The 115,343-nt window shown below is 71.2% G+C and carries 98 protein-coding genes, 2 pseudogenes and 1 riboswitch (1 of these 101 only partly in view); of the genes and pseudogenes, 49 read left to right on the top strand and 51 right to left on the bottom strand.

What is annotated here, in order from left to right:
- Window positions 1-443, bottom strand: partial view of a TetR/AcrR family transcriptional regulator gene (locus tag ACZOOI_RS24695; RefSeq protein WP_465277874.1) — the 5' portion only. The gene continues 328 nt to the left of window position 1, outside the view; the window shows 443 of its 771 coding nt (coding positions 1-443); it begins with the start codon at window positions 441-443; the stop codon falls past the left edge of the window.
- 132 nt (window positions 444-575) lie between these two features.
- Here ACZOOI_RS24695 and ACZOOI_RS24690 point away from each other — a divergent pair, with 132 nt between their 5' ends.
- A complete protein-coding gene (locus ACZOOI_RS24690) occupies window positions 576-2,060 on the top strand; it encodes an MFS transporter (RefSeq protein ID WP_465277873.1) in 1,485 nt (494 codons plus the stop codon).
- Between the two features lie 39 nt (window positions 2,061-2,099).
- Here the strand turns inward: ACZOOI_RS24690 and ACZOOI_RS24685 are convergent, their stop codons facing one another.
- A complete protein-coding gene (locus tag ACZOOI_RS24685; protein WP_465277872.1) occupies window positions 2,100-2,738 on the bottom strand; it encodes a TetR/AcrR family transcriptional regulator in 639 nt (212 codons plus the stop codon).
- Between the two features lie 131 nt (window positions 2,739-2,869).
- Here ACZOOI_RS24685 and ACZOOI_RS24680 point away from each other — a divergent pair, with 131 nt between their 5' ends.
- On the top strand, window positions 2,870-4,648 hold the full coding sequence (locus tag ACZOOI_RS24680) for a CDGSH iron-sulfur domain-containing protein (RefSeq protein ID WP_465277871.1): 1,779 nt from the start codon (window positions 2,870-2,872) through the stop codon (window positions 4,646-4,648).
- Window positions 4,649-4,850: 202 nt separating this feature from the next.
- On the top strand, window positions 4,851-5,729 hold the full coding sequence (locus ACZOOI_RS24675; RefSeq protein WP_465277870.1) for an SAM-dependent methyltransferase: 879 nt from the start codon (window positions 4,851-4,853) through the stop codon (window positions 5,727-5,729).
- A 64-nt stretch (window positions 5,730-5,793) separates the two neighbouring features.
- On the opposite strand, the gene ACZOOI_RS24670 is transcribed toward ACZOOI_RS24675, so the two are convergent.
- Window positions 5,794-7,146 (bottom strand): lysine N(6)-hydroxylase/L-ornithine N(5)-oxygenase family protein, encoded by a 1,353-nt coding sequence (locus ACZOOI_RS24670; RefSeq protein ID WP_465277869.1) that lies wholly within the window; start codon window positions 7,144-7,146, stop codon window positions 5,794-5,796.
- A 609-nt stretch (window positions 7,147-7,755) separates the two neighbouring features.
- Window positions 7,756-8,448 carry an LmbU family transcriptional regulator gene (locus ACZOOI_RS24665; RefSeq protein ID WP_465277868.1) on the bottom strand — a complete coding sequence of 231 codons (693 nt, stop codon included), beginning with the start codon at window positions 8,446-8,448 and terminating at the stop codon, window positions 7,756-7,758.
- A 1,560-nt stretch (window positions 8,449-10,008) separates the two neighbouring features.
- Here ACZOOI_RS24665 and ddaH point away from each other — a divergent pair.
- The 6 genes from ddaH (at window position 10,009) to ACZOOI_RS24635 (ending at window position 15,381) form a co-directional block, all read left to right on the top strand.
- A complete protein-coding gene (gene ddaH / locus ACZOOI_RS24660; RefSeq protein WP_465277867.1) occupies window positions 10,009-10,854 on the top strand; it encodes a dimethylargininase in 846 nt (281 codons plus the stop codon).
- Between the two features lie 860 nt (window positions 10,855-11,714).
- The gene (locus ACZOOI_RS24655) at window positions 11,715-11,894 is read left to right on the top strand and encodes a hypothetical protein (protein WP_465277866.1); all 180 of its coding nucleotides are present in this window, start codon (window positions 11,715-11,717) and stop codon (window positions 11,892-11,894) included.
- Between the two features lie 78 nt (window positions 11,895-11,972).
- Window positions 11,973-12,950, top strand: coding sequence for an ATP-binding cassette domain-containing protein (locus tag ACZOOI_RS24650; RefSeq protein WP_465277865.1), 978 nt, complete (start codon window positions 11,973-11,975; stop codon window positions 12,948-12,950).
- The gene (locus ACZOOI_RS24645) at window positions 12,947-13,738 is read left to right on the top strand and encodes an ABC transporter permease (protein WP_465277864.1); all 792 of its coding nucleotides are present in this window, start codon (window positions 12,947-12,949) and stop codon (window positions 13,736-13,738) included. The genes ACZOOI_RS24650 and ACZOOI_RS24645 overlap by 4 nt, the downstream gene beginning before the upstream one ends.
- Before the next feature lie 255 nt (window positions 13,739-13,993).
- Entirely contained in the window at window positions 13,994-14,554 is a 561-nt protein-coding gene (locus ACZOOI_RS24640) for a sigma-70 family RNA polymerase sigma factor (protein WP_391587664.1), read from the top strand.
- Window positions 14,551-15,381 carry an anti-sigma factor family protein gene (locus ACZOOI_RS24635; protein WP_465277863.1) on the top strand — a complete coding sequence of 277 codons (831 nt, stop codon included), beginning with the start codon at window positions 14,551-14,553 and terminating at the stop codon, window positions 15,379-15,381. Before ACZOOI_RS24640 ends, ACZOOI_RS24635 begins: the two co-directional genes overlap by 4 nt.
- Before the next feature lie 250 nt (window positions 15,382-15,631).
- Here ACZOOI_RS24635 and ACZOOI_RS24630 read toward each other — a convergent pair whose 3' ends face one another.
- Window positions 15,632-16,240 (bottom strand): hypothetical protein, encoded by a 609-nt coding sequence (locus ACZOOI_RS24630; protein WP_465277862.1) that lies wholly within the window; start codon window positions 16,238-16,240, stop codon window positions 15,632-15,634.
- Between the two features lie 248 nt (window positions 16,241-16,488).
- On the bottom strand, window positions 16,489-17,274 hold the full coding sequence (locus ACZOOI_RS24625; protein ID WP_465277861.1) for a helix-turn-helix domain-containing protein: 786 nt from the start codon (window positions 17,272-17,274) through the stop codon (window positions 16,489-16,491).
- 189 nt (window positions 17,275-17,463) lie between these two features.
- On the opposite strand from ACZOOI_RS24625, the gene ACZOOI_RS24620 reads away from it, so the two are divergent.
- The 3 genes from ACZOOI_RS24620 to ACZOOI_RS24610 all read left to right on the top strand — a co-directional run bounded on the left by ACZOOI_RS24620 (window position 17,464) and on the right by ACZOOI_RS24610 (window position 22,319).
- Window positions 17,464-18,759, top strand: coding sequence for a zinc-binding dehydrogenase (locus tag ACZOOI_RS24620; RefSeq protein ID WP_465277860.1), 1,296 nt, complete (start codon window positions 17,464-17,466; stop codon window positions 18,757-18,759).
- Window positions 18,760-18,816: 57 nt separating this feature from the next.
- A complete protein-coding gene (locus tag ACZOOI_RS24615) occupies window positions 18,817-20,265 on the top strand; it encodes an APC family permease (RefSeq protein ID WP_465277859.1) in 1,449 nt (482 codons plus the stop codon).
- Window positions 20,266-20,603: 338 nt separating this feature from the next.
- Window positions 20,604-22,319, top strand: coding sequence for a Cys-Gln thioester bond-forming surface protein (locus tag ACZOOI_RS24610; protein WP_465277858.1), 1,716 nt, complete (start codon window positions 20,604-20,606; stop codon window positions 22,317-22,319).
- A gap of 153 nt (window positions 22,320-22,472) precedes the next feature.
- On the opposite strand, the gene ACZOOI_RS24605 is transcribed toward ACZOOI_RS24610, so the two are convergent.
- Window positions 22,473-22,874 carry a hypothetical protein gene (locus ACZOOI_RS24605; protein ID WP_465277857.1) on the bottom strand — a complete coding sequence of 134 codons (402 nt, stop codon included), beginning with the start codon at window positions 22,872-22,874 and terminating at the stop codon, window positions 22,473-22,475.
- On the opposite strand from ACZOOI_RS24605, the gene ACZOOI_RS24600 reads away from it, so the two are divergent.
- The gene (locus ACZOOI_RS24600; RefSeq protein WP_465277856.1) at window positions 22,873-23,268 is read left to right on the top strand and encodes a RidA family protein; all 396 of its coding nucleotides are present in this window, start codon (window positions 22,873-22,875) and stop codon (window positions 23,266-23,268) included. The genes ACZOOI_RS24605 and ACZOOI_RS24600 overlap by 2 nt on opposite strands.
- Before the next feature lie 134 nt (window positions 23,269-23,402).
- On the opposite strand, the gene ACZOOI_RS24595 is transcribed toward ACZOOI_RS24600, so the two are convergent.
- The 10 genes from ACZOOI_RS24595 to ACZOOI_RS24550 form a co-directional block, all read right to left on the bottom strand.
- On the bottom strand, window positions 23,403-24,254 hold the full coding sequence (locus ACZOOI_RS24595) for a fumarylacetoacetate hydrolase family protein (protein ID WP_465277855.1): 852 nt from the start codon (window positions 24,252-24,254) through the stop codon (window positions 23,403-23,405).
- 62 nt (window positions 24,255-24,316) lie between these two features.
- A complete protein-coding gene (locus ACZOOI_RS24590) occupies window positions 24,317-25,378 on the bottom strand; it encodes a hydroxyacid dehydrogenase (RefSeq protein WP_465277854.1) in 1,062 nt (353 codons plus the stop codon).
- Window positions 25,362-26,474, bottom strand: a complete 1,113-nt coding sequence (locus ACZOOI_RS24585; RefSeq protein ID WP_465277853.1) for a dihydrodipicolinate synthase family protein — start codon at window positions 26,472-26,474, stop codon at window positions 25,362-25,364. The genes ACZOOI_RS24590 and ACZOOI_RS24585 overlap by 17 nt, the downstream gene beginning before the upstream one ends.
- A gap of 48 nt (window positions 26,475-26,522) precedes the next feature.
- Window positions 26,523-27,584, bottom strand: a complete 1,062-nt coding sequence (locus ACZOOI_RS24580) for an NAD-dependent epimerase/dehydratase family protein (RefSeq protein ID WP_465277852.1) — start codon at window positions 27,582-27,584, stop codon at window positions 26,523-26,525.
- A 9-nt stretch (window positions 27,585-27,593) separates the two neighbouring features.
- Window positions 27,594-28,553, bottom strand: coding sequence for a carbohydrate ABC transporter permease (locus ACZOOI_RS24575; RefSeq protein WP_465277851.1), 960 nt, complete (start codon window positions 28,551-28,553; stop codon window positions 27,594-27,596).
- A gap of 2 nt (window positions 28,554-28,555) precedes the next feature.
- Complete coding sequence (locus ACZOOI_RS24570; RefSeq protein ID WP_465277850.1) at window positions 28,556-29,461, bottom strand: carbohydrate ABC transporter permease; 906 nt, start codon at window positions 29,459-29,461, stop codon at window positions 28,556-28,558.
- 105 nt (window positions 29,462-29,566) lie between these two features.
- Window positions 29,567-30,826, bottom strand: a complete 1,260-nt coding sequence (locus ACZOOI_RS24565; protein ID WP_465277849.1) for an ABC transporter substrate-binding protein — start codon at window positions 30,824-30,826, stop codon at window positions 29,567-29,569.
- A 137-nt stretch (window positions 30,827-30,963) separates the two neighbouring features.
- Window positions 30,964-32,256, bottom strand: a complete 1,293-nt coding sequence (locus ACZOOI_RS24560; RefSeq protein ID WP_465277848.1) for a Gfo/Idh/MocA family protein — start codon at window positions 32,254-32,256, stop codon at window positions 30,964-30,966.
- A gap of 83 nt (window positions 32,257-32,339) precedes the next feature.
- Window positions 32,340-34,142 carry a peptidase C14 gene (locus ACZOOI_RS24555; protein ID WP_465281279.1) on the bottom strand — a complete coding sequence of 601 codons (1,803 nt, stop codon included), beginning with the start codon at window positions 34,140-34,142 and terminating at the stop codon, window positions 32,340-32,342.
- Between the two features lie 730 nt (window positions 34,143-34,872).
- On the bottom strand, window positions 34,873-35,706 hold the full coding sequence (locus ACZOOI_RS24550; protein WP_465277847.1) for an IclR family transcriptional regulator: 834 nt from the start codon (window positions 35,704-35,706) through the stop codon (window positions 34,873-34,875).
- Between the two features lie 214 nt (window positions 35,707-35,920).
- Between ACZOOI_RS24550 and ACZOOI_RS24545 the strand changes: the two genes are divergently transcribed.
- The 7 genes from ACZOOI_RS24545 to ACZOOI_RS24515 all read left to right on the top strand — a co-directional run bounded on the left by ACZOOI_RS24545 (window position 35,921) and on the right by ACZOOI_RS24515 (window position 44,425).
- Window positions 35,921-37,294 carry an aspartate aminotransferase family protein gene (locus ACZOOI_RS24545; RefSeq protein ID WP_465277846.1) on the top strand — a complete coding sequence of 458 codons (1,374 nt, stop codon included), beginning with the start codon at window positions 35,921-35,923 and terminating at the stop codon, window positions 37,292-37,294.
- On the top strand, window positions 37,294-38,484 hold the full coding sequence (locus tag ACZOOI_RS24540; RefSeq protein ID WP_465277845.1) for a mandelate racemase/muconate lactonizing enzyme family protein: 1,191 nt from the start codon (window positions 37,294-37,296) through the stop codon (window positions 38,482-38,484). The genes ACZOOI_RS24545 and ACZOOI_RS24540 overlap by 1 nt, the downstream gene beginning before the upstream one ends.
- The gene (locus ACZOOI_RS24535) at window positions 38,481-39,341 is read left to right on the top strand and encodes an amidohydrolase family protein (RefSeq protein WP_465277844.1); all 861 of its coding nucleotides are present in this window, start codon (window positions 38,481-38,483) and stop codon (window positions 39,339-39,341) included. Before ACZOOI_RS24540 ends, ACZOOI_RS24535 begins: the two co-directional genes overlap by 4 nt.
- Window positions 39,338-40,216 (top strand): SDR family NAD(P)-dependent oxidoreductase, encoded by an 879-nt coding sequence (locus tag ACZOOI_RS24530; RefSeq protein WP_465277843.1) that lies wholly within the window; start codon window positions 39,338-39,340, stop codon window positions 40,214-40,216. The genes ACZOOI_RS24535 and ACZOOI_RS24530 overlap by 4 nt, the downstream gene beginning before the upstream one ends.
- An 81-nt stretch (window positions 40,217-40,297) precedes the next feature.
- Window positions 40,298-42,487: a peptidase C14 gene (locus ACZOOI_RS24525; protein WP_465277842.1), complete on the top strand. Its 2,190-nt coding sequence runs from the start codon at window positions 40,298-40,300 to the stop codon at window positions 42,485-42,487.
- 1 nt (window position 42,488) lies between these two features.
- Window positions 42,489-43,394 (top strand): GNAT family N-acetyltransferase, encoded by a 906-nt coding sequence (locus ACZOOI_RS24520; protein ID WP_465277841.1) that lies wholly within the window; start codon window positions 42,489-42,491, stop codon window positions 43,392-43,394.
- Window positions 43,394-44,425: a lactonase family protein gene (locus ACZOOI_RS24515; protein ID WP_465277840.1), complete on the top strand. Its 1,032-nt coding sequence runs from the start codon at window positions 43,394-43,396 to the stop codon at window positions 44,423-44,425. The genes ACZOOI_RS24520 and ACZOOI_RS24515 overlap by 1 nt, the downstream gene beginning before the upstream one ends.
- A gap of 26 nt (window positions 44,426-44,451) precedes the next feature.
- Here the strand turns inward: ACZOOI_RS24515 and ACZOOI_RS24510 are convergent, their stop codons facing one another.
- Window positions 44,452-45,321 carry an NAD(P)-dependent oxidoreductase gene (locus ACZOOI_RS24510; RefSeq protein WP_465277839.1) on the bottom strand — a complete coding sequence of 290 codons (870 nt, stop codon included), beginning with the start codon at window positions 45,319-45,321 and terminating at the stop codon, window positions 44,452-44,454.
- Between the two features lie 129 nt (window positions 45,322-45,450).
- Here ACZOOI_RS24510 and ACZOOI_RS24505 point away from each other — a divergent pair, with 129 nt between their 5' ends.
- Window positions 45,451-46,092: a TetR/AcrR family transcriptional regulator gene (locus ACZOOI_RS24505; protein ID WP_465277838.1), complete on the top strand. Its 642-nt coding sequence runs from the start codon at window positions 45,451-45,453 to the stop codon at window positions 46,090-46,092.
- A 45-nt stretch (window positions 46,093-46,137) separates the two neighbouring features.
- Here the strand turns inward: ACZOOI_RS24505 and ACZOOI_RS24500 are convergent, their stop codons facing one another.
- The 4 genes from ACZOOI_RS24500 to ACZOOI_RS24485 all read right to left on the bottom strand — a co-directional run bounded on the left by ACZOOI_RS24500 (window position 46,138) and on the right by ACZOOI_RS24485 (window position 50,316).
- Window positions 46,138-46,806 carry a response regulator gene (locus ACZOOI_RS24500; protein ID WP_465277837.1) on the bottom strand — a complete coding sequence of 223 codons (669 nt, stop codon included), beginning with the start codon at window positions 46,804-46,806 and terminating at the stop codon, window positions 46,138-46,140.
- Window positions 46,807-46,811: 5 nt separating this feature from the next.
- Window positions 46,812-48,152, bottom strand: coding sequence for a sensor histidine kinase (locus tag ACZOOI_RS24495; RefSeq protein ID WP_465277836.1), 1,341 nt, complete (start codon window positions 48,150-48,152; stop codon window positions 46,812-46,814).
- A gap of 66 nt (window positions 48,153-48,218) precedes the next feature.
- Window positions 48,219-49,352, bottom strand: coding sequence for an acyltransferase family protein (locus ACZOOI_RS24490; protein ID WP_465277835.1), 1,134 nt, complete (start codon window positions 49,350-49,352; stop codon window positions 48,219-48,221).
- Window positions 49,345-50,316, bottom strand: a complete 972-nt coding sequence (locus tag ACZOOI_RS24485) for an alpha/beta hydrolase (protein WP_465277834.1) — start codon at window positions 50,314-50,316, stop codon at window positions 49,345-49,347. The genes ACZOOI_RS24490 and ACZOOI_RS24485 overlap by 8 nt, the downstream gene beginning before the upstream one ends.
- A 275-nt stretch (window positions 50,317-50,591) precedes the next feature.
- Between ACZOOI_RS24485 and ACZOOI_RS24480 the strand changes: the two genes are divergently transcribed.
- A complete protein-coding gene (locus tag ACZOOI_RS24480) occupies window positions 50,592-51,998 on the top strand; it encodes a sensor histidine kinase (RefSeq protein WP_465277833.1) in 1,407 nt (468 codons plus the stop codon).
- A 330-nt stretch (window positions 51,999-52,328) separates the two neighbouring features.
- Window positions 52,329-54,122 carry a cholesterol oxidase substrate-binding domain-containing protein gene (locus ACZOOI_RS24475; protein WP_465277832.1) on the top strand — a complete coding sequence of 598 codons (1,794 nt, stop codon included), beginning with the start codon at window positions 52,329-52,331 and terminating at the stop codon, window positions 54,120-54,122.
- Window positions 54,123-54,279: 157 nt separating this feature from the next.
- Here ACZOOI_RS24475 and ACZOOI_RS24470 read toward each other — a convergent pair whose 3' ends face one another.
- From ACZOOI_RS24470 to ACZOOI_RS24430, 9 genes are all read right to left on the bottom strand, one after another.
- Window positions 54,280-54,981: a hypothetical protein gene (locus ACZOOI_RS24470; protein ID WP_465277831.1), complete on the bottom strand. Its 702-nt coding sequence runs from the start codon at window positions 54,979-54,981 to the stop codon at window positions 54,280-54,282.
- A gap of 90 nt (window positions 54,982-55,071) precedes the next feature.
- Window positions 55,072-55,821 carry a hypothetical protein gene (locus ACZOOI_RS24465; protein ID WP_465277830.1) on the bottom strand — a complete coding sequence of 250 codons (750 nt, stop codon included), beginning with the start codon at window positions 55,819-55,821 and terminating at the stop codon, window positions 55,072-55,074.
- A 234-nt stretch (window positions 55,822-56,055) separates the two neighbouring features.
- Entirely contained in the window at window positions 56,056-57,123 is a 1,068-nt protein-coding gene (locus tag ACZOOI_RS24460; RefSeq protein WP_465277829.1) for a threonine aldolase family protein, read from the bottom strand.
- Window positions 57,105-57,806 carry an SDR family NAD(P)-dependent oxidoreductase gene (locus ACZOOI_RS24455; RefSeq protein ID WP_465277828.1) on the bottom strand — a complete coding sequence of 234 codons (702 nt, stop codon included), beginning with the start codon at window positions 57,804-57,806 and terminating at the stop codon, window positions 57,105-57,107. Before ACZOOI_RS24455 ends, ACZOOI_RS24460 begins: the two co-directional genes overlap by 19 nt.
- Before the next feature lie 122 nt (window positions 57,807-57,928).
- On the bottom strand, window positions 57,929-59,317 hold the full coding sequence (locus ACZOOI_RS24450) for a DUF6421 family protein (RefSeq protein ID WP_465277827.1): 1,389 nt from the start codon (window positions 59,315-59,317) through the stop codon (window positions 57,929-57,931).
- 528 nt (window positions 59,318-59,845) lie between these two features.
- Entirely contained in the window at window positions 59,846-60,598 is a 753-nt protein-coding gene (locus tag ACZOOI_RS24445; RefSeq protein ID WP_465277826.1) for a transglycosylase family protein, read from the bottom strand.
- Window positions 60,599-60,777: riboswitch (cyclic di-AMP (ydaO/yuaA leader) on the bottom strand.
- A 207-nt stretch (window positions 60,778-60,984) separates the two neighbouring features.
- Window positions 60,985-61,320, bottom strand: coding sequence for an EthD family reductase (locus ACZOOI_RS24440; protein ID WP_465277825.1), 336 nt, complete (start codon window positions 61,318-61,320; stop codon window positions 60,985-60,987).
- Between the two features lie 93 nt (window positions 61,321-61,413).
- A complete protein-coding gene (locus tag ACZOOI_RS24435; protein WP_391589446.1) occupies window positions 61,414-62,238 on the bottom strand; it encodes a phosphoenolpyruvate hydrolase family protein in 825 nt (274 codons plus the stop codon).
- Between the two features lies 1 nt (window position 62,239).
- Complete coding sequence (locus ACZOOI_RS24430) at window positions 62,240-63,484, bottom strand: Tm-1-like ATP-binding domain-containing protein (RefSeq protein WP_465277824.1); 1,245 nt, start codon at window positions 63,482-63,484, stop codon at window positions 62,240-62,242.
- 158 nt (window positions 63,485-63,642) lie between these two features.
- Here ACZOOI_RS24430 and ACZOOI_RS24425 point away from each other — a divergent pair, with 158 nt between their 5' ends.
- The gene (locus tag ACZOOI_RS24425; RefSeq protein WP_465277823.1) at window positions 63,643-64,428 is read left to right on the top strand and encodes an SDR family NAD(P)-dependent oxidoreductase; all 786 of its coding nucleotides are present in this window, start codon (window positions 63,643-63,645) and stop codon (window positions 64,426-64,428) included.
- A gap of 75 nt (window positions 64,429-64,503) precedes the next feature.
- Here the strand turns inward: ACZOOI_RS24425 and ACZOOI_RS24420 are convergent, their stop codons facing one another.
- Entirely contained in the window at window positions 64,504-66,123 is a 1,620-nt protein-coding gene (locus ACZOOI_RS24420; RefSeq protein ID WP_465277822.1) for a PucR family transcriptional regulator, read from the bottom strand.
- A gap of 272 nt (window positions 66,124-66,395) precedes the next feature.
- On the opposite strand from ACZOOI_RS24420, the gene ACZOOI_RS24415 reads away from it, so the two are divergent.
- From ACZOOI_RS24415 to pucD, 3 genes are read left to right on the top strand one after another with little or no spacing between them, the layout of a single operon-like run.
- Window positions 66,396-67,280 (top strand): FAD binding domain-containing protein, encoded by an 885-nt coding sequence (locus tag ACZOOI_RS24415; RefSeq protein WP_465277821.1) that lies wholly within the window; start codon window positions 66,396-66,398, stop codon window positions 67,278-67,280.
- Window positions 67,277-67,777 (top strand): (2Fe-2S)-binding protein, encoded by a 501-nt coding sequence (locus ACZOOI_RS24410; protein WP_465277820.1) that lies wholly within the window; start codon window positions 67,277-67,279, stop codon window positions 67,775-67,777. Before ACZOOI_RS24415 ends, ACZOOI_RS24410 begins: the two co-directional genes overlap by 4 nt.
- A 3-nt stretch (window positions 67,778-67,780) precedes the next feature.
- A complete protein-coding gene (pucD, locus tag ACZOOI_RS24405) occupies window positions 67,781-70,147 on the top strand; it encodes a xanthine dehydrogenase subunit D (RefSeq protein WP_465277819.1) in 2,367 nt (788 codons plus the stop codon).
- Window positions 70,148-70,396: 249 nt separating this feature from the next.
- On the opposite strand, the gene ACZOOI_RS24400 is transcribed toward pucD, so the two are convergent.
- The 5 genes from ACZOOI_RS24400 to ACZOOI_RS24380 all read right to left on the bottom strand — a co-directional run bounded on the left by ACZOOI_RS24400 (window position 70,397) and on the right by ACZOOI_RS24380 (window position 75,663).
- Window positions 70,397-70,606, bottom strand: coding sequence for a CsbD family protein (locus ACZOOI_RS24400; protein WP_465277818.1), 210 nt, complete (start codon window positions 70,604-70,606; stop codon window positions 70,397-70,399).
- A 116-nt stretch (window positions 70,607-70,722) separates the two neighbouring features.
- Window positions 70,723-72,135 (bottom strand): family 2B encapsulin nanocompartment shell protein, encoded by a 1,413-nt coding sequence (locus tag ACZOOI_RS24395; RefSeq protein WP_465277817.1) that lies wholly within the window; start codon window positions 72,133-72,135, stop codon window positions 70,723-70,725.
- Between the two features lie 474 nt (window positions 72,136-72,609).
- Entirely contained in the window at window positions 72,610-73,680 is a 1,071-nt protein-coding gene (gene alc / locus ACZOOI_RS24390; RefSeq protein ID WP_465277816.1) for an allantoicase, read from the bottom strand.
- A gap of 106 nt (window positions 73,681-73,786) precedes the next feature.
- A complete protein-coding gene (allB, locus tag ACZOOI_RS24385; RefSeq protein WP_465277815.1) occupies window positions 73,787-75,130 on the bottom strand; it encodes an allantoinase AllB in 1,344 nt (447 codons plus the stop codon).
- Complete coding sequence (locus tag ACZOOI_RS24380; protein ID WP_465277814.1) at window positions 75,127-75,663, bottom strand: glycerate kinase; 537 nt, start codon at window positions 75,661-75,663, stop codon at window positions 75,127-75,129. Before ACZOOI_RS24380 ends, allB begins: the two co-directional genes overlap by 4 nt.
- A gap of 386 nt (window positions 75,664-76,049) precedes the next feature.
- On the opposite strand from ACZOOI_RS24380, the gene ACZOOI_RS24375 reads away from it, so the two are divergent.
- The 5 genes from ACZOOI_RS24375 (at window position 76,050) to ACZOOI_RS24355 (ending at window position 79,291) form a co-directional block, all read left to right on the top strand.
- Complete coding sequence (locus tag ACZOOI_RS24375; protein WP_465277813.1) at window positions 76,050-76,307, top strand: thiamine-binding protein; 258 nt, start codon at window positions 76,050-76,052, stop codon at window positions 76,305-76,307.
- Entirely contained in the window at window positions 76,304-76,666 is a 363-nt protein-coding gene (locus tag ACZOOI_RS24370; protein WP_465277812.1) for a helix-turn-helix domain-containing protein, read from the top strand. Before ACZOOI_RS24375 ends, ACZOOI_RS24370 begins: the two co-directional genes overlap by 4 nt.
- A gap of 64 nt (window positions 76,667-76,730) precedes the next feature.
- A complete protein-coding gene (gene uraD / locus ACZOOI_RS24365) occupies window positions 76,731-77,228 on the top strand; it encodes a 2-oxo-4-hydroxy-4-carboxy-5-ureidoimidazoline decarboxylase (protein WP_465277811.1) in 498 nt (165 codons plus the stop codon).
- A complete protein-coding gene (gene uraH, locus ACZOOI_RS24360; protein WP_465277810.1) occupies window positions 77,225-77,566 on the top strand; it encodes a hydroxyisourate hydrolase in 342 nt (113 codons plus the stop codon). The genes uraD and uraH overlap by 4 nt, the downstream gene beginning before the upstream one ends.
- 291 nt (window positions 77,567-77,857) lie before the next feature.
- On the top strand, window positions 77,858-79,291 hold the full coding sequence (locus ACZOOI_RS24355) for an 8-oxoguanine deaminase (protein WP_465277809.1): 1,434 nt from the start codon (window positions 77,858-77,860) through the stop codon (window positions 79,289-79,291).
- A 49-nt stretch (window positions 79,292-79,340) separates the two neighbouring features.
- Here ACZOOI_RS24355 and ACZOOI_RS24350 read toward each other — a convergent pair whose 3' ends face one another.
- The 3 genes from ACZOOI_RS24350 to aceB form a co-directional block, all read right to left on the bottom strand.
- Window positions 79,341-79,697 carry an SseB family protein gene (locus ACZOOI_RS24350; RefSeq protein WP_391589426.1) on the bottom strand — a complete coding sequence of 119 codons (357 nt, stop codon included), beginning with the start codon at window positions 79,695-79,697 and terminating at the stop codon, window positions 79,341-79,343.
- Between the two features lie 189 nt (window positions 79,698-79,886).
- On the bottom strand, window positions 79,887-80,276 hold the full coding sequence (locus ACZOOI_RS24345) for an allophanate hydrolase-related protein (protein ID WP_465277808.1): 390 nt from the start codon (window positions 80,274-80,276) through the stop codon (window positions 79,887-79,889).
- A gap of 235 nt (window positions 80,277-80,511) precedes the next feature.
- Entirely contained in the window at window positions 80,512-82,131 is a 1,620-nt protein-coding gene (gene aceB, locus ACZOOI_RS24340; RefSeq protein ID WP_465277807.1) for a malate synthase A, read from the bottom strand.
- Window positions 82,132-82,241: 110 nt separating this feature from the next.
- Between aceB and ACZOOI_RS24335 the strand changes: the two genes are divergently transcribed.
- Window positions 82,242-83,045 (top strand): IclR family transcriptional regulator, encoded by an 804-nt coding sequence (locus ACZOOI_RS24335; protein WP_465277806.1) that lies wholly within the window; start codon window positions 82,242-82,244, stop codon window positions 83,043-83,045.
- A gap of 257 nt (window positions 83,046-83,302) precedes the next feature.
- Here ACZOOI_RS24335 and ACZOOI_RS24330 read toward each other — a convergent pair whose 3' ends face one another.
- A complete protein-coding gene (locus ACZOOI_RS24330) occupies window positions 83,303-84,535 on the bottom strand; it encodes a TetR/AcrR family transcriptional regulator (protein ID WP_465277805.1) in 1,233 nt (410 codons plus the stop codon).
- A gap of 174 nt (window positions 84,536-84,709) precedes the next feature.
- Between ACZOOI_RS24330 and ACZOOI_RS24325 the strand changes: the two genes are divergently transcribed.
- A complete protein-coding gene (locus tag ACZOOI_RS24325) occupies window positions 84,710-85,489 on the top strand; it encodes an SDR family NAD(P)-dependent oxidoreductase (RefSeq protein ID WP_465277804.1) in 780 nt (259 codons plus the stop codon).
- 168 nt (window positions 85,490-85,657) lie between these two features.
- Here the strand turns inward: ACZOOI_RS24325 and ACZOOI_RS24320 are convergent, their stop codons facing one another.
- Complete coding sequence (locus ACZOOI_RS24320; protein ID WP_465277803.1) at window positions 85,658-85,831, bottom strand: hypothetical protein; 174 nt, start codon at window positions 85,829-85,831, stop codon at window positions 85,658-85,660.
- 201 nt (window positions 85,832-86,032) lie between these two features.
- On the opposite strand from ACZOOI_RS24320, the gene ACZOOI_RS24315 reads away from it, so the two are divergent.
- The 7 genes from ACZOOI_RS24315 to ACZOOI_RS24285 all read left to right on the top strand — a co-directional run bounded on the left by ACZOOI_RS24315 (window position 86,033) and on the right by ACZOOI_RS24285 (window position 92,669).
- A complete protein-coding gene (locus tag ACZOOI_RS24315) occupies window positions 86,033-87,001 on the top strand; it encodes a glycerophosphodiester phosphodiesterase (protein WP_465277802.1) in 969 nt (322 codons plus the stop codon).
- Between the two features lie 175 nt (window positions 87,002-87,176).
- Window positions 87,177-88,322 carry an NAD(P)/FAD-dependent oxidoreductase gene (locus tag ACZOOI_RS24310; RefSeq protein ID WP_465277801.1) on the top strand — a complete coding sequence of 382 codons (1,146 nt, stop codon included), beginning with the start codon at window positions 87,177-87,179 and terminating at the stop codon, window positions 88,320-88,322.
- A complete protein-coding gene (locus ACZOOI_RS24305) occupies window positions 88,319-88,606 on the top strand; it encodes a (2Fe-2S)-binding protein (protein WP_396007330.1) in 288 nt (95 codons plus the stop codon). Before ACZOOI_RS24310 ends, ACZOOI_RS24305 begins: the two co-directional genes overlap by 4 nt.
- Window positions 88,603-89,916, top strand: a complete 1,314-nt coding sequence (locus tag ACZOOI_RS24300) for an FAD-dependent oxidoreductase (RefSeq protein WP_465277800.1) — start codon at window positions 88,603-88,605, stop codon at window positions 89,914-89,916. Before ACZOOI_RS24305 ends, ACZOOI_RS24300 begins: the two co-directional genes overlap by 4 nt.
- On the top strand, window positions 89,913-90,848 hold the full coding sequence (locus tag ACZOOI_RS24295; RefSeq protein WP_465277799.1) for a dihydrodipicolinate synthase family protein: 936 nt from the start codon (window positions 89,913-89,915) through the stop codon (window positions 90,846-90,848). Before ACZOOI_RS24300 ends, ACZOOI_RS24295 begins: the two co-directional genes overlap by 4 nt.
- Window positions 90,848-91,849: a proline racemase family protein gene (locus ACZOOI_RS24290; protein WP_391589414.1), complete on the top strand. Its 1,002-nt coding sequence runs from the start codon at window positions 90,848-90,850 to the stop codon at window positions 91,847-91,849. The genes ACZOOI_RS24295 and ACZOOI_RS24290 overlap by 1 nt, the downstream gene beginning before the upstream one ends.
- 136 nt (window positions 91,850-91,985) lie before the next feature.
- Entirely contained in the window at window positions 91,986-92,669 is a 684-nt protein-coding gene (locus ACZOOI_RS24285; RefSeq protein ID WP_465277798.1) for a GntR family transcriptional regulator, read from the top strand.
- Window positions 92,670-92,787: 118 nt separating this feature from the next.
- Here ACZOOI_RS24285 and ACZOOI_RS24280 read toward each other — a convergent pair whose 3' ends face one another.
- Entirely contained in the window at window positions 92,788-94,059 is a 1,272-nt protein-coding gene (locus tag ACZOOI_RS24280; RefSeq protein WP_465277797.1) for an alpha/beta fold hydrolase, read from the bottom strand.
- A gap of 442 nt (window positions 94,060-94,501) precedes the next feature.
- On the opposite strand from ACZOOI_RS24280, the gene ACZOOI_RS24275 reads away from it, so the two are divergent.
- Window positions 94,502-95,686 (top strand): lactate 2-monooxygenase, encoded by a 1,185-nt coding sequence (locus ACZOOI_RS24275; RefSeq protein WP_465277796.1) that lies wholly within the window; start codon window positions 94,502-94,504, stop codon window positions 95,684-95,686.
- 154 nt (window positions 95,687-95,840) lie between these two features.
- On the top strand, window positions 95,841-97,022 hold the full coding sequence (locus tag ACZOOI_RS24270) for a low temperature requirement protein A (RefSeq protein WP_465281278.1): 1,182 nt from the start codon (window positions 95,841-95,843) through the stop codon (window positions 97,020-97,022).
- Between the two features lie 142 nt (window positions 97,023-97,164).
- On the opposite strand, the gene ACZOOI_RS24265 is transcribed toward ACZOOI_RS24270, so the two are convergent.
- Window positions 97,165-97,671, bottom strand: a complete 507-nt coding sequence (locus tag ACZOOI_RS24265; protein WP_465277795.1) for an Lrp/AsnC family transcriptional regulator — start codon at window positions 97,669-97,671, stop codon at window positions 97,165-97,167.
- Window positions 97,672-97,977: 306 nt separating this feature from the next.
- On the opposite strand from ACZOOI_RS24265, the gene ACZOOI_RS24260 reads away from it, so the two are divergent.
- Window positions 97,978-99,225 (top strand): trans-sulfuration enzyme family protein, encoded by a 1,248-nt coding sequence (locus ACZOOI_RS24260; protein ID WP_465277794.1) that lies wholly within the window; start codon window positions 97,978-97,980, stop codon window positions 99,223-99,225.
- Between the two features lie 969 nt (window positions 99,226-100,194).
- On the opposite strand, the gene ACZOOI_RS24255 is transcribed toward ACZOOI_RS24260, so the two are convergent.
- Complete coding sequence (locus ACZOOI_RS24255) at window positions 100,195-101,349, bottom strand: FAD-dependent oxidoreductase (protein ID WP_465277793.1); 1,155 nt, start codon at window positions 101,347-101,349, stop codon at window positions 100,195-100,197.
- A gap of 151 nt (window positions 101,350-101,500) precedes the next feature.
- Here ACZOOI_RS24255 and ACZOOI_RS24250 point away from each other — a divergent pair, with 151 nt between their 5' ends.
- Window positions 101,501-102,085 (top strand): TetR/AcrR family transcriptional regulator, encoded by a 585-nt coding sequence (locus ACZOOI_RS24250; protein WP_465277792.1) that lies wholly within the window; start codon window positions 101,501-101,503, stop codon window positions 102,083-102,085.
- Between the two features lie 1,354 nt (window positions 102,086-103,439).
- Complete coding sequence (locus ACZOOI_RS24245) at window positions 103,440-104,468, top strand: transporter substrate-binding domain-containing protein (protein WP_465277791.1); 1,029 nt, start codon at window positions 103,440-103,442, stop codon at window positions 104,466-104,468.
- A gap of 529 nt (window positions 104,469-104,997) precedes the next feature.
- Here ACZOOI_RS24245 and ACZOOI_RS24240 read toward each other — a convergent pair.
- Window positions 104,998-105,708 carry a hypothetical protein gene (locus tag ACZOOI_RS24240; protein ID WP_465277790.1) on the bottom strand — a complete coding sequence of 237 codons (711 nt, stop codon included), beginning with the start codon at window positions 105,706-105,708 and terminating at the stop codon, window positions 104,998-105,000.
- A 393-nt stretch (window positions 105,709-106,101) separates the two neighbouring features.
- On the bottom strand, window positions 106,102-106,614 hold the full coding sequence (locus tag ACZOOI_RS24235; protein WP_465281277.1) for a MarR family winged helix-turn-helix transcriptional regulator: 513 nt from the start codon (window positions 106,612-106,614) through the stop codon (window positions 106,102-106,104).
- Between the two features lie 71 nt (window positions 106,615-106,685).
- Here ACZOOI_RS24235 and ACZOOI_RS24230 point away from each other — a divergent pair, with 71 nt between their 5' ends.
- Window positions 106,686-107,102, top strand: coding sequence for a cupin domain-containing protein (locus tag ACZOOI_RS24230; protein WP_465277789.1), 417 nt, complete (start codon window positions 106,686-106,688; stop codon window positions 107,100-107,102).
- A 1,181-nt stretch (window positions 107,103-108,283) separates the two neighbouring features.
- Window positions 108,284-108,613: a hypothetical protein gene (locus ACZOOI_RS24225; RefSeq protein ID WP_465277788.1), complete on the top strand. Its 330-nt coding sequence runs from the start codon at window positions 108,284-108,286 to the stop codon at window positions 108,611-108,613.
- Between the two features lie 23 nt (window positions 108,614-108,636).
- On the opposite strand, the pseudogene istB reads toward ACZOOI_RS24225, so the two are convergent.
- From istB to ACZOOI_RS24205, 4 genes and pseudogenes are all read right to left on the bottom strand, one after another.
- Window positions 108,637-109,422, bottom strand: a pseudogene (gene istB / locus ACZOOI_RS24220) (IS21-like element helper ATPase IstB); the annotation flags it as partial.
- Window positions 109,423-109,443: 21 nt separating this feature from the next.
- A pseudogene (gene istA, locus ACZOOI_RS24215) lies at window positions 109,444-111,058 on the bottom strand (IS21 family transposase).
- A gap of 1,372 nt (window positions 111,059-112,430) precedes the next feature.
- On the bottom strand, window positions 112,431-113,465 hold the full coding sequence (locus ACZOOI_RS24210) for an ADP-ribosylglycohydrolase family protein (protein WP_465277787.1): 1,035 nt from the start codon (window positions 113,463-113,465) through the stop codon (window positions 112,431-112,433).
- Window positions 113,466-113,476: 11 nt separating this feature from the next.
- Window positions 113,477-113,716 carry a hypothetical protein gene (locus ACZOOI_RS24205; protein ID WP_465277786.1) on the bottom strand — a complete coding sequence of 80 codons (240 nt, stop codon included), beginning with the start codon at window positions 113,714-113,716 and terminating at the stop codon, window positions 113,477-113,479.
- Between the two features lie 7 nt (window positions 113,717-113,723).
- On the opposite strand from ACZOOI_RS24205, the gene ACZOOI_RS24200 reads away from it, so the two are divergent.
- A complete protein-coding gene (locus tag ACZOOI_RS24200; protein ID WP_465277785.1) occupies window positions 113,724-114,590 on the top strand; it encodes a hypothetical protein in 867 nt (288 codons plus the stop codon).
- The last annotated feature ends 753 nt before the right edge of the window (window positions 114,591-115,343 follow it).

Genomic DNA, 115,343 nt, shown 5'->3' with positions numbered 1-115,343 from the left:
GCATTGGGCCCGGAGGGGATCGCCGCCAGCACCGCCCGGCCCAGGTCGTTGTGCGCGGCCAGCACCGCCCGGAAGCCCAGCACGACCTCCTTGAGTTGGGCCTGCCAACGCTCGGGGTCCGGCGCCGGGATCACCACGTCGCCGAGCACGTGGTCCAGCACGAGTTCGAGCAGTTCCTCCTTGCTCGACACGTGGACGTACAACGATGCCGGTCCGGTGTGCAACTCGTCGGCGACCCGCCGCATGCTCACCGCTTCGAGCCCGCCCTCGTCCAGCACGGCCAGCGCCGCCCGGACGATCGACGCCCGGTTCAGCGGCGGGCGCACCGGTTTGGTCCGGCTGCGGCGCCACGGCGGCGTGGGCAGGTCCGGTACGTCGGCACCCGCGTCGGTGGGCGGCCGGCCGGGGGTGGCACCGGGCCCGGTCCGCGACGTTCTCGCCATCTGTTGCCGTCCTGTTTCGATCGGGGGTTGCGAACAGCGTAGTTGAACCGAACACTGACACCTGGAACGAACGGCGATCGTTGCACCGAACACAATTCGTCAAACACGAACACCATTCGTACAGGGAGCGTCATGGACGTCAACACATTCGCGTCGGCGGCACCGCCGATCCCGGCCCCGACCCCGCCTCCGGCGGCCATGCCCGATCCCCGGCGATGGGCGGCGCTCGCCGTGGTCCTGCTGGCCGAGACCATGGATCTGCTCGACGCGACCGTGGTCGGCGTGGCCGCGCCGTCGGTACGGGCGGATCTGGGCGGGGGTTCGACCGGCCTGCAGTGGATCGCCGCGGCATACACGCTGACCTTCGCCGTCGGCCTGATCACCGGCGGTCGGCTCGGCGACATCGTCGGCCGCCGCCGGATGTTCCTGATCGGACTCGGCGGCTTCACCGCGACTTCCGCGATGTGCGCGGGCGCGCCGTCGATCGGGCTGCTGATCGCCGCCCGCGCGGTGCAGGGCCTGTTCGCCGCGCTGACCATTCCGCAGACGTACTCCGTGGTGGTGTCGGTCTTCGCGCCGGCGGAACGCGGCAGGGCCTTCGGCCTGTTCGGGCCGGTGATGGCGCTGGCCTCGGTGGGCGGCCCGATCGTGGCCGGCGCGTTGATCGAGGCGGATCCCGCGGGCACCGGGTGGCGGGCGATCTTCCTGATCAACGTGCCGCTGGGCATCCTGGCCATCCTCGGCGCGCTGCGCTACGTGCCCGAGTCGCGGGCGAAGCAGCGGCCCGGGCTCGACCCGATCGGTATGGCACTGGTCTCGGCCGCGGTGCTGCTGCTGGTGTATCCGCTCGTCCAGGGGCGCGAATCGGGGTGGCCCGCTTGGACGTTCGCCTCGATGGCAGGCGCCCTGCCGGTCCTGGCGGCCTTCGCGTGGTGGCAGCGGCGGATCGCGCGAGCGGGCGGAGCACCGCTGGTGGTCCCGAGCCTGCTCGCCAAGCGTGCGTTCTCCGGCAGCCTGTTGGTCGGCCTGGTGTTCTTCGCCGCGATGAACGGACTGATCCTGGTGTTCGGTCTGTTCCTCCAGATCGGCCTGGGTTGGTCGGCCATCCATGCCGGCCTGGCGAGCACCCCGATCGCCCTGGGCGTGGTGCTCGGCGCGGTGGCCGCGGGCGCGGTACTGGTCCCCCGGTTCGGCCGCACCGTGCTGCACGCCGGCGCCGTGGTGATGGCCGCGGGCGTGGCCGCGCTGTCCTTGACGCTGCATCAGGTGGGCGCCGGCGTCGACGCCGGGCAACTCGCGCCGGCCCTGCTGGTCATCGGGATCGGCATGGGCCTGGTACTCGCCCCGTTCTTCGACATCGCGTTGGCGAGCGTCGACGAGCACGAGACCGGCTCGGCATCCGGGGTGCTGAACGCCAACCAGCAACTCGGCGCCACCCTGGGCGTCGCGGTCCTGGGCACCCTCTTCTTCGACGCCGCCGCATCGGGCGGCGCGGATCGGGCCGGCGCGTACACCCACGCACTGGAGCAGACCCTGTGGGTCGTCGCGGCCGCGCTCGCCCTCGTCCTGCTCACCGCGTTCCTGCTGCCGCGCCGGGCGCGCGCCGCGCAGGAGTAGCCGGGCGGCGCGGCCCGAGCGCACGCGATCTGCGGTCGGCTAACCGGCGTTCGCCGTCGGCCCCGGCTCGGGGGCCGGCGGCGTCCCGGGCGGGATCGTGCCACCGAGGGCGCGCCAGATCAGCGCTGCGGTGCGGTACGGCCAGTCGGCCGGGATCGGGGCGCCCGCGAGTTCGCGGCCGTACCAGGCGCCCGTGCACATCGGCAGGGCGATCTCCAGGTCGGCGTCGGGCGCGAGGTGGCCCTGGCGACGGGCCGACTCCAGGGTGGCCAGCAGGCGGGCCCGGCGCGGCGCGATCACCCGGGACCGGTAGCGGGAGCGCAGGTCCGGGTCGGTGGTGTCCTGGAGCATCGTGCCGACGAGGGAGAGGCGGCCGGGTTTGGAGACGCCGCGCTGGAAGTCGGTCAGCTCGGCCACCAGCGCGGTGAACGGATTGTCCGCGGCGAGGTCGGCGGGCTGCTCCTCGCCCAGCGCGGCGACCACCGCCGCGGCGAGTTCGGCCTTGCCGGGCCAACGGCGGTACAGCGCCTGCCGGGTGGTGCCCGCCTCCTGCGCAACCGCCGCGAGCGACATCGCGACATACCCGTCCCGGGCCAGATGGCGTCCGGCCACGGCCAGGATCCGGGCGTCGATCGCACTGTCCCGGGCGCGACCGGAACCGCGGCTGGCACTTTCCATTTCAATACACTCCTGTATTGTATTGCTTGTGTGGCCTTGAAGCAGCACCGCACCAAGACAGGGGTAGCGAGCGTGACCATCGTGTTCAACCGTCCCATCATCCCGTCGCGCCGACCCATCGGTTGCACGCCATGACCGGCACGCCGATCGAGGTCCGGCTGCGGGCGGTGCTGACTCGGGCCCGGGTTCTCGACCACGAACTGACCGGCCGGATGATCGACGCCGACGCGGCCGAGCCGCTGCGCGACACGGTGATCCGACCGTTGACCGAGGCACTGCTCGCGCTGGGCGGCGACCCCACCGGCCCGGAGCCGGTCGACGCCCTCGGCGCCGATCGGGATCCGGCGACGACGGTCCGCGAACTGGCCTCGGACGTCACCCGGTTGCGCACCGAGATCGTCGGCGAACCACCGCCGGCCCTGCCCGAGGCCGCGGCGGCGCTGCAGCACCTGGCCTGGCTGTTCGCCGACGACGACGCGAGCCGGGCCGCGCTGGTGGCCGAATTCGCGGCGCTCCAGGCCGAGTTGCCCACCGGCATCCGGGTTGCGCCGGACGGCCCGTACCTGGTGACCAACGCGACCCGGGTCACCGACCGGCTCGGCGAGCCGATCCCGGTGTTGCCGCAGACCGCGCTGTGCCGGTGCGGCGAGTCCGCCACCAAGCCACTGTGCGACGGCAGCCACGCCCGGATCGGCTTCAGCGGCGCCAAGGATCCGGCCCGGGTGCCGGACGAACGGCACCACCATCGCGGCGATCCGGTCACGGTGACCGACAACCGCGGCCTGTGCGCACACTCGGGTCTGTGTACCGACCGGCTGTCCGCGGTCTTCCGGCAGCGGGAGGAGCCGTTCGTGGCGCCGTCCGGCGGGCGGATGGACGAGATCGTCCGAACCGTCCGGGCCTGCCCGTCCGGCGCCCTGGACTACCTGCTCGACGGGCGGCAACCACCGCCGCAGCAGCGCGAATCGGCGATCGAGGTGTCGCTGAACGGCCCGTACCGGGTCACCGGCGGGATCCCGCTTGCGGGCGCCGACGGCGAGCCGGAGCCGCGCGGGCCTGGTGCCCCGACCGAGCACTACAGCCTGTGCCGGTGCGGCCATTCGCGGAACAAGCCGTTCTGTAGCGGCATGCACTGGTACGTCGGTTTCGCCGACCCGCCGCCTTCGGCCGAACCCACCCTCTACGAATGGGCCGGCGGATTGCCCGCGCTGACCCGGATGACGCACATCTTCTACGACAAGTACGTCCCGCAGGACCCCTTGCTGGCCCCGCTGTTCGCCCGGATGGCGCCCGATCACCCGGAGCGGGTGGCGGCCTGGCTGGTCGAGACGTTCGGCGGACCCAAGCTCTACACCGAGCGCTACGGCGGCTACGACCACATGGTCGGCGAGCACGCCGGCAAGGCGCTCGAGGAGGAATGGCGGGCCCGCTGGGCGCAATTGATCAGTCTCGCCGCCGACGACGCGGGCCTGCCCAGGGACGCCGAGTTCCGCGCCGCGTTCGCCGGCTACGTCGAGTGGGGCTCGCGGATCGCGGTGGAGAACTCCCAGCCCGGCGCCCGCCCACCGGCCCACATGTCGGTGCCCCGCTGGTGGTGGGTCTGCGGTGCCACTGCCGGTGCCCGGGTGTCCGCCCTGGCTCCGCCGCCGAGCGAGGAGACGACCGGCGCGCCGCTGCCGGCCGCGGACGAGGCGATCGGCTACGCCGCACACATCAAACCGCTGTTCCGGGACATGGACCGCAAGTCGATGAGCTTCATCTTCGACCTGTGGTCGCACTCCGACGTGAGCACGCATGCCGAGGCGATCCTGGCCCGGCTGCGCCAGGGCACCATGCCGTGCGACGGCGCCTGGCCGGCCGACCGGGTGGACGCGTTCGCCCGCTGGGTCGACGACGGCATGCCCGAGTAGCTCACCCACCATCGGCCGGCGGTCCGCGCCACGGGGGCCGACCGCCGGCACCCACCCCGCCGATCGGCTCGATCCGGTTGGTTGCCCGACGACTTCGGGTGTGTACCGATTCCTCGACAGCCGCCACGCGCCGACCCAAACCGCGAATGCCCGCAGTACGCTCGGCGAACGTAGGAAATCGGTGGTGCGGAGGCATGCGGACGTGACATCCATACCGGCGCGGGACGCGGGGGACGGCGACGAGAAGGCGTGGCGGCTGCCTCGTCTCGACGAGGTCGAGAGTCGGTTGTCGCCTGCCCGCATCGACACGAGCATTCCGCACACCGCCCGGATCTACGACTATCTGCTGGGCGGCAAGAACAACTTCGCGGTGGACCGCGCGACGGCGGACGCCATCGTCGCCGCCATCCCCGACCTGCCGGTCACCCTCCAGCTCAATCGGCTCTTCCTGCGCCGCGCGGTGCGCTACGCCGCCCGACGGGGCATCCGCCAGTTCCTGGACATCGGCACCGGCATCCCCACCTCGGGCAACACGCACGAGGTGGCACACGAGATCGCCCCGGACGCCCGGGTGGCGTACGTGGACAACGACCCGATCGTGCTGGTGCACGGACGGGCGCTGATGACCGACGCCGGACCCGGCCGAACCACCTTCACCCAGGCCGATCTGCGCTCGCCCGAGGACATCCTGTCCGCGCCCGAGGTGCTGGAGGTGATCGACTTCGGCGAGCCCGTCGCGCTGATGCTGGTCGCGATACTGCACTTCATCCGGGACGACGAGAAGCCGCACGAGATCGTCGCCCGGCTCCGCGACGCGCTTCCGGCCGGCAGCATGCTGCTGCTCTCGCACGCGTCCTTCGACGCCAACCCGAGCCAGGGCCGCATGGGCGCCGACGGATGGAAGAACGCCTCCGCGGAGATGACCATGCGCAGCCACGACGACATCCTGTCGATGTTCGCCGGCTTCGACCTGGTCGACCCGGGCCTGCGCACCCACTGGAACCCGGACGCCGAGCCGGACCACCCGCTGGACACGGTCGAGAACGTCTGGGGCTACGGCGCGGTCGGCATCAAGCCCTGACCGCCGAGGCCCGGGTACGGCCCGCCGGGGGTACCCGACGGGCCGTGGTCCCGGATGGAGGGGATCACCCGGTCTCGCCGGCGACCACCGGACGGAGCGGTGGCTCCGCCGCCGGTTCGGCGCGCCGGCCGATGATGGATTCGGCGATCTCGCCGCTGCGGATGGCCAGGTTCGACAACAGCGAGGAAGTCAGGCCGTGGGTGTGCTCGGTGCCGCCCTGGAGGTAGATGCCGCAGCTCAGCTCGGGAGCGGTGAGCAACCGGTAGTCGCGGGCGACCCGGTACCGGCCGCTCTCGTCGCGCAGGCAGTGCCGGTCGAGGTCGCCGAGCAGTACGGTCGGCTCCATCGCGTCGTATCCGGTGGCGAACACGATCGCGTCCACGTCCAGTTCCCGCGTCTCGTCGGTCGGCAGGGACAGCAGTGACACCCGCGTCTCGTCACCGGCCCGCTTGACCTGGTCGACCCTGGTCAGGTTGAGGAAGCGCAACCGGTCGAGGCCGCGCACCTCTTCGTCGTACGAGCGCCGGTACAGGTCCCGGATCACCTCGTCGTCGACCACCGAGTAGTTGGTGTTCCGGTGGTAGTGCCAGAACGCCTCCCGGGAACGATCCGTCCCGAAGAAGTAGGTGTCCACCGCCCCCGGGTCGAAGATCTGGTTCGCGAAGGGGGTGTCGTCGGCCACGCAGTAGCCGTAGGACGGAATGATCGAGTAGACCTGCGCGTGCGGCAGTTCGTCGTACAGGTAACGGGTGATCTCGGCCGCGCTCTGACCCGCGCCGACCACCGCCACGGTGTTCAGCTCGGACGGGTTCTTCCGCCTGTACCTGTCCAGGAACTCCGAGCTGTGCCAGACACGTTCGTCGCGCTGCACACCCTTGGGCATGCGCGGCACCAGGCCGGTCGAGATCGCCACGTTGCGCGCGCCCACCACCCGGGTCGTGGAGCCGCTGCGGACCTCCAGTTCCACGTACGGCTCGGCCGCTCCGGCCTCGGTCGCGGCCGGCAGCCGGATCCCGGTGACCTCGGTGCCGTAGCGCACCCGGTCGGTGAAGCCGGCCGCCGCCCATTCCAGATACTGGTGGAATTCCTGGCGCGTCGGAAAGAAGTCCTGGTTGTTGACGAACTGCGTCAACCGGCCCGACGCGTGCAGATACGAGACGAAGCCGAACGGCGACACCGGATTGCGGAACGTGGCCAGATCCTTCATGAAGGAAATCTGCATCGTCGTCGCGGGCAACAGCATATTGCGGTGCCAGCCGAACGAGGACTGTCGCTCGAAGAACATCGCCGACGGCCCCGACCGACTGCTGCCGGCACCCTCGGTTCGATACTCGTCCAACGCAATGGCCAGCGACAGATTGGACGGGCCGAAACCGATGCCCACCAGGTCGTAGATTTCGCGTGCAAAAGTGCCCATAGAAAACTCTCCCGCTAGCGTGGCGGCGACCGGGACTTCCGTATCTTGGACGGGTCGGTCACGGAAACCAAGAAGAGGACCCTGGTCGGGGATCACGATGAACATCATCCGACGTGCCCACGCTCCCACGTTTCTCGACCGGTCGTACGAGGAACGCATTCGGTATTGCGTCGAGGGGCACCGCAGCTTCAACTTAGAGGGGCCGGGCAAACCTTTCAAGGGACTCGGCCCGTAATACAAACGACCTGCGCCGTCCTGCCGACAGGACAACGCTCCGGTCACCCGTACGGCTCACTCGCATCCGTACACCGAACCGCCGACTTCTCTGCCGAAGCCGTAGTGCACGCGGCCGTCGCCGCACCGGAATACCGAGAGGGTGAGTTCCGGATTATCGTTCCCACGCAGTATCACGAGCCGGGCGGTTCACGGCTGTTCGAATCGCTCCGCGGTAATCCACCGGCGTTCCCGCCACCGAACGGCGGCCGGGCCGGGCCGGAGCGGACCGAAGGGGCCCGCGCTCGCGAGCACGGGCCCCGGAATCGTGCCGCGCCGAACCGCCTCGAACGGTTCGTCCGGCTCGATCACCCCGTGTATTTCGATCACCTGCCGTCAGGCGTTGACGCTCGCCTGCTCTTCGACTTCCTCCAGGACCCGCTCCGCGGCATTGTCCAGCGTCGCGAGCACCCACTGCTCGAAGTCGATCCCCGATTGTTCCGCGGCCTTGTACCACCACTGGATACGGTCCCCCGGCAGCGCGAGCCGACGGGTCGCCTCGGCCTGTCGGACGTCCTGCCCCTCGGCCGCCGCCCGAACGTCGCGGATGGCACCGCGTAACTGCTTGGTGGTCCAGTTCATCTCTTCGGCACGGTCCAGCCACAGTTCCTGTTCGGCAACGGGCAGCGAGGCCAACTCGGCGTGATGCTGGAAACTCAATGCCGATCGCCGACGATTGAACTCGAAACGTCGCGAGACCCATGCATAATTTCTCAGCGTCTGGTAGCTTAACCCAGCCGCGCGTATCCCACGCTGGTACAGGTCGGTATAGTGATCTTTCCCGTATACCAACCAGTCGCCGAGCCACCACGACGAAGAATCCAGGATTCCAGAGAGTTTGCGTCCGGCCTGCTCCCAGTCCTCGAAGGTCATGTCGGCAGGTATTTGCAAGCCCACTTTTGTCGTGAGCAACCGGCCGTGATGCGGATGGTCCCCCACGCCTCTTCGCGGTCGGGGGACGACCCCCGGGCCCGAGTGAAGCTGCGCCTCTCTCGCGCTTTCATGATTTCTGGTTTGATTCGCCACCATGCCTCCATGTGAGTGCACGTTCGAACAAGCGAATGTTGCGCAGGTCATCCCTCTTGCGCAGCTCGTCGCCACGGGGAGCCCCGCCATGGGCGGTACACCAGACATATCCGGTATGTATTCAGCCGACCGTCGATCCCACCGGCGCGGCCGGGCACGATTGACACCCTCCGATCGCTCCCGGCCGGATGGTCGAAGGTCCGGGCTCCACGTGCGTACGACCGTGCCGCGCGGTCTGCGGGATCGCGCGGTCGGAAATGGCCGACATGTGTACGAATACGTGCATCAACGACTCGCCCCGTTCGCCTCTTCACAGATCCCCGTTGGCGTTGCGGCTACCGGCGTCACGCCCTGCCGGCACCTGAAGATCCACATTCAATGTGGTTCTCTTCGACGGCCTACCCGAGTAGATCTCAGCGACTCCCGGAAATCAAGGAACCGACCACGGGTTGTTTCGGAGAGATACCGACCCCAGCCGCTCGGTAGTCGATCATCTCATTCCGCGCAACGGCGAAAAAGTTTCGACCAACCGGATTGTGTCGGGGCCCGGCCATTGATGATGCGACCGACCGAGTTCGCGGGGCGGTCACTATAAGGTGCGCAACCCGCTGCGGCTCGAAAACCGGGCCGTCTTGACGTCTTCCTAACGATGCCGCGAGGCATGTGTCATCGCACATTCACGAACGAGCCACATCGGGAATGACTTCGGCCATCCGGCCGGATTTCCGGGCGACCCGTTCGCGTGCGGATCGTGCCGGTCGAACGATCGGATCCGGCCGGCGGGCTCGGCGCCGAACCGGAGTCGCGCCCTCCCCGTCCGGGGCAGCGCGGTGGAAGACGGCCGATCGGAGTGCGGACGAGTCGTGCGTCCACCGCCAGCCTTCCGAATCGGGCGGTTCGGGCGACCCGAGCCCCCGGATGCCCGGGCGGCCGGAAGCCGATCCGGGTGGGCGAGCGGGTAGTCGGGGATCGGACGCGTGCTCGTTCCGCAGGACCCACGCGGCCTCGGCCGATGCACGGCCGGCCGGGCTCGAAGGCAGGGTGCACGAGCCCCACCACGAACCCGGGCACCGGCCTCGCGCAATTGCACGGATCCGGGCACCGGCTCCCCGGCGAACTCGTCGACGGCCGCCGACGGCACATCCGGCGACGTCGACCGGTCCCGCGGACATCGGCGGCGCCCCGCAGCGTTCGACCGAGCGGGGCCTGCGCCCCGCCTCGACCGGCGGCGAGGGGTCGGACCCGAGGTTGTCGACATACCGCCCGAGTTCCATTCCGGCATGGCGTCGCGCGCGGCCGCGCCGGCACGCGCGCAACGCATAATGCGCGATGGAATTACCCCAACCGATCCCGTCGAAATCGTGAATATCCATTTCCCGCGGTTGTCCCGTCAACGGGACGAGTGCGGCCCGCACCCCGTGCTAGCTTCGGCCCGCGGCGATCCCGCTCTTATCCGGCATGCCCGCATCGGGTACACGTCGTGTTTCCGTCCGGTCGAACACACCGTTTTACGCCGGCATTGATTTCGCCCCGGACACAATCACGGAGAACAAGGGAATCAAGGTGACCCACACAGACATCGAACAGACTTCGAACGACAACCGCATCGCTCGGCCGCGGCGTTTCCTGATGTGCCGGCCGACCTACTTCGACGTCACCTATTCGATCAATCCGTGGATGGATCCGAACGTGCCCACCTCGGCGGACACCGGCCTGGCCCAGTGGAAGGGGCTGCACGATGCCTACGTGGCACTCGGGCACGACGTGTCGTTGATCGAACCGGTGCCCGGCCTTCCGGACATGGTGTTCGCGGCCAACGGCGCGACCGTCGTGGACGGCAAGGTGCTCGTCGCACGGTTTCGCCACCATCAGCGCGCCGACGAATCACGCGCCTACCTCGACTGGTTCCGCGCCGGTGGGTGGTCCGAGGTGCGTCAGGCCGAGAGCTTCAACGAGGGCGAGGGCGACTTCCTCTACGTGGGCGGCGAGCTCCTGGCCGGCTGCGGCTTCCGCAGCGACCTGCGCGGACACCACGAGGCACAGGAGTTCTTCGGCGTCCCGGTGCTCAGCCTGACCCTGGTGGATCCCAGGTTCTACCACCTGGACACCGCGCTCTCCGTGCTCGGCCCCGGCGAGATCATGTACTACCCGCAGGCGTTCTCACCCGACAGCCGGCGCCGGCTGGCCGAGCGCTTCCCCGACGCGATCCTGGCCGACGAGGCCACCGCCGCCATGTTCGGGCTCAACGCGCTCTCCGACGGCCGGCACGTGTTGCTGCCGGAGCGGGCCGTCGAACTCGTCGGTCCACAGCTGCGCGAGCGCGGCTACATCCCGATCGGGATCGACCTGACCGAGTTGCTCAAGGCCGGCGGCAACGCCAAGTGCTGCACGCTCGAACTGCGCGGCTGAGCGGCCCGACGCGGGCGGGCGGCTCGTCGAGGCCGAGTCCCGTCGACGGGACAGCCCTCCGGCGGCGCCGGAGTCGTCCGGGTCGGCGCGCCCGACCGCCGGCCCGTTCACCGTATTCCCAGCGGTGGATACCCGGCGATTCGGCCGAGCACGGATAACGGATTTCGAATCGACAACCGAATCGGACCCGGATCGAGGTCCGGATCGGGGCCCGGGTCGAGGTCCGAATCGGGTCCGCACGGGATCGACCGAATTCCCGGACCGGCGCCCGGATTAGGCCGACCCGTCGGTCCCCGTCCGTCGACTTCCCGTCGGGAAGCGCCCCCGCTCGCGCAATACCGTTCGGCGGCGGCCCGATTCCTCTTTCGGCCGGGCCGGCCATCGGGCCGGCCATCGAGGCAATCACCTCGGAAATATCGCCGGCCGGAGAATCCGTCGTTATTCGGGGCGACCGGAGGAGCCCGCCCGGCCGAAACGACCGAGAGAAGCCGAGGGCCCGGCCCGTCACCTGGTGACGGGCCGGGCCCTTCGCTCGTGCCGCACAAGCGCCGGCGCCCACGCGGCGAGCCGGGTCTCGCTCGGCGAGCGCGAAGGTGAGCCAGGTCCCCGGGTCCGGGCCGGCAAGCCATTCGAGGCGACCCTCCCTCGGCATCGGATGACGCCAGGTGGCACATCTTGGCACCATCCGGCGTCGGCCGGCGTCACCCGGCACCAAGGCACGGGAGTGCTCATGGCGCCACCGCCATCCCGGGACGCCGCCTTCACGTTTCCGCAGATCAGCGCGACCAAGGTCGAACGGACCCCAGATAAGGCGCCACCCCGACTTGCAGGTGTCGCCATGATGGTGCCATGATGGCGCTATGGACCTCACGCCGTACGTCGACATCTTCCGCCCCGAGTTCGCGGTGGCCGCCGAAGCCCCCGGCTCGGTCGACATGCGGCCGCGCAGGCTCGACCCCGACCCCGACCCCGACCTCGCGCCGCCGCGGCCCGCCGACGACGGCGCCAACGAGGCGGACGTCCGCCGCACCGGGGCCTGACCCCGGAAGCACCGGCCTCGACTCACCCACTCCCCCACCCACTCCAGCCTTCGAACGGGAGGGCCCATGCCTTCTGTCATGCCCACATCCAGGCCGGGCGACAGGGACCCGGCCCCGGCCGCCGTCTCCACGGTCGGTCTGCGCAAGTCGTACGGCGACAAGACCGTCCTGGACGGCATCGATCTGCACATCCCGGCCGGTTCGGTCTTCGCCCTGCTCGGGCCCAACGGCGCCGGCAAGACCACCGTCGTGAAGATCCTCTCCACGCTCATCTCCGCCGACGGCGGGCAGTCCCGGGTCGCGGGCCACGACGTGGCCACGTCACCGGACGGCGTGCGGGCCGCGATCGGCGTCACCGGGCAGTTCTCCGCGGTCGACGGGTTGATCACCGGCGAGGAGAACATGCTCCTGATGGCGGACCTGCACCACCTGTCCAAGCGCGAAGGGCGGCGGATCACCGCCGAGTTGCTGGAGCGATTCGACCTCGTCGAAGCCGCCCGGAAGCCCGCGCAGAGCTACTCCGGCGGCATGAAGCGGCGCCTGGACATCGCCATGACCCTGGTCGGCAACCCGCGGATCATCTTCCTGGACGAGCCGACCACCGGTCTGGACCCGCGCAGCCGGCACAACATGTGGGGGATCATCCGCGAGCTCGTCTCCGACGGCGTCACCGTCTTCCTCACCACCCAGTACCTGGACGAGGCCGACGAACTCGCCGACCGCATCGCCGTGCTCAACGACGGCAGGATCGCCGCCGAGGGGACCGCCGACGAGTTGAAGCGGCTCATCCCCGGCGGCCACGTACGACTGCGCTTCTCCGACCCGTCCGCGTACCGGTCCGCCGCCTCCGCGCTGCACGGCATCACCCGGGACGACGAGGCGCTGTCGTTGCAGATCCCCAGCGACGGCAGCCAGCGCGAACTGCGCTCCATCCTCGACCGGCTGGACTCGGCCGGCATCGAGGCGGACGAGCTGACCGTGCACACCCCCGACCTCGACGACGTGTTCTTCGCCCTGACCAGCAGCACCACCCGAGCCAAGGAGGTCGTGCGATGAGTTCCCTCTCCCTCGCCGTGCGCGACTCGTCCACGATGTTGCGGCGCAATCTGCTGCACGCGCGGCGCTACCCGTCCCTCACCCTGAATCTGCTGCTCACGCCGGTCATGCTGCTGCTGCTCTTCGTCTACATCTTCGGCGACGTGATGAGCGCCGGCATCGGGGACGGCGGGGCGGACCGGTCCGAGTACATCGCCTACCTCGTCCCGGGCATCCTGATGATGACCATCGGCGGCACCACGATCGGCAGCGCGGTGTCCGTGGCCACGGACATGAACGAGGGCATCATCGCCCGCTTCCGCACGATGGCGATCCATCGCGGTTCGGTGCTCATCGGGCACGTCGTCGGCTGCGTGCTCCAGTGCGTGCTGAGCGTGGTCCTGGTCGGGGCCATCGCGGTGGCCATCGGGTTCCGGTCCACCGACGCCACGGTCGTGGAGTGGATCGCGGCGTTCGGCCTGCTCGCGCTGTTCTCCCTGGCGCTCACCTGGATCGCCGTCGGGATGGGCCTGATCAGCCCGAACGCCGAGGCGGCCAGCAACAACGCGCTGCCGCTGATCTTCCTGCCGCTGATCTCCACCACCTTCGTCCCGCTCGACTCGATGCCGGGGTGGTTCCAACCGATCGCCGAATACCAGCCGTTCACCCCCTCCATCGAGACCCTGCGCGGGCTGCTCCTCGGCACCGAGATCGGCAACAACGGGTGGCTCGCGATCGGCTGGTGCGTGGGGCTGACGGTGCTGGGCTACTTCTGGTCGAAGGCGTCGTTCAACCGCGACCCGCAGTAGACGGACACGAGCGCGCGGCCTGCGTCCCGCAGCACACCCGCCCCGGGGCGGCGTACTCCGACACCACGTCGGCGTCCGCCGCCCCGTCTGCGCTCTCCGCCGTCGTCCGGGCCCGAGCGACACCCGGCCCGGGCGGCAGCGGCTCCGGCGATGGCGCACCCGGTCTCGGGTCCGGGCGAATCGGTGGCGGCGGGACCCCTAGGGTGTTCCTGTTCCGGGAGCGGATCTCGGCTACGGGGAGGAGGCCGGTCGGGGATGTCCGATGTGGACGTGCCGGGGTCTGGCCCGCCGGGTTCCGGCCCGCCGGGCTCCGACGAGGAGACCAAGTTCGTCACGATGCTCTATCGCGAGTACTCGCGGCCGTTGCTCGCGGTCGTGTCGCGACTGAACGGCGGCGATCGGCAACGGGCCGAGGACAGCGTGCAGGAGGTGCTGGTCCGGGCCTGGCGCAATCGCGCGAAGCTGGATCCCGCCGCGCCGCTGCTGCCCTGGCTGGTCACCGTCGCGCGCCGGCTGGTCATCGACGAACAGCGGGCCCGCGCGGCCCGCCCGCCGGAGGTCGGCGACGAGCCGTTGGCCGCGCTGCCCACCGGCGACGAGGTGGACCGGCTGCTGCGTTCGGTGGTGGTCGGCGACGCGCTGGACGCGCTCTCCACATCGCACCGGGAAATTTTGATCGAAACGTTCTTCCGCGACCGTACTGTCAATCAGGCGGCCGACGTGCTCGGCATCCCGGCGGGTACGGCGAAGTCACGCGTGTACTACGCACTGCGCGCCCTGCGGGTCGTCCTGGAGGAGAGGGGGGTGTCGGCATGAGCATCCAACCCGAACACGCGGATATCGCCGCATATGCCCTCGGCCTGCTGGAGCCGGCCGACCGGGACGCGTTCGAGGAACACCTGGCCACGTGCGACCGGTGTCTCGACGAGCTGGCCGATTTCTCCGGCATGGCCACGCTGCTGACCGAGCTGCGGGACGAGGGAGTGTACGAACCGCCGGAGTCGTCGGTATCAGCGCCGCCCGCAGCGCCCGCGTTGCCGGCCGAACCGACGCGTGCGCCCGGACCGGTCCTTGCTTCGGCGCCGGAACCGACCGCGACGTCGGGGGCGGCACCGACCCCGGCCGCCGAGTCGGGACAGGTGGACGAACTCGGCGCGCGGCGGGCCGCCCGACGTCGGTCCCGACCGGCGCTCCTGGTCGCCGCGTGCGTCGCGCTGCTCGTGATCGGCCTGGGCGCGGGGGTGCTCACGGGCCGGACCTGGTTGAAGAAGGACTCGTCCACGTCCGCGCAGAACGTGGACCCGATCGCGGCCATCGCCAGGAACGGCACGACCGTCGGCGCCACCGATCCGCGCACCGGCGCGGCCGCCCGGCTCGCCCTGGAGAGCAAGGCGTGGGGTACCGACCTCGCGCTCGAACTGCGGAACGTGCGCGGCCCGTTGCGGTGCTCGCTGGTCGCGATCGGCAAGGACGGCAAGGAGCAGCAGATCTCGAGTTGGACGGTCCCGCCGAAGGGCTACGGCGTCCCGGGTTCGGAGGCGCCGCTGGTCATCCGGACCGGCACCTGGACGCCCACGGACCAACTCGCCCGCTTCGACGTGCGCATCGCCGACGGCGGGACGTTGGTCGGCGTGTCCGTCTAGGCCGTGTCCGGTGGATCTTGGTGGATGAGGTCGCGTCGTCTGGTGCCGTGGCTCGGCGTGCCGGAGAAGCAGCCGCATAGTGGTTCTATTCGGCTGTTTCTCCGGTGCGGCGAGACGCGGTACCAGGCGGCGCGGCCCCGCCAAGATCCGCCGGACACGGCCTAGGGCCTGTCCGGCGGCTCGAACAAGGAACGGTCCTGCCGTCCCGTCGGATCCGACGGGACGGCAGGACCGTTCGGGTTCGGGTCGGTTACGCGAAGCGTCCTTGCAGCAGCCACACGCCCGGCGCACCCGGGTCCGCGACCGGGTCGCCGAGCAGGCCCCAGAATCGCTCGACCACCGCGGCCCGCGGCACGTCGGCCACGTCCATGCCTTCCGGGAAGACCGAACTCAGCGCTTCGAGCACCTCGCCGATGCGTTTGCGGCGCATCCCGATCAGCCGGGTGATGTCCGGCAGTTGGGTCTTCCAGCGGCCCACCACGGCCTCGGCGAGCAGGTTTTCCAGTTCCGGGCCCGCGCCCGACACCTCGGCCAGGTCACGCATCGACAGGCCCAGCGCGCGGACCAGGAAGCCGGTGCGCTCCTCGTCGGCGCGCCACTTGTTCGCACGTTCGAGTCGGGCGTAGCCGACCTCCTTCATCCGTACCCGGTTGGCGAGTTCGGCGCGGGTGAGGCCGGCGGCGATCCGGTGGTCCTGGAGATTGCTCGGCCGGCCGCCCATGAGTTGGCTCACGGGGACGACCAAGGACTTGGCGAGGGCGAGCAGTTCGGCTTCGTTCGGGCGTTCCGTACCGGCTTCCCACTGGGCCACGGTCGACGGCAGTACCCGCAGCTCGTACGAAGCCAATGTCGCGGCCACACGCTCGCAGGTTAGCGCCATCACCCCCCGGGCAGAGGCGGCTGCGGACGGCGAGAACGCCGGTCGGACATCGAGGTCATTGGGGTCGGTCACGCGGCAAGCATAGAAAGCCCCGGGGGCGGCGTGGCGCCGACGTCGCCACGGACGCGACGAACCGGCCCGCGGTCGGCGGACATCGGGCCGCCACTCGGTCCGTACCGGCTCCGCACTCGGTCGACCCCGATCGGCAATCGATCGGCAACCGGTGATTACCGGTTCGGCCGCAACTTCGTCACGTGGCGCGGCAGGGCCGGCGCGATCGACCACAACACCTCGGCTTCGATCTCGCCCGGGTTGGTCCATCCGTGTTCCAGTCGCGCGGAGAACGTGGTCGAGTCACCCGCGCCGAGACGGCGCACGGTGCCGTCGACGGTCAGTTCGAGGCTGCCGCGCACCATGTACGCGAACACCGTCTCGGCCTCCAGCGCGTACGCGCCGCCCGAGCCGCCGCCCGGGCTCAGCACGGTGCGCATCACCTGGACGTGCGTCTCGTCCGCCGGTGTCAGCAGGAACTCCTCGATCCCGATGCCGCCCATCTCCAGCGGCGCGCCGATGCCGCTGCGCACCACGTCCTGGTCCGGGTAGTCGAACAGGGCCGCGATGCTGGTGCCGACCGCGTCGCAGATGCGCAGCAGGGTCGGCACGGACACCGACGCCTTGCCGCGCTCGGCCAGGCTCAGGAAGCCCTTGGTCACCCCGGCGGCGCCGGCCACCTGGACCAGGGTCAGCCCCTGTGCCAGGCGCAGTTCGCGCAGGCGCGGACCGACCCGGGACATCCGGCTGGAGGTGTCCTTGGCCGCGGCTGCCCCGGGCGCGGCTTCGGCTCGGACCTCGGCTCCGGGTTCCGTCTCGGCTTCGGCCTCGACCCCGGTTTCGCCCTCGCTCCCGGTCCCCGTCCCGCGCCGGGTTGCGCTCGCGGTCTCGACCGCGGGTTCCGGCGCGACGCCGGGAGGTTCGCTGGGTTCTTCGCCGGCTGCTCCGGCATGTGCTGGCACGCGCGACACGGTACCCGCCCTCCCGTCGTTTCAGCGCACCGTTCCGGGACCACCGGGCGGTCCGTAAAGGTTCGGATTCATTCGGATTCACCCCGCTCGGGGTCTTTACGCCACGAGTTTACTCCTGTAAAACCTTGACGAAAGTTTAGCGACACTAAACGCGACCTCGTCCACCAGCCAGGAGCAGCCATGAGCACCATCCCCTCGCCGGCACCCGCCGACCGCATCCGCGGCGTGGTCCTGCGCCCCGGCAACGATCTCGCCATGACCGACCTCGTACTGGCCCCGCCCGGCTCCGGCGAGGTCGAGGTCGCGGTGGTCGCGGCCGGTGTGTGCCACTCCGACCTGCACGTGGTGCGCGGCGAGTGGGATGTGCCGATGCCGGTCGTGCTGGGCCACGAGGGCTCCGGCGTGGTGACCGCGCTCGGCCCGGACACCGATGACTCGGGCCTGGCCGTCGGCGACCACGTGGTGCTGTCCTGGGTGCCGGCGTGCGGCACCTGCCGCTACTGCCTCGCCGGCCGCCCCGCCGCCTGTTCGCTGGTCGCCGAGGTGGTCGCGCCCAAGGGCGTGCTGTACGACGGCACCAGCCGGCTGAGCACGACCGACGGCGAGCAACTGCACCACTACCTCGGCGTGTCCTCGTTCGCCGACCGTGTGGTGGTCCCGGTCTCCGGCGCGATCAAGGTGCGCAAGGACGCGCCGCTGGACGCGCTGGCCCTGGTCGGCTGCGCGATCGCCACCGGCGTGGGCGCGGTCCGCAACACCGCGGGCGTGGAGGCCGGCGCGACGGTCGCGGTGATCGGCTGCGGCGGCGTGGGGCTGTCCTGTGTGCAGGGCGCCCGGCTGTCCGGCGCGGGCCGGATCGTCGCGGTGGACGTGGTCGCGGACAAGCTCGACCTGGCCCGCACCCTGGGCGCCACCGACACGATCGACGCGAGCGCGGTCGACCCGGTGGCGGCGCTGCGCGCATTGGTCCCCGAGGGCCTGGACTACGTCTTCGACGCGATCGGCAAGATCGCCACCACCGAGCAGGCCATCGCCGCGCTCGGTCAGGGCGGCGCCGCGGTGATCGTCGGCCTCCCGCCGACCGGCAGCACGGCCCGCTTCGACCCGCTCGCACTGGCCGAGGCCGATCAGCGCATCCTCGGCTCGAACTACGGCTCGGTGGTCGCCCATCGCGACATCCCGGTCCTGGTCGACCTGGTGGTCGGCGGCTTCCTGGACGTCGAGTCGATGATCTCGGCCCGGCGCCCGCTGGAGGAGGCCGGAGACGCCCTCGCCGAGTTGAACGAGGGCCGCGCACTACGGCAGTTGCTGATCACCGGCTACCGGCCGGCGCCGCACGACCCGACCGAGACCGGCGTGGCCGGCTCCGACTCCGCCGCCTACGACGCCTACACCGCGTACGCCGCGCCGCGATCCGCCTCCGGCTCGACCACACACACCCCGTCCGCGTACGACCCCACCAAGCGCGAGGGCTGACCGATGACTACTCTCACCCCAGGCAATTCGGCCGGAAAGTCCGGAAAGGCAGCACCCGTGCCCACATCCGCAGCCTCGCCCCCGTCCTCCGGTGCCCACGCCGGCGCGCCCGACGACGGCCTGGCCCGGCGCAGTGTGACCACCTTCGAGGTGGGCGCGCAGAGCGTGGCCAACGTCGCGCCCAGCGCGGTGATCGCGTTCGCGCCCGCGAGCATGGCGGCGTCCGCGGGCAACGGCGCGTGGTTCTCGTTCTTCCTGGCCATGGCCGCGGTGCTGGCGATCGCGTACTGCATCTGCGTATTCGCCCGCCGCCGGGCGGGCACCGGCTCGCTGTACGCGTTCACCCGGCTCTCGCTCGGGCCGTCCGGCGCGTTCGTGACCGGCTGGGCGCTGCTGATCGGCGCGGTGTGCATCGGCTCCGGCTCGCTCGCGGGCGCCGGCTACTACACCGGCCGGGCGCTGGACGGGATCGGCGTGGGCGCCTTCACCGGGGTGGCCGGTCAGGTGCTGCTCGACGTGCTGCTGGCCGCCATCGCGGTCCGGTTGACCATCGCGAGCGTGCGCACCGCCGCGCGGGTGGCGGCGACGTTGGAGGTGATCTCGATCGTGCTGATCGTGGTCGTGCTCCTCGCGGTGTTCTTCAAGAGCGGCAACGACCTCTTCGACACCGACCAACTCACCCTGACCGGCAGCACCCTGGACGGCATCGTGTTCGCGGTGGTCCTGGGCGTGCTCGGCTTCGTCGGTTTCGAGGGCGCCGCCTCGCTGGGCGCGGAGGCGACCGACCCGTACAAGGCGATCCCGCGGGCGGTGATGGGCAGCGCGCTGCTGGCCGGGCTGCTGTACATGTTCGCCACCTACGCCCAGGTGGTCGGCTTCGGCGGCCCCGACGGCTTGGTGGCAAGCGCCGACCCGATGGACGAGTTGGCCGAACTCTCCGGCCTGGGCTTCCTGAAGTTCTTCCTGCACGCGGGCTTCGCGGCCTCGTTCCTGGCCGTGGTGATGGCCTGCGTCACGGTCGCCGCCCGGCTGCTGTTCGGCATGGCCAGGGAGGGTGTGGTGCCGGCGCGCCTGGGTCGGGCGCATCCGACCCACAAGACCCCGTCCGCCGCGATCCGGGCCGTCACCCCGTTCGTCGCGATCCCGACGGTGGCGGTCGTATCGGCCGGCACCAACGGCCTGGACGCGACCACGTACATCGACACGATCGGCGTCTTCGGCTACATGCTGTCGTACGTGCTGGTCTGCCTGGCCGCGCCGCTGTTCGTGCGCGGGACCGGCGCCCGGTGTCTGGCCATCACCTGGGCCCTGGGCCTGATCGGCGCGGCGGCGATGGTCTACGTGTTCTACCGCAACCTGTGGCCCGTGCCGGAATCCCCGCTCAACGTGCTGCCGTACGTGTTCGTCGGCGCCCTGGTGGTGGGCATCGCCGGCTACGCGGTCCTGCGCGCCCGTGACCCGGAACGTGCGGACCGGGCGGGCACGTTCGCCGACGACGCGGCCTGAGCCAACGGGATCCGCGGACCGGGCCCGGAGCGGCCCGCCTCGGCCGCCGTCTTCCGCCCGCGGAGGACGGTGGCCGACGAGCGAGCCTCCGGCCGCCGGGGGCGGAGCGGCGGCGCGGACCGGGGGCATCGGCCCGGAAATGGGTGAATTACGCATAATGCCGCGATATGGCATTGGCCGGCTTCGGGTAATTCGCGATTTCCCGGGCGGATTCCCCGTCCGTGAATTGACTAACCATCGTGATGCCACGATTCTTGCGTTCGGCGGCCCAGGGGTGGGGATCCCGGTGACAGACCCGGGCAGCGGGGGCCGCCTTTTCGCGAGGAGTCGTTTCTTTCATGTTCATGACCCAGCGGGGTATATCCCGCGCGGCATCGGCGTGTGCCGTCACCGGTCTGGCCGCGGTCGCGGTCATCGGGTTCTCGCCCGTCGCATACGCCGACAGCGTCGCCCTCCGGTTCCGTGGCCATGTGAAGCACACGGAGGGCGAGGTCGCGCTGTCGGGCTTCCTCTGGAAGCAGCAGACCGAGCTGATGATCCTGAGCGCCCAGAAGGCCGGCGCGCCCGAGGTCCTGGTGTACTGCATCGACCTGGAGACGACCGTCCGCGAGGACGTCGACTACCGCGAGGGCGCCTGGGCCGACTCGTGGCTCAAGGACACCGCCAAGGTCGCCAAGATCAACTGGGTGCTGAACCACTCGTACCCCAAGATCAACGACCTCGACGCGCTGGCCAAGGCATCCGGGGTGTCGGACAAGAAGGGCAAGCTCGACGCGCAGGAGGCCGTCGAGGCCACCCAGGCCGCGATCTGGCACTACAGCAACGGCGTCAACGCGTCCGAGACGCGTAACGACAAGGACGTCGTGACGCTGTACAAGTACCTCACCGGCGAGGCCAACAAGGGTGAGGCCAGTGAGCCCGGCGCCTCGCTGGAGCTCGCCCCGACCACCACCAGCGGCAAGGACGGCGACACTCCCGGCGTCGGTCCGGTCACGGTCAAGACCACCTCGACCGAGCCGGTCGCGGTCAAGCTCGACGGCACCGTTCCCGCCGGCGTCTCGCTGGTCGGCAAGGACGGCAACCCGCTCGGCACCGCGGCCAACGGCACCGAGCTGTACGTGAAGGTGCCCAAGAGCCAGAACCCGGGCGAGGCCAGGATCTCGGCCTCGACCAAGGCCGGGGTCAACATCGGCCGGGTCTTCCTGGCCAAGGACCGCAAGCACTCGCAGACCCTGATCACGGCGGGCTCGCAGCCGTTCTCGGTCAGCGCATCGGCCCAGGTCAAGTGGAGCCACCAGGCCGTCCCGGTCCCCTCGTCGGCGTACAAGGAGGACTGCGTCCAGGGCGGGGTCACCGTCACGCTGAAGAACACCGGTGACGGACCGGCCGAGTTCAAGCTCAACGGCGCCAAGGTGACCGTGCCGCCGAACTCGAACAAGACCCAGTTCGTCAAGGTCGCCGAGGACACCGCCTACACCGTCACGGTGACCGGTCCGGCCGGCTACTCGCAGACGTACACGGGCACGCTCGACTGCGTCGAGACCCCGACGGTCCCGCCGACGACCACGCCGCCGACCACTGCGCCGGCGACGACCACGCCGCCGACGAACACCAAGCCGCCCACCACGCCGGCACCGCCGACCAGCTCGGCCCCGCCGGCGCCGGGCACCTCGGCTCCGGCGACCTCGTCGGCCCCGGCCACGAGCTCGGCCCCGCCCACCACGTCGGCGCCGGCGACCTCCTCGGCTCCGCCCACCACGTCCGCCCCGGCCACCACCACGTCGGCGCCCGCGACCGGCACCAAGCCGTCCGGCAGCGCGGAGCCGACGGGTAGCGAGGGGCCGACCAAGCCGATCGTGGAGCCCGGTACGGACAACCCCGCGGTCGAGGTGCCGTGGCTGCCGGTCGCCCCGGCGGGCAACGGCAAGGACCTCGCCAACACCGGTGGCGACAACTCCGCCGTGATCATGATCACCGGTGCGGCCGCCGCGCTGCTGGCCGCGGGCGGAGGCGCGATCTACTTCAACCGCCGCCGTGGTCGCCACCAGGTCTGAGCACCCGCAACGCGCTGAACCGGGTCGAGTCACCACCTGATCCGGGCCGGCACCGAGGGCCCCGCCGACACCCGGCGGGGCCCTCGGCGTTTCCACTCGCGATTCCCATGCGTATTCCCGCGAATGCAATCCGTGTTTTGTCGACAGCACGATTCATTTCCTACATGCGCGGCGCAACGGCTCGACAATTCGAAAGAGCGCGATTGGGACACGGGTGTGACAATTCTTCGTCGCACCTGCCGTATTCTCCGGCTCGGGTGGGCGGCTCGTCGGGAGGGTGGCGCCGCCGGTGCGGTTGATCACCGTGCCGGTCATGAAGCCGTTGCCGACGAACAGGCGGATCATGTCCGCGACTTCGTCGGCGCGACCGACCCGATCCAGGCCGGCGAAGCCCGGCCGGGCCTGAACGTCCCTGCACGCGGTGGAGCGCGATCCCGCCGAGGGGTGTACCCGTTCGCCGTGCTCGTTTCCGCGATTGTCACCGTCGTCGGGAATGATCCGGGGCGCCGACGACCTGTACTCGACGACCGTTCGCTTCGGAGGGACCCCGACCATGTCGCACCGCATCCTCAACCCCGACGGCCTGCACGACCCGGTGCACTTCGGCTACAGCCACGTCGCCGTGGCGTCCGGGGAACTCGTGTTCGTCGCCGGACAGTACGCGTCGGACGCCGACGGCCACGTCACCACCGACGACTTCGCCGAGCAGGTCGAGGAGTCCTTCGACAACCTGCGCATCGCGCTCGCGGCCGTCGGCCTGGACCCGAGTCACATCGTGCAGCTGCGCACCCACATCGTCGACCACGACTCGGACAAGCTGGCCATCCTCGGCAAGGCGATCGGCGCGATCTGGGGCGACCTGCCGCCGACCCAGACGCTCAGCGGCGTCGCGTCCCTGGCCCTGCCCGGGATGTTGTTCGAGGTCGACGCGGTCGCGGTACGTCCCTGACCCGCGCACGACACCCCGGAGCACGGCCGGACCGTCCCACACCGGCCCGCACGGGTGCCACGCAAGGATGCCGTGACCGGCGCACTCCCCCGGTCACGGCATCGAAGGGCCGACCCGTGCGGGCCGCCGGCCCGTCAGGCCTGCACCAGGTGCGACCTCTGCCGCCCCAGCCGATCGATCTCCAGCTCCATCACGTCACCCTCGACCAGGTACGGGAAGCGCCCGGACAGGGCGACCCCCTGCGGCGTACCGGTGTTGACGATGTCGCCGGGTTCCAGCACCAGGTACTGCGACAGGTGGTGGATCAGGTACGCCACGCCGAAGATCATGTCGGCCGTGGTCGAGTCCTGTCGGCTCTCCCCGCCGACCCACGAGCGCAGCCCGAGCGTCTGCGGGTCGGTGACCTCGTCGGTGGTCACCAGCCACGGGCCCAGCGGGTTGAACGTCTCGCAGTTCTTGCCCTTGGACCACTGGCCGCCGGACTGTTCGAGCTGGAACGCCCGCTCGGACACGTCGTTGCTGATCGTGTAGCCCGCGACGTGGGCCAACGCGTCCTTGGGCGAGGCGAGGTAGCGGGCCCGGCGGCCGATCACGACGGCGAGTTCGACCTCCCAGTCGGTCTTGACCGCCCCGCGCGGGATCAGCACGTCGTCGTAGGGCCCGACCACGGTGTGCGGCGCCTTGTAGAACAGGATCGGCGTGCTCGGCGGCTCGGCGCCGGATTCGGCCGCGTGCGCCGCGTAGTTCTGCCCGATGCACAGGATCGCGCCGGGCCCGGCCACCGGGGCGCCGACGCGCAGGCCGGCGACGTCGAGCTCCGGCAGGTTGCCCGCCGCCGCGGCCTCGCGGACCCGCTCGATACCGTCCGAGGCGAAGAACGCCGCGTCGATGTCGGCGGTGAGCCGGCTCAGGTCGAAGTGGCGGCCGTCGGCGGCGAACAGGACGGGTCGTTCGTTGCCGGGTTCGCCTACGCGCATCAGGCGCACGGTGATCTCTCCAGGTACGTGAGGGGTGTCGATGACGGAACGGGGACTGGGGGCGGGGATGTTCAGCCGACCCGGGTGAGCGCGCCGGGGCCGACCTCGTGGTCGAGCGCGCGGCCGGTCAGGTAGCGCTCCACCTCGTCCAGGACGATGTCGCCCTGCCGGCGGCGACACTCGACCGTACCGGCGGCCCGATGCGGCGTCAGCAGCACGTTCGGCAGCGCCCGGAACGCGTGGTCGACGGGCAGCGGCTCCCGGTCGAACACGTCCAGCGCGGCATCGATGCGTCCGGTGGCCAACTCCGCGAGCAGCGCCCGCTCGTCGACCAGCCACGAGCGCGCGGTGTTCACCAGACCGGCGCCGTCCGCGAGCAGGGCCAGTTCGCGGGCGCCGATCAGGTGCCGCGTCGCCGGCAGCGACGGCGCGTGCAGCGCGACGATCCGGCTGCTCGTCAGGAGGCGGTCCAAGTCGACGAGTTCGACCCCGAGTTCGGCCGCGCCGGCGGCGCTCAGGGTGGGATCGGCGACCTGCACCCGGGCACCGAGCGCCCGGACCACCTCGATGTACGCCCGCCCGGTCCGCGACGCGCCGACCACGCCGATCCGGGCGCCGAGCACCTCGTGTCGGGCGGGCGCGACCGAGGCGGCCGCCCAGTCGCCTCCGCCGCGCAACGCGTGGTCGTAGCGATGGATCCGGTGCGACAGCGCCAGCGTGAAGGCCACGGCGACCTCGGCCACCGAGCGGGCCATGCCCTGCCCGGCCTGGGTCACCCGCACGCCGCGCGCGAACGCGTCCGCGCCCACGTAGGGGGTGATCGCCGCACCGGTGTGCGCCAGCAGCCCGACCCGGGGGGCCGCCGCGAGCAACTCGCCGGTCAGCCGCGGCATTCCCCACGACGACACCACCACGTCCGCATCGGCCAGGGCCGCCCGCAGCGCTTCGACGTCGGCGGGGTCGTCCACCGGTACGACGTCGGCCACGGCCCGCAGCCGCTCGGCCACACCCCCCGGCCCGGCCGGATCCGCCATCCCGAAGAACTCCGCACGCAGCCCGGGCGGAACGGCCAGTACGACCACGGCGCGAGCGTCCCGACCGGCGGCCGACGGCGAACTAGGCGAGCCAGGCATCGAGGTGCTCCGCCACGAACGCGTCGTCGGTCAACCACGGATAGGCCCTCGCCACCCGCTCGATCTCCTCGGCCTGTCCCGGCGACAACGACTCCGCCGGGTCCAGGCACCAGGTCCCGGCCAGCAGCCCCTGCCGGCGCAGCACTTCGTGCACGCCCGCGATGCAGCCGCGGAAGCCACCGCGCACGTCGAAGACCGCCGAGTTCGCATCGGTCAACTCCGGTGCCTGACCCAACAGTTCGACCATCAGGCGGTGATCGCCGGCCCGGGCGCGGCGGACCCGGTCGAGCAGCGTGACCGCGGTCGACGTCCACACCGCCCACTGGCCGAGCAGCCCGCCGGCGAACCAGCGCGGCCGGTCGCCGGCCCGATACGGGGTCAGCAGGTCGGTGATGATCGCGTCGTCGTTGCCGGTGTACAGCGCGACCTCGCCGGCCCGGTCGGCGTCGGCCACCGCCGCGAGCACGTCCGAGGTGCGGTAGCGGTCGAAGGGGGCGATCTTGATCGCGGCCACGCTCGGGATGTCGGCGAACGCGCGCCAGAATTCGGGGGTGAGGAACCGGCCGCCCACCGCGTCCTGGAGGTAGAACCCGATCACCGGCAACACCTCGCCGACGGCGCGCGCCCGCTCCAGCAGGCCCTGTTCGTCCGCACCCGGCACGGCGGGGCTGAGCAGCACCGCGTCGTAGCCGAGCGAGGCGGCGAGTTCGGCCTCGGCCACCGCCTGCGCGGTGTACCCGCAGGCACCGGCCACTCGCACCACCGGTCGGCCCGCCTCGCGGGCGACCGTCTCGGCGGCCAGTTCCAACACCGGCCGCAGCAGCCCGACCTCGGGCTTTCGGATCTCGAACTGCGTGGTGTGCACGCCGACCGCGAGGCCGCCCGCGCCGGAGGCGAGGTAGTAGCGGGTCAGCGCCCGCTGCCGGCGCTCGTCGAACCGGCCCTCGGCGTCGAGCGCGAGCGGATGTGCGGGGATCACGGTGCCCTCGAGCAGCAGCTCGATCGGCGAGAGCGGGGAAACCGCCGCGCCGGTCGAGCCGGTCGGGTCGAGCGAACCGGCCGGGTCGACCGGGTCGACCGGGTCGACCGGGTTCATCGAACCGACCGAACCCGGGGAATCCGTTGCGGAGTTGATCACGATGCCTCAGAACTTTCCGTCGCGGACCTGGAACTTGGTGGCCTTGCCGGACAGCGGATACCCGCGCCGGATCCAGTCCGCCTGCCAGGCCACGAGCGTGCGCAGGGGGACTTCGGGATAGCCGAACAACTCGTGGCACACACTCGCGTCGGACAACAACGCGCTGCCCGACTCGGCGCCGGTCACGATCGCCTCCCGGCCGAACTCGGTGCCGAACATCGCCGCGAGACGCCGTACGGACGCGGTCTCGGGGCCGGTCAGGTTCACCGTGAACGGCGTGCCCGCGTGCCCGAGCGAGCGCAGCGCGACCTCGTTGGCGTAACCCTGCCACACCACGTTGGCCTGACCCGTCGTCACGTCCACCGGTTCGCCCGCGTGCACCGCCGCCGCGATGTCGGCGAGCACGCCGTAACGCAGGTCGACCGCGTAGTTGAGCCGGATCAGCGCGACCCGGGTACCGCGCGTGGTCGCGGCGTGCGTGAACACCCGTTCGCGGCCCAGGCAGGACATCGCGTACTCGCCGACCGGCCCGACCGGGTCGGTCTCCACGCTGCCGCCGGAGCCCGCGTCCACCAGCGGATACACGTTGCCGGTGGAGAACGCGGCGATCCGCGCGGCCGGGTAGCGGCGGGCGATCCGGTCCGGCAGCGCGGCGTTCACGGCCCACGCGTGCTCGGGCGCGCCGGCCGAGCCGAATTTGGCGCCGACCATGAACACTACGTTGCCCGCGTCCGGCAGGTCGGCCGGGTCGCCGGCCATCAGGTCGAATGCGACGGTCCGCACACCGTCGGCCTCCAACGCCCGCGCCGCCGTGCGGTCCGACCAGCGCGAGACCGCGTACACGCTCACGTCGGTGCGCCCGCCCGCGTCCAGCGCGCGCCGGGCCAACCGGCACAGGCTCGGGCCCATCTTGCCGCCCGCGCCGAGCACGACCAGGTCGCCGTCCAGGCCGGCCAGGTCTGCGATCAGCGCCGCCGAAGGGGTCGCGAGGAGTTCCTCCAGCGCGGCCTCGCCCTCGGGGAAGGCGAGTCGGCCGGCAGCACCATCCGCTACAGCTACAACGTTCATGACGCGTGATCAGCCCTTGATTCCGGTTGCCGCCACGCCTTCGGTGACGTAGCGCTGGCCCACGAGGTAGGCCATGAAGATGGGGACGAACGCGACCACGGAGCCCGCCAGGACCACGTTCAGCGGCACGTTCTGTTGTTGCAGGGAGGCGATGCCGACGGTCAGCGTGCGCATGTCGGTGCTCTGGCCGACGATCAACGGCCACAGGAAGTCGTTCCAGTGCCACAGGAAGACGAACGTGCCCAGGGTGGCCATGATCGGTTTGATCAGCGGCAGCACGATCCGGACGAAGATCTGGAACTCCGAGGCGCCGTCGATCTTGGCCGCCTCGAACAGCTCGTCCGGCAGGCCCTGGATGAACTGTCGCATCAGGAACACCGCCTGCGCGTTGGCCAGCGAGGGCAGGATCAGACCCCAGTAGGTGTCGACGCCGTTCATCTTCGCGATCAGGACGAACGTCGGGATCATCGTCACGTGGTACGGGACCATGACCATCGACAGGAACGACCAGAACATCGCCTCGCGGCCGGGGAAACGCTTCTTGGCGAACGCGTAGCCGGCCAGCGCGGAGAGCAGCAGCGTGCCCAGCACGCCGACGATCGAGTAGATGAGCGTGTTGATCAGCCACTGGGGGACGTCCTGCGAACCGAGGACGTCGCTGTAGGCGCTGGTGGTCAGGTTCCACGGCAGCAGGCTGTCCGGGAACTCGACCGCGCCGGACGGCTTCAGGGACAGCACGACCATCGCGTAGAACGGGAAGATCGTGGCCAGCGCGACCACGCCGAGCAGCACGCCGCGCAGCGCCTTGCCGCTCCGGGTGCCGCGCAGCGCGTACGGCACGGTGTCCTGCTCGCGGCCCGCGCCGGAGCGGTCCCGGCGCAACCGCAGGCGCGAGCGCGCGGGTTCGCGCGCGGCCGACACGACCGGCGGCGGGGTGATCTCGGCGACCTCGTGGGTATCGAGGGACATGGTCACTTCTCCTTCCCGATCACCAGGCGCTGGATGATCGCCACGATGAGCGTCAGCACGAACAGGGCCAGGCCGATCGCGCTCGCGTAGCCGAGATCGAAGTACTTGAAGCCGGCGTCGTAGAGCTGGAACACCAGCGTGTAGCTGGCGTTCGCCGGGCCGCCGCCGGTCATCACGTACACCGCGTCGAAGACCTGGAAACTGGCGGTGGTCTCGATCACGGCGAGGAAGAACAGCGCGGGCTTCAGGCTCGGCGCGATGATGTGGCGAAAGCGCTGCCAGGGGCCGGCGCCGTCGGTGAGCGCGGCCTCCTCCAACTCGCGCGGCACGTTCTGCAGACTGGCCAGCAGGATCAGCATGCCGTAGCCGAAGCGCGACCAGATGCCCACGATCGCCAGTGCGGGCACCACGAACACGTCGTCGGCCAGCCAGGATCCGGTGTGTCCGCCGACCCGACCCATCACCGTGGACCACGGGCCGTCGGTGGAGAAGATCCAGATGAACACGGTGGAGGCGAGCACCAGGCTGGTGACCACCGGCAGAAAGAAGATCGAGCGGAACAGCTTCGAACCGCGGAACGCGCGCCGGGTCAGCAGCGCGAGTCCGAGCGCGGCGATGATCGTGCCGGGCACGGTGATCACCGTGTAGAGCACGGTCACCTTGAGCGAGGACCAGAAGACCGGGTCGTCCCACAGGCGGGTGAAGTTGTCCAGGCCGGTGAACTTCGGCGAGTCCATCAGCGAGTAGTCGGTGAAGCCGAGCAGCACGCCGGCGATGCTGGGGCCGAATCGGAACAGCACGAACAGCACGAAGGCGGGCAGGACGAACAGCAGCCCGATTCGGGCCTCGCGGCGGGCGTGCGGCCCGCGTCGGCGGAGCCTGCGGGGTTGTTCCGCGACTGCGGCCACGGGGACCTCCTTGGGCTGAAGAGCGGATGGTGGGACGGCAAGGCTTGGCACGGGAAGGCGCGGGAGGGGTGGGCGGCCCGGACGGGGTCGGGCCGCCCGGTCGGGTCAGCGCGCGAGCAGCGCGTTCGCCGCCTTGGCCGCGTCGTCGAGCGCGTTCTTGGGGCTCTTGTTGCCGATCAGCGCGGCCTGGATCTCGGGCGCGAGCACACCCATCACGTCACGCGACTTCTCCTTGAGCGGGCCGGCGCTCATCACGTCGAGCGTCTTGGCCACGGCTGCCTGGAGCGCGTCCCCGGGGTAGGGGTCGGCGGCCGAGGTGCGGGCCGGGAAGTAACCGTTGGACTTGACCAGCGCGAGGCTGTTCTCCGGCTTGGCGACGAAGGAGATCCACTTGCCCGCGGCGTCCTTGTTGGCGCCCTTGAGCATCGCGAACGAGCCGACCGTGCCGTAGCCCGCGGACTTGACGTCCTTGAGCGGCGGCATCACCACGGTGTTCTCCTTGCCCCAGAACTTCTCCACGTCGGCCGGGGTGTTCTGCCACGTGCAGGCGACCTTGCCCTTGGCCACCGGGGTCTGCTCCAGCTTGGGCGTGGTGGTGACCTGGTCCTTGTCGGTGTAGCCCTTGTCCACCAGGGTCTTGAGGTAGGTCAGCGCCTTGACGCCGGCCTCGGAGTTGAACGCGACCGACTTGCCGTCGGCGGCGAACACGTCGCCGCCCGCCTGCCACAACATCGGGTACCAGGTCAGGTTCAGCGTCTGCTGGGTGTCGCCGCTGTAGCTGGTCGCCTGGAAGCCCTTCTCCTTGAGCCTGGGCGCCAGGTTGAGCAGGTCGTCCCAGGTGCTCGGGTAGGTGCTCTCGCCGATCGCGGCGAACACCCGCTTGTCGCAGATCAGCGGGTTGGCGCTGGTCAGCAGCGGGGTCGCCAGCGGCTTGCCGTCCACGCTCACCGAATCCAGCGCGGCCTTGCGGTAGTCCGCCTTGTCGGCGGCCGGCATGTACTCGTCCGCGGGCACCAGGCTGCGCTGGTACTTGGGCAGTTGGTCGGGTACCAGGTAGACCACGTCCGGGCCCTTGTTCGCCGCGATCGCGGTGGCCAGCGCGGTGTCGCGGTTGGCCCACGGGTAGGTCTCGACCTTGACCTTGTAGCCCGGGTTGGCCTTGGCGAAGGCGTCGGTGAGGCCGGCCCAGTACTCCTTGTTCTTCGCCTCGTCGGCGATCACCGGGTACATCCACGTGGTGATCGTCTTGCCGCCCGAGCCGGGCCCGGAGGAGCCGCCGCACGCGGCCAGGCTCACGGTCAGGGCGGTGGCGAGCACCGGGAGGGCGATCGCGCGGACGGTACGCGGACGGATGCTTCTTCTCATGAGGGTTGGGTCTCCTGACAGCGGGGTTTGACGGGGTGTCAGTTCAAGGGGCCGAGGCGGTGGACCGGCCGCTCGCCCACCGCCGGCAAGCGGCGATCGCGGGACGGCGCGAGCGGCCGGGCCGACTCGGGGGATGCTCAACTCGCGGGTACGACCTCGGTGTTGCCGCCGTGGCGGGAGCGTTCGACGGCGAACGCGGCGAGGTGACTGCCGAGCGAGTCGGCACCGTTGGAACGGATGTGGGCCCGGTCGCCGGTGGCCAGTGCGGTGACGAACGCGTCGATCAGCGCGGTGTCGCCGCCGCCGTGCCCGTCCGCCGCGTTCGACCCGGAGGCACCCGCGTCGTGGGTGACCACCTTGTCGTCGGCGAAGGTGTGCACGGTGACCTTCTCGCCGTCGCCGCGCAGCCAGCCGTGACTGCCGAAGATCCGCACCTGACGGTGCGTCTGCTCGGTGAACGCGGTCATCGTGAAGGTCGCGGTGATCCCGCCGGACAACTGCATCGCCACCACCTGGTGGTCCACCACGTCGTTGTCGCAGTGGTAGACACAGCGCCCGTACGGGCCTTCGCGCAGCGCCCGGACCAACTCGGCCCGATCCTGCGGCCCGTGCGCGGCGTCGGTGACGTGGTTGATCGGCCACGCGTCGCCGGTCTTGCGCAGGGCCGGGAAGTAGAGCTTGGGACCCGAGTACGGGCAGTCGGGTTCGACCGCGCAGTCCAGGCAGTTGCGGGCCGAACCCGCCGGCGCGTTCTCCGGCTTGAAGTGCGCGAGACCGCCGAAGCTGGCCACGGTCTCGATCCGGGCGCCGGTGACGTAGCCGATCCAGTCCAGGTCGTGCGAGGACTTGGCCAGGATCATCGGCGAGGAGTCCGCCTCGCGGCTCCACGGACCGCGCACGTACGAGTGTGCGTAGTGCCACCAGCCGACCGGCTCCAGCAGGTCCAGGCTGACGATCGAGCCGAGCACGCCGGAGTCCAGGACACCTTTCACCAGGTCGGTGTAGGGGGTGTAGCGCAGTACGTGGCACACCGCGAACGGGACGCCGGTCTCGGCGACCCCCTCGATGATCCGCCGGCAGTCCGCTTCGGTGGCGGCCATCGGCTTCTCGGTGAGGATCGCGTAGCCGGCCCCGGCCAGCGCCAGGATCGGTTCCACGTGCTCGCGGTCCTGGGTGGCCACGATCACCGCGTCCGCGATCCGCTCGTCGAGCAGCGCGTGCCAGTCCTCGAACTGCACGCTCGCGCCGGACGCGGTCCGGGCGGAGGCGCGCGGGTCGGCCACCGCGACCAGTTCGGCGCGGTCGGGGTGCCGGTGGATCCAATCGGCGTAGGTCAGGCCGCGGTTGCCCGCACCGACGAGCGCGATCCGTACGGGTCGCTCGGTGCCGGCCGGTCGGCCGGGGTTCGTGGTCAAACTGGGGGCGGTCATGGTGCTTCCCGTGGTGCGAGGGTGTTGCGGATACGACGGTGGCCGCGCGTCCGAGCGGGCTGCGGGCCGAGGGTGACGGTGCGTCAGAGCAGCTGGTTGCCGGCGGTGTGCGCGACCCGCGGGCCCTCGTCGGGCAGCGCGGTGCGGGTGACGCCGTCCTCGACGCAGCCGCTGTGCAACAGCGCGCTGGTGCCGCCGAAGGCCGCGCCGGTCAGTTCGAGCCGACCGCCGGTGAATGTGCCGCCCGCCGCGCGGTAGCGGTTGGGCCCGTCGGTGATCAGCACGTGTGCCGTGGCCGGGTCGGCCGCGGTGGACACGCAGCCGTCCAGCTGCCAGGAGACCGTGCGGGCGCCGCCGGTGCGCGAAAGCAGCGCGCGGGCCGCGTTGGTGCCGCCGAGTCGGGTCCGCGACAGCGCCACACTCTGGTCGCCGGAGCCCGCGAACCGCAGCCCGGTGTCCCGCAGTTCGCCGCCGGAGACGGTCAGCGCGGGGCCGGTCACCGTGGTCGGTGCGGCGGTCGGCGCGCCCACGAGCGTGCAGTCGGTGAGCACGAGCCGACCGGCGTTCTTCAGGCTCGCGTTGTCCAGGCCCTTGAGGGTGACCCGGTGCAGGTGCAGTTCGCCGCTCACATTGGCCTGGGTGATCTCGGCGTCCTTGCCCAGCGTGAACGTCGAGTCGGCGATCACGTTGGCGCGCTGCGAACGGTTGGACGCCTGCGACACCACCAGTGGTCCGGACGCGGTGCAGCCGCGGATCTGCACGCCGTCGGCGTTGACCCACAACATCCCGGACCCGGCGAGCGCCGGCCTGCCGATCACCTGCACGTCCTCCAGGGTCAGATCGGTGATCTTGACCCGGGCCACGAACCACGAGCACACGTGCTTGCGCACCGTGATGCGCTTGGCCACCGAACCCCACGCCGCACCGGAGTTGGCGAAGGTCATCAGACCCGAGTTGCCGGTGTAGACGAGGTCGTGCTCGAACTGACCGTGCGTCACGAACGGGCCCTGGTCGTCGCCGTCGCCGTGACAGTTGGTCACGTAGCAGTAGGCGGAGGCGGTCAGGTCGTTGAGGTGTCGGCTGTTCGCGACGTGGCAGTCCTCGACGTGCCCGTACAGGCAGTAGATCTGCTGGGTCAGGTAGCCGGCGCCGCCCCACGTGACGCTGGCCGGGTTCTTCAGCGTGCACGCGCGGGTGCGGTAGTGGGTGCACCAGCGGCGCATCACCACCGGCCAGAATGTGCCGATCGCGTCCACGTGTTCGACGTCGCAGTGGATCGTGTACTCGTAGGCGATCGGGTGCGAACCGGTGTACTGGTCGCCGTCCTGGATGCCCTGGAAGACCATGTTGCGTACGTGCGCGCGGTCCACCGGCTCGATCCGGGTCCAGGTGAAGGTACGGCCGGCGGAGAGATCCCAGCCGATCTTGTAGCCGACCCGGATGTGCGTCGCGTCGACGAGCTGGGTGACCTCGACCAGGCGCTGCACCTCCTGCTCGTACTTGCCCTTGCCCGGCTCCGGGTCGATGGTGACCGCCCACCAGTCACCGACCTTGAAGGCGGCGCTGTCCGGCACCTCGAAGACGTCCGCCAGGTCGGGCATCGGCTGGGAGAGCCTTGCCTTGACCACCGTGTCGGTGACCTTGCCCTTGAAGTACAGGACGGCGCCGAATGGGTTGTCGTGGGTGTTCTTCTCGATGCCGGTGGTGCGGACGGTGTGTCCGCCGAAGTCGAGGACGATGCGGGAGCGGGCGAAGGTGTGCCGTTTGACGAAGAGCAGGTCGGTGTGGGCTTCGATGCGGTGGATGTAGGGGTCGTCGACCATCGCGTCCAGTGCGGCGTCGGCGGGGACCTTGTCGTCCAGGATGCCGAACCGGCGGAAGTCCATCACGCCGTCGTGCACCTGGATCCACCGGCCCTCGCGCTTGGGCGAGCCGAGCGCGAGCACGGTGCCGCCGTTGACCGGCAGGGTCGAACGCGGGTCCCAGCGCACCACCATGCCGCCACCGTCACCCGCCGCGTGATAGCCGGCGACCACGACGACGGTGTTCGGGGCCAACTTGCGGGTGTCCAGGTCCAACAGCGCGGCGATCGTCGGCACACCGCCGGAGAACTCGCGGCGCCCGCCGTCGCGATCGTCGTCGGGCGACGCGGCGGCCGTGCCCGTCGTGGCGGCGGCCAGCAGCAGACCGCCCAGGCCGCCCGCGGCGAGCAGCCGGCGACGGGAGGACGCGGGAGCGAGAGCCTGGGTCGGAACGGTGGTGGAGGTTTCGGGGGACGTGCTCATCGGGACCTCGGCCTTCGGCGGCAGGGGGGTGAGGATGCTTCCCGTGACACGTGCCGATGCGGCGTTCCCAACCGGTGGGAAACGCGCGGCGGATGGCTTGGGGTGGGGTGCTCGGCGCGGTGACGGACCGTCAACCCCAGGGCCGGAAACCGGGCACGATCCGTGGCAGCGAACGTGCGGGCCCTGATGAGTCAAGGAACGTAGACCCGCACGACGATCCTGGTCAAGGCCTCGTGGCGGACTTTCATCATCCGTGATCGGAGGAACACGATGGGGTCGCGGCGGATCGTCCCGTCTCGACCCCATCGGTCCGATTACGCACCGGCGGCTTTCAGCCGGCGTCGACCTCGCCCTCGCCACTCTCCGTGCTGCCCAGCTCGCGGCTGACCCGCAGCGCGCCGGCCCGGACCTGGCGGCCCAGCTCCTGGAACCGCCAGCCGGGCAGGTCCAGCTTGAGGCCGGTGATGCTGATCGCACCCACGCACAGGTCCCGGTGGTCGCGGACCGGGCTGCCGATGCAGAAGATCCCGTCCGCGTCCTCCTCGTCGTCCAGCGCGTAGCCGGTCTGCCGGATGTCGCGCAGGTGCGCGAGCAGGGTCGCGGTGTCGGTGATCGTGTGCGACGTGCGCCGGGGCAGGCCGGAGCGCTCGATCACGGCGCGCGCCTCGGCCTCCGGCAGCGCGGACAGGATGGCCTTGCCCAGTCCGGTGCAGTGCGGCAGCTCGCGCACGCCCATCCGCAGGTCCAGCCGCACCCGCTGCTCTACGCCGACCTGGTCCACGACCACCGCGAGCCCGCCCTCGGGCACCGCGAAGCGCGCGGCCATGCCGGTCTCCCTGGTCAATTCGGCCAGCACCGGCCGGGCCACGTCGCGCAGGGACACCTGCGACTGGGCCCGATCCCCGAGCCGGGCCAGGCCCATCCCGAGCCGGTAGCGCCGATTCATCCCTTCCCCGTCGTCCGAGACGAAGCCGTAGCCGCGCAGGGTCTGGAGCAATCCGAAGGTGGCGCTCTTGGAGATCCCGCAGGCCTGACCGACCTCGGTGACGCTCATGCCGTCCCCCGGACCACGTGTGGAGAGCACCTCGAGGATGTCCGCGGCCCGGGCGACGGACTTCACCCAGTACTTCGACTCCTCGACATTCTCGTTAACGCTGTTCGACATAGCAGAACACATTACCGGTCCGGACCTCTTGACTGGTTTGTACATCCAAATGTAAAGTCTGGAACTGTTCGGTCCTGCCGAACAGTGTTCAGAAAACACGGTGTAGAGCAAATGCGACACCTGCGACGCGTGCCGAAGGCGGATGGCGCCGACGATCCACGGCCTGGCAGGGCCACGGATCCGAACGGTCACGAACGACGCAAGGAGCCCACCGATGAGTGTCGGCACAGCCGCCACCGACTCCCTTCCCGCCCGAGCCCTTCGGGTCATCCCGGGCGGGGTGAACAGCGGTCAGCGCCGGATCCCGGGTCTGACCGAGCTGGTCGTCACCGATACCAGCGGCGCGACCTTCACCGACGCCGAGGGTCGCGTCTTCACCGACTACCACTCCGCGTTCGGCCCGCCGCTGCTCGGCCACAACGACCCGGACGTGCAGCGCGCGGTGAGCGAGGCGGCGAGCCGCCTGGACCTGACCGGCGTGGCCGTCACCGAGGGCGAGGTCACCCTCGCCGAGACCCTGGTCGAATTGGTCCCCTCGGTGGAGAAGGTGCTGCTCACCAGCACCGGCAGCGAGGCCACCTTCCACGCGCTGCGGGTCGCCCGCGCGGTCACCGGCCGCCGACTGATCGTCAAGTTCCAGGGCTGCTACCACGGTTGGCACGACTCGGTCAGCCTGAACGTGATCTCCTCGCCCGAGGCGGTCGGCGCACACGACCCGATCTCCACCGGCATCCTGCCCGAGGTGCTCGAAGCCACCCTGGTCCTGCCGTTCAACGATCCGGCCGCGGTGCGCGCCGCGTTCGCCGAGCACGGCAAGGACATCGCCGCGGTGATCCTGGAGCCGATCCCGCACAACGTCGGCTGCCTGCTGCCCGACCCCGAGTTCCTCGGCACGCTGCGCGAACAGTGCACCGCGCACGGCTCGGTGCTGGTCTTCGACGAGGTGATCACCGGCTTCCGGCACGACCTCGGCGGCTACCAGAAGATCGCCGGCATCACGCCCGACCTCACCACGTTCGGCAAGGCCATCGCCAACGGCGCCCCGGTCGGCGCGCTCGGCGGCCGGGCCGACCTGATGGACCAGTTCAGCACCCTCCCCGGCGCCCCCGCGTTCTTCGCCGGCACCTACAACGGCCACCCGTGGGTGGTCGCCGCCGCCCTGGAGACGCTGCGCAAGCTGCGCGAGGAGCCGGTGCACGAGCACGTGTTCCGGCTCGGCGACCGGGTCCGCACCGGCCTGACCGAGATGTACACCCGGCTGGGCATCCCGGCCGTGGTCACCGGCTACGGCTCGGTGTTCGTCACCTACTTCATGTCCGGCGGCGTCCCGCGCAGCTACGACGATCTACTCGCCAACGACGCCGGCCTGTTCATCGGCTACCGCCGCCGGCTCCTGGAGCACGGCGTGTTCGAGCTGCCGCTCAACCTCAAGCGCAGCCACATCTCGTACGCACACACCGACGCGGACGTCGACCACCTGATCGCCGCGACCGAACTGGCCGTGCGGGACGCGATCAAGGACGGCGGAATCGACGAGTTGGCCGGCACGTCCACGATGGGCGGCGCGATCGAAGGGACTGCACGCTGATGTTGATCGTCGACCGAACCCGACCCACCGGCCCGGCGGGCCGGATCACCCACGTCGAGACGCTGCTCCTGGGCACCGCGTGGCGCGACTTCGGCTACGTGCGGGTACACACCGACCAGGGCCTGTCCGGCGTCGGCGAGATCACCCACCCATACCGGGTCGCCGAAACCGCCGCGCTGGCCGAGGCGTTGGCGAACCGGCATCTGATCGGCGCCGACCCGTTCGACACCGAGGAGCTGTGGCTGCGGCTCTACCAGGGCGACTTCCTGCGCGGCGGCGACATCGGCGGAATCGCGCTGTCCGGCTTCGACCAGGCCATGCACGACCTGATGGGCAAGGCGCTCGGCGTCCCGGTGTACCGCCTCACCGGCGGCGCCTGCCGGAACAGGGTCCGGGTGTATGCGAACGGCTGGTACAACGGCGAGCGCGAGCCCGACGTGTTCGCGGCCAAGGCCAAGGAGACCGTGGCCAAGGGCTACTCGGCGCTCAAGTTCGACCCGTTCGGGGCGGGCCTGCACGAGCTCTCCCGGGCCGAACTGCGGCAGTCCGTCGAGCTGGTCGGCGCGGTCCGCGAGGCGATCGGGCCGGACGTGGACCTGTTCGTCGAGGGTCACGCCAGGTTCGCGATGACCACCGCGTCCGCGCTGCTGCGGGCCCTGGAGCCGTTCGACATCGGCTGGTTCGAGGAGCCGATGCCATGGACGCACATCGAGCGCTACGCGGAACTGCGCGCCCGCGCCCCGTTCCCGATCTCCGGCGGCGAGCACTTCCACAACCGCTACGAGTACAAGCAGCTGTTCGCCACGAACGCGGTGGACATCATCCAGCCGGACCTGTCCATGGCGGGCGGCCTCACCGAGGTGCGCAAGCTGGCCGCGATCGCCGACACGCACGGCATCATGGTCGCCCCGCACAACTCCAACTCGCCGCTGTGCACCACGGTCTCCGTGCACGCCTCGCTCGGGATCACCAACTTCAAGATCCTGGAGACATTCGACGGGCTGCTGGAGCCGTTCGTCTTCGACGCGGTACGCGGCACGTTGCCGGTGACCGCCGACGGACACGTGGAGATCCCCACCGCGCCGGGCTTCGGCGTCGAGTTGGACGACGACGTGTTCGCCGAGCACCCGCCCACCCACCGGTTCTGGAACATGTTCTCGGACGGCTGGGAGAAGAGGAACCGCACGTGAGTTCCCACCGATCGGGCATCGTCGACGTGCACTCGCATCTGTTCCGCCAGTGCTGCGACTTCGACGACGCGTTCAAGGCCGAGTCGGCCCGCGCGCACGACGGCGAGATCGACCTGACCGTGCGCTGGGCCGACTACGCGGCCTCCAGCCCGGCGGACACCCGGACCGTCGTGGTCGGCGGCAAGGCCCGGCGCAGCGGCCTGTGGGTGGAGGACAAGGCGGTCGCCGAGTACGTGGCCGGCCAACCGGATCGACTGATCGGCTATCTGTCCATCGACCCGACCCAGGTCGGCTGGCAGGACGAACTGCGGTTCGGACACCAGGAGTTGGGCCTGCGCGGGATCAAGCTGATGCCGATGTACGCGGGCTTCGACCCGGGTGATCCGCAGTACGACCCGCTGTTCGCCTACGCCGAGGCCAACGGCCTGCCGATCCTGGTGCACACCGGGACCACGTTCGTCTCGGCCGCGCCGATCGCCTACGCCCAGCCCAGGCTGCTGGACCCGGTCGCGATCCGCCATCCGGAACTGCGGATGGTGCTCGCGCATCTGGGCCACCCGTTCGAGGGCGAGTGCATCGCGGTGATCCGCAAGCACCCGCACCTGTACGCAGACGTCAGCGCGCTGCACTACCGCCCGTTCCAGCTGTGGCACAGCCTGCGGCTGGCCCAGGACTACGGCGTACTGCACAAGTTGCTGTTCGGCAGCGACTACCCGTTCACCACCGTGGACGCGTCGGTGGCGGGCCTGCGTGCGGTGGCCGCGGTGCCGGGCATTCCGGGGCTGCCGCCGCTGGATCGGGACGCGGTCGAGGAGCTGATCTTCCGGGACGCACTGCCGCTGCTGGGGTTGTCGTGACCGGCCCCTCGGCGCCCGGCACCACGGCGCCCGGGAACGGCGGCACGACGCCGGTCGGCGGGCCCGGGGCGGTCTTCGCGCTGACCGATCGCACTGCCCTGGTCACCGGCGCCGCCGGCGGCCTGGGTCGGGCGTTCGCGGTCGCGCTCGCGGCGGCGGGCGCCGACGTCGTGCTCACCGATCGGCCGGGCGTGGACCTCACCGAGACGAGCGCCCTGGTCGCGGCCACCGGCCGAACCGTCCGGATCCGGCCGTTCGATCTGGCCGACACCGAGGGGTTGGCCGGCTACGTGGACGGGTTGCGGGCCGAGATCGGGCCGCTGCACATCCTGGTCAACAACGCGGGCACGGCCGCCCTGGAGCGGTTCAACGAGGTCACGGTGGCGAGTTGGCGCCGGGTGCTCGCGGTCAACCTGGACGCGGTCTTCTTCCTGTCCCAACGGGTCGCCGAGCACATGATCGCGGACCGCGTACCGGGCCGGATCATCGCGGTGACCTCGAAGAACGCACACGTGGCCGAGGCCGGTCTGGCCCACTACAACGCCTCCAAGGCGGGCGTAGACCTGCTGGTGCAGAGCCTGGCGGTCGAACTGGCGCCGCACGGGATCACCGTCAACGCGGTGGCCCCGGGCATGGTCGAGACCCCCATCGACGGCGAATTCCCGCTCGATCGCGAGCCGTTCGAGGCCGCCTACCGCGAGCGCATCCCGCTCGGACGGTACGCGACCCCCGACGAGTGCGCGGGCGCCGTGGTCTTCCTGGCCTCGCCCGCAGCGTCCTATGTGACCGGCACCCGGATCGTCGTGGACGGCGGTGTGCTCGCCGACCAGATGCCCCGGATGCGCTACATGCCGCCGTACCGCAACTCGCTCTGATTCACCGGCGCGTGCGGGCCGCTCCGCTTCGCGGGCGACCCGCACGCGCCGCATACCCCCCTTCGTGCACGGATCGAGAAAGTGAGCGGGACCCCCATGTCCTCACTCGGTTCTTCCCCTTCGTCGTCCCGCCGCCGGTTGTTGGCCGCGGGTGGATTGGGCGGGCTGCTGCTCGCCGGCACGGCGGCCGCGGGTACCGCCTCGGCCTCGCCCGACGACGATCGCGACGGCGGGCGCCGCGAGTTCTCCGGCGGTGTGCCGACGATCGCCGCGCTGCTGGACCTGGACACCCGCAAGCTGCCGGCAGGCACGATGATCCTCGTGGCCGGCTATCACGCGGCGGGTGACGGTGGCGGCATGGTGGTGCGCTGGGACCCGCGTTCGACCCTGCCGGTCAACGGCGGCACCGTGCTCGCGCTCGGCTCGCCCAAGCGCGAGGGCCGGTGGATCCAGGTGCACGACGGCGTGATGGACTTCCGCCGGTTCGGCATCCTGGACGACAAGGTCCCCGCCGACGCCGCACTGGACGCGATGGTCGACGACCCCTACATCCACCGCATCGAAGCCCACACCGACCTGCTCTTCGTCAAACGGCACACCTTCGCCCGCTCCCGCATCGTCCTCGACTTCGGCGGACACACCGTCCGCACCACCGGCATCGAGAAGAACACCCACGACAACCCATTCGGCGCCGTCCTGTACTTCAAGGGCAAGGTCACCAAGTCCGTGGTGAAGTACCCGCTGGCCGAAACGGTCATCGAACTCACCGACACCTTCCCGGTACCCGACTCGGGCGCGTTCGAAGTCGGCGAGTGGTGGACGGTCGAGATCGATCCCATCGCCGGCGGCGGCACCTACGAGCGCGAGTTGCAGAAGCTGGTCGAGATCACGCAGATCGTCGACGGCAAGCACATCCGGGTGGACTACCTCAACGGCTGGGAACTGGCCGCCGGACGCCGCATCACCTGGACCCGGATCGAACCGGTCCGGCGCGCCGACGTCCGCAACATGGTGTTCCTCGGCGCCGGCCCCGCCGACGACGAGTACACCGGCTCGCACCCGATCGCCTACGAATACGCGGTGCGCTGCGACGTGAGCGGGATCGAGGCCACCGGGTCGTTCTGGCCGGTGATCATGCGCCGTTGGTGCACCCACTTCCACACCGCGCGCTCTTCGCTGAAGAACCCGCCGACGGTGATGTACGGCGGCGCGGGCTACCTGACCCAGCAGATCTACTGCCTGTACGGCCGGGTCGAGGACTGCGTGTCGAGCAACGCCCGGCACCTGAACGACCTGACCGCGTCCGCCTACTGTCACGTGGTCAACTGCCACGGCGACGGCGACGATCAGGGCGGCAATCCGTTCACCACACACGGCCAGTACGAACACGATCTGCTCTTCGAGGGCAACTCGGGCCTGATGGACATCGCCAACTCCGGTGTTCTGTGGGGTACTTCGGCCAAGCGCATCACCGTGCGCGACCACGTCTGCTCGTGGTTCGTCGCGGGTACGAAGATCACCGACCTGACCCTGGAGAACGTCCGGGTGATCCCCCGCCCGACGTTCGACCCGGGTGGCACGCTCCAGGTGAACGCGGACGGCGTACAGCTGCGCGGGTGTGTGGCCCGCACGTTCGCGATCGGGCAACGCTCGGCCCGCTCCACCCGGCCGAACACCATCGAGGGCTGCACGTTCGACCTGCCCGCCAAGCAGGTGCTGGTGCAGACACCGGTGACCAACACCGTGCACTTTCGGGATTGCACGTTCACCGGTGTGGACGGTGCGATCCTGCGCGGATCGGGCGAGGTCGACTTCGACGGCTGCACGATCGTGGGAGGCTCACCCACAGCCGCACCGCTGGAGGTCGGCTCGGCCGTGCTGCGGCTGACCGCGAGCACACTGACCAACACCGGCGTGCTGCTGTCCGCGGTCCGCGACCAGAGCGTGCACATCGGCGCGGGCACCCGGATGGCCGGTGGCAACGGCGCCGGCGCGCTGCTGTCCCGGGCCGCCGGAACGGGCGTCTCCCGCTGGCAGTTGCACGACGCGGCGTCGAGCACCGACGGAGCACACGCCCGGCTGGATGCCGGAGTCAACCACTGGGTGGCCACCGGAACCCGGTTCACCGGCGGCCGATTGGAGCTGCGCCCGGAGGCGTTCGCCGGCGCGTCGTCGCTGCTGCACACCACGTGCGTCGAGGACGGTGTCACCCGCACCGCGCTGCCGGCCGCCGGCGCACGGGTCGTCGCCGGCGGGAACCTGGCGATCTGAGATGGAACTGCGCACCACCACCCCGGCCGACGATCCGGCGCTGCACGCCCTGTGGGCGGTGGCCTTCCCGGACGCACCCGGCCTGCCGGCACTGCACGCTCACGACCCGGACCGGCATCGACGCACCCTGGTCGCGGCCGACGAGGACACGATCCTCGCCGTCCTGCACTGGCAGCCCCGGCCGATCCGCGACGCGGCGGGCGGGGTGGCGGTGGTCGGTTGTGTGGGCAGCGTGGCCAGTGCGCCCCGGGCGCGCGGCCGAGGTCTGATCCGCCGGTTGCTCGCGATGGCGATCGACGACATGACCCGGTACGGCTGCGCGTGGTCGCTGATGTTCAGCGGCACGCCGGGCGTGTACACCGGGTCCGGGTGGGAGACCTTCCCCTCGCCGTACCTGCGCGGCGTGGCCGGTCCCGAAGCCGCGTGGGGCGACCTCCGGGTGCGGCCGGCGCAGCCCGCCGACCTGCCCCGAATGGTCCGGACCCACGCCGCCTCGAACGCGAACCGGCCGCTGACCACGGTGCGTTCGCCGGCCGACTGGGCGCACCGCTTCCCGCACTGGTACGCCGCGCCCGCCCGGGTGTCGGTCACCGAGGACGGCGACTACGTGGTGGTGCGCCCGGACACCGGCGAGGTGGTCGAGGTGGCCTGCGGCCCGGGCCGTCCGTACGCACTGCCCGCGCTGTTGCGCCGGGCGCTGTGCGAACTCGGCGGCCCGGGCACGGTGGTGACGCTGCGGGTGCCGATCGATGCGGCGCTCACCCGGGCGATCGGCCCGTTGCTGACCGAGGTGAGCACCGGCCACACCACGTTCGGCCTGGCCCGGCCGATCCAGAGCGACCGGGCGCGAGTGCGCGCCACGGTCACCGCCCCCGGTGCGATCCACTGGCTGGGGGATGCGTTCTGATGCCCCGTCAGGACGCCCGCAGGCCGCCCGGCTCGGCGAGGAATCACCCCGTGCCGCCGAGCCGGGCACCGATCCTGATCGGCGGCGACACCACCGTGGTGTGCAAGGCCGATCCGGACACCGGCACGCTGGTGGCGACCGGCCCGCCGCTCCCGGTGCGCACCGCGTACGCCGCCGCCCATCCGCGCCTGGACCTGGTCTACGGCGTGGACGAGGCACTCGACGGCACGATCACCGTGATCGAGCCGGGCCGACACCCGCGGCTTGGGCACCAGGCTTCCTCGCGCGGCTCGATCCCGTGCCATCTGGCGGTCTCCCCCGACGGCGGGCATCTGGTCGTCGCCAACTACGGCAGCGGCGACCTGATCGTGCACCGTCTCGACGAGCACGGCTCGCTCGCGGGCGTGAGCGAGCAGGTCACCCTGCCCGGGCCGGGCTCGAAGGCGCATCCGGAGCGGCAATCCGCGGCGCACCCGCACCAGGTCGTGTTCGAGGACCACGACACGATCACCGTCGTCGACCTCGGCGGCGACGTCCTGCTCACCTACCACCTGAGTGCGGGCCGACTACGGCTGCGCTCGACCCACCGCGTCCCGACCGGCACCGGACCTCGGCATCTGAGCGGCCGTTGGCTGCTCGGCGAACTCGACCCGGCGATCCTGGCGTTGCCCGATCTGACCCGCCATCCGCTCACCACGCCGGGCCTGCCCTCGGCCATCGTCACCTCCCCCGACGGCGCGCACGTGTACGCGGCCAACCGCGGCCCCGGCACGATCAGCACGCTGGCCACGGCCGCCCCGCACGCGATGTCCCACCTCCCGGCGGGCGGTGCCGACCCGCAGGACCTGGCCTTCGTCGGCGACGTTCTGTACGCGGCCCTGCCCGACGCGAACGCGGTGGGCGCGTTCCGCTGGACGCCCGGCACCGGGATCCTGCGCCCCCTCGGCGCGGCCCTGCACACCGCCGACCCACGCTGCCTGCTGCCGATCCGCAGGCTGCGCCCCGGGCCCGGGCCGGCGGACACGGTCTGAGCCTCCCGCACCCGACCGCGGCCGCGTCAGGCCGAGCGCAGGAGTTCGCCCAGCCGGGTGAAGCTGTCCTTTCCGTGCCCGGTCCGCACCCCGTGCCGGAACACCTCCAGCACCGCGCTCGGCAGCGCCGCGTCCACACCCGAATCGCGCGTGGTGTGCACGACGTGTTCGATGCTCGCCACCGCCATGTCCAGGTTGTCCACGTCGCCGCCGTGCTCGTCCGCGTCCAGCCGCGGCGTGTAGAAGGCGAGGAAGCCCGGCACCGAAGCGGCCGTGGCGGCGGCGTGCGGCAGGAAGTCCGCGGCCGAGATGCCGTTCGCCCGGGCCACCGTGAGGGCGTGCAGGGCGCCGAGCATCGAGGTCCAAAAGATGTCCATCTGGAGTTGGTAGAGCAGCGCGGCGCGACCCGGATCGCTGCCCTGGTAGTCGGTCCCGGTCAGCACGGCCAGGGTGTCCCGATGCGCCTCGAACACGTCGGCCGGGCCGCTGTAGAACGTGGACATCTCCGGCGAGCCGATGCCCGACGGCGGTGACTGCACCCCGCCGGTCAGGTGTCGGGCGCCGTGCCCTTCCGCCCACTCGGCCGCGGCGCGGGCCCGCTCGGGGGTGTCCGAGCTGAGGTTGACCAGCACCCGACCGGCCAGTGCGGGCGCGGCCGGCTCCAGGATGGCGTACATCGCGTCGTAGTCGGTCAGGCTCAACACCACCAGCTCGTTCGCGGCCAGCGCGGCCTCGATCGTGTCGGCCCGCACCGCCCCTTCGGTCACCAGCGCATCCGCCTTGCTCGCGGTCCGGTTCCACAGCGTCACCGGATGCCCGGCGGCCAGGAACGCCCGGGTCATCGCCTGCCCCATCGGGCCGAGACCGATGACCGTGACCGCCTGCTTGTCGCCCATGAATACTCCCGAGATTGATTCCTGCCGGACTGGAACGAACGCTCTATCCGGTGCCGAGAACGTAGCACAGCTCTGGAACGAACGCTCTATCCACCCTGAAGCGAACGCTCTATCCGATAAACTCTCCGCGTGAAGACCAAGGCGCAGCAGCGCGAGTCGACGGCCCCGGCCGCCGGGGCCACCCCGCTCGGCACCCGCGAACGCATCGTCCGCACGGCCTCCCGGCTGATGCAGCGGCAGGGCTACGACGGCACCGGGATCAAGCAGATCTCCACCGAGGCCGGCGCCACGCTCGGCTCGATGTACCACTTCTTCCCGGGCGGGAAGCAGGAGCTGGCGGTCGCCGCGATCCGGCACGGGGACGGCGAGTTCGCCGACATCCTGCGCGCCGTGCTGGCCGCCGAGCCGGACCCGGGCGCGGCCGTGCGCGAACTCACCCGCAGCCTCGCCGAGGGCCTGCGCGCGTCCGACTGGGCCGACGGCTGCCCGGTCACCGCCACCGCGCTCGGCAGCGCGACCGGCGCGCCCGACATCCGGGCCGCCGCCGCCGAGGCGTTCGCGCACTGGCGGGAGTTGGTGCGCGCGAGGCTGGTCGAGGTCGGCCACGCCGAGGCGGACGCCGAAGGGCTCGCCCAGACCGTGATCAGCACCCTGGAGGGCGCCGAACTGGCCGCGCAGGTCGGCCGGAGCGAGCAACCGCTGCTGTTGGCCGGCATCCACCTGACCCGGCTGATCGACACGTACGAACGCAACACCGCGCCGGCCGGCTGAGCACGCGGCAGGGCCGGGCCCCCCGCGGACCCGGCCGAGCCCGGATCAGCGCCCCTCGCCCGCCCGCACCACACCGTTCTCGTACGCGAACACCGCCGCCTGGGTGCGGTCGCGCAGGTTCAGCTTGGCCAGCAGCCGGCTCACGTGCGTCTTGACGGTCTGTTCGCTGACCACCAACCGCACGGCGATCTCCGCGTTGGACAACCCCTGCGCGATCAGCGAGAGCACCTCGGTCTCCCGCTCGGTGAGTTGCTCGACCCGACCGCGCGGCCCGCCGGTGGCGGGCCCGAGTCGGGCGAACTCGGCGATCAACCGGCGCGTCACGGTCGGCGCGAGCAGCGCCTCGCCGGCGGCCACCACCCGTACCGCGTGCGCGAGTTGCAGCGCCGAGGCGTCCTTGAGCAGGAATCCGCTCGCACCCGCGCGCAGCGCCTCGTAGACGTACTCGTCCAGGTCGAACGTGGTCAGCACCAGGACCCGGGTCGTGCCGTCCGGGTCGGCGGTGATCTCGCGGGTCGCGGCCAGGCCGTCCAGGACCGGCATCCGCACGTCCATCAGCACCACGTCCGGGCGCAGTACCGCGACCTGCTCGACCGCGTCGCGCCCGTGCACGGCCTCGCCGACGACGTCGATCCCGGGCTGCGCGCCGAGCAGGACGGAGAAACCCTCGCGGACCATCATCTGGTCGTCGGCGATCAGTACCCGGATGGCCATCGATGTCACTGCTCCTCGGTCGGCAGGAAGACGTCCACGTGGTAGCCCCCGTCGGGAGTATGCCCGGCTTCGAGCGTGCCGCCGATCATGGCCGCCCGTTCGCGCATGCCCAGCACCCCGTGCCCGGAGCCTTCCCGGGCGTCCGGCCCGGGGTCGGGCGCGGGCTCGTTGTACACGCGCAGCCCCACCCCGGTCGGTACGTACGCGACCTCGACCCGCACCCGGGCGCCGGGCGCGTGCCGCAGTGCGTTGCTCAGTGCCTCCTGGCCGATGCGGTAGGCGGACAGGTCGACGCCCTGCGGCAACGGGCGCGGCACGCCGACCGTGACGCAGTCCACCGTCATGCCGGCCGCGCGCACGTTCTCGATCAGCTCGGGCAGCCGGTCCAGGGTGGGCAGCGGGGCCGGCCGGCCCGGTTCGTCGAGCCCGCTGCCGCCCTCCTGCTCGGTGCGCAACAGGCCCAGTACGCGCCGGAGTTCGGCGAGGGCGTCGACCGCGTTGGCGCGGATCGTGACGAAGCTTTGCACCAGTTCGGGCGGTGGGTCGGCGACCCGGTAGCGGGCCGCCTCGGCCTGGATCGCGATCACCGACATGTGGTGCGCGACCACGTCGTGCAACTCGCGGGCGATCCGGGCGCGTTCCTCCAGGAGCGCGCTGCGCTCACGTTCGGTGGCGGTCAGGTCGGCCTGGGCGGCAAGCTGCCGGCGGGCGTCGCTGCGGCCCCGGAAGGCGACCACGACCACCATCACCACCGCGGTCAGCATCGCGACGGAGGGCATCGTGCCCCAGTTCGACGGGTCGTACTGCGCGTTGCGAACCAGGACCACGCCCAGCAGGGTGGTGATCAACCAGGTCTCCACGACGACTCGGGTCCGGGCGTGGAAGGCCACATTGGCCGACACCACGATCTGCATGAAGACGCCCACGGCCGTCCACGGCCACTGGATGTGGTCATGCCCCTTCTCCCCCGCGATCGCGCACACCACGGTCGCGCCGAGCGACATCCACCAGGCGGCCAACGGCCGCTGCGGCGCGATCAGGATCGGTGCGCCGGTGGCCAGGCCGAGCGCGAAGGCCAGCCCGGCGGACACCCCCGGGTAGCCCGCCAGCACCGCGCCCTGAATACCCACGGTCAGCACGACCGCGATGTAGAGCAGAGCTCGTGCGACGGCCATGCTGCCGAACGGGGCCGGCGGGCGCTCGGTGCGGATCCGGACGTCGAACAGGTCCTCGCGCAGCACGGTCAGCCCGCGGGCCACCCGACCGGTCCGAGCCGCACCACCGCCGGCCTCGTCGCGCTCCCCGGCACCGCCCGCCCGCTTCGTTTCGCCTGCCTCGACACTCACCCACGGAGGCTATGAGGCACGACCGGTGCACGGCATCCCCGCCCCGGGTGATCCCGGGTGTCACTCTCAGGAGCTACGTCGGGAGTCCCGGCGACCGGGGCCGCCCGCCTCCCAGCGATGGAACACCGCCCACAACGCGAGCAGCACACCCGCGAACACCGGCATCCACCCGATCCGCGCCACGATCCAGGGCAGCTCGTCCGGCACCGTGCCCAGGCCGGGCAGCCCGCCGAGTGCGACGCCGAGCGAGGTCACCGCGAGCATCGCGCTCTGGTGCCACAGGAACACCGTCATCGCGGAGAGGTTGACCAGCGCGACCACCGCCCACGTCCGCGGGTGCCGGCACAGCGCCCGCCGCAGCGGGGCTCGCAGCAGCAGGGCGAGCCCGCACTGGGCGAGACCGAAGGCGACCGCGGCGAGCGTGGGCGGGTTCAGGTTGGAGATCGCCTCGCCCGGGACGCCCACCATGGAGACCGGATAGCCGCCATAACGCATCAGCCCGGCACAGGCGAGCGCGCCGGCCACCAGAAGCGGCCCGCCGAGCCGCTCGATCCGGGCCCGGTGCGGCCCCGCCCAGAGCACGCCGAGGCTGTACGGGACGAGCCACCCGGCGAGCACGTCGATCCAGCCGACCACCGCCGGCCCGTCGGCGGCGAAGCGGATCAGGTCCACCACCGAAACCGTCCCGATCGCGAGCACGGGTCCGGCCCGACCGAGCCGGACCACGAGCGGGGTGAGCGCGGTCAGGCCCGCGTAGACGAGCACGAACCACAGCGGTGACAACACGAGCCTGCCGAGCGTGTACAGGGTGTCGCCGGCCACGAAGTCGGCGAGCACCGCCATGGCGACGGTCCACACCACGAGCAGTGCCGCGATCGGCCGGCCGAGCCGGATCATCCGCCGCCGCACCCACGGTCGGTAGCGCTGCGCGCGCGCGTGGGACTGCGCGGCCACGTACCCGCCGACCAGGAAGAACACCGCGAGCGGCTGGAGCAGCCAGGTGATCGGCGCGTAGTCGGGCAGGTGTCGCAGCGGGCTGTCGGTCTGCCAGTGGTGGGCGCCCGCGTACACGCCCGTGACGATCCAGTGGCCGAGCACGACGCCCAGGATGGCGATCGCCCGCAGGCCGTCCACCTCGCGTTCGCGGTCGACCGGAGTCGAGTTCTCGATCCGACGGACCAGGACACCCGGTTCACGCATGGGTCACCTCCGTGGCGCGGCCGCGCGCGATCAGCGCGAGGTTGGACAGGGCCGGCCCACCGGGCCGCAGGTAGTCGGAGTGGCCACCGCCGCCGGCCGCGAACTCGCGGGCGCCGAAGCCGCCTCCGGTGGGGTCGGCGCCGAAGCCGACGGTGGTGTCGAAGAACGGGATGCGCACGTTGGGCACCAGGTCGATCCAGTCCGAGCCGCCCCGCCCGGCCCAGACCCGGGCGCCGGTGCCCAGCTCCTCCCGGTCGTCCACGCCCAGCCCGGGGCTGCCGAACACGGCCAGGTCGGCGACGTCGATCCGGGAGACCGCCCGCCCGCACACCACCGAGCCGTACGAGTGGCACAGCAGCGACACCTGCGCGGCGGGCGACACCGCGTACAGCCCGGCGACGAACCGGCGCAGCTCGCGCGCGCCGTCGTCGGCCCGGCCGGTGGTCAGCACGTCGAGGCTGATCGTGTGCGGCGGCGAGTAGCCCAGCCAGGCGATCACCGCGACCCGGGCGCCCGGATCCTGGGTGCGGATCTCGTCGTACAGCGCGCGGGCGCCGCCCGCGGGGGTGGAGTACGGCTTGTCACCGCGCGTGTCGAAGTGGTCCAGGTCGCTGTCGCTGCCCGGGACCAGGACCGCGATGCGATCCGCGCCGGCCAGGTCGCCGAGCACCTCGATCGCCCGGACCCGGCCGGCGCGGCCGTCGAAGGCCAGGAAGGTCCGGTCCGGGTCGGCCATCCGGGCGAGGTGGTCCGCGCGCCCCGTGTGTCCGGTGTCCCGGGCCAGGCCGGCCGCCTCGGCGATGGCCCGCTGGTTGGCCGCGTACCGCTCGCCCAGGGTGGCCGCGGACATCGCGGGCAGGGTCGGCGGCTTCGGGGCCGCGGCCTCGGCGACGCCGACGCCGGGTCCGGCCAACGTTCCGGCGACCAGCGCCGCGACCAAACCCATTCGCAGTCGACCACGCATGTCCCGCTCCCGTCCTCGAAGTACCGGACACGAAGCTAGGAATCGGCGTCGGTAGCCTGCGTCGCCCCAGGGAGTGGACCCCGCGGGTAGCTCTCCGGGACTACGCGGGTCGGCCGCGCCCCACGGAATCGGACAAACCGCCAACGGTGTGCACACCCCCGATGTCCGGGGCCCCCGACCGGCCGGCGCGAACAGAGGGGCGAGCCTCAGGTATCACCTCGGCCCTCCTCCGCTGGACCGACGCGCGCCGGCCCAGGCCGGCTACCGTTGAATCCGTGACTTTTCGCCCCGCCGAGTCGATCCGCCGCCCGTTCCCGTCCTGGTCTCCGGCCCGACGCTCGCTCGTCTTCGACGTCACCCTCGCGGTCTCGGTCGGGATGCTCACCGCCGGGCTCAACTTCGCCCAGCACCTGCGGGATTCGGGCGGCGACTTCACGGACACCGGCGCCTGGGTGTCCTTCGCGGCCGAACTGACCGCCGGGCTGGTGCTGGTCATCCGGCGTCGGCATCCCGTGCTGTGTGCGTGGATCGCGGCGGTCACGCTGTTGCGGGAGCAGGCGCTGGGCGGCTGCTTCGCGGCCTACGCCGTCGCGGTGTACGTGAACGATCGACGCAGGATGTGGGCGGCCGTCGGGGTGTTGTGCGTGGCCACCTGGCACCCGTGGGACTGGCGGGATCTGGGCAACGGCACCGCGAACATGCTCGCGATCCTCACCCCGGCGTGCTACGGCCTGTACATCGCCTCCCGTCGCCGGCTCATCGCCGCGCTCGGCGAGCGCGCCGAACGCGCGGAGCGGGAACAGGAGTTGCGCGCCGAGCAGGCGCGCGAGGAGGAACGCAACCGGCTCGCCGGGGACATGCACGACATCGTCACGCACCGGGTCAGCCTGATGGTTCTCCAGGCCGGCGCGATGCGCTCGCGGGCTCCGGACGACGCGACCCGTTCGGCCGCCGAGGACCTGCGCTCGACCGGATGTCAGGCATTGGCCGAACTGCGGGACCTGGTCGCGGTGTTGCGCACCGCCGAGGAGCGCAACACGAGCGCCCCGGTGGAACCGGCCGTGCTCGACCTGTCCGCCCTGGTCGACGAGTCGCTCGCGGCGGGCGTGGATGTGCGACTGGACGTGGAGGGCACCGTGCGACCCGCCTCGCCGGTGGTGGTGCGTACCGCGTATCGGGTGGTCCAGGAGTCGCTGACCAATGTGCACAAGCACGCCCCCGGTGCCTTCGTCCGCGTCCTGCTGCGGTACGCCCCCACCGAATTGCGGATCACCGTCACCAACACCGCGGCCACCGGCCCCCGCGAGATCGAACTGGGCGCCGGCGGAACCGGGTTGGTCGGACTGGCTCGGCGGATCGAGCTGACCGGCGGCACCTTTTCCGCGGGCCCGCGGCCGGACGGCGGTTTCGCGCTGGACGCGCGGTTGTCCCTCGGGCCGACCGAGTCGGCCGGGGCGACGGAAACGCCGACGCCGACCCCGGCACCGCAGGTGCGGCCCAAGGTGTCGAGCCCGGTCGAGTCGCCAAGCCCGGCCGAGTCGCCAAGCCCGGCCGGTCGGCCGGCCCGATCGCGGGCGCCGCGAGCCGCCGGTCGAACGCAACGGCCCGCCGGGCAACGATCGCAAGCGGAACCGGAATCGGCACCCGGAGTACTCACCGGATCACACCCCGAAACCGGTTGATACCCGGCGGATCCGCCCGCGCCCGATTCCGCATCCTCGACACGTGTCACCGGCGCTTGGGTGTTGACTTGGCCGGCCCTCGGATGGACCCTCGGGCCAGCCACATCGCGGGCCGCCGGCGGCGGACGCCGGCCCGGCATCGCACCGTCCAGGCACGCCGTCACGTCGTGGAGCCGGGCACACCCACCGGACCCGGCGCAGTACCGACATCGCGATCCACCAGGTAACTCGGCACCGCAGCATATCGATCGTCCGGAACCGGAATCTCCGCTTCCGCATGTCGAATTCCCCCGGGCTGCAGGCCCTCGGGACGCCCCGAAAGGCGACCTGATGCCACGACTGAGCGATACGAATCCGGACCACCCCACCGACCCCACGGCCGACACCTCGAACGCCGCGCCCGGCGCCCCCTCGCGCCGAACCATCCTGGGCGGCCTCGCCGGCGCCGCCGCACTGGCCGCGACCCAGTGGACACCCGTCGGCCTGATCCCGGCGGCCGAGGCCGGCGCCGCACCCACCCCGCCGAACTTCCCGCCCGGCATCACCCTGGGCGTGCAGCAGTACCGCAACTGGTCCGGCGAAATGCGCGCCGACGACGTCTGGACCGCGGTGCCCGCGCGCCCCTCCGACGTCGTGGTGCTGGCGAACTGGGCTCGGACCAACGGCTATCGGCTCCGCCCGCGCGGCATGAGCCACAACTGGTCGCCGATCCTGATCCCCGGCGGCGCGGACACCTCGCACACCCTGATGGTCGACACCACGCAGAAACTGACCTCCCTGGTGGTCAACCCCGGATCGCCCACCACGGTGACCGTGCAGACCGGGTGCAGCGTCGAACGCCTGCTGACCGAACTGGAGCGGGCCGGACGCGGGATGATCGCCACCACCGCGCCGGGCAAGTTGAGCGTGGGCGGTGTGCTGGCCATCGGCGCGCACGGCAGCGGGATACCGACGCCGGGCGAGACCCTGCCGCAGGGCGGCACCTACGGCACGCTGAGCAACCTGGTGTTGGCGCTGACCGCGGTGGTGTGGGACCAGGCCGCGGGCGCCTATGTCCTCAAGACCTTCCAGCGCAACGATCCGGAGATCGGGCCGTTCCTGGTGCACCTGGGCCGCGCCTTCGTCACCGAGGTCACTCTCCAGACCAATGCGAATCAAAGGCTGCGCTGCCAGAACTTCTACCACGACCAGATCGGCACGCTGCTGGGCCCACCCGGCGGCGGCGGCAAGAAGCTGGCCGACTACATCCGCGATTCCGGCCGCGTCGAGGTGATCTGGTTCCCGTTCACCACCGTGCCCTGGCTCAAGGTGTGGAGCGTGGCACCGAGCAAGCCGTGGGTTTCCACCCAGATCAACAATCCGTATCCGTACACGTTCGCCAACTTCGTCACCGAGGACCAGGCGCACTTCCTGGCCGACATCGCCACCGGCAACGTGAGCGCGACCGAGGTGTTCACCAACGCCGAGATGGCGGTGGTGGGTTCGGGCCTGATCGTGACCTGGACCTGGGACATCTGGGGCTGGTCCAAGAACACCCAGCTCTTCGTCGAGCCGACCACGCTGCGCATCCACGAGGGCGGCTGGGCGGTGTTGACGGCGCGGGCCGACGTACAGCGGGTGCTCAACGAGTTCTTCGTGGCGTACACCGGCCTGTTGGGCGCGTACAAGGCCAACGGCCGGTATCCGTGCAACAGTCCGATCGAGCTGCGGGTGACCGGTATCGACCGGGCGAGCGAGGTGGTCACCGCGAACGCGGTCGAGCCGACGTTGTCCGCCGCCCGCCCGCGCCCAGACCACCCCGAGTGGGACACGGTGGTCTGGCTGGATGTGGCGACCCTGCCCGGAACGCCCGCCAACCACGACTTCTACCAGCGGATGGACGCCTGGATCTGGGGCAACTACACCGGCAACTACGCATGCGTACGGCCGGAGTGGTCCAAGGGCTGGGCCTACGGGGTCGGCGGCGCGTGGACCGACACGGCCGCCGTGACCGGCCGGATCCCGAATTCCTTCCGCACCGGTCTGCCCACGACGAGCAACTTCGACGCCGCCCGGGCCACGTTGAACAAGTACGACCCGGGCCGCATCTTCTCCAACACCTTCCTCGACGTCCTCCTGCCCTGACCGACCCGCCCACGGCACAGCGGCCCCGAGCGATGCCCTCCCCACCCGCTACCGACCGGGCGGGGAGGCAATCGACACATCGCTCCGCCTCGACCGGGGCCGGCCCGCCGGTTCGTCATTGGTCGCCGTTGCCGTCGGCATCACCGTCACCGCGGCCCTACCCGTCCCCGTCCCCATCCCCGTCGAGCCAGCCGTCGTCCAGTGCTCCATTGTCGTCGTACACCACGAACTCGCGTTCCACCGAGGCGATTTCGTACCCGGCCAGCGCGGTCACCAGGGCCGCCGTCGCAGCCGCGGCGGACTCGTCGCCGACCCGGTGGCAGCGCTGGGTGACGAACCGTTCGGACCGCCCGTCCGCCCGAACGCGGCGCGCGTTGTGCGACAGGTGCGCACCGTGCCCGACCACCTCGGCGGCCAGCGCGGTCAGGTCGGCGTCCCCGGTCAGCACGAGCTTGAGGTGATGCTCGAAGTACAGCCCGGGGCCGAGCGCGCGCGCCGCCGCGTCCGTGCGTGGCACCCCGGGGTGCCACGGCGCCGCCTCGATCTTGATCCGGGTCACCGGATAGCCGTCCCGGCGCAGCGCCGCCGCCAACTCCGCGGCCCGTCCGCGGGCCCGGGCCAGGGTCGTGGTGGCCCGTTCGGTCAGCATCGGCTGGGACACGGTGCGTCCGCGTGCGAGCACGATGTGGGTCAGGCCCACGCCGTATCCGCCGGCTCGGCGGGCCAGTGCGTCCACATCGTCCGTATCCACCGTGACATGTGTCTCGAAGTCCCCCGCCAGGTCCGCGGGGAACGCCCGGGGCTCGTCTCCGGCTCGGTGGGCCCGGCTGATCTCGGTGGTCTCGGTCGTCGCGTGCACACCCCCATCCTCGCAGCAGGCCGTGCACGGGACCGGGGAATATTCGCTGCGCGGGCCGCCGGCGGCGGGCGGGCGCACCGGATCGGGCGGTCAGCTCTGTTCGGTGCGCAACAACCGCAGGAACGCCTTGATCCCGGAGATCACTTCCTGGTTGTCGGTCAACTGGCTGATGGTGTCCTCGAATCGGCGCCCGAGGGCGTCGATCTTGTGGTCGGTCGCGTGGAATCGCTCGGTCGTGCGCTCGGCGTCCTGCTCGGTCGCCGTCCGCAGCCGCGCGACCGTCTCGACCAGTTCCCTGGTGCGCTCGTCGAGACTTTCGACTCTGCTCTCCAGCGTGGCCACCCGCTCGATCAGCGCGAGCACGTCCTCACGCGGGTGGGTCACCTCGCGCAACATGCTCCGCAGCCGTTGCCCGAGATGCTCCAGGTATGCCTGGCTGGGCCGGAACAACGTGCTGAGCAGGTAGAACCCGGCGAACCAGTAGCCCACCACGCCACCGGAGGCCCAGGTGATCACCGCGATCACCGCCGCCGAGACGACATGCGCGCCGATCGCTCCCCACAACAACCGACGGGCGATCCGGCGCGCCTCCGGGTCGCGCCCCTCCGGGACCGCGAGGCCCTTCTCCCGGCTGATCGCGATCTCCCGGATCAACTGCCGGGCCCGGAAGTACAGATTCCACGGCACGGTCAGCACCGCGATCAGCCAGAACAGGCACAGCGCGCCCGCGCCCAGCGACAACAGATCGGCCAACGACGTGTCTTCGACGAAATACAGGACGATGCCCAACACCGTCGTCCCGAACAGCAGCAAAACTCCCAGGCCCTTGGCCGCACTCACCCGAACTCCACTCCCCCACCCGGCGATGCCGTCGCCCCAGCGGGCGACCTGCTCGGACTGTAGGGCAAGCCGATCACGCCCGCTGTGCCGCCGAGGCATGCAGGCACGGAACGCGCCGAGCGGGCGGGCGTCGGACGCGGTCGGGGAACCGGGTTCGGACGAGCGCCCGCTTCGAACGACGGAAGGCGGGCCGGGGCTTGTCCGCCCCGACCCGCCGATCGTCCGTGCGGATCGCTACCGCGCGCCCAACTCCTCGGCGAGCGCGGTCGCGAAGGCGTCGATGTCGTCCTCGGTGGTGTCGAACGCCGTCATCCAGCGCACCTCACCGATCGACTCGTCCCACGTGTAGAACCGGAACCGCTTCTGCATGCGCTCGGTGACATCCGCGGGCAACACGGCGAAGACCGCGTTCGCCTGCGGCATCCGGCTGAGCGTCACACCGTCGAGGTCGGCGACCCGCTCCGCGAGCAGAGTCGCCATCGCGTTCGTGTGCCGCGCGTTGCGCAACCACAGGTCGCCCGCGAGCAGCGCCTCGAACTGCACGGACACGAAGCGCATCTTCGAGGCCAGTTGCATCGCGGCCTTGCGCAGATATCCCACGCCCCGCGCCGCGTCGGGGTTGAGCACCACGACGGCCTCGCCGAACATCAGGCCGCTCTTGGTGCCGCCGAAGGACAACACGTCCACGCCGACGTCGGTGCTCAGCGCGCGCAGCGGCACGTCCAGCGCCGCGGCCGCGTTGGCCAGACGCGAGCCGTCCAGGTGCACGAGCATGCCGTGCTCGTGCGCGTGCGCGACGAGCGCGGCGATCTCGTCCGGCGTGTAGACCGTGCCCAGTTCGGTGCTCTCCGCGAAGGAGACCACGCGCGGCTGCGCCCGGTGCTGGTCGCCCCAGCCCCACGCGTGGGTGTCCACGAGTTCGGGGGTGAGCTTGCCGTCGGGAGTGGGCACGGTGAGCAGTTTCAGGCCGGCCACCTTCTCCGGCGCACCGCACTCGTCCACGTTGATGTGCGCGGACGCCGCGCAGATCACCGACTCCCATCGGTCGGTCATCGACTGGAGACCGACCACATTGGCGCCGGTGCCGTTGAACACCGGGAAGACCTGGGCCCGTTCGCCGAAGTGCGCGCGGAAGACGTCGGTGAGGTGCTCGGTGTACACGTCCTCGCCGTAGGCGACCTGGTGCCCGCCGTTGGCCGCGCCGATCGCGGCCAGCACCTCGGGGTGGATGCCCGCGTAGTTGTCGCTGGCGAAGCCGCGCACCTCGGGGTCGTGACGTGGGGTCAGGGGACGTTCAGGCACAGTCTTTTCCCGTTCAGGTCGATTGCCGCGGTGGTCCACAGGCCGGCGATCTCGTCGGCCAGGTCCACCACGTCGGTGAAGCCGGCGAATTTGGCGTTGGGTCGAGCCTGCCGCATCGCGTCGTTGACGAGCGCCTTGACCACCAGGATGGTGGCCGCCGCGTCGGTCTCGGCGAACGCGTCGGCGAGTGCGAGCGTCCAGGTCTCCGCTGCCGCCTTGGCCGCCGCGTAACCCGCGTTGCCCTGGGTCGGCTGCCCGGCCGCCGCGGCGGAGATCAACACGAACCGTCCGCGCGGACTGCGAGCGAGCGCCTCGTGGAAGGCCAGGCTGGTGTGTTGCACGGTACGCACGAGCAGGTCGTGCAGGAAGGCCCAGTCGTCGAGCGAGTTGTCGCCGAACTTCTTGCCCCCGCGCCACCCGCCGACCAGGTGCACGAGCCCGTCCACGCGCCCGTGCTCGTGCTCGACGTCCGCCGCCCATCGGCGGGTTGCGGCCGCGTCGAGCAGGTCCACCACCGCGCCGTGTGTACCGGGCGCGGCGTCCACGCTCTCCTGCAACCGCCCGGCGTCCGCATCCGCGCCGTACACGTGCGCACCGGCCCGGGCCAGCCGCGCGAGCACCGCGCGTCCGGTCGGCCCACCCGCGCCCGCGACCGCGATCACCGCACCGTCGAGACCGTTCATCACACCGACTCCTCGTTCACCGTGCTGTTCGCCTCACCCTTGCCGAAACTCGCCGCGCCCGGTCCGCGGGCCCCGCGACGTCGTTGCGCGCACCCGCGCCGGGGCCGGGTGCGCCGTACCGGTCACGACGCCGCGGCCGCCCGCTCCGTCGGGTCCTCCGCGAGGCCCTGCACCGGGCTGTCCGCGGTGATTCCCCGGGTCGAGGCGATCACGTCGCGCAGTCGCCGGTTGAGCGCCTCGTAGAACATGCTCAGCGGGAACTCGTCCGGCAGCACCGCGTCCACGAGCGCCTTCGGCGGCCCGTCCATCGGCAGTGCGCCGGGCCCCTTCGCCCACACCGAACCGGGGTGCGGCGGCACGTACTCGGCGACCAGCGCGTAGCCGGCCAGCCAGTGGCCGACCTTCGAACGATCCACGCCCGCGCGGTAGAGCCGGTCCACCTCGTCGTAGAGCCCGAGCACCGCGTCGGTGATCCGGTCCCAGTCCACGGTGAGCCGGTTGTCCGCCCACTCGACCACACCCGCGCGATGCAGGTAGGCGAACAGCAGTTGCCCGCCCAGCCCGTCGTAGTTGCGCACCCGGCCGCCGGTGACCGGGAAGCGGAACAGCCGGTCGAAGATCACCGCGAACTGCACCCGGCGCGCGGTCGACACGCCCTCGGCGGCCAGCGTGACCGCCTCGCGGAACGCGGTCAGGTCGCACCGCAGTTCCTCCAGCGCGTACATCCAAAACGGCATCCGCTGCTTGATCATGAACGGGTCGAACGGCATGGGACCGCGCATGTGGCTGCGGTCGTGGATCAGGTCCCACAACACGAACGCGTCCTGGGCGAGCTGCTGACTCTCCACCAAGTCCAGGGCATCCTGCGGCAGTTCCAGGCCGAGCGTCTGCGATGCGGCGGTCGCCACCCGGCGGAAGCGGGCCGCCTCGCGGTCGCAGAAGATGCCGCCCCACGTGTACGTGGGCACCTCGCGCACGGCCACCGTCTCCGGGAAGAGCACCGCCGAGTCGGTGTCGTAGCCGTCGGTGAAGTCGACGAACGCGATCGGCACGAACATCGCGTTGTCGTAGCGCCCGGCCTCCAGGTCGGCCAGCCACTGCGGCCACACCACGCGCAGCAGCACCGCCTCGACGTTGCGGGTCGGGTTGCCGTTCTGGGTGGTCATCGGGAACACCACGAGGTGCTCCAGACCGTCGCGCCGATCCTGCTCCGGGCGGAACGCGACGAGCGAGTCGAGGAAGTCGGGACGGCCGAAGTCCTCCGCGGACCAACGCCGAAAATCGGCCACGACCGCGTCGAGGTACGCCTCGTCGTGCGGGAACAGCGGAGCGAGCCCGGTGATCGAGGAGGTGATCTCGGCGACCAGCGCCCGGGCGGACGCATGCCCGGACGGCTCGATCGAACCGTCCTTGGCCTGCAACGGACGCAGGTCGGCGACGGATCGTTTGAGCTCGAGCCACAGCGGGTGATCGACGGCGGTACGGACGGCTACGCGGGTCATGTTCGACATGGAACCCTCTCAGGAGAAAGCAGGAACCACGGTCAGGCGAACCTACGTCAAAAGATTTTAACGCCGCAAGGCCCTTTCAAACGCAATCTTATCGTCGTGGGTACGTTTTGCCCGAATAAGTTGAGGTTACGACCAAGATCTCGGCGCCCGAACCGGCACACCCGTGAAATCGAGGATCCGCGCCGGGCGGAAGGCATCAGATTCGGCCGGTCCGGACAGCCATGCCCGTGGCCATCGCCCGTCGATCCGACCGCTTCCCAACGGTCTGTTCCGCTGAACAGAATGCTGATTCCGCATGCTGAAACAGTTGGCCCGGACGATGCCCCGGTGCCGCTCCACTCCCACTGCCCGATCCGGCGATCCGGTATGTCTCGGCCCGATGCCCACGGCCCGATGCCCACGGCCCATGGCCGCGGCCCATGGCCGCGGCCCGCCGACCGACCCCGGCCCCGCCCGCCCCGACGCCGGTCTCGACACGGGCGTAGGCCCCGCCGAAGTACTCGGCGGGGCCTACGTCGTGACGGTGGATCAGATGGCGAGCCGGGTGCCCACGCCGATCACGTTCGGGTTGCCCCCGATGACGTCCGCGTTGGCGGCGTACAGGGCCTTGTAGCCACCCTTGACGCCGAGCTTGGCGGCGACCTCGGAGAGCGTGTCACCGGCCTTGACGGTGTAGGTGCCGGAGCCCGACGCCTGCTTGGTCGCGGCCGACTTCGGCGCGTCCTGCGCGGCCGACTTCGGCGCGTCCTGCTTCGGCTGCACCCGGACCTTCGGCGTGTTGCCGTCGGAGGTCTTCGGCGCGTTCTCGGTCACGGACTCGGCCTTGGGCGCGGCCTTCGGCTCGACCTTGCTCTTGGTCTTGCCGGTGGTCGACGAGTCGGCCGTGGCGGAGGCGTTGCCGCCCTTGCCCAGACCGGCCTTCTGCGAGCAGACCGGCCAGGCGCCCGGACCCTGGCTCGCCAGGACCCGCTCGGCGACCGCGATCTGCTGGTCCTTGGTCGCCTGCGCGGCGCTGGAGGCGTACTGGCTGCCGCCGAACGCGTTCCAGGTGCTCGGGGTGAACTGCAGACCGCCGGAGAAGCCGTTGCCCGTGTTGATGCTCCAGTTCCCGGTGCTCTCACACTGGGCGACCGCGTCCCACGTGGACGAGGACGCTGCGTTCGCGCTGCCCGCCATGCCCACGAGGGGGAGGACGAGACCCGCACCGGCGGCGACGGCGATGCCGGCGCGACGGCCACGAGAGAGCGAGCGAACGGGAGCGGTGATGGCACGGAAGGTCATTGATTACCTCGTCGGGCGCCTGCGAAGTTAGCTGTCGGGTTCGGACGATTGGCCCGGCCTCGCCTGGAACAGGCATGGCTTCACCCCAGACATCGACATGGCCGATGCCGGCACTTACTCGGTTCCCCCGCTCCTGCCGCCAGTCGATATCGACTGCATCCCTCGGGCGGCGGCAGGATTCGGCGTACCGCCCGGGGAGTCCGCTTGTGCGAACAACCACGAAGCTACGCACCGCTCCGCCGGGTTGGCAAACATTTCGGGTGATTTGTGAGGTCCCCCATAGGGAGGAATAACAGTGATTTGCCCGATTTGTCGCCATCCCTGCAGGTCACGGAGCCGGCGTCCACGGTGCGCGGCCGCGTGGTCACCCGTGCTTCACCGACGAGCTATTCCGTCGCGGGCAGCTCCACAGGTACGACTACCCGCTCCTCGTCCCAGAGGAACGTCGCACCGCCGGTCGCGAAATTGGCGACATCGGCCACCGTGGCCCGCCCCTCCGGCGAATCCAGGGTCGCCTCGATACCCGCGCGGGACGGCGCGTACAGGCCGACCACCAGGTAATAGGGAGGCTGCGCGCCGGACGGATCCGGTTCGCATTTGCCGATGGTCCAGCCGGTCAGCCCGGGCATGGTGCGGGCGAGCGGCAGGTGCTTCTCCCAGTAATAGGCGTCGAACGCCGCCGGGTCCTCGGGGTGGCCATACAGCACGGTCAGCTTGTACACGCAGACTCCTCACGATCGTGTGGTGGATGTGCGCCTTGCCGTTGGTGCCTGTGCGTCCGGCGTGTGGTGCCCGGATGGGTCCGGCGCGGTGCGCTACCGAAGGGCGATGTTCTTGAACGCCCGCGCCTGGTCGGTGATGGCCACCTCGGTGGGCAGCCGTTCCATGCTGGAGGCGCCGAAGAAGCCCACCACGCCGGTGGTGTGGGCCAGCACGTACGCGGCGTCCTCGGGTTCGGCGATCGGCCCGCCGTGGCACAGCACCAGCACGTCGGGGTTCACCTCCGCCGCCGCGTCGCGCATCTGCTGCACCCGCTCCACCGCCTGGTCGAGCGTGACCGCGGTGGTCGCGCCGATGCTGCCCTTGGTGGTCAGGCCCAGGTGCGGGACCAGGATGTCGGCGCCCGCCGCGGCCATCGCGCGGGCCTGCTCGGGGTCGAAGACGTAGGGGGCGGTGAGCAGACCGCGCTCGGCGGCCAGCCGGATCATCTCCACCTCCAGGTCGTAGCCCATCCCGGTCTCCTCCAGGTTCTGCCGGAAGACGCCGTCGAACAGGCCGACCGTGGGGAAGTTCTGCACACCCGCGAAGCCCATCGCGGCGAGCTGGTCCAGGAAGTGCGGCATGATCCGGAACGGATCGGTGCCGCACACGCCCGCCAGGACCGGGGTGCCCTGGACCACCGGCAGCACCTCGCCCGCCATCTCGACCACGATCGCGTTGGCGTCGCCGTAGGGCAGCAGTCCGGCGAGCGAACCCCGACCGGCCATCCGGTAGCGGCCCGAGTTGTAGATGATGATCAGGTCCACGCCGCCGGCCTCGGCACACTTGGCCGACAGTCCCGTGCCCGCGCCCGCGCCGATCACGACGCCGCCCTGCTCGACCGTCCTGTGCAGTCGGCCCCGCGCCTCGCGTCCGTTCATCTCAGTCCACGCGTCCCTTCGTGATCATCTCGTGCAGTCGATCCGCCGCCGCCGTGGCGAACTGCGGATCGTTGATGTCCGTCGCCGCCTCGTACACCTCGACGGAGCTGCCCGCGAGCCCGGCCCGCAGCTCGTCGAACAACGCCTTGTCGGCGACGGAATCGTAGAAGGGCGCGCCCTCGACGTCGATCGCCGAGACCCCGTGCAGGGGCAGGTAGAGCGCGGTGGGACCGGTCGCGGCAACCAGCTTGGCGGCTATCCGCCGACCCAGTTCGGCGTTCTCCGCGGGCGTGGTGCGCATCAGCGTCACCGTCGGGTTGTGCACGTACAGCCGGCGCTCCTCGAACCGCGCGGGCACGGTGTCGCGCGGGCCGAAGTTGACCATGTCCAGCGCACCGACACTGACCACCTGCGGCAGCCCCATCCGCCCGGCCGCGGTCAGCCGCTCGGGGCCCGCGCTGAGCACCCCGCCGACCAGGTCGTCGGCCAGCTCGGTGGTGGTCAGGTCGAGGATCCCGGCCAAAAAGCCCGCCTCGGCCAAATTCTCCATCGACGTGCCGCCCGCCCCGGTGGCGTGGAAGACCAGTACCTCGTAGCCGAGTTCGGTCAGCCGCTCGCGCGCGGCGTCCACCGCCGGGGTGGTCACCCCGAACATCGACGCGGCGACCAGCGGACGCCCCTCACCGGTCACCCCCGCGACCGCCGCCCGATCCTCGGCATAACCGCCCGCCATGCCGGCGATCGCGTCCGCCGCGTTGCCCAGGATGCGCTCGGAGAGCCGATTGATCCCGGCGATGTCCACGACGCTGTACATCATCGTCACGTCCACCGCGCCGACGTACGGCGACACGTCGCCCGCCGCCATCGTGGAGACCAGCAGCTTGGGCACGCCCACCGGCAGCGCCCGCATCGCGTAGGAGGCGATCGCCGATCCGCCCGAGCCGCCCATCGCGAGCACACCGTCCACCCGGCCCTGCTCGTACAGCTCGCGCAGGATGGACGCGGCCCCCTCGGCCATCGCGGTGGTGGCCGCGCCCCGGTCGGCCCGGGTGCGCAGGTCGGCCAGATCGGTACCGGCCGCCGCCGCGACGTCGGCCGCCTGCACGTCGGCCTGCGCCAGCGACTCGCCCAGCACGCCCACGTTCATCAACACCACCTCGGCTCCCCTGGCGCGCAGCCGGTAGGCCAACCACGCGTATTCGGATCCCTTGGTGTCGAGCGTTCCGATCAGGACGACGGTGGGCATCGGTGCCTCCGGTGGGGTCGGTAGGGCTTGCCGGGTTGACGCTTCGGCGGCGAACGGCCGCGCACAGTAACCCAACCGGATGATCATGGCGATTGAAAGCACCGTGCGGTAGGACGGGGGGACGAGTTCCGAAGTTTTGGCACGTCACGGAGGTATCGATGGCGGAGGAACCGGACGGACGGGTCGCAATCGTCGCCGGGGCGGGCGAGGGCATCGGGCGCGCCTGCGCGCTGGCCCTGGCCCGCACCGGCGCGGATCTGGCGCTGGCCGCGCGACGGCCCGAGCCGTTGCGCCGACTCGCGGACGAGATCCGCGAGCTGACGGGCCGTCGGGTGATCGCGGTACCCACCGACCTGGCCGACCAGGCCGCGTGCCGGGCGCTGGTGGACACCGCGGCGGGTGAACTCGGCCGGGTGGACGTGGTGGTCAACGTCGCGACCCACAACCCGTCCGGGCGGCTGGAGGACTTGGATCCGGCGGAGTTTCGGCGGGCGTTCGAGATCAACGTGCTCGGCGTACTGGCCGTCTCGCGCGCCGCGTTGCCGTACATGCGCGCGGTCGGCGGCGGGTCGATCGTGCAGATCAGCTCGGAGGCGCCGCGCGCGAAGCTGGTGAACCTGGGCGCGTATGCCGCGACCAAGGCCGCGATGGAGGTCGCCTCCGGCGTGCTGGCCAAGGAGGTCGGCCCGGACGGCGTGCGGGTCAACGTGGTCGTCGCGGGCTACACCGAAAATGCCAAACTGGCCGCGTACATCGCCGACATCGCGGCGCGCCGGAACGTGCCCGAGGCGGAGGTGCGCGCCGAGATGACCAGATCGTCGGCGCTGCGTCGGATCACCCGACCCGAGGACATCGCGGACGCGGTCGCGTTCCTGGCCTCCTCCGGAGCCCGGGCCATCACCGGCACGATCACCCCGGTCACCTCGGGCGTCTCCTTCGGCTGACCCACGACGGCCCGCGGCGGCTCCCGGCGGTCACGGCGGTCCACACCGTTCGCCCCACCCGTCGTGAGCGCACGCTCAGCGCAGCTTGAGCGCCAGGAAGAAGTCCACCTTGTCCTCCAGCCGGGCCAGCCGACGCCCGGTCAACTCCTCGATCCGGCCGATCCGATAGCGCAGCGTGTTCACGTGTACGTGCAACCGCGCCGCACACCGGGTCCAGGACCCGTCGCAGTCCAGGAACGCCCCCAGCGTGCCCACCAGATCGGCCTGGTGGCTCGCGTCGTACGCGCGCAGCGGCTCCAGCAGCCGCCCGCGGAACGCCCGCCGCACGTCCTCCGGTACCGCCGCCAACAGCGCCACGTGCGAGGCGAGTTCGGCGTGTCCGACCACCTCGACCCGACCGGGCCGGGTGCCCGCGATCCGGCCCGCGTGCCGGGCCTCCTCCAACGCGCCGCGCAGCCCGTCCGCGCGGGTCACTCGTGCACTCACCCCGATCCGCACCCGCACGCCGCCCGCCGTGGGCCCCGCCGGCGCGGCCAGCCGTTCGCGCAGCAGCCGGGTGATGGGGTCCGGCTCGGTGCCGTCCCCCTCCGGCGGACCCTCGCCCGGAATCAGCGCCACCGCGCCCGACCCGGTCGCCGAGACCAGGGCGGCGCTCGGTTGATCCGCCAACGCCTCCTCCAGGAGCTCCCGGGCCAGCCGGCGGGCCTCGCGCGCGGGCAGGTCCGGGATGGTCGCGGTGGCGAACTGCCAGTGCGTGCGGCCCGCGTCGTCCGGTTCCGCGACCCGCAGCCGCGCGGCCACCTCGACCGGGTCGGCACCGGCCGCGAGCAGGTTCAGCACGTCCTCGGACAACCGCCGGGTGTGCCGGCGCCGGTCCTCGACCCGGTCCCGGCCCACCGACACCAGCCGGACCAGTTCGCCCAGCAGGGCCCGGTGCCGGTCCGGCCGGTCGGTGACGTCGTCCTCGACCACGAGGAACCAGTCGCCCCACGTGTCCGGGTCGACCGAGCCGCCCGCCTCGGGCACCGGGAGCAGCGAGAACGCGCGCCCGTCGGCCCGATGGCGAGCCGGCACCCGGGCCTTGCGCTCACGCGCGGCGAAGTGCGCGCGGGCCATCCCGACCCGCAGCCCCGGTGCCAGGTCGGGCCCACCGGCGGCGACCTGGCGCCCGGTCAGCGAGAGCACCCAGCAGTGCATGTCGATGTCGGCCGCGATCAGCCCGAGCACCCCGTCCAGGCCCGCCCCGCCGGCGGCGGCCTGCACCAGCCGGCGATGCCGGTCGACCACCGCGGTCAGATCGGTCGCCCGTTCGGCGGAGATCCGGCGGATCACGAATTCGGTCAGATGCGCGAAGGAGAGCTCCTCGGCCACGGCGAACAGCGGCAGGTGGTGCCGCTCGCACGCGCGCACCAGATCGGCGGGGATGTCGCCGATCTCGGCCTGCCCGGCGGCCAGCGCGGTGGCCCCGCCCCCGACCAACACCCGGACGAAACGATCCGAGTCCGCCGGCTCCGCCCGCCAGCCCATGCCGGTCAGCACCAGGGCGCCGGCGGTCAGGTAGCGACTGGGGTCGTGCAGGTCGGTGGTCATCACGGCGCGCACCGACCGATCCAGTTCCGCCTCGCCGACCAACAACCGGATCCCGGGTATGCCGGCACCGGCTGTGCCATCGCCGACAAGCGCGCGCAATCGCATCGGCGGCCCCCTCTCGATCGGGCCGGTGCGGCCTGGGCCGCACCCGGCGGATCCGTCGTACCGGCTCGACCACCGGACGAACACTTGGAGAAAAGTACGGGAACCACCCCAGCTCGACACGCCTGGGTCATGCCTTTGGTGGGTACTCGCAGTGACCCTCGTCTCGGTGTACTGGTGCGCACCCTCCGAACCGGACAGACCCGAAGCGCAGCGCCCCCGCGACGGGTACAAGGACGGTAGGGCCATCCGCAAGGCAGAAGGAGACACCCGTCATGGAATTCCTGCGGCCCGCGACGTGGGAGGAGGCGCTCGCCGTCAAGGCGCAGCACCCGTCCGCGGTCCCGATCGCCGGTGGCACCGACGTGATGGTCGAACTGAACTTCGACCGTCATCGTCCGGACGCCCTGCTCGATCTCAACCGGATCCACGAGCTGCACACCTGGCGGATCGAGGACGACGACACCGTGCGCCTCGGTGCCTCCGTGCCCTACTCGAAGATCATCGACGCCCTGCACGACCGGCTCCCGGGCCTGTCGCTGGGCGCGCGCACGGTCGGGTCGCCGCAGATCCGCAACCGGGGCTCGGTCGGCGGCAACCTGGGCGGCGCGTCGCCCGCCGGCGACGCGCACCCGCCGCTGCTCGCGTCCGGCGCCACGGTCGAGGCCGCCTCGGTGCGCGGCACCCGGCTGATCCCGATCGACGACTTCTACCTCGGGGTCAAGCGCAACGCACTGGAGCCGGACGAGCTGATCCGGGCGATCCACATCCCCTCGGCGACCGGGCCGCAACAGTTCGCCAAGATCGGCACCCGCAACGCGATGGTGATCGCGGTCTGCTCGTTCGCGGTCGCGCTGCACCCGCGGACCCGGAACGTGCGCACCGGGATCGGCTCCGCCGCGCCCACCCCGCGCCGGGCGAGCGCGGCCGAGGCGTTCATCCGGGCCGAGTTGCACGACACCGGGCTGTGGACCTCCGGCGGGGAGTTGCCCGTGGCCACCGCCGAGCGCTTCGGCGAACTGGTGGCGCAGGCCGCCGCGCCGATCGACGACGTGCGCGGCTCGGCCGCGTATCGGCGGCATGCGCTGGCCGTGCTGGCGCGCCGCACGCTGCTTTGGACCTGGAACGACCACCGCGCCACCGGGAGGGCCGCCGCATGAGGGTCACCTTCACCGTGAACGGCCGCCCGACCGTGGCGGACGACGTGTGGGAGGGCGAGAGTCTGCTCTACGTGCTGCGCGAGCGGGTCGGGCTGCCCGGTTCCAAGAACGCGTGCGAGCAGGGCGAATGCGGCTCCTGCACGGTCTACCTGGACGGCGAGCCGGTCTGTGCGTGCCTGGTCGCCGCCGGCCAGGTGCAGGACCGCGAGGTCGGCACGATCGAGGGCCTGGCCGACGGCGACAGGTTGGACCCGGTCCAGCAGGCGTTCGTGGACGCGGGCGCCGTGCAGTGCGGATTCTGCACGCCGGGCCTGGTGGTCCAGACGCACGACCTGTTGAGCCGGGTGCACCACCCCTCGGACCCGGAGATCCGCGAGGCGCTCTCCGGCAACCTGTGCCGCTGCACCGGCTACGAGAAGATCATGGACGCGGTCCGCCTGGCCGCCGCCCGCAAGGCGGACGCCCGCGAGGCGGCCCCGACCGGCCTGGAGGGCTGAGCCGTGGCCACGTTGACCAAGCCGCAGAACCTCCGGGACGTGGCCGCGCCCGGCCGGGACGGCGTCGGCGCCTCGCCGATGCGTCCGGACGGCATCCTCAAGGTCAAGGGGGACTTCGCCTACGCGTCGGACCTGTGGCACGAGGACATGTTGTGGGGGATGGCGCTGCGCAGCCCGCACGCCCGGGCCCGGATCCGGTCCGTGGACGTGTCCGCGGCACTGGCCCAGCCGGGTGTGTATGCGGTACTCACCCACGAGGACATCCCGGGCAGCAAGTTCTACGGCCTGGAGATCCGGGACCAGCCGGTGCTGGCCATCGACGAGGTGCGCTTCCACGGCGAACCGATCGTGATCGTCGCGGCCGACCATCCGGAGACCGCCCGGCGCGCGATCGCCAAGATCGTGGTCGACTACGACGTGCTGCCCCCGATCGGGCCGGCCGAGGCGCTGGATCCGGAGCGGTACGGCTACGTGCACGCGCCCGCCGACTACAAGGCACACGCGTCCGGCAACATCGTGCACAGCCAGCACATCCACCACGGCGACGGGGATTCGGCCGAGGTGCGGGCGCTCGCGGACGTGATCGTGCGCGGCGAGTACGAGGTCGGCATGCAGGACCAGGCATTCCTGGGCCCGGAGTCCGGTCTCGCGGTGCCCGCCGAGGACGGCGGCATCGACCTGTACATCGCCACCCAGTGGCTGCACGTGGACCAGCGGCAGATGTGCCCGGTGCTGGGGCTGCCGCCGGAGAAGGTGCGACTCACCCTGGCCGGCGTCGGCGGTGCGTTCGGCGGGCGTGAGGACATCTCGATGCAGGTGCACGCGTGCCTGCTCGCGCAGCACACCGGCAAGCCGGTCAAGATCGTCTACAACCGCGAGGAGTCGTTCTTCGGCCACGTGCACCGCCATCCCGCGACGATGGTGTTCGAGCACGGGGCCACCCGGGACGGCAGGCTGGTCTTCGTCAAGGCCGAGATCGTGCTGGACGGCGGTGCCTACGCGTCCGCGTCGCCCGCGGTGGTCGGCAACGCGGCCTCGCTGGGCATCGGCCCGTACGTGATTCCGCACGCGGTGGTCGACTCGACGGCGGTGTACACCAACAACCCGCCGTGCGGCGCGATGCGCGGCTTCGGCGCGGTGCAGATGTGCTTCGGCTACGAGAGCCAGATGGACCGGCTGGCCGCCGAACTGGGCCTGGATCCGGTCGAGTTGCGTCGGATGAACGCGATGGAGCAGGGTTCGGCGCTGCCCACGGGGCAGATCGTGGACGCCCCGGCGCCGGTGGCCGAACTGCTCCGGCGGGTCAAGGAGATGCCGCTGCCGGAGGCGGACAGCCGGCGTACGGCGAACGGGCCGGACCTGCGCGAGTTGCCGGGCGGGCTGTCCAACTCCACGCACGGCGAGGGCGTCGTGCGCGGAATCGGCTACGCGGTGGGCATCAAGAACGTCGGCTTCTCCGAGGGCTTCGACGACTATTCGACGGCCCGGGTCCGGCTGGAGGTGATGGGCGGCGCGCCGGTCGCGCTGGTGCACACCGCGATGGCCGAGGTCGGCCAGGGCGGGGTCACCGTGCAGGCGCAGATCGTACGCACCGAGTTGGGTGTGGACCAGGTGACCATGGCGCCGGCGGACACCCGGGTGGGCTCGGCCGGTTCGACGTCCGCGTCCCGGCAGACGTACATGACCGGCGGCGCGGTGAAGCAGACGGCCGAGGCGGTGCGTACGGTGCTGCTCGCCCGGGGCCGGGACCGGTACGGCTGGGCCCCCGCGTTCGCGGCGAGCCTGCGCCTGTCCGGCGGCAAGGTGCTCACCGCCGCGGGCGAGGTGGTCGCCGACCTGGTGGACCTGCTCGGCGACGAACCGGTGGACGAGACCACCGAGTTCCGCCACCGCCCGACCGAGGCGTTCGACAGGGTCACCGGGCAGGGCTTCGGGCACGTCCAGTACACGTTCTGCGCGCACCGCGCGGTCGTGGACGTGGACGTGGAACTGGGCCTGGTCAAGGTGGTCGAGCTGGCCGCCGCGCAGGACGTGGGCAAGGCGATCAACCCACTCGCCGTGGTCGGCCAGATCCACGGCGGCAGCACCCAGGGGTTGGGCCTGGCGGTGATGGAGGAGATCGTCGTCAAGGACGGCAAGGTCCGGAACCCGTCCTTCACGGACTACCTGATCCCCACCATCCTCGACACCCCGCCGATGCCGGTGCACATGCTCGAACTGGCCGACCCGCACGCACCGTACGGACTGCGCGGAGCCGGCGAGGCCCCCACGCTCTCCTCCACCCCGGCCATCGTCGCGGCAATCCGCGCGGCAACCGGCCTGCCCCTGAACCGAGTACCGATCCGACCGGAACATCTCACCGGAACCTGAGTCCCGCATCGGCGGCACCCCGCGTGGCCAAGCTCCTCGGCCACCACACGAGCGCGTGCGATACACAAGGGCCGCACGCAACCCGACGCCGCGTCCCGAAGGCGGACGAGGTGGTGGTCGACTGGCGACACCAACGCCCATGCCGCACGAGAACCAAATAGCCCGGCCGGCGCATGAGGCCACAAACCGGCCGCCCACGAGTGCAGCGAGGCCCCCCAGCGGGAGCCTCGCTGCTGGTCACAGGTGGGTTCAGTCGCGCTTCATGGAGCCCTTGATCTTGTTGATCGCCTCGTTGGCCTTGTCCTTGGCACCCGCGATGGTGTCCTTGGCCTTGGCCGCGCCCTGATCCTGCTGACCCTCGTCGCGCAGATCCTCGTTGCCGGTCGCCTCGCCGAGCTTCTCCTTGGCCCGGCCGCTGACGTCCTGGGCCTTGTTGCGGATGTTGTCGTCGGTGCCCATGTCTCGGGTCTCCTGTCGCGGTTGACCGTGCGCGTCCGTTGATCGCGCAACGTCCAGCCCGACCTATTACCGCAAACGACCCATTCGACACACTTTCGTGACGTTCGTGACTCTTGTCACCTGGCTCGGGAGATCTCCACGTTCTCCAGCACACCCAGCGCATCCGGCACCAGGACCGCCGCCGAGTAGTACGCCGTGACCAGGTAGGAGATCAGCGCCTGCTCGTTGATACCCATGAAACGCACCGACAGACCGGGCTGGTACTCGTCCGGCAGACCGGTCTGGTGCAGGCCCACCACACCCTGGTCGTCCTCACCCGTACGCAGTACCAGGATCGAACTGGTGCGCGCCTCGGAGATCGGGATCTTGTTGCACGGGAAGATCGGCACTCCGCGCCAGGCCGGGATCTGATTGCCGCCCACGTCGACCGTGGTCGGGTACAGGCCGAGCCGGCTGCACTCGCGGCCGAACGCGGCGATCGTGCGCGGGTGGGCCAGGAACAGCCGGGAGCCGCGCCGGCGACTGAGCAGTTCGTCCATGTCGTCCGGCGTCGGCGGGCCGGCCTGGGCCTGGATGCGCTGCTCGTAGTCCGCGTTGTGCAGCAGACCGAAATCGGGGTTGTTGATCAGCTCGTGTTCCTGCCGCTCGCGCAACGCCTCGATGGTCAGTCGCAGCTGCTGCTCGATCTGATCCATCGGCTGGTTGTACAGATCGGCCACCCGGGTGTGCACCCGCAACACGGTCTGCGCCGCGCTCAACTCGTACTCGCGCGGGTTGAGTTCGTAGTCCACGAAGCTGCCCGGCAGCACCGCCTCGCCGTGGTGCCCGGCGGACATCGGGATCGCCGCCTCACCCTTCGCGTTCTGCGGGCGGCTACTGGCCTCGGCGTACTCCGCGAGGTGCTCGCGCAGGCTGTCGGCATGCAGCCCGTCGAAGGCGTCCCTGGGCAGCTCCAGCACGATCACCGAAGTGGCCGCCGTGGCCGTGTAGTCCCACGACGATTCCCGGTCGACGAGCATCTTCTCGCCGAAGTGGTCGCCGTCGCCGTGCAATCCGAGCGAGGTGCGATCGCCGTAGGGACCCACCCCGGACTTGGCGATCTTGCCGTGCACGACCAGGAACACCCGGTCGTTCGGCTCACCCATCGTCGCCAGCGACTCCCCCGCCGCGTACTCCCGCCGCACGAAGCGGTCCGCCAACGCACGCAGAACCTCGTCGTTCTCGAACCCGCGCAGTGGCGCCAGCTCGCACAACTCCGACGGGATCACCCGGACTTCGGACCCGGTCTGGACGAACTGCACGCGTCCGTCGCCCACCCGGTAGCTCAACCGCCGGTTGACCCGATATGTACCACCCGACACCTGGACCCACGGCAACATCTTCAGCAGCCACCGCGACGTGATGTCCTGCATCTGCGGGACGGTCTTGGTGGTCGTCGCGAGATTTCGCGCCGCCTCCGTCGCAAGACTCGAACGAGTCAGCGTGTCCTGGGCTTCACTTCCCGCGCCGGCCCCAGCATCGATCGACAACGATTCCGCCTCCCCTGGATGCACCGGCCGCTCCCCTGGCTGAACCGGTGTGCGCGGTCAATCGTTGCCGCTGCGGAGGCAGCCGGCCATTACCCGAACGGGTGAGACTGGAGAGGCGTGGAAGTGGCTATGTAACTACGGTTGCCCGTGGAGTTCGCACCCACGCACCCACTCGGCCGCCCGCCGAACGGCCGAGCGCGCGCCCCGGCGTCCGAGGACGTCGAAGCGTGCGCCGACCCGCCCCGCTCGGGCCTCGGGAAGTCCCGCTCCGCGGGCCGCGGCCCGCGGGCTCAGGCGTCCCGGATCGCCGAGACCGCCTTGGTCACCCGGTCCCCGTACTCCGCTTCCACCGCGTGGAATCACCGGAGCACCGCTCCACGATGTCGTCCCAGGAGGCCGACGTACCGGCCCCGCGTACCTGCGTACCTGCGTCCGTGGTCGATATCGGCTCTCCACACCGGCGTTGACTCCCCATCAGCCATCCCGAGCGGTTTCGTCGCCGGGCGGATCCGGGGTGTCGAAACGGTTGCGAAGGGCCGTCAGGGCGGCCTCGGTCAGCCGGCCCGGCAGCCGTAGTCGGGCCACCCCGCCGTCCGGGAAGACCTCGATGCGCACGTGCGTGACGGGCCGCCCACCGGCGAGTCGGAAGCGGTGCCGGGTGTCCGGCTGGACCCGGGTGCGCGGCAACAGTTCGAACCACACGTCCGGGTCGACACCCGCGTCGCAGCCGACGAGCGCAACCCAACCCGGCGCGTTGCCCAGGTAGTTGTCGATGTCGATCTCGGCGGCCAGGACCTCGGCCTGCCCGGCCAGGCGCACCCGCACCCAGTCGTGCCCGTCGTCGCGCCGGCGCCGGGTCTCCCAGCCCTCGCCCATCACCCGCGAGCGGCCCGGCGCGTTGAGGTTGTGCGGCGAGGAGAAGTATAGGTCGCTGGCCGCCTCGGCCACCGCGCCGTACTCCTGCGCGGCCAGGTCCACGGTGAGCCCGTCCAGCCAGGTCGGGTCCGGTACCGCCTCGCCGTACACACGCAGCCTGGCCACCCCGCCGTCGGGGAAGATGTTCAGCCGCACGTGGGTGAACCGCTGCTCGGCGGTGACCGCGAACGGGTGTGCCGTATCGCCTTCAAGGTCGGTGCGCGCGACGATCGTGGTCCACTGCACGGCGGGGTCGAGCAGTTCCGCCACCGAGGGGGTGCCGGGCACGGCCGCGGCCTCCACCGACGCGCTCGGCGGGTAGTTGCCGGTGAAGAACGCGGTGTCCACCACGATCCCGCGCAGCACGCCCGGCACGCCGAGCCGGACGATCGCCCAGTCGTGCGCATCGGCCTCGGGATGCGGATGCTCGGCCGAGGGGCCGCGTCGGCGACGGGTCTCCCAGCCGTCCATGATCTGGCCCTTGGGCCCGAACGTATGCGGGCTGAAGACCGGCGGTTCGGCTCTGAGCAGGTTCTCCTTCTCGGCGAACCACTCGTCGTTGGCGACCGGCACGCCCGCCCCGAGGGCGCGTGCGGCCAGGTTGACGTATTCGGTGAAATCGCTGCTCAAGGTCGATCTCCTTGTCCTGGGCGGGAGTTGACGAGACGCGGCGATGACCCGAGACAGTGCGGGGGCAGGCCGTGGCGGCCGCATCGCCGGCGCATCCCCGCGGTGATCACGAGGCGGTCTCCGTCCGATCCAGGAGCCGTCCGCGCGGGCTGCCGTGCACGTCCACGGGCGTGCCCGCGAGCCACGTGGTGCGCACCGCGCCGGTGAGCGCGCGGCCCGCGTACGGGGTGATCGGGTTGCGGTGGTGCAGTCCGGCCGGGTCCACGGTGAACACCGCGTCCGAGTCGAACGCGACCAGGTCGGCGTCGTAGCCGGGTGCGATCGCGCCCTTGCGGGCCAGGCCCACCAGCCGGGCCGGGCCGGCGGACATCAGCGCGACCACGTCGGCCAGTGCGAGGCCGCGGGCGCGGGCCTCGGTCCACACCGTGGGCAGGCCCAGTTGCAGCGACGCGATGCCGCCCCAGGCCGCGGCGAAGTCGCCGACGTCCAGCCGTTTGAGGTCGGTGGTGCACGGCGAATGGTCGGAGACCACGGCTGCGAACGAACCGGCCGCGATCCCGCGCCACAGCCGGTCGCGGTTGTCCCGGGAACGAATCGGCGGGCAACACTTGAACGCGGTGTCGCCCGCCGGGACGCCCTCGGCGACCAGGGTCAGGTAGTGCGGGCAGGTCTCGGCGGTGACCGCGATCCCCGCCGCGCGGGCGGCGTCCAGGAGCGGCAGCACGTCCGCCGAGGACACGTGCAGGACGTGTACGCGGGCACCGGTGCGCTCGGCCGTGGCGAGCAACTGCTCCACCGCGACGGTCTCGGCCGCGTCCGGACGCGAGGCCAGGAAGTCGGCGTACGCCCGGCCGGGCACCTGCGGCGCGGCGTCCAGCACCTGCGGCGCCTCGGCGTGGATGATCGCCAGCGCGCCGAGCCGGGCCTGTTCGGTCAGCGCCAAGTCCAGTTCGGCCGCGTCCACGTGCGGGAACTCCTCGACGCCGGACGGCGCGAGGAAGCTCTTGAAGCCGTACACGCCGGCCCGATGCAGGGGCTCCAATTGGTCGGTGTTGCCCGGGATCGCGCCACCCCAGAAGCCCACATCCACGTAGACCCGGCCGCGTGCCACCTCCTGCTTGACCCGCAGCGCATCGAGCGTGACGGTGGCCGGGATCGAGTTCAGCGGCATGTCGATCAGCGTGGTGACGCCGCCGGCCGCCGCGGCCCGGGTCGCGCTGGTGAACCCCTCCCACGCGGTGCGGCCCGGTTCGTTGATGTGTACGTGGGTATCCACCAGGCCCGGCAGCAGCGCGAGTTCGCCCAGATCCTCGACCGGTGTGCCGGCAGCGGTGCGGTACGGCAGCACGTCCACGATCCGGTCGCCGGCCACGACCACGTCGGCCGGCCGTTCGCCGGCCGGGGTGGACACCCGGCGCGAGCGCAGTACGAGAGTGGGGGTGTGGGTCACGACGCGTCCTCCGAGTCCACCCGGTGCACCTGCTCGGCCCGCTCGCTCGGCAGGTCCCGGACCGGTAATTCGCCTGCTTCCGCCACGAGTTCGCTGACGCGGACCACGCTGTCCGCGCCGAGGCCGACCAGCGCGGCCCAGTGCGCGAACGCGGCGTCCGGTACGCGCACGTCCTGCGGCCGGGCGGCCTTCTGCGGCCCGTACACCGCCGCGGGCCCCTTCGGGCCCAGCAGCGGACTGTCCACGGCCGGGGTGATCACCACCTCGACGCCGGCCGGTTCGGCCGCCGGGTCGCCCCGCTCGATCCGGTCCAGCCGTACCGGCGCGGCCCCGCCGGGAGGCGACTCCGCACCCGCCGCGTCCACGGTGCCCTCGCCGCCGTCGGCGCTCGGCAACATCGGTACGTCCGCGTCCGGAGGGACCCGTCGGATCCCGGCGGCAAGCCCGGCGGCGGCCTGCACCGCGGTCAAGCTCCCCTTACCGGTCGAGGTCCTCTTGAACCTGCCGGGGGCCGGGACGACGACCGGTCCCATACGCTGCTCCTTCGGGTGGGCTGTGCAGGCCGTTCGGGTGGGCCGTCCGGGGACACTGTCCAGGCCCTCGGGAAGGCCCGTCCAGGGCTCAGTCAACTACGTGGCTGCCGCCCTCGGGGGGATCGACAGGGCCGGCGACCGCCCGGCGACGCGGCCGCGCCACCGCGAAACGGGGCCGACGTCGGCAGGCGGGATCGATCGGGGGCGGCTTCGGCCACGGAACCCGCCGGCCGCCCATGATGCCCAGGCCGACGAACACGATCCCCCCTACGCTGGGCCGTCGCCGGCAGGGGTCCGATTTCCGGCCCGTCGATCCATCCCCGCGGTCGCGAGGCCGACCGCCGCGCGGATCCTGGCGGGGAACGCTCGGGCGCTAGGGTTCGGGCGTGCGATTGCGGATGGAGTTCTCGACCGAACCGTTCGACCTGGACGGGGTGCCGGCCCACGCCCTGGAGGCCCGACGGGTCATCGAGGAAGCGGGCCTCGACTTGGAGGTCGGCCCGTTCGGCTCGACCGCCGAGGGCGAGGCGGACGTCGTGCTCGCGGCCCTCGACAACGTGTTCCGAGGCGCACTCGGCGTCGGCGCGACCCGGATCCCGGTCCAGGTCACCGCCGTGCCGGAAACCCCGGAAGGCCACGCATGAGCCCCGCCGAACATCCGCTGTCCGCCGCCATCAAACCCCTGGTGGCCGCGCTCGGCGCCGAACTCGTCACCCCGGACGATGCCGGCCCCGAGGACGTCGTCCTGGACTGGGAGGGCGAGCCGGTCGTCGCCGTCCGCCTCCCGGACCTGGTCTCCGCCCTCGACCGCCTCCTCGGCGACGCCGAACGCCGGCACGGCCCCCTGGCCGCCCTCGACCGCGAGGCCAAACAACGCGTGGTCCGCACCCTCGAACAACGCGGCGCCTTCACCATCCGCCACGGCGTCGAAACCGTGGCCGCGGCCCTCGGCGTAAGCCGCTTCACGGTCTACAACTACCTCAACCGAGAAACCCGAGACTGATGCCCCATCACCGCGGGGCGTTCGGCTCCGGAGGGTTTGCCCGACGAGTGAGGAGGTTCTCGGGATGTCGTCAGCGGCAGGACTCGACAGGCTCAACCACGCGTCCGACGACGAGGTGATCCGGCTGCTCGGTGAGGTGTGCGCGAGTGGTGCGTGGATCGGTGCGGTGTTCGCGGCTCGGCCCTACGGCGACCCGGACGAGCTGTACGCGAGTTCCGACGAGGCGGTCGCGGCGCTCACCGTCGAGGACCTTCGGGAGGCGGTCGAGGGCCACGCCGTGATCGGCCGCCCGCGTCCCGACGATCCGCAGTCCGCGCGCGAACAGTCGGGGGTCCACCGGGCGGGTGACGCGGTGTTGGCCGACCTGCGGGCCGGGAACATCGCGTACCAGAACCGGTTCGGCCGGGTCTTCCTGATCTGCGCGAGTGGTCGCAGCGCCGCGGAGATGCTCGCCGAACTGCGGCACCGACTCGACAACGACCCGGCGTCCGAGTGGGAGGTCACCCGCGAGGAGCTGCGGAAGATCAACCGCCTGCGCCTGGAAGGGCTGATCTCCGCATGATCTCCACGCACATCCTGGACACCAGCGAGGGCAGACCGGCAACCGACGTGCCGGTCGAGTTGTCCCGGCGCACCGCCGACGGAACATGGATCGTGCTCGGCACGTCCGCCACGAACGCGGACGGCCGCTGTCCTGACCTGCCGCCGTTGGGGGTCGGGCCGGACGCCGGGCCGGTCGACGTCCGGCTGGTCTTCGACGTCGCCGCGTACCGCCGCGCCCGCGGCGAGACGCCGTTCTTCCCGGAGGTCCGGGTGGTCTTCACCGCCGACCCCGAAACGCACTACCACGTACCGCTCTTGCTCAACCCCTATGGATACTCCGTCTATCGAGGGAGCTGACCGGCCGCCGATCGACGCTACGGTTCGATCGAGGGCACGGTGCACCGCGAGGGTGTCGCCCCACGGGTCCCAGGTGGACTGAACACCGGCCGCTCGGGCATCCACCCCGGAGGCTTCTCCATCCGCCGTCCCGCCTCCGGGTTCGCGCGCCCGCCCGCAGGACCGAACGGCGTTACGTTCGCACATCGGACCACTGCCGCAAAGGAACCGCCCATGTCTGCAGGGAACTCCGAGGCAAACTCCGTAGGCGACGCCGGGGCGAACTCCGTAGGGAACTCCGCGGCGAGTTCCGTGGGCGACTCCGAAGCGCACTCCGCGGACGGCTCCCCCGCGACCTCCCCGGGGGCCACCACCGTCGGCCCCGCCGCCCCCCGGCGCGTCGTCGTCGAGAACTGCGCGATCGCAACCGTGGACGCGCGGGACACCGAGTACGCCTTCGGCCACATCGTGGTCGCGGGCAACCGCATCGAGTCGGTCGGTGCCGGGGCCGCCCCCGCCGGCCTGGAAAACGTCGTGCGCCGGATCGACGGGACGGGCCACCTGGTCACACCGGGCCTGGTCAACACGCACCACCACTTCTACCAGTGGATCACCCGCGGCCTCGCCCAGGAGTGCACCCTCTTCGACTGGCTCGCGACGCTGTACCCCACCTGGGCGAAGATCGACGACGAGATGTGTTACGCCGCCGCGCAGGGCTCGGCCGCCGCGCTGCTGCGCTCGGGTTGCACCACCTCCACGGACCACGCGTACGTCTTCCCCAAGGACGGCGGCGACATCCTGGCGGCGGAGATCCGCGCGCTGGCCGAACTGGGCATGCGTTTCCAGCCCACCCGCGGCTCGATGGACCTGGGCCGATCGCAGGGCGGGCTGCCGCCGGACGCGTGCGTCGAGGACACCGACGCGGCACTCGCCGCGACCGCCGAGGCGATCGACACGTGGCACGACGCGTCCTTCGACTCGATGGTGCGAATCACCGCCGCACCCTGCTCCCCGTTCACCGTCACTCCGCAACTGCTGCGCGGAACAGCCGAGTTGGCCCGCGCGAAGGGCGTGCGACTGCACACCCACGGCTCGGAGACGGTGGAGGAGGAGGCCTTTTGCCGGGAGAAGTTCGGCATGGGCCCCACCGACTACCTGGAGAGCGTGGGTTGGCTGGGCGAGGACGTGTGGATGGCGCACTGCGTACACATGAACGACTCGGACATCACCAAGTTCGCCGCCACCGGCACCGGTGTGGCGCACTGCCCGTCCTCCAACGCCCGGCTGGCCGCGGGCATCGCGCGCGTGCCGGAGATGGTGGCCGCCGGCATACCGGTCGGCCTGGGCGTGGACGGCGCCGCCTCCAACGAGTCGGGCGAGCTGGGTACGGAACTGCGCAACGCGCTGCTGATCGCCCGACTGCGCGGCGGCCCGGCGGCGATGACGGCCCGTCAGTCGTTGCGGCTGGGCACGATGGGCGGTGCGAAGGTGCTCGGTCGCGAGCACGAGATCGGCTCGCTGGAGCCCGGCAAGCTCGCCGACCTGGCGATGTGGCGGGTGGACGGCGTCCTGCACTCGGGCATCATCGACCCGGTCGCCGCCCTGGTCCTGGGCGCGGCGGCACCGCTGACCCTGTTGCTGGTGAACGGTCGCGAGGTGGTCGAACAGGGCCGACTCTCCCGGATCGACGAGGAGGAAATCGCCCGCAACGTGGCCCACGCGGCGGCCCGCCTGCGCGCCGAGTGAGCCGCAGGCGCAGCTCGACGTTCGCCGACCCTCTTGCGCAGGGTCGCCGTCAGTCGTTCGCCGTCGCGGCCCTGGCGACCAGTACCAGCGGTACGGTCGCGCACTGCGTGGCGGAGGCCACCGTCATGGTGCGCACGCCGGTCCGCGCGGCGATGTCGACCAGGCGCGCGGCGTCGCACAGATACGGTCGGGCGTGCGGTACGTCCCGGGCGCAGGTGGCCGCGTCGACGAACGCGGGCAGCCACGGCAGCCCGTCCTGCCCCTGGATGAAGACCACCGACTCGGTGTCGTCGATCGGCACGACCACGCCGCCGGCCACGATCTCCGCGAGCAGATCGGCGGGGTCGGTCTCGGTCTCGTCGGCGCGGTCGAGGATGGCGGCCAGGGCCGGGTTTGCGGCAGTCATGCCATGATCATATGGGCCCCGATTGTCGGGATTCGGCGCCGCCGACCGAAACCGCGCCCGGCGTGGAGGCGAGGGTCTGACCACCCCGGGACGGCCCACCCGGGTCGGCCCGCGTACTACCCGCCCCCGCCCCCGACCCCGACCCGTACCGGGCCCAGGCCCGGCCCGGCCCGGCGGACCGAACCGCCCCTAAGCCTCGCGCCCCAGCGTCCGCAGGTAAGCGCGCCAGCCACCGAACTCGGTGATCTCCCGGTGCCGGCCCGACTGCCATTCGCCGCGCCGCAGGATCATCGAGAAGCAGGCCGAGCCGTCCTCCAGTTTGATGATCCCGAACTCCAACTCGGCCGGCTCGGTGGGCAGCAGGCTGTCGCGCAGCACCTCGTCCGGAACCTCGTACACCTCACCCTCGATCTGCGCCTCGCTCGCCGGATCGGGCAACAGGCCCGGGCAGCGGTCGCCGATGGAGAAGAAGCGATAGCCGGGCGCGGTACGGGTCTTGGCGACCAGCGGCGCACCCTCCAGATGGTGGTGGAAGGGACCACCCTCCATCGCCTGGCCGTTGAGGAACATCCGTGCCATGTGCTGCCTCCTGTTCGATGCGCTCGCGCGCGAGGTGTCGGCGGGTTTCCACGCATACGCACGCTCGGCGCGAACACGACCGCCGCCCCCGGGTGGGGGCGGGAGGCCACGTCACCCGCGGCCGAAGCGCCGTGCGCAGGTGCGGAACGACCGGGCCCGCCCGACTGCACCCGCCGCACGACCGCCGGTGCGGGTCCGGCTGTTCCGCGTCTCCGGGGGCTGCGAACGGCTCGATTCAGTCGAGGAGTTCGCATCCCGGCAGGGTGAGGAAGTCGACGAACTCATCGGCCAGAGCGACCTTGAGGAACAGGTCGCGCGCGTCCGTCCAGCGGCCCGCCTCGAACCGGTCGTCGCCGATCTCCCCCCGCAGTGCGCCCAGTTCCTCGACGACCAGGCGCCGGACCAGGTCCGCGGTCACCTTCTCGCCGGTGTCCGAGAGCACCACGCCGTTGTTGATCCACTGCCATACCTGGGATCGGGAGATCTCCGCGGTCGCCACGTCCTCCATCAGGCCGAAGACGCCGACCGCGCCGTATCCGCGCAACCACGCCTCCAGGTAGCGCAGCCCGACCCCGACCGCCGCGTGCAGTCCGGCGCCGGTCGGCGACCCGTCCGCGGACGCCACGTCCAACAGCTGATCCGCCGTCACCTCGACGTCGTCCCGGGTGCGTTCGATCTGGTTCGGCCGATCGCCGAGCACCGCGTCGAACGCCTCGCGACAGACCGGCACCAGGTCCGGGTGGGCCACCCACGAGCCGTCGAAGCCGTCGCCGGCCTCACGCTCCTTGTCCTCGCGCACCTTGGTCAGCGCCGCGGCGTTGGCCGCCGCATCGCGCCGGGAGGGGATCACCGCCGCCATCCCGCCGATCGCATGCGCGCCGCGCCGATGGCAGGTGCGCACGAGCAGTTCGGTGTACGCACGCATGAACGGCGCGGTCATGGTCACCGCGTTGCGGTCCGGCAGCACGAACGCTTCGCCCGCGTCCCGGAAGTTCTTCACGATGCTGAACAGGTAGTCCCAGCGGCCCGCGTTCAGACCCGACGCGTGCTCGCGCAGTTCGTACAGGATCTCGTCCATCTCGAACGCGGCCGTGACCGTCTCGATCAGCACGGTGGCCCGGATCGTGCCGCGCGGGATGTCCAGCAGCTCCTGCGCGTGCCGGAACACGTCGTTCCACAACCGGGCTTCGAGGTGGCTCTCGATCTTCGGCAGGTAGAAGTACGGGCCCAGGCCCCGGTCGAGCAGCCGGGCCGCGTTGTGGAAGAAGTACAGGCCGAAGTCGACCAGCGCACCGGCGGCCGGCGCCCCGTCCACCAGGACGTGCCGTTCGTCCAGGTGCCAGCCGCGCGGGCGCATCACCACGGTGGCCAGTTCGTCGTCCGGGCGCAGCCGGTAGGTCTTGCCCTCGGCGGTGGAGAAGTCGATCCGCCGCTCGTAGGCGTCGATCAGGTTGAGCTGATGCGCGACCACGTTGTGCCAGGTGGGCGCGGAAGCGTCCTCGAAGTCGGCGAGCCAGATCCGGGCGCCCGAGTTGAGCGCGTTGATCGTCATCTTGCGATCCGCCGGACCGGTGATCTCCACCCGCCGGTCGCGCAGCGCGGGCGGCGCCTCGGCGACGCGCCAGTCGGCGGCGCGCACCTCGGCGGTCTCGGGCAGGAAGTCGAGCCGGCCGGTGCGGGCGATCTCCTCGCGTCGGGCCCGGCGCAGGTCGAGCAATGCGTCGCGACGGCCGCCGAACCTGCGCTGCAGGCTCGCCACGAAATCCAGCGCCTCGGTGGTGAGCACCTCGTCCGCGCGCGGCACGGAGCCGCCGGTCGCCGTGCCGTGCTTGACCACGATGGTCGGTGCACTCATGGGTGGCTCTCCTTCGCCGTCGACGTTCTTTTGTAGAGTGGACATTAGTTTCCGCAAAACGGAAGTTCAACAATGTGTTGAAATATTCTCGACCGACGGAGGTTCGTGCCGTGGCCGCACGCGACTCGGGTAGCAACGGCACGAGCGGTGGCGTCCAGTCCCTGGAACGCGCGTTCGACCTCCTCGAACTGCTCGCCGACGCCGGCGGGGTGCTGACGCTCAGCGAACTCGCCGCGCGTTCAGGATTGCCCATGCCCACCATCCACCGCCTGGTACGCACGCTCGTGTCGCTGGGTTATCTGCGCCAGGACGCCTCCCGCCGGTACACCCTCGGCCCGCGGCTGATCCGGCTGGGCGAGACCGCAGGTCGGCTGCTCGGCAGCTGGGCCCGGCCGTACCTGGCCGAACTGATGGAGACCACCGGCGAGACCGCCAATCTCGCGGTGCTGGAGGCGGACGAGGTGGTCTACGTCGGCCAGGTGCCCAGCCGGCACTCGATGCGGATGTTCACCGAGGTCGGCCGTCGGGTGCAGCCGCACTGCACCGCGGTGGGCAAGGTCCTGCTCGCCCAGTTGCCCGAGCCGGACGCCGCCCGCGTGCTCGGCGGCCGACCACTGACCTCGCACACCGAGCACACGGTCACCGATCCGGCCGAACTGCTCGCCCAGTTCCCGCGGATCAGGGCACAGGGCTATGCCATCGACGACCAGGAGCAGGAGCTCGGGGTGCGCTGCGTCGCGGTCGTGGTCCCGGGAGCACCCACCGCGACCGCGCTGTCCGTGTCCGGCCCCGAGGGCCGGATCCGGGCGATGGAAGAACAGTGGATGACCACCAGAATGCAGGAGATCGCCGCCCGCCTGGGCGCACACCTGGGCGGCACCGAACCGGCCCCGCAACCGACGCCCACGAACTGACCCCGTGCCCGCCCCGTCGCCGCGTTCGGACGAAACCCCCACGCCAGGACGCGTGTTCGGACGAGCCCACGACACTGGGCCGCGCGTTGGGGCGAAACCACCACACCTGGCCGCGTGTTCGGACGAGCCCACAGCACTCGACCGCCCGTTCGGGCGAAACCACCACACCAGGCCGCGCCTTCGAGCGAACCCACCACACCGCCCAACGCGCCCGCCCCGCCCCCCTCGCGGCCACCTCGACGGCGCCCGCGGCCGGGTCAACCGCGAGCGTCGGGCGGCGACTCGGGCTCCCCGGCCGGATCCAGCCCCAGCACCGCACCGGCCACCGCGGCAAGCGTCGCGGCCACGCCGGCGGTGTCCCGTAGATGTCGGGTGCGCGCCACGTCGTTGATCGCGGTCAGCGCGGCGTGCACCCGGATCCGGGCCGGCGCCGTACCGTACTCCGGGCGCACCGCGCACAGCAGGTGCGCCCACTCCATGAGGTAGTCCGACTGCGCCTGCCGGGCCCGGTGCCGAGCCGACATCGGCAGGTGCGACACCTCGGTGAGCAGCAGCGAGACCAGGTCGCTGTGCTCGGCCGCGAACCGGATGTACGCCTCCAGCAGGGCGCGCAGCGCGGCCTCGGGATCCGCGGCGCCCGCGAGCGCCCCCGTCATGTCCATCGTCAACCACTCGATGCCCCGGGTCACCGCGGCCGAGAGCAGGTCACCCTTGCTTTCGAAGTGGTTGTACACGCTCGGGCCCGCGATCCCGGCCGCCGCGCCGATGTCCTCGATGGCCACACCGGCATACCCCTGCTCGGCGAACATCCGTACGGCCGCGGTCAACAGCGCCTCGCGTCGGGAGCGCAGCGCGATCCCGGCCGGCCGCGCGCGGGCGTTCGGCACCAGTTCGGCGGGCGGCGCCGCGACCGCCGCCCGGCCCAGTTCCACGAGCAGCCGCACGTACTCCGGACGGGGGAGTTCGATCCGATGGAAGGACGGGCTGAGCAGCACCCCCAGCCCGCACCACGCGAGCAACTCGGCCTGTTCCGGCGACAACCGCGGGCGGGCGTCCCGAATCAGTCCGGCGACCACGGCGGTCACCGCGCGGATCTCGCTCCGGACCTCGGCCCGCTCCGCCGCCGGTAACAACCGGCCCTCGCGCTGCCACAACACACCGACCTCGCGATGGTCGAGGGTGACCGCAACCACCGTGCGCAACACGGTGTCCGGGTCCTCGACCGCGCTGCGGGCCAGCGCCTCGCGCACCGGTGCGACCCCGTCGAGCACGACCTGCATGAGCAGGTGCTGCTTGCTCCGGAAGTGCCGGTACAGCGCGGAGGGCCCCATGCCCACCGCCTCGGCGATGTCGCTCATGCCCACGTCTGCGTACCCGCGGCGGTGAAACAGCTCGGCCGCCGCCGCCAGGATCAGCGCGCGCCGATTGCGCGGTCGGGTCCCCCGGGCGGGCGGCACGTGTCCACCGACCTTGCGCACCGCAGCCGCCATCGCGTACTTCCTTCCGGGATCCGCCCCGACGCCATTGTTTCAGCCGACCGCGCGGCCCACTGCCCTCGCGCGCATCGGGCCGGCACGAACCCGGTGTGAGTCCCGCGCGTCGGCCGGCGACGCCGCGGACGCACCCGGCGGGCCGGCGGGCGCTCGGTTACTACCCTGGGTGGCATGACGACCTCACTGATCACCGGTGCCACCTCGGGCCTCGGCGCCGCGTTCGCCCGACGGCTCGCCCACGAGGGGCACGCCCTCGTCCTGGTCGCGCGCGACCGGGAACGGTTGGCCGAATCCGCCCGCGACCTGCGCGAGGAGCACGGCGTGTCGGTGGAGGTGCTGGCCGCGGACCTGTCCCTGGACGAGGGAATCGCGGCCGTCGAGGCCCGACTCGCCGATCGCGCCGCGCCGGTGGACGTGTTGGTCAACAACGCGGGCTTCGGCAACCGGGGTTCCTTCCTGGACGCGTCCACGGCCGACGAGGTGCGCATGCTCAAGGTGCACTGCGAGGCGGTGCTGCGGCTGACCGGTGCGGCGAGTGCGGCGATGCGCGAGCGCGGCCGTGGTTGGGTGATCAACGTGGCGTCCGTCGCGGCCTTCCTGCCGCGCGGCACCTACGGCGCGAGCAAGGCGTGGGTGGTCTCCTTCACCGAGGGTGCGGCCCGCGAACTCAACGGCAGCGGCGTGCGGTTGATGGCGCTGTGTCCGGGATTCGTACGCACCGAGTTCCACCTGCGAGCCGGGATGGGCACGTCCAACATCCCCAACTGGATGTGGTTGGACGCCGATCGGGTGGTCGCCGTCGCGATCCGCGACCTGGCGGTGGGCCGCACGGTCAGCGTGCCGGACCTGCGCTACAAGGCGGTGGTCGGGCTGGCCAAGCTCGCCCCGCGCGGCCTGTTCGGCAGCGTGTCCACCAGGACCGGCCGGGTGTACGGACCGACCCGCCCGTAGTCCCCGGCCCGACACGCCACAGGCCCCGCCGACACGAAGTCGACGGGGCCTGCGGGCGCGTACCGGGCGGGGCGGTGGGATCGTCACGCCCCTCCCCCGGGCATCCGCGAGGTTCGGGGCCGGCGGCCCGGGTCGGTCACCCGGGCCGCCGTCCGGGAAGCCGGGCCGTCAGCGGCGCGGACGGCCCTTGGGCCGCTCGCTCTTGCCGCGGCGGGCGGCCTTGGGGGATTCGAGGGTGTCCGTCGTCTCCGCTGCCGGTGCCGGTGCGGAGTCTGCACGCTCGGCTTCGACGAACAGCGAGTTCTTGTTCTGCAGGTGGGGTTTCGACTTCTGCTTGGCCATGGCCGTTTCCTCCTACGAAGAACCGATGGTCGGTCGTCCACCACTCTCACATCGATCATCACGCCGCGCATGTCGAGGACTACGCATCGTAATGATCAAATGCGAATGGCAGCCCGAAATTGCTTCTACGATGCGTGGATGCTCCTTGACCCATCCGGGCGCCCAGTCCGGCCCCGATACCGCCGTGCCAAACGACGGATCGTGGGCTCCCTGGCCGGCCTGGGCATCGCGATCGGCTGCGTGCAGTATCTGGCGCCCACGTACCTGAGCAACGACACGAAGTCGTCCCTGTCCAGCGCCACCCTTCCGGCCACCAAGCCGCCGCAGGCCGCCGCCGCACATCCGCCCGCGGAGACTCTCGACAGCCGCCGGGGCATCTCCGCCATCGACGGCCGCAGCTACATCCGCGCCCCCGGCGCCCGCCCGATGGTGTTCGGGCACCGGGGCGCGCCGTATCTGGCCCCGGAGAACACGCTGCCCTCGGACGAGGCGGCCCGCCGCTCCGGCGCGGACTGGATCGAGAACGACGTACAGCCCAGCGTCGACGGCGTCCCGCACATCATGCACGACGTCACGGTGGATCGAACCACCAACGGCAAGGGCCGCCTTCGCGACCTGACGAGTGCTCATCTGGCCACGTTGGACGCCGGGAAGTGGTTCAAGCCGTCCTTCGCCGGCACCCGCGTGATGACCCTGCGCGAGCAGCTCGCCGACCTGCGCACGCACGGCGGCCGGCTGCTCCTGGAGATCAAGACCCCGCACACCCGGGAGGAGATCTCCCGGATCGTCCAGGAGGTGCGCCTGGCCGGCATGTCCGGCCGGGTGTTCGTACAGAGTTTCGACCAGGAGTCGCTGCGGATCACCCGCGATCTCGCCCCCGAGCTGCCGCTCGGACTGCTCCGGGATCGCCTCGACGCCGATCCGGTCGCGTTGGCCAGGGAGCTGCGCCTCGCCTCGTACAACCCGTCCTATCAGGGCCTGCGGCAACGCCCGCAGCTGGTGGCCCAGTTGCACGCGGCCGGGATCGCGGTGCTGGCCTGGACTCCGGACGACCCCAAGGAGTGGGCCGCACTCGACGACGCCGGGGTGGACGGAATCATCACGAACCGCACCGCCGACCTGGTCTCGTGGCTCACCACACGGCACGGAAAGGCCGCCGGCAAACCCTGAGTCGCGCACCGCAGGACGTGTCCCGCCGGACACGACCCGGGCCTGCGGTCGGTGCGAGGAGGAGCCTCCTCGCACCGACCGCGGGCCTTCGTCTTTCGGGGATCCGGCCCGGCTGTCCACGAACCGACCCCGGCAAACCCTTTACCTCGTAAGAGCAATGTGACATTTTACAGACGTGAGCGAACTCCGTCCCAGTGATGTCGTCGTCATCGGCGCGGGCGTCGTCGGCGCCGCGTGCGCCCACTACGCCGCGCGTGCCGGCCTGTCGGTCACCGTGCTCGATCGTGGTCCGGTCGCGGGCGGGACCACCGGAGCCGGTGAGGGAAACCTACTGGTCTCCGACAAGAAGCCCGGGCCCGAGCTGGCACTGGCCCGGCTCTCGCTCCGCCTGTGGGCCGAACTCGCCCGCGCCGGACACGATTTCGAGTACGAACAAAAGGGCGGCCTGATCGTCGCCCGCACCGACGCCGAGGCGGGTGCGATGGCCGCCACGGCCGCCACGCAACGTGCCTGCGGGATCACCGCCGACGCCGTCGACGCCGCGGACCTGCTCTCCTACGAACCACACCTGGCCCCTGGCCTGACCAGCGGAACGCACTATCCGCAGGACGCCCAGGTTCAGCCCGCACTGGCCGCCGCCGCGCTGCTGCGCTCGGGCGTGCGGCTGCGCACGGGGGTCACCGTCACCGGCTTCCGGCGCGGGCGCGACGAACGGGTGCTCGGCGTGCGCACCTCGCACGGCGAATTCGCCGCCGGCGCGGTGGTGAACGCGGCCGGCACCTGGTCCGGCGCGATCGCCGCGCTCGCCGGCGTGTCCCTGCCGATCCTGCCCCGCCGCGGCTTCGTGCTGGTCACCGAGCCGCTGCCGGCGATGGTGCGGCACAAGGTGTATGCCGCGACCTACGCCGGGGACGTCGCCGGCGACGACGCGGACCTGGCCTCGTCCGCCGTGGTCGAGGGCACCCCGGCGGGCACGATCCTGATCGGCGCCAGCCGCGAACGGGTCGGCTTCGACCGCTCGTTCCCGGTCCCGGTGCTGCGCCGACTGGCCGCGCAGGCGATCGAGTTGTTCCCGTTCCTGGCCGGCGTCTCGGTGCTGCGCGCCTATCGGGGGTTCCGGCCGTACTGCCCGGACCACCTGCCGGTGATCGGCCCGGACCCGCGCGTGCCCGGCCTGTGGCACGCCTGCGGCCACGAGGGCGCCGGCGTGGGCCTGGCGCCCGCCACCGGACACCTCGTCGCCCGGGGTCTGACCGGCAAGGACCCCGAGTTCGACCCCTCTCCATTCGCCCCGACCCGCTTCGCGGAGGTGTCCTCGTGACCGGCGCATCCGAACCCACCCCGATCCACCCACCCGGCACGGAACACTTCCGGATCGGCGTGGACGGCCGACGCATCCCGGTGGAGGCCGGACAGACCGTCGGCGCCGCGATGCTCGCCGCCGGGATCCGGTCCTGGCGCACCACCCGGTTCGCCGGCAAACCGCGCGGGCTGTTCTGCGGCATCGGGGTGTGCTTCGACTGTCTGGTCACGGTGAACGGCACCCCGTCCCTGCGCGCCTGCCTGCTCGCCGCCCGTCCCGACGACGAGGTGAGCACCACATGACGTACGACCTGATCGTCGTCGGCGCCGGGCCCGCCGGCCTCACCGCCGCCGTCACCGCCGCCGGCTTCGGCCTGCGGGTCGCCGTCCTGGACGCCGGCTCCCGCGCGGGCGGCCAGTACCACCGACACCGCGCCGGCCGACCGCCGGCCTGGCCGCCGCTCGCCCGCCTGCACACCGTCGAGCACCTGGCCGAACATCGCGTCTGGGCGGTCGAACACGCGGCCGACGGGTTCGTCGTACACGCCGTCACCGGCGAGCGGGACGGCACTCCGGTGACCGTGACCGGCCACCGGCTGCTCCTGGCCACCGGCGCCTACGACCGGCAACTGCCCTTCCCCGGCTGGGATCTGCCCGGCGTGCTCACCGCCGGCGGCGCGCAGGCCCTGATCAAGGGCAACGGCGTGGCGCCCGGTCGGCGCGCGGTGGTGGCCGGCACCGGCCCGTTCCTGCTGCCGGTCGCCGTCGCCCTGGCCGACGCGGGCGTCGAGGTGAGCGCCGTGCTGGAGGCGTCCCGACCCACGCCGCGTGCCGCCACGCTCGCGCCGCACAGCCCCGCGCGTGTGGTGGAGGCGGCCGGTTACGCGGTCGCCCTGGCCCGCCGGCGCATCCCGTACCGGACCGGACGGGCCGTGATCGCCGCACACGGCGACCACACCGGCCTGACCTCGGTCACCGTGGCCCGTCTCGACGCCGACTGGCGAGTCCGCCCCGGGACGTCGACCGAACTGCCCTGCGACACCCTCGCGGTCGGCTACGGGTTCACCCCGCAACTCGAACTTGCCGACCAACTCGGTTGCGCAAGCACCCCGGACGGATTCGTCGCGGTCGACACCCGACAGGCGACGAACATCCCCGGCCTGTCCGCCGCCGGCGAGAGCACCGGCATCGGCGGAGTGCATCTGGCCGCGGCGGAAGGCGAGTTGGCGGGGTATGCGATCGCCGGGAGGACGCCGCCGCGCGCGCTGCTGCGCCGTCGGGCCGCGCTCACCCGGTTCGCCGCCGGGTTGCGCGCGCTCTACCCCGTCCGGCCCGGGTGGCTGTCCTGGTCGGACCCCGACACGCTGATCTGCCGCTGCGAGGAGGTGCCGCGGGGTCGGATCGAGGACGCGGCCCGCCTCGGCGCCGACGACGTGCGCTCGGTCAAGCTGCTCAGCCGCGCCGGAATGGGCTGGTGCCAGGGCCGGATGTGCGCCGAGGCCACCGCGTGCGTGTTGTCCGACGTGCTGGACCGACCGGTCGCCGCGCCACCGCCCACCCGTCCGATCGGTGTGCCCATCCGTCTCGGAGACCTAGCCCAAGGAGCCTCATGAGCCCGCAACCCGCCTCCTCGTCACCGGCCGACCCGGGCCGCCCCGCCGACCGGCAGCCGTGGCACGGCGTCGTGGTGGCCACCGCGCTGCCGCTGCGCGAGGACCTGTCCGTGGACTTCGACGCGTACGCCGAACACGTGCGCTGGCTCGTGGATTCGGGCTGCGACGGGGTCTGCCCGAACGGCTCGCTGGGCGAGTACCAGTCGCTCACGCCCCAGGAACGGGCCCAAGTGGTCAGGGTCGCCGTCGAGGCGGTGGGCGGGGACCGGGTGTTGCCCGGCGTCGCGGCGTACGGCGCGGCGGAGTCGCTGCGCTGGACCGAGCAGGCCGCCGAGGCGGGTGCCCGGGCGGTGATGCTGCTCCCGCCGAACGGCTATCGCGCGGACACCCGCACGGTGCTCGACCACTACCGCACGGTGGCCCGCGCCGGCCTGCCGATCGTCGCGTACAACAACCCGTTCGACACGAAGGTCGACCTGACCCCGCGACTGCTGGCGGACCTGTACGAGGAGGGCCTCGTGGTCGGCGTCAAGGAGTTCACCGGGGATGTGCGCCGAGCCTACGAGGTGGCCGAACTCGCGCCCGGCCTGGACGTGTTGATCGGCAGCGACGACGTCGCGCTGGAGTTCGGACTGGCCGGCGCGGTCGGCTGGATCGCCGGCTACGCGAACGTCTTCCCGCAGGCGAGCGTCGAGTTGTACCGCGCGGCGATCGGCGGCGACGTACGCGCCGTGTTGCCGCTGTACCGGTTGCTGCATCCGCTGCTTCGGCTGGATTCGCGCACCGAGTTCGTACAGTCGATCAAGCTGTCGATGGACCTGGCCGGGCGTCGCGGCGGCCCGTGCCGCGCGCCGCGGCTTCCGCTGCTGCCCGAACAGGAGGCGTCGGTGCGTGAGTTCACCGAGAAGGCGCTCGCGGAGGGACTGGCCTGATGCGCTCACGACACGTTTTCCACGCGGTCGACTCGCACACCGAGGGCATGCCGACCCGGGTGATCACCGGCGGCGTCGGTGTGCTCCCCGGCGCCACGATGGCCGAGCGGCGTGTGCACTTCATGGCCCATCGGGACCATCTCCGCACGCTGTTGATGCACGAACCGCGCGGACACGGCGCGATGAGCGGCGCGATCCTGCAACCGCCGACCCGCCCGGACGCGGACTACGGCGTGCTGTTCATCGAGGTGTCGGGCTGCCTGCCGATGTGCGGGCACGGCACGATCGGGGTCGCCACCGTGCTGGTCGAGACCGGCATGGTCGAGGTGGTCGAACCGGTCACCACGGTCCGGCTGGACACACCCGCCGGGCTGGTGATCGCCGAGGTCGAGGTGCGCGACGGCGCGGCGCGCTCGGTCACTCTGCGCAACGTGCCGTCGTACGCACACACCCTGGACGCGACCGTGGACGTGCCCGGGCTCGGCGCGGTCGGCTACGACATGGCCTACGGCGGCAACTTCTACGCGATCCTGCCGATCGAAAAGGTCGGGCTGCCGTTCGACCGGGCCGAGTCCGGACGCATCCTGGAGACCGGCCTGGCGATCATGGCGGCGATCAACGAGCAGGCCCGGCCGGTGCATCCGGAGGATCCCGCGATCGCGGGCTGCCACCACGTGCAGTTCCTCGCCCCGGGTTCGGACGCCACGCTCTCGCGCAACGCGATGGCGATCCACCCGGGTTGGTTCGACCGCTCGCCGTGCGGCACCGGTACCAGCGCGCGGATGGCCCAATTGGCCGCGCGCGGCGAGCTGGCGATCGCACAGCCGTTCGTCAACGAGTCGTTCATCGGGACCCGCTTCCACGGGCGGATCGTGGAACACACCGAGGTGGGCGGGAATCCGGCCGTGGTCCCGCTGATCACCGGTCGGGCCTGGATCACCGCCACCGCGCAGTATCTGCTCGATCCCGAGGATCCCTTCCCGGCCGGGTTCCGCCTGTGACGACGGCCGAACGAGGGTCGCGAACAGGGCGGCGCAGGCGCCCGGATACACTCACGCTCCGTGGTCGTTCGCTCGCACAGTCCCGATCCGGTCCCCAGGGTGACTGACCGTCAGTAACATGGCGGGAGGAGGCACCATGGACACGGGACACGGAGCGCTCGCGCTGCCGTCCTTCGACGAACGACCGATCCTGCGGGACCGGGTGGCACGAGAGTTGCGCGCGGCGTTGATCGCGGGCGAGATGCGGCCGGGTGTGGTCTATTCCGCGCCCGCGCTGGCCGCGCAGTTCGGCGTGTCACCGACACCGGTCCGCGAGGCGATGCTCGACCTCGCCAACGAGGGACTGGTCGAGGCCGTGCGCAACAAGGGATTTCGGGTCACCGAGCTCTCCGACCGCGAGTTGGACGAGTTCACCGAGGTCCGCGCACTGATCGAGGTTCCGGTGGTGGCCCGCCTCGCGGGCGTGGTCACCGATGCCCAACTGGCCGCGCTGCGCCCGGTCGCCGAGGAGATCGTCGCGGCGGCCGAGGTGGGCGACCTGATCGGGTACGTGGAGGCGGATCGCCGCTTCCACCTGTCGTTGCTCGCGCTGGCGGGCAACGAACACCTGGTCCGGGTGGTCGGCGATCTGCGCAAACGCTCACGCCTGTACGGCCTGTCCCGGCTCGCGCAGAACGGCCGGCTCGCCGCCTCCGCCGCCGAGCACCTCGAACTCCTGGACGCGCTCGCCACCGGCGATCCCGCCCGGGCCGAGGAAGTGATGGCCCGGCACATCGGCCACGTGCGCAACCTGTGGGCGAATCCGGACCAGCCGAGCTGATCCGACACCGGTGGCCCGGATCTGCCGGACTCCGGGCGCCGGTTCGGTGGTCGTTCGACCCACCGCCCGGGTCGGTCACGGCGTCGGCCGGCCGGGACCGCCCCGGGGGGGTGACAGGTCAGACCCTGCCGGCCACCATGTCCATCAGGCGGTCCAGGATCGCGCCGCCGGAGGCGTTGGAGCCGTCGTGCTCCCACTCGTTGGTGACCCACGCCCGCACGCCGGCCACCCTGCGCGCGGTGTCCAGCGACAGGTCGGCGTCCACGTACATGTCGTCGAAGAAGACCGCCGCCGCGACCGGGACCCGGTTCGTGCGCAGCCGCTCGACGTCGTACAGGACCGGCCAGTCGTCGTGGCGCGCGAGCAGGTCGGCCGCCTCGCGGAAGGGCCGCAGCGCGGCGATCTCCTCGAACATCCAGGGGTACATCATCTCGCCGGTGAACAGCAGCGGATCGGCGCTCTCGGCGAACTCCGGGAGCCCCGCGCGCACCTTCTCCGCGGCCCAACCGGTGGCGACCTTGCCCTGCCCGTAGATCGGCTCCTGGAGCACGGCCCACAGGGGCTGGTCGGTGAGCGCGGTGGCGTGCATCGCGGCGGCGCGGAAGGTATCCGAGACCCGGTCGCCGTCCCACGCCTCGTCCAGCATCCAGTGCACCCGCTCGAAGCCGTCGCCCATGCCGAACACCTGACCGAGGAACTGTAGCCGGCGCGGGGTGAGTCGATCGCCGTCGGGCAGCCGCACGTCGTTGTCGGCCAGGTGGTCGGCCAGCCGCCGCACCAGGTCCACGTCGTCCGGATACCGCGCGTAGTACTCGGCGTTCTTGGCCCGCACCCGGGGATACGTGCGGTGGTAGACGTCCTCCGCCGTGCAGTCCAGGCCGATCAACCCACCGGTGACGTAACAGGACTTCAGGCCCTCGGGCGCCTGGGAGAGGTAGGCGAGCGTGATGAAGCCGCCGTAGCTCTGCCCGAGCGTCTCCCACGGCTCGTCGCCGCACAACCGCCGACGGATGAACTCGGCGTCGGCGACGATCGAGTCCGCGCGCATGTACCGCAGCAGCGTGGCGAGTTCCTCGGGCGCGGTGCGGGCCGCCAGGCTCGGCGTGATCGGCGTGCTGCGACCGGTGCCGCGCTGGTCGAGGAGCAGGACACGGTGGGTGCGCAGCGCGCGCTGGAGCCAGCCGACGGCGCGATTGGGCCGCCCGGACTTGCCGCCCGGGCCACCCTGGAGGAAGCACAACCACGGTCGTTGCCGGTCCGCCGCGGCGGGATCGACCACCTCGCGGGCGAAGACCTCGATGGTCGGTCCGTCCGGACGGGAGTGGTCGAGCGGGACGGTGAACGTGTGGTCGGTGAGGGCCATCCCCGGTATCCGGGTGATGCGGGTCATGCGGATTCTCCCCAAGCTCGTGTCTGTGTCTCGCGTGCGGGTTCGCCGTGCGTGGTGGGCTGCCTCGCGGAACGGCGGGGGTCGCGGGCTTCTTTGTGTCGTGTGACATTTCACCGGAGGAACGGGTTCCTTGTCTCGCTTCCCTGCGAAGCAATATCCGCCGTATGTCGAGGGGTTCCGCCGGTGGGCGGTCGGCACGGCAACAGGAAGCGGTTGGCACGGCACGGGTAGTGGTCGGCACGACGCAGGAAGCGGTTGGCACGGCACGGGTAGTGGTCGGCACGACGCAGGAAGCGGTTGGCACGGCACAGGAGGTGGTCGGGACGGCACAGGAACAGGTCTGCCCCGATGCGCGGGGGCCGACTCGTTCGGCTCTTCCGTATGGCCGACAGGTGCGAAATGGTCGGGTACTGCGATTCCGCTCGGCGAAAGGTGTGCAGTCGTGGTCGATGGTGCCGACGTTGCCGGTCCCTACTCCGCCTTCCAGGACTCGATCTACCTCGACGGCCTGCTGACCGGGGAGACTCCGGCATATCCCACGGACGCCGCCGCCCTGGAGGCCGCCGCCGGCGAACGGCTCGATCCGGGGCCGCGTGGCTACGTATTGGGCGGCGCGGGCGGCGGAGCGACGATGCGGGCCAACCGGGCGGCGTTCGAGCGGCGCCGGATCGTGCCGCGCATGTTGCGCGACGTGGGTACGCGCGACCTGTCCTGCTCCGTACTGGGCACCGACTCGCCCGCGCCGGTGCTGCTCGGGCCGGTCGGCGTGCAGTCCATCGTGCATCCCGAGGGCGAGTTGGCGACCGCGCGCGCCGCGGCCGCGTTGGGGCTGCCGATGGTGTTGAGCACGGCGTCGTCCCATTCGCTGGAGGAGGTCGCCGCCGCGTCCGGATCGGGACCGCGCTGGTTCCAGCTCTACTGGCCGAGCGACGACGACGTGACGATCAGCCTGCTCGCCCGGGCCCGGGCGGCGGGGTACACCGTGCTCGTGGTCACGCTGGACACCTGGTTCCTGGGCTGGCGGCCGAACGACCTGGATCGCGCGTACCTGCCCTTCCTGCGCCAGGTCGGCATCGCGAACTACCTGAGCGATCCCGCCTTCCTGGCCGGGCTGAGCAAACCGGTCGCCGAGGATCCGACGGCGGCGATCGTGCACTGGGCCGGGATGTTCTCCGATCCGACCAAGACCTGGGGCGACCTGGTGTTCCTGCGCGAGAACTGGGTCGGGCCGATCGTGCTCAAGGGCATCCTGCATCCGGACGACGCACGCCGGGCCCGCGACGCCGGTCTGGACGGGATCGTGGTGAGCAACCACGGCGGTCGCCAACTCGACGGCGCGGTGGCCGCGTTGGACGCGCTGCCGGCCGTGGTGGAGGCGGTCGGCGAGAACCTGACGGTGCTCTTCGACAGCGGCGTACGCACCGGGACGGACGTGCTCAAGGCGCTGGCCCTCGGCGCCCGGGCGGTCCTGCTGGGCCGACCGTACGTCTACGGCCTGGCGCTGGGCGGCGAGGCGGGCGTCCGGCACGTACTGCGGTGCCTGCTGGCCGAGTTCGACCTGTCGATGGCGCTGTCCGGACACGCTCGCCTGGGTGAGTTGCATCCGTCGGTGCTGACGTCGGACTGATCGGGCCGCGCGAGGGGCCGAAGGCCGGCTCGAAATGGCCCTATTTGCCGTGCGAATTCCGATACTCTCCGCGCATGATCACGCCCGGAACCAAAGGACCCGCCTCGTGAGCGATCCCGCGCGCCCCGCCGCCCCGCACGCCATCCTGAGGCGGATGACCTCGCGCGACATCACCGAGGCACATCGCGCATCCACCCCGCTGGAGTTGTTCTTCGACCTGACGTTCGTGGTTGCGGTGGCCCAGGCCGGCAGCCGACTGGTGCACTCGCTGGCCGAGGGGCACCCCGGGCACGGACTCGCGGGCTACCTGCTCGTGTTCTTCGCGATCTGGTGGGCGTGGGTCAACTTCACGTGGTTCGCCTCCGCGTACGACTGCGACGACCCGCTGTACCGGGTCGCGACGCTCGTCCAGATCACCGGTGTCCTGGTGCTGGCCGCAGGGGTGCCGCGCGCGTTCGAGAACAGCGACTACGCGGTCGCCATCGTCGGCTACCTGATCATGCGACTCGCGCTGACCTTCCAGTGGTTGCGGGCGGCCCACGACGAGACCGACCCCGGGGCCCGGCGCACCGCGCTGCGCTACGCGGCCGGGCTGGTGCTGGTGCAACTCGGCTGGGTGGTGCTGCTGCTCCTGCCGGACGCCGCGTGGACATGGGGGTTCCTGCTGCTGGTGGTCGCCGAACTCGCGGTACCGGCGATCGCCGAGCGCGACCACCCCACGACGTGGCATCCGCGTCACATCGCCGAGCGGTACGGGCTGTTCACCATCATCATGCTCGGCGAGAGCATCTCCGCCGCAACCGTCGCGATCCAGACCGCGCTCGACGACGAGGCCGCGCTGGACGAACTGCTCCCGATCGCCGCGGGTGGGCTGTTGATCGTGTTCGCCGCGTACTGGATCTACTTCGCGGTGCCGATCCACGACTACCTCGCCTCCAACCGGCAGGCCTTCCTGTGGGGGTACGGCCACTACGTGGTCTTCGGTTCGGCGGCGGCGATCGGCGCGGGACTGGAGGTCGCCGTCGAACAGGCCGTGGGCGAGGCGCACATCTCCCGGACGGCCGCGTCGGCGAGCGTGACGATCCCAGCGGCGCTGTTCCTGCTGAGCACGTTCGCGCTGCATTCCCGGCACCACAAGATCGGACCGGCCCAGAAGTCGGTACTGCCGATCGCCGGTGTGTTGATCCTGCTGTGCACCTTCCTGGGCACGGCGGCGGTACCCGTGGCGGGTGCGGTGGCGGCGCTGACGGTCGCGGTGGGCACGGTGTTGTCGGCCCGGCAGGGCGAGGGGGACGTACGGCGGGGTGATGATCGGCAGGCGGTGGCGGGCGGGTGAGTGTTGGGGGGCGTTGCGTTGTGGGGTGGGGCGTGCGTGGGGGTGAGGCGGGCGTTGCGGGGCTGGGCGTTGCGGGGCTGGGCGTTGCGTTGCGTTGCGGGGTGGGCGCGCGGCACGGCGGGGTGAATGCTGCCGGGCTGGGCTAACCCGCCGTCAGGCGCCGGGCCGGGCCTTGGGGCTCGGGTGGGAGTAGGGGTCCGCCCTGCCATTGCTGGAATATCAGCATGGTGTGCACCTGGGTCACCTCCGTACGCGCCGTGAAGCCGTCCACCACCAGCCGCTGCAAGCCGGTCGCGTCCGCGACCGCGACATGCACGAGGAAGTCGTCGGGTCCGGCCAGGTGGTAGAGCGCCCGGGTCTCCGGCAACTTGAGCACGTGCCCGACGAACGGATTGAGCACGACGCGGTGGTGCGGTCGCACCCGAACCGCGAGCATCGCCTGTAGCGGCCGGCCCAGCGCCGCCGCGTCGACCTCCACCGTCGCACCCTTCACCACCCCGGCCGAGCGCAACCGGGCGACCCGATCCAGGCACGTCGAGGGCGCGATCCCGACCTCGGCGGCGAGCGCCTTGTTGCTGATCCGGGCATCGTTCTGAAGCGCCCGGAGAATTCCGAGATCAGTCGGATCGAGGGCGATGGATTGGCTCATTCGGCGATGATAGTTCGGCCGGTAGGCGCATTCTCCGGGGATTGTCGGAGCATGGCGGGTATGGATGACCTCCGAGTGGAACTTGACGGGCGTGCCGGGTCGACTGCCTTGGACGGTGTGGACAGCGCGGGTGGCCCAGGTGGTTCGGGTGGTGTGGGTGGTTCGGGTGGTGTGGGTGGTTCGGGTGGTTCGGTTTCCGTGGGCGGTGGTGGTGCCGCGGGCGGCGTGAGCGGTCCGGGCGGGTCGGGGGGCGTAGGTGGTTCCGCGCGTTCGGGTGGCGGGCGGCACCTGTTCGAGACTCGGGCGGTGCATGCCGGTCGGGACGACCTCGCCGCCCTGGGGACGCACGCCGTGCCGATCGATCTGTCCACCACGTATCCGCTGCCGGACCTGCCGGCCGCGGCGCTCGCGCTCGACGCGTACGCGGAGGGGGAACTCCCGGACGGCTCACCGATCTACGGCCGATTGACCAATCCGACGGTACGCCGCTTCGAGACCGCGCTCGCGGAGTTGGAGGGGTGCGCCGACGCGGTCGCCTTCGCCAGTGGCATGGCGGCGGTCACCGCGTGCCTGCTCGCCGCCGCCGCACGTGGCCGGCGGCACGTGGTGGCGGTACGTCCGCTGTACGGCACCACGGACCACCTGCTCACGAGCGGGCTGCTCGGCACCGAGGTCACCTGGGTCGACCCCGAGGGGGTGGCCGGGGCGTTGCGGCCGGACACGGGGCTGGTCATGGTCGAGACCCCGGCCAATCCGACGCTGGCCGAACTGGATCTGGCCGAACTGGCCGCCCGGGCCGGGGACGTACCACTGCTGGTGGACAACACGTTCGCGACACCGGTGTTGCAGCAGCCGGCCAAGTCCGGCGCGCGGATGGTCCTGCACAGCGCGACCAAGTTCCTCGGCGGGCACGGCGACGTGATGGGCGGCGTGGTGGCCTGCGACCGGGAGACGGCCCAGGTGCTGCGGCAAATCCGGTTCGCCACGGGGGCGTTGCTGCACCCACTCGCGGGCTACCTGCTGCTGCGCGGCCTTGCGACGCTGCCGATCCGGGTCGCGAAGGCATCCGCGTCGGCAGCCACGCTGGCCCGACGTCTGGCCGACCATCCGGCGGTCGAGCGAGTGCACTACCCGAGCATCGGCGGCGCGCTGGTGGCCTTCGAGCCGACGGGCGACCCGATGACGCTGGTCGGCGCCCTCCGCCTGATCACCCCCGCGGTCAGCCTCGGCGGCACCGACACGCTGATCCAGCATCCGGCCTCCCTGACCCACCGCGTGATCGACGACGCGGCACGCGACGAGGGCGCCATCGGCCCGAAGTTGCTACGCCTTTCGGTGGGACTGGAACACGAGGACGACTTGTGGGACGACCTGTCGAAAGCCGTGGAGCACGCGGCGGCCCGGGAGGCGGGGACGGAGTCCGCGCGGGGTGCGGAACGGGCACGGGGTGTGCGGCCGGTGCGTGATGGCGAGTCGGTGTGGGAGGTGGACTCGGTGCCGGGCGCCGGGTGGGGACGGGGCGTCGGGTCGGTGCAGGGCGCAGGGCGGGTGTAGGGCCGCCGGGTCGGTACCGGGTGCAGGGGCCGGGGGTCGGGAGCCGGGTGGACGCAGGCCCCGGGTCGGTGTAGGGCGCAGAGTCGGCGCGGGGCGCGGGGCGCGGGGCGCGGGGCGCGGGGCGCGGGGCGCGGGGCGCGGGGCGCGGGGCGCCGGGCGCCGGGCGCAGAGCCGGGGGCAGGCTGCGCGCAGGGCCCCGGGTCGGTGCACGAGGGCGGAGGCGCAGGGGTCGGAGGCGTCGCCTTCGGTCTCGGCGCCTCGTCAGGGCGCGGCCTTCGGCTCACGCCTTGATGTGAGTGGGGGAACTGGAACTCGGCAAGGCTCGGCCGGGTTTGGCATTTGCCATCCGCCGGGGTGACCGGGCACGGCCTGGTGGAGTGGGGCACGGGGGTGGGGCGCAGAGGTGGGGCGCGAGGGGTGAGGCGGGACGGGGTCCGACGAGGCTCCGGGAGAGACTCCCCGGTCGAGCATCCGCACCAGGGCGGACTCGTCGCGAGCCGGGGCTTGCGTGCGAAGCATGCCGGGTCGGCGGCTCGGGGCCGGGTGGCCGGACGGCTGGGTGGGTGGCCAACCGGGCGGGAAAGTCGTGCGGCTCGCCGGTAGACCGGGCGGACCGGGCGGGTCGCGTAATTCGGGCCGGCGGACCGGCCAGGCGGCCGGACTGAGCGGCCGGCGGGCCGCGCAGATCGGACCAGCGAACCGGCGAACCAGCCGGGCAGACGGGTCAGGTGACCGGTCGGGTGGGTCGGACCGGCCTGTCGAGCGAACCGGGCGACCGGTCGGGCAGGTCGGGTGGGTCGAACCGGCGGACCGGGCGGCCGGGCCGTGTGGGTCGGGCAGCCGGACCCGGGCGGTCGCGTACGTCGGGCTCGTCGCGTGGGTCGGGCGGACCCGATAGCCGGACGACCGGGGCTCCGGGGCCCGGAGGCCGGAGTCGGGGGCCGGAGGCCGGGAGTCCGGAGGCCGGAGTCAGCGGTAGAGGAGGCCCGAAAGGCGGAGGGCGAGGTTGCGGCGTACGGCGGGGAGTCGGGTGACCGTGCGCAGGATCGTGTTGCGCAGCGGGCGCAGGGCCGGGGTGATGGTGGCGATGCGGGTCATCCGGTCGGCGAGCTTCACGATTTGCTCGGCGATCGGGCGGCGGGTGGTGCCGTACGCGTCGAGTGCCGAGGTGGGGCCGCCGTCCAGAACCGTACCGAGGGCTTCGGCCAGCGTCACGGCGTCGAGGATGCCGGCGTTCATGCCCTGGCCTCCGGCCGGGCTGTGCACGTGCGCGGCGTCGCCGGCCAGCAGGATGCGCCCGGCGCGATAGGTGTCGGCGATCCGGTGGTGGACCCGGAAACGCGAGCCCCAGACGACCTCCTCGACCACGATGCGGCCGGCCGACGGGCCGCGTTCGTCCACGAGTTCCTGGACGAACGCGAGTGACGGCTCGTGTGGCGCCTCGGCCACCGGCGCAACGATCCGGTGCCGTCCGCCCGGCAGCGGCGCGACCACGGCGAGGCCGGCGGGCGCGAAGTACAGGATCACCTCGTCGGCCGAGACGGCGCCGTCGAGCCGCACGTCGGCGAGTACGAACGACTCACCGTAGGTGCCGCCCTGGAAGCCGATGCCGGCCTGCTCGCGAACGGTGCTGTGCATGCCGTCGGCGCCCACCACCCAGGCGGCGCGGATGCGTTCGCCGTGTTCGAAGGTCACGGTCACGCCGTCGGCGTCCTGGTCGAGGCCGGTCACGGTGTACGGGCGCAGCACGGTGCCGCCGAGTTCGGTGAGCCGGGTAAGGAGGGCCGCCTCGGTGGTGGCCTGGGAGACCATCAGCGAGTACGGGTATGCGGTGGGCAGGCCGTCGAAGTCGATCCGGACGACCACCCGGTCCCGGTCGCGGATGGTGAACGTCGGCGATTGGATGCCCTGTTCGACGAGCGGCCCGGCCACACCGAGCGGCGTGAGCACCTCCAGGGTGCGGGCGTGTACGACGGCGGCCCGCGAGGTGTGGTCGGCGACCGCGTGTGCGTCGACGACGGTGACCTCGCGGCCCTGGGCGGTGAGGGCGAGCGCGAGGGTGAGCCCGGCGGGGCCGGCACCGACGATCAGGACGTCGGTGGTGGCGGGGAGTTGTGGGGTCATGGCGAGCTCCTTGGCTGTGGCTGGGTGCGGCGACGCCGAGTGGGCCGGGGACCGAGCTGCGTTGGTCAACATCTGTTGGCCAACGCCTGTTGACTTAACCATGACCCACTCGCTCGATGAAGTCAACAGGCGTTGGCCTACAATCGTTGACATGAGCACTTCGCGAAGGTCGTCGACCGAGACCAAAGCCGTGATCCTGGCCGCCGCGCGGGAACGATTCGGTGCCGACGGCTACGAACGCGCGACGATTCGGGCGATCGCCTCGGACGCCGCGATCGATCCGGCCATGGTCATGCGCTACTTCGGCAACAAGGAGAAGCTCTTCGCCGCTGCCGCCGATGTCGACCTGCGGCTCCCCGCTCTCGATTCGGTCCCCCGCTCGCAACTCGGAGCAGTGCTCTCGGCCCACTTCCTGGACCGCTGGGAGGACGACGAAGCGATGATGATCCTGCTGCGCACCGGCGTCACCAACGAGGAGGCCGCCGAACGGATGCGCGCGGTCTTCGCGGAACAACTCGCCCCACTGGTGGCCCGCGTCTGCCCGACCCCGACCGAAGCCCCCCGGCGAGCCGGCTTGGCCGCCACCCAAGTGCTCGGCCTGGCCCTGTGCCGATACGTCCTCCGCCTCCCACCGATCGTGGCCATGACCCACCCGGAGCTGATCGCCTGGCTCGGCCCCCAACTGCAACGCTGCCTCACCGGGGACCTCGGCGCACCGGAGAACGCAAGCGGGTGATCGGTGGGGGTGATCGGGGGGATCGGTGGGGACAATCGGTGTCCCCCGGATGGCGCGACCCGATGGCCCCGTGCCCCTGATGCCTCGTGACTCTGCGATCTCATGTCCCCGTGGTCACGTGCTTGCGGGGTCGCGTGGCTGCCCGATCGGTGGCCGGCGGGCCCACCGTGCGCCCGGGAGCCGCAGCACGGAAGGGCGCTCTTGGGTGCCGCCAGAGCTAATGCGCTCGTGGCCCTGCGACATCGTGCCCCCGAGGTCACCTGCCTGCGGGATCGCGGGGCTGCCCGACCGCCCGATCGTGGCCGGCAAGCCCACCGTGCGCACCGGAAGCCACAGCACGGAAGGACGCACTTCGGTGCCGCCAGTACCAATGCGCTCGGCCCCGCGACATCGTGGCCCGTGGTCACATGCCCGCGGGGTAGCGGGCCGCGGGGTACGGGATCACGGGGTCGCGGGGCTGCCTGATCGTGTGCTGCCCGACCGCCCGATCGTGTGGCCGACGAGCCTGCCATACGCACTGGGAGCCGCAGCATGGAAGGGCCACTTCGGTGCCGCCGGTGAGCGATGCTCCCCGCGCCGGCCCTGAGCCCTGAGCCCGCGCGCGGTGCGCGACGCGCGCAGGCAAATGCGCTCCCCATACCCGCACACCCGCACACCGACGCATCCGCAGAGCCGGACCGGAGCGCCGGCCACGCCCAAGCCCCCCGAAAAGCCGGGCTGAAACGCCAGCCGAGCCCAAGCCCCCGCAGAGCCGGGACGAAGCCTCCACAAGGCCGGGCCGAAGCCCCGGCCGCAGCCTCGGAGTCCGCGCCGAAATCGGGGGACTACCCCCGGTGGTGGCCCAGTTCGACCGGGTAGCGTCCCGAGCAGGTCCGAACCGGCCGAGCCGAGCGGTGTTTCGCGCCGCCACCGGAGGTGACGCGTCATGCTCGTGCATGCAGTCCGACCGAACCACCCGGCCCGCCGTCCGCCTCGCGCCCCGGCCCACGAACAGGTCCGCAACCCGGTCCGCGATCGGTCCGCCGATCCGTCCCGGAACGCACCCACCCGATCCACGCCCGTCCGGCGCACGTCGAGTCGGCGCAACTCCGGTCGGCCCGGGGCCGCCTGGATCGTGCCCGGCCGACTCCCGATCGCCTGGCTCCTGATCGCCTGGCTCCGGCCGGGCCGGCCCCTGCCCGGTCGGCTCCTGCCCGGTCGCGTCCCGGCCCATCGCATCCCCCGCGGTCGCGTCCCAGCCCATCGCATCCCGGCCGGTCGCATCCCAGCCGGTCGGCTCGCTCGCGGCACGCTCGTTCCCGGTCGACGTGCCCGCAACCGATCCGCTCCAGCCCGGCCGCCGCTGCGCCGCGCCGTGGTCGGGCCGGTCCTGTCGGTGGTGGCCGTGCTGCTGGTCCTGGCGTCCTGTACCTCCACGACCTCCACCCCACGCCCCGCAGCCGCGCCCACCGACACTGCACCCACCGGCACCGCATCGACCACCACCACTCCGGACAACCGCAGCGACCCGGGGGCGGCGAGCGACCCACCCGCCTCGTGCAGCGACCCGCTCGCAAGCCTGCGTCCCGAGTCCGGGCCACCACGAGCCGCCGACTATGCGAGCGACGGCTCGCTCGCGCAGATCCTGCGACGGGGCTTCCTGACCATCGGCATCGACCAGAGCACCTACCCGTTCAGCTACGCCGACGTGGCCGACCACAATCGACTCAAGGGCTTCGACATCGACCTCGTCCGCGAGATCGCCACCGACCTCTTCGGCAGCGCGGACCCAAGCCGGCTGCACTTCCGCGTCCTGCCCAACAACATCCGCGAACAGGCCGTCGCGAACGGCGACGTGGACATCGTCGCGAAGTCGGTCACGGTGAACTGCCGCCGCCGGGCGGTGGTCGACTTCAGCTCGGTCTACTACGAGTCGGGACAGCGCGTACTCGTCGTCCGCGACAGCCCCGCCGCAGCCGCCGACCACGCCAAGGGCCTGATCGGACTGCCCGCCGCAACTCGCGTCTGCACGGTCGGCAACACCACCGCCGCGGAGGCGGTGCGCGCGACGAAGAGCCTGGTCCCCGTCACCGGTGAGACCTGGGCGGACTGCCTCGTCCGCATCCAACAGGGCCAGGCGGACGCCTCGGTGGGCGACGACACCATCATGGCCGGCCTCCAGGCCCAGGATCGCTTCGTGCAGTTGGTCGGCCCCAAACTCACCCGCGAACCGTACGGTCTGGAAATCGCCAAGACCAACCCCGACTTGGTCCGCTTCGTCAATGCTTCGCTGGAGCGCATTCGCCGGGACGGGACGTGGCTGCGACTGTACGAGAGGTATGTGGCCCGCTACATCCCGGAACCCGGACCGGTGACCGCCCCGGACGCGGTGTACCGGGACTGAGCACAAAGACGGGCGCCGCAACCGAACCCGCTGCGCAGGCGACCGAACCGCTGCACATGGCTCCGGACGGTGCTCGCACGGTCGTCGGCGCGGGGCTCGGGCCGTCCCCCCACCAGGTCCGTACCCGAGACCACCCCGGCCTCTGGCGTGACTTCGCCACGCTCGTCCGCACCATGTGAGCGCTCCCATGCGGCGACCGGCACCCCCGTGAGCGCCGGTCGCCGGAGGCCACCGAGGTGGAACGAGGACAGGACCGCCTCGACCACCTCGACCACCTCGACCACCGGATCGAGACGCCCGCTCCCCTCACTCGAAAACCTACGCGATACGCGGAGAAGCGGAATCAGTCATGGATAGGTAGTCGCCGATTCGCCCGGGGCCGACCACGCCTCGCTGCCCCACACCCCACGACTCGGCAGCGACGCAGTCGGCATCGACGCAGTCCGGATCGCACCGCGGCCCGACGCCGAAGCGAAACGGGACAGAATCGAGCCACGGGGAACCGGGATGGAACAGGATGGAACGACCGTCAGCAGCCCGCCTGCAACCGCTTCTGCCCGGGCCGCTTGAAGCGGTGATACGGCCGGCGAGCCTGGAACGTGATGTCCAACTCGGGCCGCCGCAACGAGTCGTCGGGAGGCAACTCATAGGTCAGCGTGCCGACCAGCCGCAAGTACCCCTTGGACACGTCGTATTCGCGCAGCCCGCGACCGGCGGCATCCGCGAACTCGACCGACGCGGCCGCAAAGACGTCCCGACTGCCGATCAGGAACGCGGTTCGCGCATACGTCACAGGCCGCAACCATTCCCGCGAATCGTGGTGTCCGCTCTGTCTGAGCCAAGCGGCGGCATCTCGCTCGGTACGGGCCTCGTGAGTCTCCACGGTGAGCGGTGTACCGGCGGTCAACTGCCGCCTGATCCGCGGCCAGGCGGTCGGCCGCAGCCCGAGCGAGTGATGCATCAGCACCAAGTCGACCCGGCCACCGCAGGAATCGACGAACCCCTCTTCGACCAGGGGCACACCATCCCGAAGCGGAACATGCACGACGGTATGCCGCGAGTACGCCGCAAACGAGAACAACGCGGCCAGCTTGGAAAGCCCGTCGTGATCCCCGATCACGACGCCGTACTCCCCCAGCGGGTCCGACATCGCGGTATGCCGCAACTGCAACCACGGTTGCACCACGCGATACTCCACGACCCCGACCCGCGGCCGAAACCGACGCAACCTCAACCGCATACCCGACGCCCACCCGTCCCCGTCCCGAACCCACCACCCAGCCGAGCCCTACCGACCGACCCACCAACCCGAAGCGACGGTCGTCCCTGACGGCTGTCCACCCCCAGCCCAACGCCCGGCCCACGGCGCCGCCCATCACGCCCCAACGCCCGCCACCGCACCGCAACCGCCGGCCCGACGCAACCCGAACTCGACCCGGCCCGGCCCGGCCCAACGCGGCCTAACACCACCTGAGTTCGCCAAGGCACCCCCCGGCGCAGCCCCACGCGATCCGCAGACGCGGCCCGGCCCGGCTCGGCTCAGCTCGCCTCGGTCGCCTCGGTCGGCTCGGTCGGCTCGGTCGGCTCAGTCCAGCAACTGCCCACCGCCGCCCGAGCGCTACCCGACCCTCGATCACCCGCCGCCGAACCAAGCCGGCATATCGAAGTGGAACGAATCCCCCGGCGTCATCGTCCGAAGGTCCTCCTCCAGCGCACGCAGCCGTTCCACGCCCAACGTCTCCGCCCACTTGGCCCGCAAGTCCTCGAAGATCGCAGCCGATCTCACCAGCGAATCCACCCCGCGCGCGGTAAGCCGAACCACCTTGCGCCGCGCGTCGTTCGGATCCGCACCACGTTCGACGTAGCCCAGCCGCTCCAAGCCGTCGATCGTCTTGCCCGCCGCCTGCTTCGAGACACCCAACAGGCGACCGAGTTCCACCGCGGTGGTGCCGTACGGACCAATGGCCTGAAACACGAAGCCGTGCATGGGGCGCATGTGGGGATGGCCTTGCCGGGCGAGCTCCGCGTGAACCTCGTCGATGAGTACCCGAAAGGCCATCAGCAGCCGCAACGGCAGCTCGAAGCCCGGCGGGTCCTGGCCGGGCCCGCCGCCGTTCGGTCCGGCTGCAGACGAATTTCTTGACATGGATAGACAACCTGGTTCACTATTTAGACAATGACGTTGTCGAATCTTTCGCAAGTCTAGGAGATCACCGCATGCCTGTCATCCGCAGCGCCGACACCCGCATCACCACGACCCCCAACGGCGTCATGACCACCTACGCATCCCCCACCCAGGGCGGCACCAGCGCAGCCCTGTGGCGAGTGGACATGACCCCGGCACACTCCACCCCGTACCACGCCTTCGAAGCCGAACAAATCTGGACCATCCTCACCGGCAGCCTCACCGCCGACCTCGACGGCGAAAAGCTCACCGCAACCACCGGCGACACCGTCATCTTCCCCGCCGACCTCCCCCGCCAAGTCCACGCGCACACCGAAACAGGCTTCACCGCCATCGTCACCGCCCCCGCCGGAGCCCGCGCATACAACCCCAACGCCATAACCCCGCCCGGCACCTGCGACATGGCCCCCAAGGAAGCCGAACGCATCCTCCCGCCCTGGATGATCTGACCCACCCTCCACCCACGCCCCCCTCCCACAAACCCACCACCCACCCCAACCCACCAGCCACCCAAGCAACAACAGTCACAGGAACCCGCCCCCTCGCCACCCACCGGTCGGACGGCAACAACCGCCAAGCACCCACCAAAAGCACAGCTACCTTCGGGCTCAACCAGGCCCGCTCCGCCTCCCCAAAGCGCCCACCCACTCACCTGAACCGCCCACCACGGCAAGCCAATCCACGCTCGACCCAACTCAGCCCAGCGGAAACAGACATGCGCCGAGGAAAGGCACAGATGCAGCCGAGGAACGGGCCAGGCGGGCGGGTTGGCCAGGCGGGCCGGCCAGACCCGAGGGGCGGGCCGGGCGACCTGGCCGGGGAGCGTCGTGGGCCGGTTGGGTAAGCCGGGCGGGCCGGGCGGGCCGGGCGGGCCGGGCGGGCCGGTTGGGCGAGCTGGATGCGGGCGGACGGATGCCAAGTTCGGGTCGGGACGTAGCCAATACGCGGCGGGCAGGGCGGCAGGCGGCAGGCGGCAGGCGGCAGGCGGCAGGCGGCAGGCGGCAGGCGGCAGGCGGCAGGCGGCAGGCGGCAGGCGGCAGGCGGCAGGCGGCAGGCGGCAGGCGGCAGGCGGCAGGACCATGCTCCCCGGGCCACGACTCGCAAGGGGAACGGAGCGAAGGCGTTGGCTAAAGCTTGCCGAGGTGAGCCGGCAGTACCAACTCATCTGAATCAGCCCACCGATGTCACGCCACTCGCAGCCCCATTCAGCCTCCGGCGCTCTATTTCTGCCGGACAGCGACCCGCGTGTGTCAATGCTCCGTGAAAGCTGACCCCCGAGGAGTACGGGAATGTTGGCCCGCTTCTGTATGCGGCCCCTGTGGGAACCGCTCGGGATAGTGCTAAGCCGTGAGTCTTGAACAGCTGCGCGGCCACTTCTACTGGCTGACGTCTATCGTCATTCGGACCGATTTGGAACTGGCTGCGTAGGTGAGACTTGACAGCACTTGTCGTCGGGTTCCGAGAGCGGACGATGATCAGGCGGCCGGAAAATGTTGTCGAGATCTGGCAGCACCGGCGTGTCGGCAGGCAGGCTTCCACGCTATGGCCGAGGAAACAGGTCCAGTGGGCACCGACGTGTCTGCGGTAGCTCTCTCCCGCAGAGCCAGGCCGGTGAGGCATGATCTCGAGCATGAGCGAACCGGAACTGGACCTGCTCTCACGGCTGTGGGAAGAGCACCTGCGCGCGCCGTTCCCACCCCATGTTCGCGGTCGGGAGTTTGAGCACGAAGACAGATTGTTCGACATGGTGTTGCTGGACGCGGACATCGCCGGCTGTGTCTCCTCGTCGCTTTCGGGCCCCCTTGATGAGCAGCGCCAGAGAATCTTGCTCGTGTGCCTCGCGGCCGTTGAGAAGGTCCTGCCGTCGATCGATGATGAGGCCGGCGCAATCGAGTACTACGAGCGCTTGCGGAAGATGGCCGCGTTGGCGGTCGGAATCGGGAACGCCAACGCCCGGTAGCGTCCGGTGGTGCGGGCAGTGGATCAGCCGGCGGCTTGCTGTTCGGCGCGGGCACGGGTGGTGGCGAGGCGGTAGGAGTCGGTACCGGTCTCGACGATGTTGCCGCCGAAGGTGAGGCGGTCGACGATGGCCGCGCAGAGCCGGGGGTCGGTAAAGGTCTTGGTCCAGGCTCCGAGCGATTCGTTCGAGGCGATGGCGACGCTGTTCTTCTCCTCCCGCTCGGTCAAAACCTGGAACAGCAACTCGGCGCCGCGGCGGTCGAGTTCCCTGTATCCGAGTTCGTCGGTCGCGAGAAGGTCAACGCGGCCGTAGCGGGCGATGGTCTTGGCGAGCTGCTTCTCGTCGGCGGCTTCAACGAGTTCGTTGACGAGCTTGGTGGCGAGTACGTACTTGACCCGGAAGCCGGCCATCGCGGCCTCGGTGCCCAGCGCGATCAGCAGGTCGGACTTGCCGGTCCCGGAGTCGCCGATCAGGCAGAGCGGAAGGCTCTTCTTGATCCACTCGCAGGTGGCGAGGGTGTGGATCATCGCGGGGTCGACGTTGGGGTTCGCGTCGAAGTCGAACTTGCGCAACGACTTGTCGCGGGGGAAGCCGGCGGCCCTGATGCGGCGCTCGGAACGGCGCCGGGCCCGGTCGTCGCCCTCGGACATCAGCAGTTCGGTGAGGAAACCGAGGTAGGACATCTGCTCGCGGGAGGCGGTCTCGGCGAGTTCGGGGAACTGGGCGCGGATGGTGGGCAGCCGTAGCATCCGGCAGGCCTGGTCGACGGCCGCATTGGCGGCCTGCTCGGTGAGTCCTCGTTTGGCGGGGGAAGGTCACGGCGCTCTCCTTCAGGTGGTGGGGCGGTCCGGCCGGCGGTGTCGCAGCAGCTGGTCGTAGTCGGCCACCGAGGGCAGCGGCCGGGTGTCGGGCGGCAGGTGGGCCAAGCGCCGCGCGGTCAGAGACGTCACCGTCGCGCGGCCGGCCGCGGGTGGTTCCGGCTCGGTCGGGTCCGCCGTGTCGGCCTCGGCTGCCTTGCGGGCCTCCAGCGCGACGGCGTCGGCGGTCAGGGCTCCGGCCTTCAGGGCGACCGCAAGGCCCGCGACCAGGTGCTCGTGGGGCAGGTGGCGGCTCAGCAGCAGGACCTCGATCAGGGCCCGGGTGCCGTCGCGTTCACCCCTTTGCGGGCGGCTGCCCACCAGGCGTCGTGGACCGGGGTGAACCTGCCTGCGGAGCCTGTTCGAGCGCGGTCGCCCCGGGCAGGGCACCGGGTTTGCGCACCAACGCCTCCAGGTAGTGGTCCAAGTCGAGGCGGGTGCCGCCCTTGGCAATCAGCCGCTCGTGACGTGCGACCTCCTCTCGTCCGTCGTGAACGACCACCTCGGAGGCGTGGAGCATGACGCGGACGGTGCGGCCGATCAGCCGCACCGGTACCGAGTAACGGTTCGTGCGGACGCTGATCAGGCTGTAACGGTCGACCCGCGGCGTGAACAACCGACCCGTCTCGAACTGCTCGTCCGGCAGCGGCGCCAGCAGCAATTGCTCGGCGGCGAAGTACTCGCCGATGGTGCGAGGCCGGGAGCGGATCCGGCGGGCGTCGTCCAGTTCGTCCCACCGCTCGATCATCGCGTTCAGCTCCGCCAGCGTCGCGACCTCCGGGACGGGAACGAGATGGTTGCGGCGGGACCAGCCGATCTGCCCCTCGACGCCGCCCTTCTCGTGGGCGCCGCCGATGCCCGGCCGACAGTAGAGAGCTTCCAGGCCGTGGTGTGAGCGGAACGCGGTCCACCGCCCGGCCTCCGCCCGCTGCCGGGAGAAACCCAAGACCTGGGCGACCGCGGCCCTGAGGTTGTCGTAGCGGACCTTCCCGGTCGGCACTCCGCCCAGCACGTTGAGAGCGTGGACGTGTCCCTCGAAGAACGCCTCCTATCCGGCTGAGGCGAAGATGCGGTGCACCGACTTGCCCGAGTAGGACAGCCGGAACGCGAACAGGTAACAGGTCATCGATTCGCCGGCCAGGTGCACCATCACGTCCCCGAAGTCGACCTCCGCCTCCGCGCCGGGCTTGTGGGTCTGCGGGATGAACGCGTCCGCCACTCCGCGGCCCGCTTGGAGCAGGCTCTCCCCACGGCGGTCGGCCACGTAGGCGCGGACCAAATGGTACGAGATCTCGTCGGCGCCGTGCTCGTCCACCAACCGGTCGAAGATCCGCTTCACCGTGTGGCGCTGCTTGCGCGGCGCATCCAGGTCCGCCCGCAGTATCCGGTCGATCAACGGCTTGAACGGGTCCAGCCGGGTCACCCTGGGCGGCAGTTTCTTCCGAGGCTCGGGCCACGCCGACGATAACGCCTTCTGCACGGTGCGGAACCCGACGCCGTACTTGCGCTCCAGCGCGCGGCTGGACAGGCCCGCGCGAGAATCGCGGCGGATCGCCGCGTACAGATCGACCTTGAACTTCGGCAGCACCCGGGCCCCCTCGTCGTGCAGAGCACAACCATGGTCCCGAGGCAAGCACTCAAGTGCTGTCAAAACTCAGCGACATCACCCTTCCGTGGCACACGGCACTGTCGCCGCCGAGCAACAGGCGCTGTCACAACTCACGTATAAAGCCACCACGCTCGCTGACGGATGCCATCCGCGGATCCCGACATGGTCGCACGCAACGTCGACGCCGACCGGATCGGTGCCAAACTCGTCGGCGACGTCACCTAAATCCCCAGGTGCAAAGGATTCCTCTACCTGGCCCACGGCCGTCGACTGCGACAGCAGTCCGTTGTCGGTTGGGCGACCATGGCCGACCACTTCAAGACCTCCCAATTCCGATCGAGGCAGCGACTAAACGTCCGAAGAGTTCGCGAGGGCGCTCGCCGGGCACGGAATGAGGCAATCCGTCGGCCATACCCGCGTCTGTGGAAACAACGCCATGGCAGAGTCGTTCTTCGGAACCGTCAAGAACGATGACTCCACCACTACGTCTTCACCACACACACAAAAGCACGCGGCAAAGTCGTCCGATACATCGAGGGCTTCTACAACCGCCGACGCCTCAACTCGGGAATCGGTCACCGCGCGTCCCATGAATTCCTGTGCCAAGAGCGGGAATTGAGACGCGCGACATAGAAAACGGATACCAAGCCGTTCGGAAAACGTAGGGCCCCTCAGCCCCGCCCCGCTGCCACTAACCTTTTCATGGCCTGCAATGGGGCTCCTGGCCTCCGGGCTCGGCATGACTTTCGTCCCCTGTCGAACGCATGACCCGGCCCGCGCAGGGCCGGACATCGCAGACCCGTGGGCCAGATACACCCGAAGGCCCCACGCATGGCCGAATGCCTCGCGAACGGCATCCCCGACGCCCCGACGAAGGCAGCGTCGTCGTCCCGGGCGCAACCACCTCGACACGGCCGTGCCCTCGTCCGTCCGCTCGCTCGCAACCGTCCACGAACAACGACGCGCCGTCGAGACACGGATCGGCCAGCCGTCGGACGCCCACCCTCCTCCGCAGGTCCCGACGTCGATGACCGGAGTCGGCATCAGGATCGCCGCCGCTGCCGTGCGGGCCACCGCGGGCTACGCCCCCTCGTTTCCGATGGCCGCCCACCCGGCCTCCCACGCCCGCCGGCCCCGGCGACGAAGTCCTCCGGGCCGGCCCCCTCCATCCACGGCGTACACGGCCCGGAACGGGAAACAAGCGGCTGAAACGCGCGCCCCCACCTCCCGCAGCAGCCACGACCGCAGCAGAACCCGCGACGGAACCCACGCTGACCCACCCGCGTTCGACGAAAGGCGTCGAGGCGCCCCCGCGGGTCGGCCCACCGACCCACCTCGCCCCGCCCCGCCCTCACCGCAGCGGCGATTCCACCCGGGTCACCGCGAGCGTACCTCGCGCCAACTCTGCCAGCGCGCACCAGTCTTGACCCGGTAGCCCGGTCCTGACCCGGGTCGCCGCCATCGACGGCCAACCCGCCTCCGCGCCGTGCAGGATGCCGGCGATCGAGCCCGTCACCGGCGCCGTCGTGTGGATGTCCCACCCTCCGCGCACGGCCAGGCCGATCTGCCGACACGGGTTGCCGTCGCCCCACAACAGCCCCGCCGCGACCAGGCAGGCATTGCCCAGCGCGTCCCGCCGGGAGCCGGTCCCGTACCGCTGATGCACCTCGGCAGCCGCCTGCTCCCAGGTCCGACCACGGGTATGGGCGACCAAGACTCCCTGAATCGCCCGCGACAACCGTGAGTCGACGGGCACATGCCGTAACGAGACCCCGACCGCCTGCGCCGCATCCCGCGCCGTGAACGCCGCCGCCGCAAGCGCAGCGCTCCACATCGCCGCGTGCAGCCCCTCCCCCACATGCGATACAACCGCGTCCTTGCGTGCCAACCGAGCCGCGCGCCTGGGATCACCCGGTGCCACGTAGCCGTACAAATCCGCACGCGCCATCGCCTCGTCGGTCCCGCCGTGCGCGGTTGCGTGGGATGCCGTCGCCGGCGGCAGCGCGCCACGCAACAGGGCCTGGTACGCAGCCTGTTCTGCCGCGCGCTGCCGCAGGAACGGCAGGGTCAGCAGCCACAAGGCCCCCACCTGCGCACTGCTGAAGCCCGGTCCGTACAGCTCCAACACCCGCAAGCTCAGCACCGAGCGATCCACCGCATCGCTGCGGTCCTCCACCCGGGCGGCATCCGGCACTCCCGACCCATCCGGAATGCGGGCCGCCTCATAGGCGCCCAGGCAACGACCTATCCAGCCCCCGTGAATGCGATCCAGCAACGCCGCCACGGGCGGCGGCGGGTCGATCGCACCGGCCGGCGGAAGTCCGTCATCCACAAGCCGATCGACGGCGTCACCACGATCGCCGCTTCCCGAGCCGCCCCGACTCACGCAGTCCCGACTCATGCCATCCCGAGCCGGAACATCCCGAGCGGGAACATCGCGAGCCAACGCATTGCGAGCCAACGCATCGCGCCCCAACGCATCGCGGGCCGAACGACCCTGAGTCGGGCGACGATCCCCGGTCGGACCGTCCGCCGACAAGCCGTCTCGTCCCGGATCGTCTCGCCCAGGGCGCCCAGGGCGCCCAGTTCGCCCAGTTCGCCCGGCCCGCCCAGCGCGCCCGCGGCCAAGGTCGTCACGCTCCGCGTGCTCTCGCCCCTGACGATCCCGGCTCAACTCGTCTCGCCCCCAACGGCCTTGCCCAAGCCGATCTTCAACAAGGCGCCCTTCGTCAGGGCGTCGTTCGTCAAGGCGCGCTTCATCATGACGCCGTTCATCAGGAAGCCGTTCATCAAGGCGATCTCGACCCAGACGGCCTCGCTCCAGGTACGCCTTGCCCAGAAGGTCTCGCTCCAGCCCGTCTCGCTCCAGCCCCTCTCGGCCCCGACCGTCTCGGCCTCGGCCATCCTCCGCCCGCTGACCTTGGACCTGGTCATTCCGGCCGCCGTCCCCGCCCGTTCGGCCGCCATCCGCCACGAACTCGCGGCCGCCACCGCCACCGACCGAATCATCTTCCGTCGGACGATCGGGCGACCCCAGACCACTTCGGCGTCCATCGACCGTTGCCGGGCCGATGCCCTCGCCCACGCCGATGCCCGCAACGCCCGCATCATCCTGCGCCCGACGATCGCGCTGCCGATCACCTCGATCGGCATCACCCGAAGCCGGCACCCGATCGCCGGCCAAATCATCGTGCCTCAGCGGGATTTGCGCTCGACGTTCCCCACTCGGACGATCACCGCGCCCCGAGTCGCACCCCGGGCCCCCACCGGACCGGTCGTCGCCCGCCCGATCGCGGCCGGCGAGATCGCCCTCCCTGAGATCATCGCTCGTCGGATCACCTTTCCTCGGATGATCCGAGTCGCCGCGCCCACCCTCGTCGCCCTCGCCACCGCCCCGCCCACGGTCGACTCGCCTTCGGCGCCCCGAACCCGAGTTGTCCGATTCCCGACCGTCCCGAGCCGCCTCCACCACGTGCGTCACCGCTCCTTCGCCGACCGACTCCGCCCCTGAACCGACATCCGCCCCGCCACCTGCGCCCGACCCGTACCCGGCATCCGCCCCGCGGCCCGCATCCGGACCAGCCGACCCGACCGGGCCACCCGACCCGACCGGCCACCCGCCCGGCCGAGCCACGCCATCCGACCCAGCCGGCCCGCCAACCGCGCTCCCGTCGTCCCCGTCATCCCCGTCGCCCCCGACCACCCACGCCGCCGCGCCGCCCTCCGCAGCCCGCGTCGCCGACCCGCCCCGCCTCCCCCGCCGAATACGATCCTGCTCCCGGCCCCGATCACGCCCCGGCAACTCGACCTGCACCGGCACCTGCACCGGCACCTGCGACGCCGACGCCTGCGTCCGTATCCGCGCCTGCAACTGCCCCTCCACCTGCGCCTGTCCGGTGATGTGCCCGTCCTGCGCCTTCTGCGAATCGTGCCGCACGTAGTCCTCCCGACCGGGTGGGCAGGCCGGCACCGGCCGGCGGGCGACGCTGCCCGGGACGTTGGCGGGTTCGACACCCGGAACCCGATCGCGGCTCCAGGTGACGAAGACTCCGGGTGACGAAGCCCGCTCGTACCGCATCATGCTCCGGCCGGTTCGAGAAAGGCCAGACGCCCGAGACAGTCGATTCGACCGAAATGTGACGCCCTATCACATGCCCTGCGCAGGCTACGGAACCGCCCCGGTCCGGGCTATTGGCAAGCCTTGACGAAGTTCAGACACAACCCGCTGAAATTCGTCACGACCCAGGGGGTTCGCTGGCGCCGC

The organism is Embleya sp. L77 (genome assembly GCF_055557415.1).
Note: the sequence above shows the minus strand (reverse complement) of the source record. Positions and strands in the feature narration are given on the sequence as shown.

Bases quoted from the DNA above. Each gene is read 5' to 3' on its own strand.
- ACZOOI_RS24500 (WP_465277837.1), bottom strand. From the start codon at position 46,806: ATGGCCATCCGGGTACTGATCGCCGACGACCAGATGATGGTCCGCGAG.
- ACZOOI_RS24285 (WP_465277798.1), top strand. From the start codon at position 91,986: ATGGACACGGGACACGGAGCGCTCGCGCTGCCGTCCTTCGACGAACGA.
- ACZOOI_RS24635 (WP_465277863.1), top strand. From the start codon at position 14,551: ATGAGCATCCAACCCGAACACGCGGATATCGCCGCATATGCCCTCGGC.
- uraH (WP_465277810.1), top strand. From the start codon at position 77,225: ATGATCTCCACGCACATCCTGGACACCAGCGAGGGCAGACCGGCAACC.
- ACZOOI_RS24575 (WP_465277851.1), bottom strand. From the start codon at position 28,553: ATGTCCCTCGATACCCACGAGGTCGCCGAGATCACCCCGCCGCCGGTC.
- ACZOOI_RS24300 (WP_465277800.1), top strand. From the start codon at position 88,603: ATGACGTACGACCTGATCGTCGTCGGCGCCGGGCCCGCCGGCCTCACC.
- ACZOOI_RS24685 (WP_465277872.1), bottom strand. From the start codon at position 2,738: ATGGAAAGTGCCAGCCGCGGTTCCGGTCGCGCCCGGGACAGTGCGATC.
- ACZOOI_RS24445 (WP_465277826.1), bottom strand. From the start codon at position 60,598: ATGACCTTCCGTGCCATCACCGCTCCCGTTCGCTCGCTCTCTCGTGGC.
- ACZOOI_RS24555 (WP_465281279.1), bottom strand. From the start codon at position 34,142: ATGGACTTCCGCCGGTTCGGCATCCTGGACGACAAGGTCCCCGCCGAC.
- ACZOOI_RS24430 (WP_465277824.1), bottom strand. From the start codon at position 63,484: ATGCCCACCGTCGTCCTGATCGGAACGCTCGACACCAAGGGATCCGAA.
- ACZOOI_RS24330 (WP_465277805.1), bottom strand. From the start codon at position 84,535: ATGGCGGCTGCGGTGCGCAAGGTCGGTGGACACGTGCCGCCCGCCCGG.
- ACZOOI_RS24240 (WP_465277790.1), bottom strand. From the start codon at position 105,708: ATGCGGTTGAGGTTGCGTCGGTTTCGGCCGCGGGTCGGGGTCGTGGAG.
- ACZOOI_RS24270 (WP_465281278.1), top strand. From the start codon at position 95,841: ATGACCTCGCGCGACATCACCGAGGCACATCGCGCATCCACCCCGCTG.
- ACZOOI_RS24545 (WP_465277846.1), top strand. From the start codon at position 35,921: ATGAGTGTCGGCACAGCCGCCACCGACTCCCTTCCCGCCCGAGCCCTT.
- ACZOOI_RS24605 (WP_465277857.1), bottom strand. From the start codon at position 22,874: ATGGTCGGGGTCCCTCCGAAGCGAACGGTCGTCGAGTACAGGTCGTCG.
- ACZOOI_RS24580 (WP_465277852.1), bottom strand. From the start codon at position 27,584: ATGAACGTTGTAGCTGTAGCGGATGGTGCTGCCGGCCGACTCGCCTTC.
- ACZOOI_RS24295 (WP_465277799.1), top strand. From the start codon at position 89,913: ATGAGCCCGCAACCCGCCTCCTCGTCACCGGCCGACCCGGGCCGCCCC.
- ACZOOI_RS24560 (WP_465277848.1), bottom strand. From the start codon at position 32,256: ATGACCGCCCCCAGTTTGACCACGAACCCCGGCCGACCGGCCGGCACC.
- ACZOOI_RS24540 (WP_465277845.1), top strand. From the start codon at position 37,294: ATGTTGATCGTCGACCGAACCCGACCCACCGGCCCGGCGGGCCGGATC.
- ACZOOI_RS24290 (WP_391589414.1), top strand. From the start codon at position 90,848: ATGCGCTCACGACACGTTTTCCACGCGGTCGACTCGCACACCGAGGGC.
- ACZOOI_RS24250 (WP_465277792.1), top strand. From the start codon at position 101,501: ATGAGCACTTCGCGAAGGTCGTCGACCGAGACCAAAGCCGTGATCCTG.
- ACZOOI_RS24585 (WP_465277853.1), bottom strand. From the start codon at position 26,474: ATGAACCCGGTCGACCCGGTCGACCCGGTCGACCCGGCCGGTTCGCTC.
- ACZOOI_RS24610 (WP_465277858.1), top strand. From the start codon at position 20,604: ATGTTCATGACCCAGCGGGGTATATCCCGCGCGGCATCGGCGTGTGCC.
- uraD (WP_465277811.1), top strand. From the start codon at position 76,731: ATGTCGTCAGCGGCAGGACTCGACAGGCTCAACCACGCGTCCGACGAC.
- ACZOOI_RS24680 (WP_465277871.1), top strand. From the start codon at position 2,870: ATGACCGGCACGCCGATCGAGGTCCGGCTGCGGGCGGTGCTGACTCGG.
- ACZOOI_RS24450 (WP_465277827.1), bottom strand. From the start codon at position 59,317: ATGTCGAACATGACCCGCGTAGCCGTCCGTACCGCCGTCGATCACCCG.
- ACZOOI_RS24225 (WP_465277788.1), top strand. From the start codon at position 108,284: ATGAGCGAACCGGAACTGGACCTGCTCTCACGGCTGTGGGAAGAGCAC.
- ACZOOI_RS24230 (WP_465277789.1), top strand. From the start codon at position 106,686: ATGCCTGTCATCCGCAGCGCCGACACCCGCATCACCACGACCCCCAAC.
- ACZOOI_RS24665 (WP_465277868.1), bottom strand. From the start codon at position 8,448: ATGGTGGCGAATCAAACCAGAAATCATGAAAGCGCGAGAGAGGCGCAG.
- ACZOOI_RS24620 (WP_465277860.1), top strand. From the start codon at position 17,464: ATGAGCACCATCCCCTCGCCGGCACCCGCCGACCGCATCCGCGGCGTG.
- ACZOOI_RS24345 (WP_465277808.1), bottom strand. From the start codon at position 80,276: ATGGCACGGATGTTCCTCAACGGCCAGGCGATGGAGGGTGGTCCCTTC.
- aceB (WP_465277807.1), bottom strand. From the start codon at position 82,131: ATGAGTGCACCGACCATCGTGGTCAAGCACGGCACGGCGACCGGCGGC.
- ACZOOI_RS24690 (WP_465277873.1), top strand. From the start codon at position 576: ATGGACGTCAACACATTCGCGTCGGCGGCACCGCCGATCCCGGCCCCG.
- ACZOOI_RS24515 (WP_465277840.1), top strand. From the start codon at position 43,394: ATGCCCCGTCAGGACGCCCGCAGGCCGCCCGGCTCGGCGAGGAATCAC.
- ACZOOI_RS24255 (WP_465277793.1), bottom strand. From the start codon at position 101,349: ATGACCCCACAACTCCCCGCCACCACCGACGTCCTGATCGTCGGTGCC.
- ACZOOI_RS24410 (WP_465277820.1), top strand. From the start codon at position 67,277: ATGAGGGTCACCTTCACCGTGAACGGCCGCCCGACCGTGGCGGACGAC.
- ACZOOI_RS24400 (WP_465277818.1), bottom strand. From the start codon at position 70,606: ATGGGCACCGACGACAACATCCGCAACAAGGCCCAGGACGTCAGCGGC.
- ACZOOI_RS24325 (WP_465277804.1), top strand. From the start codon at position 84,710: ATGACGACCTCACTGATCACCGGTGCCACCTCGGGCCTCGGCGCCGCG.
- ACZOOI_RS24490 (WP_465277835.1), bottom strand. From the start codon at position 49,352: ATGCGTGAACCGGGTGTCCTGGTCCGTCGGATCGAGAACTCGACTCCG.
- ACZOOI_RS24435 (WP_391589446.1), bottom strand. From the start codon at position 62,238: ATGAACGGACGCGAGGCGCGGGGCCGACTGCACAGGACGGTCGAGCAG.
- ACZOOI_RS24645 (WP_465277864.1), top strand. From the start codon at position 12,947: ATGAGTTCCCTCTCCCTCGCCGTGCGCGACTCGTCCACGATGTTGCGG.
- ACZOOI_RS24520 (WP_465277841.1), top strand. From the start codon at position 42,489: ATGGAACTGCGCACCACCACCCCGGCCGACGATCCGGCGCTGCACGCC.
- ACZOOI_RS24235 (WP_465281277.1), bottom strand. From the start codon at position 106,614: ATGTCAAGAAATTCGTCTGCAGCCGGACCGAACGGCGGCGGGCCCGGC.
- ACZOOI_RS24415 (WP_465277821.1), top strand. From the start codon at position 66,396: ATGGAATTCCTGCGGCCCGCGACGTGGGAGGAGGCGCTCGCCGTCAAG.
- ACZOOI_RS24455 (WP_465277828.1), bottom strand. From the start codon at position 57,806: ATGAACGGTCTCGACGGTGCGGTGATCGCGGTCGCGGGCGCGGGTGGG.
- ACZOOI_RS24320 (WP_465277803.1), bottom strand. From the start codon at position 85,831: ATGGCCAAGCAGAAGTCGAAACCCCACCTGCAGAACAAGAACTCGCTG.
- ACZOOI_RS24550 (WP_465277847.1), bottom strand. From the start codon at position 35,706: ATGTCGAACAGCGTTAACGAGAATGTCGAGGAGTCGAAGTACTGGGTG.
- ACZOOI_RS24510 (WP_465277839.1), bottom strand. From the start codon at position 45,321: ATGGGCGACAAGCAGGCGGTCACGGTCATCGGTCTCGGCCCGATGGGG.
- ACZOOI_RS24565 (WP_465277849.1), bottom strand. From the start codon at position 30,826: ATGAGAAGAAGCATCCGTCCGCGTACCGTCCGCGCGATCGCCCTCCCG.
- ACZOOI_RS24350 (WP_391589426.1), bottom strand. From the start codon at position 79,697: ATGACTGCCGCAAACCCGGCCCTGGCCGCCATCCTCGACCGCGCCGAC.
- ACZOOI_RS24475 (WP_465277832.1), top strand. From the start codon at position 52,329: ATGCCACGACTGAGCGATACGAATCCGGACCACCCCACCGACCCCACG.
- ACZOOI_RS24265 (WP_465277795.1), bottom strand. From the start codon at position 97,671: ATGAGCCAATCCATCGCCCTCGATCCGACTGATCTCGGAATTCTCCGG.
- ACZOOI_RS24655 (WP_465277866.1), top strand. From the start codon at position 11,715: ATGGACCTCACGCCGTACGTCGACATCTTCCGCCCCGAGTTCGCGGTG.
- ACZOOI_RS24600 (WP_465277856.1), top strand. From the start codon at position 22,873: ATGTCGCACCGCATCCTCAACCCCGACGGCCTGCACGACCCGGTGCAC.
- ACZOOI_RS24650 (WP_465277865.1), top strand. From the start codon at position 11,973: ATGCCCACATCCAGGCCGGGCGACAGGGACCCGGCCCCGGCCGCCGTC.
- ACZOOI_RS24425 (WP_465277823.1), top strand. From the start codon at position 63,643: ATGGCGGAGGAACCGGACGGACGGGTCGCAATCGTCGCCGGGGCGGGC.
- ACZOOI_RS24280 (WP_465277797.1), bottom strand. From the start codon at position 94,059: ATGACCCGCATCACCCGGATACCGGGGATGGCCCTCACCGACCACACG.
- ACZOOI_RS24640 (WP_391587664.1), top strand. From the start codon at position 13,994: ATGTCCGATGTGGACGTGCCGGGGTCTGGCCCGCCGGGTTCCGGCCCG.
- ACZOOI_RS24590 (WP_465277854.1), bottom strand. From the start codon at position 25,378: ATGCCTGGCTCGCCTAGTTCGCCGTCGGCCGCCGGTCGGGACGCTCGC.
- ACZOOI_RS24380 (WP_465277814.1), bottom strand. From the start codon at position 75,663: ATGGGACCGGTCGTCGTCCCGGCCCCCGGCAGGTTCAAGAGGACCTCG.
- ACZOOI_RS24485 (WP_465277834.1), bottom strand. From the start codon at position 50,316: ATGCGTGGTCGACTGCGAATGGGTTTGGTCGCGGCGCTGGTCGCCGGA.
- ACZOOI_RS24370 (WP_465277812.1), top strand. From the start codon at position 76,304: ATGAGCCCCGCCGAACATCCGCTGTCCGCCGCCATCAAACCCCTGGTG.
- ACZOOI_RS24670 (WP_465277869.1), bottom strand. From the start codon at position 7,146: ATGGGCACTTTTGCACGCGAAATCTACGACCTGGTGGGCATCGGTTTC.
- ACZOOI_RS24420 (WP_465277822.1), bottom strand. From the start codon at position 66,123: ATGCGATTGCGCGCGCTTGTCGGCGATGGCACAGCCGGTGCCGGCATA.